Origin of the sequence: Curtobacterium sp. UNCCL20 (assembly GCF_900101675.1) — a bacterium.
Classification (GTDB): domain Bacteria; phylum Actinomycetota; class Actinomycetes; order Actinomycetales; family Microbacteriaceae; genus Curtobacterium.
Genome location: NZ_FNKG01000002.1, coordinates 75,035 through 187,691, shown reverse-complemented (window position 1 = coordinate 187,691; position 112,657 = coordinate 75,035). Strand labels below are relative to the sequence as shown.

The following is a 112,657-nucleotide window of genomic DNA, read 5'->3' as shown; positions in this document are numbered from 1 at the left end:
TGTGGGACCCGATCCAGCCGGAGGCCCCGGTGACGAACACGTGCATGTGCGTTCCTTTCGCAGGTGTCCACGGCGTGATGTCATGAACTGACATCACCGTAGCACTCCATGTCAGCCGCTGTCATCAACACGTCCGGATCAGTAGACTCCTCGCATGGGCCGATGGCAACCCGGAACTCGTGAACGACTGCAGGCGACCGCCCTGCAGCTCTTCGCGTCCCAGGGCTACGACCAGACGACGGTCGCCGAGATCGCCGCCGCGGCCGAGGTCACCGAGCGCACCTTCTTCCGGCACTTCACCGACAAGCGCGAGGTCCTGTTCGCCGGGCAGGACGACTTCGTCGGCGTGTTCACCGGCCCGATCGAGGCAGCCCCGGCCGAGGCGCCACCGTTCGGACTCGTCCGCGTCGCCCTGGAGTCCGCCGGCGGGTTCTTCCCCGAGGAACGCCGCGCCTGGTCACGGGCTCGGCAGGGCATCATCGACGCGAACCCGGCACTCGGGGAACGCGAACTCGGCAAGCTGGCGTCGCTCAAGGTCCGGCTCGGCGAGGTGTTCCGCGACCGCGGTGTCGCCGAACCCGTCGCGACGATCACCGCCGAGACCGCGGTGACCGTCTTCCACCTGTCGTTCGCCCAGTGGATCACCGCGGGCGAGGACCGACCCTTCTCCACCATCGCCCGAGAACGGCTCGACGCCCTGACGGAGCTGGTGCACCCCGGACGTTGAGACGCCTCTTACGATCGGCGAGCATCATGTAACGATCCGGTCACGGCCACCCGGTCGTGACACCTCGATCTGATCGCGCAGGAGGCGTCCGTGGCCACCCCCACGCTCTCGCCGGAGCGGACCCGCAGGACCTCCGCCACGGCCGACACCGACGGCAGCAGTACACGAACGGCTCCGCCCCCGCCGCTGACGCACCGTGCGCCGGCACTCGACGGACTGCGGACCATCGCGATCCTGATCGTCATCCTCTACCACCTGCACGTGCCGCAGTTCGAGGGCGGCTTCATCGGCGTGACGGTGTTCTTCGTGCTGTCCGGGTTCCTCATCTCCACGCTGCTGCTCGGCGAGCGGCGCCGCACCGGGCGGATCCGGCTCGGCTCGTTCTGGACCAAGCGGCTCCTCCGCCTCTACCCGGCACTCCTCGCCCTGGTCGTGGTCGGGCTGCTCCTGTGGAACTGGGTGGGCGACTACAAGGGCGCCTCGTTCTCGCCCGGTGAGGCCGCCTTCATCGCGCTCAGCTACACCGGCAACCTCTTCCGGTCGTACTGGGACACCACGCAGGGCGTGTTCGCGCACACCTGGAGCCTGTCGATGGAGGAGCAGTTCTACCTCGTCTGGCCGCCCGTCCTCGTGCTGCTGTTCGCACTGCGGGCCCGCCGTCGCTGGCTGATGACGGGGCTCGGCGTCGTCATCGTGGGGGGTGCCGTGGCGTCCTGGCTGAGCTACCGCACGCCGGGCGGCGGGTCCACCCCGGACGTCTACTTCTCGCCCGTGCTCGGCGTCGTGCCGTTGGCGACCGGGTGTCTGCTCGCGCTGCTGCTCGACGACGAACGCGTCCGGACCCGGGCGGCCGGGATCGCCGGGCACGCGGCCACCTGGGTGGGGATCGGCCTGCTCACCGCCGTCCAGTTCTGGATCGACGACGACTGGACGCAGCACGCGTGGTCGTTCGGCGTCGTGCTGCCGGTGACGGGGCTCATCTCGGCGCTGCTCATCGGCGGCCTGGTGTCGGTGCGGTCGCCGCTGTCCGCCGTGCTCGCCTGGACGCCGGTGTCCTGGTTCGGCCGGCGGGTGTCGTACTCGGCCTACCTCTGGCACCCGCTCGTGATCGCCCTGCTCGGGACCTTCGCCATCGGCCCCTGGGGAACGGTGTGGCTCATCGGGGTCGCACTCCTCGTCGCCGTCGGCGCTGCGTACGCGGTGGAGGTGCCCGTCGAGCGGCTCCGGAAGCGCCTGCGGGAAGCGCGGCGGCTCGTCGCCGCGGACCGGTCGGCGCGGGGCGACGCCGACGTGCGCGACGCGGCGGCCGCCTGACCCCCACGCACAGGGTCCGGGCTCGCTGGCCGGGAAGGACTGCACGCGGGACACCTCGCGCACTCCCCCGCCCCCGGGATGCCCCCGTCCGTAGGCTCGGACCGTGACCACCGAGCGCATCGACGTCCTCGTCGTCGGGGGCGGCCCCGTCGGCCTCTTCGCCGCGGCGCTCCTCGCCGCGCGGGGCATCGACGTCGCCGTCTGGGAACGGCGCGCGACGCCTCCCGCCGGGTCCCGCGCGATCGGCATCCACCCGCCGTCCCTCGACGCCTTCGCCGCGATCGGGCTGGACGGACCGGTCCTCGCCGAGGCGACGCTCGTCCGCACCGGAGTCGCACGGAGCCGCGGACGCACCCTCGGCACGCTCCGCTTCGCCCGCGCATCCGACACGCACCCCTACGTCGCGACGCTCGACCAGCACCGCACCGAATCGCTGCTCCGCGAACGGCTCGCGGCGTCGGCACCGGCGGCGCTCCGGACCGGCACGACCCTCACCGCCCTCGACCGGCACGCAGACCACGTCGACGCCTCGGGGGCCGGCCCGGACGGCGAGGAGGTGTCCGTCCGAGCGGCGTTCGTGGTCGGCGCCGACGGCGCCCGGAGCGTCGTCCGCGACCTGCTCGGCATCGGCACCACCGGACGTGACTACCCGGACCGCTACGTGATGGGCGACTTCGCCGACCCCGAGGACGCCGGGGCGCGCAGCACCGCGCTCGTCGACGTCGGTCCAGCGGGCGTCGTCGAGTCGTTCCCGCTACCGTCCGGTCGCCGCCGGTACGTCGCCGTCGTGCCGGACGACGAGGCGTTCGAGCCCGCTCCGTCCGCAGCCACCGCCGGACCGGACCCCGCACTCGCCGCACGGCTCGCCGCGGTCGTCGCCGCGCGCACCGGCGTCACGCTCGACGCGTCGACCTGCACGATGCTCAGCGGGTTCCGCGTCCGACGACGAGCAGCGGACCGGGTGGGCGTCGGCCGCGTGGTGCTGGTCGGGGACGCCGCACACGAGATCAGCCCGATCGGTGGGCAGGGCATGAACCTCGGCTGGCTCGACGCCGCCGAGCTCGCGCCGCTCCTCGCCGACGCGGTCGCCACCGGTACGGCTGGTCCGTGGCCCCGGTACGCACGTCGTCGGCAGGTGATCGCCCTGCGTGCCGCCCGGCAGGCAGAGGTGAACATGGCGCTCGGCCGTCCGCAGCGCGGTCTGGCGACGACCGGCCGGGAGGCGCTGCTCCGGACCGTCCTGTCCCTCCCGACCGCGCACGGCCTGGCCAGGGTCTACGCGATGCGCTGGGCCTGACGGCTCGCGTCACCGCGCTCCGCCAGTGCGGTTCGTGGTGCGCGCTCAGGCCACGAGGCGCGCGCCGGCGAGCCCCAGCTCGACGACGAGCACGAGCGACGACGCGATGACGAGCCGGAACAGCGTCCGCGAGGCTCGTCCGGCGAGCACGAGCCGGATCCCCAGCGCCGCGAGGACGACCACCACGAGTGTCCCGACGACGGCGAGCGCCACCCCGCCGCCCCGGACGGGATCGTCCCCGAGCAGCTGCCCGCCGAGCACGAGCAGCGCCGCGACGACGAGCGCCCCGAACGCGGTGGCACCGGCACCGCGGAGCCCGAGCCGGTGCGGGAAGCCGCGGACCCCGGTGGCGGCGTCGTCGACCAGGTCCGGCAGGACGTTCGTGCAGTGGATGGCGACGCCGAACACTGCTCCGGTCGCCAGCGCCCACCACGCCGGCCACTGCCCGTCCGACCCGGCTGACACCGCCACGACCGGGAGCAGCCCGAACGCGACGACGAACGGCACGACGGACCACACCGTCCGCTTCAGTCCGGCGTCGTAGGCCCACCCTGCGGCGACGAGCACGGTGTGCGCCACAGCCGCGACCGGGCCGAGGAACACGGAGAGAACGATCGCCGCCACGGCGGTCCCGAACGCCGCCGCCCGGACGGTCGACACCGCGATGAGCCCCTGCGCCACCGGCTTGTCCGATCGACCCACCGCACGATCCCGATCGGCGTCGATCCAGTCGTTCGCCAGCCCGATGGAGAGCTGCCCGGCCACCACGGTCAGGGCGACGAGCACGACGAGCCACAGCGGGTGTCCGACCGCGGCGGCGATCACGGCCGCGAGCACCGTCACGGTGACCGTCGGCCCGGGGTGGGACGACGCCAGCAGCAGGACCGGTACCGAACGGTCCGGACGAGGGGTCATCCGGCCAGCGTACGGGTGCCCCGCCGACCGGGTCGTCGGCTGCCGGTGAGCACCCCGGACGCGAGCGCGATGCCGAGCAGCACCACGAGTCCACCCACCGGTTCGTTCCAGCGCACCCGCTCGCCGAGGACGAGCACCCCGAGCACCACCCCGACCACCGGCGTCAGGTAGGTGACCGTCGACGCGCGACCCGCGCCCCACGCCTGCACCAGCCGGGTGTTCCACGCGTAGGCCAGCCCCGTGCCGACGCACCCCAGTGCGGCCATCGCAGCCACGATCCTCCAGTCCAACTGCACCGGACCGGTGGCGATGACTGGCGCGACCGCCAGGAGCAGCCCGGCCGCGAGCGTCAGCTGCACCGTGGCGAGCGTGACCGGGTCGTACGAACTGGTGACGGCCACCCGCCGGAGGTAGGCGAGCCCGATGCCGTAGCACGCGGTCATCCCGAGCAACGCGACCTGCCCGGGGACGCTCGCCAGCACCGCCGGGTCGCCCAGGACGTCCCACGGCCCGACCAGGACGAGCACGCCGACGATGCCGACCACGATCCCGACCACCTGTCGGCCCCGGAGCTTCTCGGTCGGGACGAGCACGGCGAGCGCCGCCAGCGTCATGATCGGCGTCGTCGCGTTGTAGATGCTCGCGAGCCCGGACGGGACCGTCTGCTCCGCCCAGGCCATCAGCGACGACGGCACCGCGTTGAGGAACACCGACACCACGAGCAGGTGCCCCCACACACGCGGCTCCCGCGGCCAGCGAAGCCGGGTCGCCAGGAGGATCACCACGAGCGTCACGGCTCCGAGCACGGTCCGGACGGTGGCGACCTGCTGCGGTCCGAGCCCGTCGAGCCCGATCTTCGCGAACAGGAAGCTCGAGCCCCAGGTGAGGGCGACGAGGAGGTAGAGGACGGCGTTCATGTGGCCTAGTGTCGACACCCACAGCGCATGCGGCAAACGCATGCGGTTCATGTCTTCATGAGGAGGACGCATGGCGGTCTCGCTGCCCCAGCTCCGCGCCTTCGTCGCCACCGTGGACGCCGGGTCGTTCACCGACGCGGCCACCGCGCTCGGCGTCGGCCAGTCCGCGGTCTCGCACGCCGTCGCCGGGCTCGAACGAGAGGTCGGCGGGCCGGTCGTCCGCCGCGGTGCGGCCGCACTCCCGACCTCGCTCGGCGACCGACTGCTGGCCCACGCCCGCAGCGTGCTCGCCTCGGTCGACGCCCTGGAGGCAGTGGTCCGGCCCGCGACGGCGCGCGGCACCGTGCGACTCGCCGCCGTCCCCACCGTCTGCCAGGGCCTCCTGCCGCGGCTCCGCGAGCTCTGGGCGGTGACGCTGCCCGACGTCGACGTGCAGGTCTACGAGGGTGACGACGACGAGATGCCCGAGTGGCTCGAGGCCGGCACCGTGGACGCCGCCGTGCTCGTCGACCCGACACCCGTGCCCGCGGGCGGTGTGGTCGTCGCGCAGGACGAGATGGCCGCCGTGGTGCGCCGCGACCACCCGTTGGCCGAGCTGCCGGCACTGACGCTCGACGACCTGCACGAGGACGGCCTCGTCGCGGGTGGCGGCGGCTGCGAGTACCAGATCGAACGGCTCCACGAGCTCGAGGGGCAGCCGTTCCGGTACGCCCACCGGGTGCGGGAGATGAGCACGATGTTCGGCATGATCCAGCGGGGCGAAGGGGTCTCCATCGTGCCGACGCTCGGCAGGGGGATGCTGCCGCCGGACCTCGTCATGATCCCGATGGCCCGTCGGCTGGAGCGGACGCTGGTGCTGAGCGGGCCGTCCTCGCGGGCGTGGCACCCGCTGGCGCAGGCACTGGTCGACGCGGTCTGATCGCGGGCACGCGCTTCGTGGCCGCGCGCTGAGGGGACGCCCACGACGGCGCGGCAGGATGGGGCGATGGCCGACACCCACGTGAAGACGTTCTCCGACCCGCACGAGGCCGCCGCGGAAGCCGCCGGGCTGGCCTGGCTCGCCGATGCCGAGGCGTCCGGCGGCACCCGCATCGCCCGGGTCCTCGGCCGACCGAGGCCGACGGTGCTCGACCTCGAACTGATCGACGACGGCTCCCCGACGGCAGCGCAGGCGGAGCGCTTCGGTCGATCGCTGGCGCACACGCACGCCGCCGGGGCCGAGGGCTGGGGGACGCCAGCGCCGGGCTTCCCGTCGGACGGGCCGCTCCGGATGGGCCGGTCGGGCACACCGTTCGTCGCCGCGGCGGATGCCCCGGGCAGCTGGGGCGAGTTCTTCGCCGAGTACCGCATCCGTGACTTCGTCCGGCGCATCGTGGACCGCGGCGGGTTCGACGCCGCCGAGGCAGCGCTGTTCGACCGGGTCGCCGACCGGGTGCAGGACGGCACGCTCGGGTCGCCGCAGCCGGCGCTCGTCGGGGACCGGCCCGCTCGGCTGCACGGCGACCTCTGGGCGGGCAACGTGCTGTGGCCGGGCGACCACTCCGAGCCGACCGGCGCGGTGCTCATCGACGCGAACCCGCACGGCGGGCACGCGGAGACGGACCTGGCGCTCCTCGCCCTGTTCGGGCTCCCCCGCCTCGAGACCGTCCTGGCCGCGTACGACGCGGAGTCGCGGCTGGCGGACGGGTGGCAGGAGCGCGTCGAGCTGCACCAGCTCGCGCCGCTGCTGCTGCACGTGTTCCTGTTCGGCGGCTCGTACCGGGGCGCCGCCGTCCGGGCCGCCCGCCGGTACGCGTAGCGGCACCGCACCCGCGTCCGGCGGTCCGGCGCCGCACCCGGGTCTTAGGAACCGCCAAGCCGCACCATCGGGTCGTTCGGGGAACGCCCGGAATCCTCGCTGCCATGACCACCTACCCGATCCCCGTGTCCGACCACCCGGGCCGCGCGCACTCGGCGCAGGCGACGGCGCGTCGCAGGCCGCTCGCGCGGCTCCTCCTCGGCGAGCGCGAGGACGCCCGCTGGCTCCGGCCCGCGTTCTGGGCGCTCCTCGTCCTCACCGCCGTCGTCTACCTGTGGGACCTCGGCGTCTCCGGGTACGCGAACAGCTTCTACGCCGCGGCAGTACAGGCCGGTACGAAGTCGTGGGAGGCGTTCTTCTTCGGCTCCCTGGACTCGTCGAACTTCATCACGGTGGACAAGCCGCCCGCGTCGCTGTGGGTGATGGTGCTGTCCGCCCGGCTGTTCGGCTTCTCGAGCGTCAGCCTGCTCCTCCCCCAGGCGCTCATGGCGGTCGGGTCGGTCGCGCTGGTCTGGGGAACGGTCCGACGCACCCTGGCCCGGCTCGGTGCGACGACGGCGAACGTCGGTGCGCTGCTCGCCGGCTTCGTCGTCGCGGCCACCCCGGCGGCTGCGCTGATGTTCCGGTTCGACAACCCGGACGCGCTGCTCGTGTTCCTGATGACGGCGGGTGCGTACTGCACGGTGCGAGCGCTCCCGAAGGGCAGCTGGCGGTGGATCGCCCTCGCGGGCGTCGCCCTCGGGTTCGCGTTCCTCACGAAGATGCTGCAGGGGCTGCTGGTCCTGCCGGCCTTCGGTCTCGTCTACCTGCTCGCGGCGCGCACGGGTTGGGGCCGCCGTGTCGTCGGGCTCCTCGTCGCGGCGGCGTCGCTCGTGGCCGCTGCCGGCTGGTGGGTGGTCGCCGTGGCGCTCTGGCCCGCGGAGTCCCGCCCCTACATCGGCGGTTCGACGAACAACACGGTGCTCGACCTGGTCTTCGGGTACAACGGCCTCGGCCGGATCTTCGGCGGCTCGGGCAACGGCGGCGGAGGCGGCGGCGCGACCGGCGGCACCGCGGGGTCGTCCTTCGGCGGCTCGACCGGGCTCGACCGGCTGTTCTCGTCGGAGATGGGGCTCGAGATCTCGTGGCTCCTCCCCGCGGCCCTCGTCGCGCTGGTGCTCGGCCTGGTCGTCGTCGGCCGCCGGCACCTGGCCGACCCGGCCCGCGCAGGACTGGTGCTGTGGGGCGGCTGGCTCCTGGTCACCGGACTCGTCTTCTCGTACATGTCCGGCACGATCCACCCGTACTACACGGTGGCCCTGGCCCCGGCGATCGCCGGACTCGTCGGTACCGGCGGTGCACTCCTCTGGCACGCCCGGGAGCGGATCGTCGGCCGGCTCGGCCTCGCGGCGATGGTCGGCGCCACGGCGTACTGGAGCTGGTGTCTGCTGGGCGAGAACCCGACCTGGCTGCCCTGGCTCCGCTGGGTGATCCTGGCGGGCGGTCTGCTCGCGACGGTCGCGATCGTGGTCGGCAGTGTGCCCGGCCTCCGCAGGCTCGTCACGATCGGCGTCCTGGCCGGCACGCTGTTCGGACTCGCCGGCACCTCCGCCTACGCCTTCGCCACGACGACCGTCGGGCACTCCGGATCGATCCCGAGCGTCGGTCCGTCGGGCAGCGGCTCCGGTGGGATGGGCGGCGGTGCGGGTGGCGGCATGCCTGGAGGCGCGGGGGGACCGGGTGGGTCGACCTCCGGTTCCGAGACCGGCGGCTCCGAGGGCACGGACGGTTCCCAGCAGGGTCCCGGCGGGACTCCGCCCGGGGGCACGACCGGCGAAGCACCCGCCATGCCCGACGGCAGCTCCCAGGCGGGATCCGACGACGCGACGAGCGGTGCGGAGTCGGGGACGGGCCTCCAGGCCGACGGCAGCGCGACCGGAGGCGGCGGCGCGTCGACCTCGGCGGCGCTCACGAAGCTCCTCACGGCGTCGGACGCGAAGTGGGCAGCCGCGGTGAACGGGTCGCAGTCGGCCGCGCAGCTCGAACTCGACTCCGACACCGCCGTCATGGCCATCGGCGGCTGGTCGAGCGACCCGGCGCCGACCCTCGCCGAGTTCAAGGCCTGGGTCGCCGCCGGCGACGTCGGGTACTACATCAGCTCCGGTTCGGGCGGCGGCATGGGTGGCGGCTCGTCGACGGCCTCGGCGATCCAGGAGTGGGTCGCGGCGAACTTCGACGCCACCACCGTCGGCGGACAGACCGTGTACGACCTGAGCAGCGCGAAGTGATCGGCGACGAGGGCGCGGTGGATAGGCTCCGGGGCATGCCCGCGACTCCGCTGCAGCGCACCGACGGCACCCCCGTCCGCGCCCTCGTCGTGGACGATGAGCACGCCCTCGCGGACGCCGTCGCCCTGGCGTTCACGGGCGACGGGTGGTCCGTGCGCGCCGTGCACCGCGGGCGGGACGTGCTCTTCGCGGTGCGGGAGTTCCAGCCCGACGTCATCGTGCTCGACGTGATGCTGCCCGACATCGACGGGTTCGAGGTCCTCGAGCGGCTGCGGGACGCCCGCGACGACGTCCGGGTGCTGTTCCTCACCGCGCGGGACGCCCCGGAGGACCGGCTCGCCGGACTCACCGGCGGCGGCGACGACTACCTGACGAAGCCCTTCGGCATCGACGAGCTGCTCGTCCGTGCGCGCATCCTGGCCCGGACCTCCGCCCGGGTGGCCGCGAGTGGAGGTCCGTCGTCGATCGAGGTCGGCGACCTGCAGCTCGACGAGGACGCCCGCACGGTCAGTCGCGCCGGCGTCCCGGTCGACCTGACCCCCACCGAGTACGAGCTGCTGCGGCACCTCGCCCGGAACGCGAACCGCGTGCTGTCCCGCGACCAGCTGCTCGCGAACGTGTGGGGCATGGACTTCGGCACGTCGTCGAACCTGGTGGACATGTACGTGTCCTACCTGCGGAAGAAGCTCGACGCCGGACGCGAGCCGATGCTGCAGACCGTGCGGGGCGCGGGCTACGTCCTCCGGCCGACGACGTGACCCGATCGGGGAAGGCGACCCGCGCCTCCAGGCCCTCCCGCGTTCCCTCGCTGCGCTGGCGGATCGTGGCAGCCGTCGCCCTGCTGCTCGTCGCGACGTACGTCGTCGTCGGCGCGGTGACGGTCGTCGTGTTCCACGGGTACCTGGTCGGCCGGCTCGACGCGGAACTCGCGACGGCCGCCGAGCGGACCCTCGGTGGCCCCGGCGGCGACCGCTCTCCCCCGCCCAGCGGCGGTACGGGGTCCGGGTCGGACCCGGACAACGCGTTCATCGGAGCGCCCGGCCAGTCCGCCGGCACCGTCGTCGCGATCTTCCGCGACGGCACCCTGGTCCTCGGCGGCTACGCCGACAGCGAGGGGCGGCAGCACGGCCTCACCACGGCGCAGGAGAAGACCCTCGCAGCGGTCACGAGCGACGGCGATCCCGAACCCGTCGGCCTCGGGTCGCTCGGCGCGTACCGGGCGCAGGCCGTCGGCGACGACGGGGACGTCTTCGTGACGGCGCTGCCGGTGCGCGGCATCGACGACGCGATCGGCCGGCTCCTGCTCGTCATCGGGATCGTCACCGTCGTCGGGCTCCTCCTCGCGGCGTGGGCGCTGGCCCTGCTCGTCCGGCGGTCGCTCCGTCCCCTCGAGCACGTCGCCGCCGTTGCATCGGAGGTCGCCGACCTCGACCTCGAACGGGGCGACACGGACATCCCGGTGCGGGTCTCCCCCGCCGACCTCCGCGCGAACCGCGAGGTCGGACAGGTCGGCACCGCGCTGAACGGGCTACTCGGGCACGTCGCCCGAGCGCTGACCGTGCGGCGCGACGCCGAAGCCGGGATGCGGACGTTCATCGCCGACGCCTCGCACGAGCTACGGACGCCGATCGCGACCGTGCGCGCGTACGCCGAGCTGACCGCGACGACCTCGGACGTGGACGCGATCCACCGGAACGTCGAGCGCATCGGTCGGGAGGCCGTCCGGATGGGCGACCTGGTGGAGGAGCTGCTGCTGCTCGCCCGGTTGGACGCGGCGGCGGCGGATCCTCCGGCTGCCGGTCTGCCCCGTCCTGCCGGTCCCGACGGTCCTGCCGGTCGTCCCGGTCCTGCCGGTGCGCCTGCTCCGTCCGGTGCGCCTGCTCCGTCCGGTGCGCCTGCTCCGTCCGGTCCCGCCGTCGACCTGACCTCGCTCGTCGTGGAGGCGACGATGGACGCACGGGCCACCGCGCCCGGCCACCGGTGGACGCTGCAGATCGTCGACGACCACCCGGTCAGCGTCCCCGGTGACGAAGCACAGCTGCGGCGGGTGGTGACGAACCTGCTCGCGAACGCCCGGACGCACACCCCGGCGGGGACGGCCGTCGTGGTGTCGCTGCAGCGGGTCGGCGAGGTCAGCGGGGCCCGCGGGTTCGTCCGGTTCGTCGTCGCGAACGACGGCCCGGTGATCCCCGCCGAGGCGCTGCCGACACTGTTCGACCGGTTCACCCGGGGTGAGGCGTCGCGATCCCGGGAGCAGGGCACGAGCGGCCTCGGGCTCGCGATCGTCCGCGCCGTCGTGTCCGCGCACGGCGGGGTGGTCCGGGTGGCCTCGGAGCCGGGCCGGACCGCGTTCACCGTGGACCTGCCCGCCGACGCTGCCGACGGCGCCGCGGACTCGGTCTGACCGGCACTGCCGACGGCGCCTCGGACTCGGCCTGACCGGCTGCCGACGTTCCCGTGCCCGAATCGTGTCCGACGGGCCGAGACTCGGCGCGGTGCGGTGCGGCAGACTGGCGGTACCCGGACGAGGAGGCCCGCATGCCGAACGACTTCGCACACCTGCCGGGTCGTCCCGCGCCCGAGGACCTCGTGGTCGAGGTCCCGACGTTCGAGGACGACCGACCCCAGCCCGAGCCCGCACCACCGGCCGCGGCACCGGAACTGGTCGCCGCGACCGAGTTCGCTCGGAGCTCCCACGCCGCGCCGACAATCCGGCGGACCCAGATCCGCGCCGGCGCCTGGATCGCCGGGGTCCCGATCGCCGTGCTCGCCGTCGTCGCCGTCGTCCAGATCCTGCTTCCCCGCTGACCCCGACTGATATGTAGAGTGGTACGCCGTGGGGGCGTCGGATGCACGGCAGCGAGACGTCTTCGTCGACGAGTCGAAGGTCCGTGACTACCTCCTGGTGGCGGTGTCGCTCGAGCGTGCGCACGTCCGCGCAGCGCGCACGGCGATGGCCGCGCTCATCCTCCGTGGGCAGTCACGACTGCACATGCGCAAGGAGAGCGATCCCCGGCGGCGCTCGATCCTCAGCACGATCGAGACGTTCGACACCGTGATCACGGTCGTCCGTGCGCAGAAGGACGGCCGGACCGACCTCGTCCGGCGGGACGCCTGTCTCCGTCGGCTCGTCGCGATGGTGATGGTGGACGGCGACGCGTCCGTGTGCCTGGAACGGGATGAGACGCTCGTCCGGAAAGACCGCCAGACGATCATGGAAGCAACGCACCGCTCGAAGCCGACGCACCACATCCCGCACCGCCACGAGTCCGCGGCCCAGGAACCCCTGCTTGCACTGCCCGACGCCGTCGGGTGGGCGTGGGCGAAGGGCGGGGACTGGAGGCGGCGCTGCGGAGGCGGCATCACGGTCATCGACGTCTGACACAGAGCACCGTCGGAAAGCGCAAGACCCGAGCGCCCAACCGTCCGGATGGGTCTCGGGTCCACTTCTCGAAGCTCAGCGCAACGAGCACCACCAGCGTAGCAGCGTCGCATTTCACACGCCAAGCAGGGCGGGGAACGACGAGCTGGGGTTCTTAGGCGCGACACAGCCCACTGCTTCGGTCCGCATGAGCCCGCTGCCGAGCATGAGCGGCATGACGGAGACGAACCAGACCCTCGACATCGACATCGTCGTCCCCTGCTACAACGAGCAGGACACGCTCGCCGCCCACGTCCGGCGCCTGCACACCTTCTGCCGGACGTCGCTCCGGAACACCTGGCGCATCACGATCGCGGACAACGCCTCGACCGACGACACGGCCAGGATCGCGGACGACCTCGCCGCGATGCTGCCGAGCGTCCGGGCCGTGCACCTGGCGCAGAAGGGCCGCGGGCGTGCGCTGAAGGCGGTCTGGGGCGCGTCCGAGGCGGCGGTCCTGGTCTACGTGGACGAGGACCTGTCGACGGACCTCGCCGCCCTCGAGCCGCTCGTCGCGCCGCTGCTGTCCGGACACTCGGACGTCGCGATCGGCACCCGGCTCGCCGACTCGTCGCGGGTGGTCCGCGGGGGCAAGCGGGAGTTCATCTCGCGCTCGTACAACCTGCTGCTCCGGACGACCATGGGGGTGTCGTTCTCGGACGCCCAGTGCGGTTTCAAGGCGATCACCCGCGAGGCCTCGGAGCACCTCCTCCCGCTCTGCGAGGACGACGCGTGGTTCTTCGACACCGAGCTGCTCGTCCTCGCCGAGCACGCCGGCCTGCGGATCCACGAGGTCCCGGTGGACTGGGTCGACGACGTCAACTCGTCCGTGCAGATCGCGTCGACGGCCAAGGAGGACCTCCGGGGCATGTGGCGGGTCTCCCGGGGGATCGCCACGGGCAGGGTCGCGATCGGCGAGGTCTACGACGCGATCGGGCGACGACCGTTCACCCCGCCGCACGTCGGGATCCTCGGGCAGGTGCTGCGGTTCGGCGCGATCGGCGTGCTCTCGACCGTCGCCTTCGCCCTGCTCTACGCACTGTTCCGTCCGACGATCGGCGCGCAGACGGCGGACTTCCTGGCCCTGCTGGTGACGGCGATCGGGAACACGGCACTGAACCGGCGCTTCACGTTCGGCGTGCGAGGGCGAGTGGGTGCGGGACGGCACCACGTGCAGGGGCTCGTGGTCTTCGGGATCGCGTGGGCGATCACGTCCGGGTCGCTCGTGGTGCTGCACGCCACGACGCCGGGAGCCTCGCACGGCGCGGAGATCGTCGTGCTGACGGCGGCGAACCTCGTGGCGACGCTCGTGCGGTTCGTGCTGTTCAAGGCGTGGGTCTTCCGCTCCCGCCGACGCCCGGAGCTGATCCGCCCCGGCACGACGCCGGCGGCCGACGCGAGCACGGCGGCCACGGAGCCGATCAGCATCGACGACCGCACGGGCGAGCGCGCCGCCTGACCTCGCACCGTGCGCGTCTCGTCGCCGGTGCGAGTGCGTCGGGAGCAGCTCGCCGTTGCACCGTGCGGCAATCGCAACTCGGTGCGAGGGTGACGCCTCGGTGCAGCGCCCTAACCGGACACGAAACCAGCAACCTCGCACAGAGTGATGACACGGGCACGGTGCCCGCTACGCGACAGGCCGCCGCGGTGTTGCGCGGGCGGTATACCAAGCCGTAGCATCGCCTCACCGCACCACAACCCCACAGGGCCCGACTGTCACCACCGGTCTGCCCGCGGCGAGCGCTCCATCGATGCAGCCTGGCCGTCCGCTGCCGGCAACGCCCCCTCTGGACCCGCACGTGAACCCCACCTCCTTCGGTCTCTACGACCCTGCCCGCGAATCGAGCGACTGCGGCGTCGGTTTCATCACCCGACTCGACGGGACGCCCAGCCACGACGTCATCCGCAAGGGCGACGAAGCGCTCTGCGCGATCCCCCACCGCGGCGGCAAGTCCGCTGAGGGCGTCGGCGACGGCGCGGGCGTGAGCATCGACCTGTCGGTGGAGTTCTTCAGCGCGATCACGGGCGAGGACCTGCGCGCCGGCCACTTCGGCGTCGCGAACTGCTTCGTGCCGACCGGCGCAGGGGCGACCGGCGCAGGGCCGACCGGCGCAGGTCAGAGCGGCACTGACGACCGCGCCCGTGCCGAACAGACCGTCACCGACGCGATCGCCGCGCAGGGCCTCGAACTGCTGCTGGTCCGCGACGTCCCCGTGGACCACTCCGTCGCGCGTCCCGAGGCCGAGCAGTACCAGCTGCCGATCGTGCAGTGGGTCTTCCGCGCGCCCGAGGACTGGGAGCGCACCGAGGTCGACGCCGCGGCCAACCGGGCCCTGCTCGCGATCGAGGCGGTGTCGTACGGCGAGGCCGCTGCCGAGCGTGCCGAGCACGCCGCCCTGTACCCGCTGTCGCTCAGCGCCCGGACGCAGATCCTGAAGGGCCGGCTGAACTCGGGCGAGGTCATCGGCTACTTCACGGACCTGCGCGACCCGCGCCACTCGGTGCGGACGCTGTACTTCCACACCCGGTTCTCGACGAACACCGAGCCGCACCCGACGATGGCGCAGCCGTTCCGCCTGATGGCGCACAACGGCGAGCTCAACACGGACCGGAAGAACCGCCTGTCGGACGAGGCCCTCGCCCGGGCCCGGACGCGCAGCATCGTCCGCCCGCCCGGACAGTCGGACTCGAGCCGGCTCGACCAGACGCTGCAGAGCCGCGTGTTCGACGACGGGCTCGAGATCGTCGAGGCCGTGGTGTCGCTCATGCCGCCGGCGTGGGAGAACGACCGCACCCTGACGCCCGACGTCCGCGACATGCTCGAGTACTTCTCGCTCTACGAGGAGAAGAACGACGGCCCCGCGGCCGTGATCTTCAGCGACGGCGAGGTGGTCGGCGCCCGACTCGACCGCCTGGGCCTCCGCCCGCTGCGCTCCGTGCAGACGTCGGAGTACCTGATGGTGTCGTCGGAGGCCGGGCAGGTCACGTTCGACGCCGACGAGGTCGTGCACCGCGGCCGCATCGAGGCCGGCGGCATGCTCGTCGTCGACCACCGCACGGGCTCGCTGATGCGCACCCGCGAGGTGCTCGAGATGCTCGCCGCCCGGAAGCCGTACGGCGCGCTGCTCGACGCCGCCCGGGTGGACCTGGACGACCTGCCCGCGCCGGACTACGAGCGCGGCACGTCGACGCTCGGCTACGACGGCGACCTGTCGCTCGCGGGCCGCTACGTGGCGTACTCCCTGAACCAGGAGAGCTTCCGGTTCATGCTCGACCCGATGCTGCAGAACGGCTCGGAGCGGATCTCGGCGATGGGCTACGGCAACGCGATCAACGCCCTGAGCGACACCGAGGGCGGCATGGCGAAGTACTTCTCGCAGCGCTTCGCCCAGGTGACGAACCCGCCGCTCGACTCGATCCGCGAGGCCGACGGCATGAGCATGCGTGTCGCGCTCGGAGCCAAGCCGGACGGGACCGGGTCGACGAGCCGGCAGCTCGTCGTGCAGTCCCCCGTGCTCGGACACCTCGACATGGTGCGCCTGCGCGACCAGGACGTCGTCCCGCTCGAGCGCTTCGACATGCTCTACGTGCCGGTGCTCGGCGACGAGCAGGCGAACGCGGACGCGGTCCGCACGGCGACGGAGCAGCTGGCCGAGGATGTCGCGGCGTTCGCCGAGCGAACCGGTGGCATCGCGGTCCTGTCCGACCGTGCGGTCTCGTCGACGCACGCGCCCCTCCCGGTGATCCTCGCCGTGGCCGCCGTGAACCAGCGACTCATCGAGACCGGCCTGCGGCTGCGGGTCTCGGTGGTCGCCGAGTCCGGTCAGCTGCCATCGTCACACCACGTGGCGACCGCGCTGGGCTTCGGCGCCGCGGCTGTGTACAGCCTGTCCGCGCGGCTCCGTGCGGAGGAGAAGTACCCCGCCGCCCCGGCACCTGCCGGCGAGCTGACCGCGACCGACCTCGCGCTGCAGCGGTTCCGGAAGGCGGCCGAGAAGGCCCTCGCGAAGACCATGGGCCGCGTCGGTCTGTGCACGGCGGAGAGCTACATCGGCGGCGAGTTCTTCGAGCCGAACTACCTCGACACCCGTGACGACCTGTTCGCCCGGGTCTTCCCGCACATGCAGGCACCGGTCGGCGGCGTCGGGTTCGCCCGGATCGCGCAGGCGGCGACGGACTGGCACGAGCGCGCCCGCACGGTCGACTCCGAGGGTCAGGTGCCCCTGCTCGGCCTCTTCAAGGAGCGGTCCGACGGCGCCGGGCACTCGTTCGGCGTCGCGAGCGTCCGCGGCTTCGGCGGCATGACCGAGGAGCGTCCGGCGTTCGAGCGCTCCGGCGACTCGGATGCGCTGCGCCTGCTCACGCTCGGGCAGCTCGACGACTCGTTCGGCATCACCGACGCGGCGTACCGGAACACCGGGTACGACCGGCTGAGCGACGCCGAGATCGACGCACACCGCATCACGCCGGGCTACGTCACGTTCCTGCAGACCACGCACGACGAGCGGTCGCGCCGGCCCGCAGCGCTCCGCGACGTGCTGGCCCTGCCTGCGGACGTCACGGGCACCGACACCGCCGAGGACTTCGCGCGCGAGCTCGGCCGCTTCTCGACGAGCGGCAACGCCAGCGTCACGGTGCGCGGGCTGTCCGGCTCACGTCCGTCGTCGTCCGACGACCTGCCTGGAGGCACGGCCCGGTTCCGCCTGGAGCTCACGTCCACGGGGACCACCGGTGCACTGCGCCACCAGGCCCTCGCGGACGGGCTCGCGCTGCTGCACCCCGGCCAGGTCGACGTCGACTCCGTCGACGAGACCCAGGTGACGCTCCGCGCCACCGGCACCGCGGTCGACCTGCTCGCCCTGCTCGAGAGCGCCCCGGCCAGCGTCGCGCTCGACGAGGTCCAGCCGGCGCACGAGATCACCCGGACCCTGGCGTCCGGCGCGATGAGCCACGGTGCACTCGTCGCGACCGCGCACGAGGCCGTGGCGCACGGCACGAACATGGTCGGCGGCATGTCGAACAGCGGTGAGGGCGGCGAGCACCACTCCCGCTACGGCACCATCCGCGGCTCGCGCATCAAGCAGTTCGCCTCGGGCCGGTTCGGCATCTGGGCGGGCTACCTCGCCGACCCGATGCTCGAGGAGCTCGAGATCAAGATCGGCCAGGGCGCGAAGCCCGGCGAGGGCGGCCAGCTGCCCGCACCGAAGGTCACGGTGGACATCGCCGCGGCCCGTGGTGGCACGCCCGGCGTGGAGCTCATCTCGCCGCCGCCGCACCACGACACGTACTCGATCGAGGACCTCGCGCAGCTCATCCACGACTGCAAGGCCGCCCGGGTCCGGGTGATCGTGAAGCTGGTGTCCTCCGAGGGCATCGGCACCATCGCGGTCGGCGTCGCGAAGGCCGGCGCGGACGTCATCAACGTCGCCGGGAACACCGGCGGCACCGGAGCCGCGGCGGTGACGAGCCTGAAGTACGCGGGCCGCTCCGCGGAGATCGGCGTGGCCGAGGTCCACCAGGCCCTCGTCGCGAACGGCCTCCGCCAGAAGGTCACGCTCCGCTGCTCCGGCGCGCACCAGACCGGCTCGGACGTCGTCACGAGCGCGCTGCTCGGTGGCGACAGCTTCGAGTTCGGCACCACCGCACTCATGATGCTCGGCTGCGTGATGGCGAAGAACTGCAACGTGAAGTGCCCGGCCGGCCTCACCACGAACGCCGAGGCGTTCGAGGGCGACCCCCGTGCGCTCGCGCAGTACCTCCTCAACATCGCGCACGACGTGCGGCAGATCCTCGCCCGCCTCGGCCTGCGCTCCCTGCGCGAGGCCCGTGGCCGCACCGACCTCCTGCAGCTCCTCGACCACCCGGCGAGCGTCGGCCGTCTCGACGTGCGTGCGCTCCTCGCGCAGGTGCCCGAGAAGGTCGTCACGGACCCGGAGTACCTCGAGAAGGACTTCCACACCGACGACGCGCTGCTCGAGCGGGTCCGGACGGCCCTCGTCGACCACGCGCAGGAGCACGTTCTCGTGCACGGCGTGCTGCTCGGCAACAGCGACAAGTCCGTCGGCGGCCAGCTCGGCATCGACGTCGAGCGACTGCTCAACCACGAGCTCGGTGCGGACGACGTGGCGGGCCTCCCCGCCGTGACGACCGACGACCGGGGCCGCCGCCGGCTGGTGGACGGCGCGGTGACGATCCGCACGCAGGGGTCGGCCGGCCAGTCCTACGGCGTCTTCACCAACGACGGCATCGTGCTCGACCACACCGGCACCGCGAACGACGGCGTCGGCAAGAGCCAGAGCGGCGGGCGGATCATCGTCCGCGCGCCGGGCGGTGGCAGCGCCGAGCAGGGCGGCAACGTCCTCGTCGGCAACTTCGCGCTGTTCGGCGCCACCGGCGGCCGCACCTTCGTCGAGGGTGAGGCCGGCGACCGGTTCGCCGTCCGCAACTCCGGGGCGACTGCGGTCGTCGAGGGCGTCGGCGACTTCGGCTGCGAGTACATGACGGGCGGTGCCGTGTTCAACCTCGGCACCTTCGGCAAGGGCCTCGGCAACGGCATGTCCGGCGGCTTCCTGTACCAGTACGACCCGTCCGGCGAGGTCACCGAACGGGCGAGCACCGACTCGCTCCTGGTGTTCCCGGTCAGCGACACCGCGCGCGGGGCCTTCCACGAGGACGCCGCCCGGCTGCTCCTCGAGTGGCACCTCGAGGCGACCGGCTCGGCCCTGGCCGAGCGGCTCCTCGACGAGTGGGAGACCACCCGCGCCCACGTGTACGTCGGCATGCCGCGCGCGCTCCTCCTCACCCAGGACGCCGGCGAGATCCTCGCCGCAGCCAGCCGGAACGAGCTGCTCGACGAGCTGGCGAACTCGATCGCGACGGACAAACTCCGCGCGTTCAAGGTCGACTACCGCGACCAGCGCACCGTGCTCGGCGGCCGCGCACCGGCGCTCGGGGACCAGGGCGACGACATGTTCTCGCTGCTGTCCTCGTACACGGTGCTCGGGGTCGCGCAGGACCTCGCACTCGAGCGGGTCCCCGGCGCGGCCGGCCCGAACGACCCCCGGGTGACCGAGGCGGTCAAGAACCTCATCCTCACCGAGGACTTCTTCGTGAAGCAGCGCGTCGTGAAGTACCTCCGCGGCACCCTCGACCGGTTCGCGGACGACGAGCTCGCGACCCTCATCGCGATCAAGCGCCTCGACGACTACAAGCGCGCGCTCACGCAGCGGAACAACCGCAGCATGGACGCGCCCGGCACCACCGGGTGGATCATGCACCAGAACGCCAAGAACGACGGCCGGGTCCGGGAGGCCCGCTTCGACGAGCTGCTCGCGAACGCGGCCCTCGAGGACATCGCCGGACGAGCACCGCAGGCGCCGACCGAAGTGGTGTCCGCATGAGCCTGCTCCCCCCGACCGGGTCCCTGATCCCGGTCGACGCTCCGTTCTCCGCCGCGCAGGAGTCCTGGCTCGCCGGGTTCATCGCGGGCATCGCCGCCGCCGGCAAGAAGGCCTCCGGCGGCGCTCCGACGACGACGATCGACGTGCTGTTCGGCACGCAGACCGGCAACGCCGAGTTCCTGGCCGATGAACTCGTCGCCGGTGCGAAGGCCCGCGGGCTCGGCGGGCGGGCTACCGCGCTCGACGCCGTCACGCCCGAGCAGCTCGCCGCGATGTCGCACGTGCTCGTCGTCACCTCGACGTACGGCGAGGGCGAGATGCCCGACAACGCCGGACTGTTCTGGGAGGCGGTCCAGGCCACCACCGTGCCCCGGCTCGAAGGCCTGCAGTACGCCGTCCTCGGGCTCGGCGACACGAGCTACGACGAGTTCTGCCAGGCCGGCAAGCTCCTCGACACCCGGTTCGAGCAGCTCGGCGCGACCAGGATCCACGACCGAGTGGACTGCGACGTCGACTTCGAGGACCCGGCGGCCCTGTGGTCCGCCGCCGTCCTCGACCGCCTCGCCGCTGAAGCAGGCGCCAGCGCACCGGGGGTGACGGGCACACCCGGCGCGACCACGGGCAGTGGTGCCGCCGCCGGGACCACCGCTGCCGGCGGGACGGGCTCCCACCGTGCCTCCAGACCGGGGTCGCAGTGGAACAAGCGCAACCCGTACCCGTCGCGCCTGGTCGAGAACCGGCTGCTCTCCTCGCCGCGCAGCGCGAAGGAGATCCGGCACTACGAGTTCGACCTCGGCGACTCCGGCATCGAGTACGCCGCCGGCGACGCCCTCGCGGTCGTGCCCGTCAACGACGCGGTCTTCGTCGGCGAGCTGCTCGAGCACGTCGGCGCGAACGGCGGCGAGGAGCTCGACGGACGGCCGATCGCCGAGGTCCTCCGGACCGACCGCGAGATCCGGACGCCCTCGAAGGACCTCATCGCCGACCTGGTGCAGCGCGCGCCGTCGAGCGAGCTCGCCGCCGTCGTCTCCCGCGGCGACAAGCACGAACTCGATCGGTGGCTGTGGGGCCGGGACGTCCTCGACCTGCTCCGCGACGCGGGGCCCGCGGCGCCCGGGCTCGACGAGCTCCTGCCGAACCTCCGCCCGCTGCAGGCGCGCCAGTACTCGATCTCGTCGAGCCCGCTCGCGCACCCGGACCGCATCCACCTGACCATCGCGTCGGTGCGGTACGGCGACCCGCACCGGATGTACGCCGGCGTCGCGTCGACGTTCCTCGCGGACCGTGTCGCGCCCGACGGCACCGTCGACGTGTACCTGCAGCCGAACGCGTCGTTCGGGGTGCCGGCCGACCCGAGCGCGCCGATGATCATGATCGGCCCGGGTACCGGCATCGCGCCGTTCCGCGGCTTCCTGCACGAACGTGCAACGGCCGGGGCGACCGGTCGGAACTGGCTGTTCTTCGGCGACCAGCACCGCGACACCGACTTCGTGTACGAGGACGAGCTCACCGCGCTGCAGGAGCAGGGCGTGCTCAACCGGCTCGACCTGGCGTTCTCACGCGACCAGGCCGAGAAGGTGTACGTGCAGACCCGGATGCTCGAGCGGGCGCCGGAGCTGTACGCGTGGCTCGAGGACGGCGGGCACGTGTACGTGTGCGGCGACGCCTCGCGGATGGCGAAGGACGTCGAGGCAGCGCTGCTGTCCGTCATCGCGTCCCAGCGCGGGCGCGGCGAGGACGACGCGCAGGCGTACCTCGCCGACATGCGGCGCGGGAAGCGGTACGTCCGCGACGTGTACTGAGCGACGAGCGACCCGCAGCGCAGGTGCGGTGGCCGCCGCCCCGGTGCAGAACCCGAATCCACGCCGGGGCGGCGGTGAGGGGGCACAGCAGGCCGGAGGCCCCTGATCCGGGACTCCCGCTCTCACACGGTTCCCCCTCGGTCCGCCGTCCTGCTGGCACCGGCTCCCTGTGCACGGTGCCGCGCGGTCCGGCGGTACCGCCACCGTACGTGCTCGCACGGATGCGCGGTAGCCGTTGACCGGACCGACGGACCTGTGCTACTGCTCAGAGTCGTCCTCGGCATCGCCCGGCACCACGGCCCGCGACCACGCCGAGTCCTCGCCGGAACTCGTGTCCGCCGGCTCCGGTGTCAGGACGAGCCCGGCACCCGAGGTCGCCGCGCGGTAGAGCTCCTCGAGCCAGCTGCGGTTGATCGAGGGGACCCGGCTCCCGCCGAACTTGAAGTGCAGGCTCACGTTCGGGTGCAGCCAGATGCTGCTGCGGCCGTCACCGTGGACGACGTCGTCCTTCCACGAGAACACGAAGCGGTGGTCGCGACGGAGCATGTTGACGATCACGATCTGCAGGTGCGTCAGTGCCCGGTCGTCGACGCGGAGGTCGAGCACCTCGCCGTCGTAGATGAGCTGGCCCATGACTTCTTCTACTCCGAAGGGCTTGTGCACACCGCCCTCCGCGCGTAACGTGCAACCAAATGGTTGTACGAATTGAACTGAGTGACGCCGAGGTCGACCGGGTCTTCCACGCCCTGGCCGACGCGACGAGGCGCGACATCCTCCGTCGCACCCTCGTCGGCGAGGCGTCCGTGAGCGAGCTGGCGGACGCGTACGCAATGTCGTTCGCCGCCGTCCAGAAACACGTCGCCGTCCTCGAAGGAGCAGGACTCGTGACCAAGGAACCACGCGGCCGCACCCGGATGGTGCGTGCCGAACCGAGCCAGATCGACCGGGTCCGCGGTCTGCTCGACAGCTACGCGGACCTCTGGCGCGGCCGGATCGACCGGCTCGACGCACTGCTCGAAGAACACCGAGACCACGGGAGCCACTGATGCCGACCACGTCCGTCCACACCGACCCCGAGGAACTCACGATGACCCTCGTGGCCGAGTTCCCCGTCCCCGTCGAGCGCCTCTGGGGTGCGTTCGCCGATCCCCGGCAGCTCGAACGGTTCTGGGGCCCGCCCGGGTTCCCCGCCACCTTCACGTCGTTCGACCTCCGTCCCGGCGGCGCGGCCCACTACCGGATGACCTCCCCGGAGAACGAGCCTTTCCTGTCCGTCTGGCAGGTCAGCGAGGTCGACGAGCCGCGGCGCATCGTCTTCCGCGACCTGTTCGCGACGGAGGACGGCGCCGTCGACGAGTCGATGCCCGCGAGCGAGACGGTGTTGACGTTCGAGCCCGTCGACGGCGGATCGCGGGTCACCGTCCTGACGTCGTTCGAGTCCTCTGCGGGCCTCGACCAGCTCCTCGAGATGGGCATGCTCGAGGGCTACACGCAGGCGTTCGGGCAGCTGGACCGGGTACTCGCCGACCTGCGCGAGTACGCGCTCGGCGCAGGCACCGTCACCGAGGTCGTCGACGAGACCCACGTGCGGATCACCCGTGCGTTCGAGGCGCCACGGCACCTGCTCTGGCGTGCCCACACCGACACCGAGCTGATGCGACGCTGGCTGCTCGGCCCCGACGTGTGGGAGATGACCGTGTGCGAGAACGACCTCGTCGTCGGCGGGTCCTACCGCAACGCCTGGGCGCCGATCGGGGACACCGAGGGCGAGGCGTTCGGGTTCGAGGGCGAGAACCTCGTCGTCGACCCGGAGCGCCGGATGGTGACGACGGAACGGATGACGGGCGCGCCGTTCCCGCCGAACGTCAACGACCTGCAGTTCGACGAGGTCGACGGTGTCACCCTCCTGACCCTCCTCGTCACCTACCCGGACGAGGCGCAGCGCGACGCGATCCTCGCCACCGGCATGACCGAGGGCATGGAGACCAGCTACCAGCGTCTGGAGCGCGAGGTCCTGACCGCCGTCGCGTGAGCAGGAGACGGACTGGAGGCCCGTGGCGGATTCGCCACGGGCCTCCAGTCCGTCATCCGGTCGCCACCTGCCCACGAAAGCGACAGGTCACGCGGACCGCGCGCGGACCGACCCGCGTCAGTCCTGCGCCGTCGCCTCGTACTGCCGGGCCCCGCCCCGCACGCCGGCGAAGCGGAACGGCGCCGTCGTGACACGCGGGCGCTCGACGTCCTCGCTCGTGGCAGCACCGGCGGCGTGCAGCTCGCGGTACGCGTCGACCGTCAGCGGGACGCGGGCGGCGAGGAGCTCGCGGACGCGGCCCTCCCGTCGGTGCGCGTGGTACCCGGGCCGGACGATGCCGGTGATGAGCTCACCGACGCTGCCCGAACCGTAGCTGAACAGGGCGATGCGCTCCCCGGAGAGGTCGTCGTCGAGGTCGAGCAGCGCTGCGAGCCCGATCCAGAGCGACGCCGTGTACGTGTTGCCGGTCTGCCGGTTGTACGTGAACCCGAGTGCCAGCTCGGACTCGTCGAACGGCACGCCGACGTGCTGCGTCAGCTTCCGGTGCGCCTTGATCGCCATCTTCGTGAACGGCTGGTGGTGCACGAACCGGGCGATGTCGGCGAACGCCGGACCGCCCTGCGACGCGAGGTCGTCCCAGGCGCCGACGAACGCGTTGACGTAGGCGCTGACGGACAGGCGCCCGTCGACGAGCGCCGTGGAGCGGTCGTTCGGGCGCCAGAAGTCGTCCACGTCGGCGGTGAAGACGCCCGCGGCGGGTTCGAGCTCGATGAGGTCGGGGTCCGCGGCGATGAGCATCGCGGCCGCGCCGGCGCCCTGGGTGGGCTCGGCGGCGGTGTCGACGTCGTAGCGGGCGACGTCGGCGGCGATCACGAGGACGCGCTCGTGCGGGGCGCGGGCGACGATGCCGAGGGCGAGCTGGACCGCAGCGGTCCCGCCGTAGCAGGCCTGCTTCAGCTCGACGACGCGGACGTTCTGCGGCAGGCCGAGCAGTCCGTGCACGAACACGCCGGCGGCCTTGGACTGGTCGACGCCCGACTCGGTGGCGAACAGCACGGTGCGGATGCCGTCGGCGCCGTGGCGGTCGATGAGCTCCTTCGCGGCGGCGGCCCCCATCGTGACGATGTCCTCGTCAGCCGCGGGCACGCTGAACGCGTCCTGCCCGATGCCGACGTGGTACTTCGCCGGGTCGACGCCGAGGCGCTCGGCGAGGTCGTCGAGCTCGAGGACGTGGTGGCCGGTCGCGATCGCGATGTCGTGGATGCCGACCGTGGACGGTGCGGACGTCGTCATGCTGCGCCTCCTGCCGGACGGGTGCCACGGCGTTCCATGGCGACGTGCGCCGCCATCAGTTCGCCCGGGTTGGTCTGGGCGGCGAGCAGCGAGAGCTCCCCGCAGAGGACGGTCGCGGCGCACAGTGCGGCGAGGCGGCGGGCGTTCGCGCCGGGTTCGCGGTCCTCGCGGCAGCCGAGGCGGACCAGGGCGTCCTCGACGACGGGCAGGTCGCCGCCCTTGCCGTTGCCGACCGTGCCGACGATGAGGTGCGGGAGCGAGGTGGCGAAGTACAGGTCGCCGTCACGGTTCTCCGCCGAGGTGATGCCCTGGGAGCCCTCGACGATGTTCGCGGCGTCCTGCCCGGTGGCGAGGTAGAACCCGAGCAGCATGTTCGCGTAGTGGGCGTTCGCGGAACGGAGGGCGCCCGCGATCGTCGATCCGATGAGGTTCTTCGCGACGTTGAGCTCGACGATGCGCTCGGTCGAGGACCGCAGGCGCTTCTCGACGACCTCGCCGGGGATGACGATCTCGGCGATGGTGTTCCGGCCGCGGCCACGGATACCGTTCACCGCGGTGGCCTTCTTGTCGGTGCAGAAGTTGCCGGACACGGACACGTAGCGGAGGCCCGGCTGCCACTCGAGGATCGCGGGCAGCAGCTTGTCCGCCGCCTGCGTCACCATGTTGTGCCCGGAGGCGTCGCCCGTGGTGAACGCGAACCGCAGGAACAGCAGGTCCCCGACGATCTCCGGGTGCACCTCGATGAGCTTCGCGAACCGGCTCTGCCCGGACACGATCGCGGCGAGGTCGTCCTGCCGCGCGAGGATCTGCCCCGCGGCGATGTGCGCGGCCGCGGCGCTGGACGCACGGACGACCACCGAGCGGGTCATCCGCTCGTCGACGACGGTCGCGACGATGCCGCCCTCGACCATGCGCGAGATGCGGGCACCGCGGCCGACGGACGGCCAGAGGGGCGACTCGTACGTGGCGAGCGGCACCTCGTGCTCGCCCTCCACGGCGTTGCCGCTGATGCGGATCGGCCCCACCCACTTCGTGGGGATCGGGGTCAGCAGGTCAGTCATCGACGCTCCCTTCGGGCGCTTGCACCGCGACGCTGAGGTGTCTGATGTCGTGCGCCTCCCAGGCGCGGTGGATGCCGGCGAGGTCGGTGTCCGCCGGGACGAGCGCGATGCCGCAGTCGCCGCCGCCGGCGCCCGACGGCTTCGCCGCCCCGCCCGCCGCCTCGACGACGTCGCACAGGGTGGCGAGACGGTCGGTCTCGATCTTGGAACCGACGGAGTCGCCGAGGCGTTGCAGCAGCCCGCGGGCGCGACGGAGCGCACCGAGCGTGCGCTCCGCGTCGCCGGTCTGGAGGCCCGTGGTCAGGTCGTCGACGCAGGCCCGGCTCTCGTCGAGGAACGCCTGGTACCCGCCGTTGCGGTGACGACGCACGACGCCGACGAGCTTGGTGGTGGACGCGGGCGAGCCGGTCCAACCGACGAGGAGCTCGAGGTTCTCGGGCGCCGGAAGGCGCTGGACGTCGAAGCCCTCCCATGCGTCGGCGTCACCGAGGATGTCGGTCACGCTGCGCTGGTCGAGCTGCGCGGCGAGGCGTTCGCGGTCCGGGGCGCTGTAGCGCAGCCAGCCGCCGAAGGTGCTCGCCGCCAGGTCGCCGCCGGAGGCGCGCGGGTTCACCCGGATGGTCGCGAGCAGGGCGACCTGGAAGCGCTTCCGCTGGGAGAGGCCGAGCCCGTAGAACCGGTCGAGCGCGCCGACCGTGGCGACGGTGACCGCGGCGGACGACCCGAGGCCGAACTTCCGCCCGCTGGCGTCGTCGAGCTGGCTGTGGATGCGGAGGTCGTGGAAGCGCGGCGCGATGCCCTGCTCGCCGCGGAGCTTCTCGACGAGGTCGATCGTCGCCATCACGTAGTCGTACGGGTGGTGCTCGGTGTCGAGCGCGATGCCGTCCTCGGCGCGGGTCCAGGTGAGCGGCAGGTGCCCGTACTCCTCGGAGTGCACGCTGCCGGCGCCGTGGCCCTCGCTGACCCGAGCGGTGATCGCACGATCGAGGGCGATGAGCACGGACGGCTGCCCCGGCTCGACGACGGCGTACTCGCCCGCGACGAACAGCTTGCCGTGGGCACGGAACTCGATCACTCGGCGCTCTCCTCCGGGTCGGGGACGACGCCCGGGTCGGGCGTCCCCGTTCCTTCGGAGCCGACCAGGCGCGCGGCGGGTCCGGTGCCGGACTCGATGACGCGTGCGGCGGGTCCGGTGCCGGACTCGATGACGTCGCCGAGGCCGGACAGCGCGGACGCGACGGAGGCCCGGTCCTCGGGCTTCGTGAGCACGACGACGTTCGGGCCGGCGTCGGCCGTGGCGTAGGCCTCGGTGCCGGCGGCCCGGAGCTCGGCGACCGCGTCGAACACCGCGACGCTGCGGGCGGTGAGGTAGCGGATCGGCGGGAACGCGCCCTCGATCGTGGCGTGCATCCGGAGCGCGTTCGACTCGGTGATCTCGCCGATGCGCGTGAAGTCGCCGGCGGCGCACGCGGCGAGCATGTCCCCGACCGTCTCGGTGGTCGAGGTGACCCAGGCCGGGTAGAACGGCGAGGTCGCGATGGTGCGGCGCATCGCCTCGCGCGAACCGATCGGCTTCGGTCCCGCGTCGATCGTCACGACGACCATGGCCATCGGCGGCGCGGGGATCGGCTCCGCGAAGGAGCCCTCGTCGTCGCCGGCGTGCCAGACGGCCACACCACCGGGGATCGACCGGGTGGCCGAGCCCGAACCGCGCCGGGCCAGCCGGGAGAGGTCCCGCTGGGAGAGGTCGAGGCCGTACGCCGCCGACGCAGCGGTGGCGAGCGCCGCGAAGCCGGAGGCGCTCGAGGCGAGCCCGGCACCGGTCGGCACGGTGTTCTCGGACACCACGGTGGCACGCTCGGAGGACCCGGCGAGCGCCCGCACGAGGTCGAGGAACTCCTGCACCCGCACCAGCGCGCCGTCCGGCGCGACGCGACCGTTCAGCGTGAACGCATCACGCGCCTCCGGGTCCGCCGCCGAACCGTCGCCCACCGTGACGGTCGTCGTCGTCGGGAACACGTCGAGCCCCATCGAGACGCTGCCCGTGGCGGGCAGCGCGAGCTGCGCGTCCGCCTTGCCCCAGTACTTCACGAGGGCGATGTTGGGGTGCGCGAGCGCGGTGGCCTTCATCAAGCGCGGTCTCCGATCGTGGTGGTCCAGGTGGCTGCGGCACCTGCGCCGCGGAGCGCGGCCGCGATGCGGTCCGCCGCTCGTGCGTCCGTGGCGAGTGCGAGGACGCATCCGCCTCGCCCGCCGCCGGTGAGCTTCGCGCCGAGGGCGTCCGCAGCACGTGCGGCGTCGACGAGCCGGTCCAGGTCGTCGCTCGACACGTCGAGTGCGGCGAGGAGCTCGTGCGCGGCGTCCATCGTGGCACCCAGCGCCTGGGCATCGCCGTCCACCAGTGTCCCCCGTGCGCGACGGGCGAGCGCGCCGATGCGGTCGATCACGTCGTCGATCCCGGCCGGGTCCTGGTCGTGGCGGTCCCGGACCGCGGCGACGGCCTCGCGGGTGTGTCCGGGGACGCCGGTGTCGGCGACGACGAAGGTGAAGCGCGCGCCGAGCTCGACCGGCTCGATGTGGCCGCCCTCGAACCAGACCGGGGCGTCGGCGACGACCCCGCGGGCATCGAGTCCGGAGGGGTGCCCGTGGGCGACGCGCTCGCACTCCTGGATGAGCTCGTGGTGGGTCTCGGCGTCGAGGGTCTCGCCGAGGGCGTCGGCCACGGCGGCGGTAACGGCGGCGGCGACCGCGGCGCTCGAGCCCATGCCCCGGGCGGTGGGGACCTCGCTGTCGACACGGACGTGGAAGTGCTTGTCGGTCACGCCGAAGTGGCGGAGGGTCGCGGTCACGGCGGTGACGGTGGGCATCACGGCGGCGGGCGCGAGGTCGAGCGGGCCGGTGTGCACGGTCGACTCGAGGTGGTGGCCGGCGCCGGCGTCGACCGGTGTCACCGTCGCGACCACCCGGGCGTCGAGCACCGGGAGCACGAGAGCGGGGGCGCCGTAGACCACGGCGTGCTCCCCGATCAGGATCGTCTTGCCGTGGGACGACGCCCTGCCGGTCCGGCGGCTGTCGCCGGCTCCCGTGGTCGCTGAGTTGTCGAGGTCGTTGCTGGTCATCGTGGGTCACGTCAGCCTAACCGGCCCGCACCGTCCGCGTCGGACTTGTGCGCGTATGGTGGTCGTCAGCATGCTGACGACCTCGGGAGGCACCAGATGACCGCAGGCACGACACCGGACCGCCGACGCTGGGCAGGGCTCGTGGTGATCAGCGTCGCCGTGTCGCTCATCATCGTCGACTCGACCATCGTCAACGTCGCGATCCCGAGCATCGTCCGCGACCTCGACATCGGCTCCACCCTCGTCCAGTGGGTGCAGGAGAGCTACACCCTCGTCTTCGCAGCCCTGCTGCTCGTGTTCGGCTCGCTCGCCGACCGGTACGGCCGGAGACGCCTGCTGACGATCGGTGTGTCGGTCTTCGTGGTCGCATCCGTCCTGGCCGCACTGGCCCCGACCGGCGACCTGCTCGTCGTCGCCCGCGTCCTGCAGGGCCTCGGCGGCGCGATGGTCCTGCCGACCACCCTGTCGCTGGTCAACGCGACGTTCACCGGACGGGAGCGCGGCATCGCGTTCGCCGTCTGGGGCTCCACCATCGGCGGGATGGTCGCCGTCGGTCCGCTGCTCGGCGGCTGGCTGACCACCGACTTCTCGTGGCGGTGGGCGTTCGGGATCAACGTGCCGCTCGGCATCGCGATCGTCATCGGCGCGTACCTGACGGTGCAGGAGTCCCGGGACACCGTGCACGCCGGCCGGATCGACGTCGTCGGCGCCGTCCTCAGCGTGCTCACCAGCGCGTCGCTCGTGTTCGGGCTCATCGAGGGCCGGACCTACGGCTGGTGGGAGCCGGCCGAGCGCTTCCGGGTCGGTGACTGGGCGTGGCCCGCGTCGACCTCCCCCATCCCGTTCGCCTTCGCGCTGACGATCATCGCCGGGGTGCTGTTCGTGGTGTGGACCCGCCGCCGCCAGCGCCTCGACCGCTCGACCCTCATCGCGCTCGACCTGTTCACGATCGGCTCGTTCCGGAACGGCTCGATCGCTGCGCTCATCGTGTCCCTCGGCGAGTTCGGCATCATCCTGTCGCTGCCGCTCTGGCTGCAGAACGTCCTCGGGTACTCCGCGCTGCAGACCGGCTTCGTGCTCCTCGCGCTCGCGATCGGGTCCTTCGTGGCGAGCGGGTTCGCCGCCACCACCGGGCAGCGGATCGGCGCCCTGCCGATCGTCCGGATCGGCATCGGCGCCGAGATCGTCGGCGTCGCGGCGATCGGCTTCGTGATCACCTCGTCGACCCCGTGGTGGGCGATCGTGCCGTGCCTGTTCGTCTACGGCTTCGGCGTCGGGCTGGCCACCGCCCAGCTCACGAGCGTCGTGCTCCGCGACGTGCCGGTCGAGCGGAGCGGCGAAGCGTCCGGCGCACAGAGCACCGCACGCCAGATCGGCTCGGCGCTGGGCATCGCCGTGCTCGGGACGGTGCTGTTCACGTCGACGCAGACCATCCTCGACCACCGACTGCAGGACGAGGGGACCCCCGCGGCGGCCGCGTCGCAGATCGCCGACACCGTCGTGTCCTCCTCCGGCGGCTCGATCGGTGCGCTGACCGAGCAGAGTCCGTCCGCCGGTGCGGCCGCCGCCGAGGCGTTCAGCGACGGCACCCGGGCGGCCGCCTGGTCGGCGGCGGGGTTCCTGGTGCTCGGCCTGGCCGCGACCCTGCGGTTGCGCGCGCGCCCCGAGGACGAGACGCCGGAGCCGTCCGCGGCACCGGACCGGACGACGACCGCCTGAGAGCAGACCGCCTGACGGCCTGGAGGCGCGTGGCCAGCCCGCCCCGCGCCTCCAGGCCGCTGTGGAACCGGCGTGTGATCCGCCATTCGGTTGTGCACAACCAAGTTGCGTGCAATGCTGCTGGTATGCCCGTGACCGACGAGATGGTGTGCTTCTCGCTCTACGCGGCGTCCCGTGCGACGACCCAGGCGTACCGGACGCTGCTCGAACCGTGGGGACTGACCTACCCGCAGTACCTCGTGCTCGTGACCCTGTGGATCGAGGGCGACCAGACCGTGTCGAGCCTCGGCGACCACCTGCAGCTCGACTCCGGCACCCTCTCCCCGCTCCTGCGCCGCATGGAGCAGGCAGACCTCGTCCGCCGCGAACGCCGCAGCACCGACGAGCGCGTCGTCACGGTGACCATCGGCGAGCGCGGGCTCGCCCTGCGCCCGGAACTCGCGCACATCCCGGCACGCATCGCCGCCGGCATGGGCCTGTCCGACGAGCAGGCCGCGGTCGAGCTCATCGCGACGCTGCAGCGACTCACCGAGACCATGCGCGCGGCAGCGGCCACGTCGGCCGCGCCCGTGCGCGCAACAGACCACTGACCCCACGAAGGAAGGAACACCACATGGAAGCCCTCTACACCGCCGAGGCCCTCTCCACCGGCGCCGGCCGCGACGGCCGCGTCGCCACCAGCGACGGATCGTTCGCGCTCGACCTCGCCATCCCGAAGGAGATGGGTGGCGCAGGCGGCGGCACGAACCCCGAGCAGCTCTTCGCCGCCGGGTACGCCGCGTGCTTCCACTCCGCACTGCAGGGCGTCGCTCGCAGCCAGAAGGTGAAGATCGCCGACTCGTCCGTGGGCGGCCGCGTCCAGATCGGCCCGAACGGCGAGGGCGGCTACCAGCTGGCCGTGCTGCTCGAGGTCGTCCTGCCCGGACTCGAGCACGACCAGGCCCAGGCCCTCGCGGACGCCGCACACCAGGTGTGCCCGTACTCCAACGCGACGCGCGGCAACATCGACGTCACCATCACCGTCTCGGAGGACTAGTCCATGACCGCCACGAACACCCCCGGCACCATGCGTGCCGTCGTCCACGAGACGTTCGCCGAGCCCGCCGACGTCCTGACCGTCGCGGAGCGCCCCGTCCCGCAGCCCGGCCCCGGCCAGGTGCTCGTCCGGACCGTGCTCTCGCCCATCCACAACCACGACCTGTGGACCGTCCGCGGCACCTACGGCTTCAAGCCCGAGCTCCCGGCGCAGTCCGGCACCGAGGCGCTCGGCGTCGTCGAGGCACTCGGCGAGGGCGTTGATCGACTCCAGGTCGGCCAGCGCGTCGCCGGCGGGACCTTCGGCGTCTGGGCCGAGTACTACGTCGCCGACGCCGCCGGGCTCATCCCGGTGCCCGACGCGATGTCGGACGAGGCTGCCGCACAGCTCGTCTCGATGCCGTTCAGCGCGATCAGCCTGCTGCACTCGCTCGACCTGCACGAGGGCGACTGGATGATCCAGAACGCCGCGAACGGCGCCGTCGGCCGCATGGTCGCCCAGCTCGCCGCGGCCCGTGGCATCAACGTCGTCGGGCTCGTCCGGCGCGCCGCCGGTGTCGAGGAGCTCCGCAGTCAGGGCATCGAGCGCGTCGTCGCCACCGACGCCGAGGGCTGGCAGGACCAGGTCACGGCGATCACCGGCGGCGCACCGATCGTCGCGGGCGTCGAGTCCGTGGGAGGTCAGGCCGCGGCGGACATCGTCTCCACCCTCGCCGAGGACGCCACGCTCGTGGTGTTCGGCGCGATGGCGTCGCCGATGATGTCGATCCCCTCCGGCGCCGTGATCTTCAAGCAGGTCACGATCAAGGGCTTCTGGGGCAGCGTCGTCAGCAAGACCATGCCCGCCGAGACGAAGGGGCAGCTCTTCGGCGAGCTCATCACCCGGGTGCTCGACGGTTCGCTGACGCTCCCCGTCGCCGACGTCTTCGCGTTCGAGGACGTCCGTGACGCGGTGCGCGCGAGCGACACCGCCGGCCGCGTCGGCAAGGTGCTCCTGCGCCCGTAGCGCGAGCGCGGCCCCGGTCGCGACACACAGACGGACGGGAGGCCCGTGGCGGATCCGCCACGGGCCTCCCGTCCGTCTGCACGCACGTGCGCTGCGTCAGCGGCGCGCCGTCTTCGTGGGGACCGTGAAGATGTTGCCGGTGGTGACGCCCTCTTCGACTTCCTCGAGGGTGCGACCACGGCTCTCCGGCACGAACTTCCAGATGAAGAGCAGTGCGAGGAGTCCGACGACGGCGAAGCCGAAGAACGTGCCGGTGATGCCGGTCGCGGCGACGATCGTCGGGAAGTACAGCCCGAGGAACGCGTTCGCGATCCAGAGGCAGAACACCGCGATGCCCATGCCGAGTGCGCGGATCTGCGTCGGGAAGATCTCCGAGAGCACCACCCAGACGGCGATGTTGAGGAAGGTCTGCATCGAGCCGACGAACGCGACGACGAGGAACAGGATCACCCACGGGCGGGCCGGGTTGCCGTCCGGCAGGGCGACCGAGGCGATGCCGATGAGGAAGTGGCAGACCGTCGTCAACGAGAACCCGATGATGAGCGTCGTCCGGCGGTTGATCTTCTCCATGTTGTAGATGGCGATGAAGCCACCGATCACGGCGATGACACCCGGTGCGATGTTCGCGATGAGGGCCGCCGACTGCTGGAAGCCCGACTCGATGAGGACGGTCTGGCCGTAGTACATGATCGAGTTGATGCCGGTGAGCTGCTGGGCGACACCGAGGCCCGCGCCGATGAGCACGATGCGGATCAGCCACTTGTTGCCGAGCAGGACCCGCCAACCGGACTCGCGCTGGACCTTCGCCTCGAACTCGTTCGTGCGCTTGATGTCCTCGAGTTCGGCCGAGGCGCGCTCCTGCGAACGGATCTGGCCGAGGACCGCGAGCGCCTCGTCGTTGCGCCCCTTCGACGCGAGCCAGCGCGGCGACTCCGGGACGCGGAGCATGCCGACGAAGAGTGCGATCGCGGGCAGGGCGCACACGGCGAGCATGACCCGCCAGACGCCGTTGCCCTCGCCCCACAGGCTGCCGATGACCGCGTTGACGAGGAACGCGGCGAGCTGACCGATGACGATCATGAGCTCGTTGCGACCGGACAGCGACCCGCGGATCTCGTAGGGGGCGAGTTCGGCGAGGAACACCGGCACGACCGTGGAGGCACCGCCCACCGCCAGACCGAGCAGCACGCGGCCGATCACGATGACGCCGAAGGTCGGCGAGAACACGCAGATCAGGGTGCCGACGAAGAACGTCACGGCGAGCAGGATGATCGTCTTGCGGCGACCCCACCCGTCGGCGATGCGACCGCCGAGCATCGCGCCGATGGCGGCGCCGAACAGCAGCGAGCTGGTGACGATGCCCTCGGTGAGGTTCGTCAGGCCGAGCTCCTGCTTCATCGGCAGCAGGGCGCCGTTGATCACGCCGGTGTCGTAGCCGAACAGGAGGCCGCCGAACGTGGCGACGAGGGCGAGGACGCCGAGGCGTCGGACGTGCGGGCCCTTCCCCACCGGTGGGAGCGAGGTGCTCGGGGCTGTCGGTTTGATGTCGACCATTCGGGTGACTCCTTCGTCAGTGATCACGCTTCATCGCTTGGAAGGATCGTAACCCGATTCCATGTCCTGTCAATCACACATATGGACATCGACCGGTTTGGATCGCTCCATGAAAGTCCTGGTCAGCGCGGGAGCGGTCCACTCAGTCCTGGTCCGACGGCGGCTGCGGCTCGTTGAGCACGTCCCCCAGCGAGGCCATGTCCGCGCCGTGGTCCGTGTAGCGGCGGACGGTGCGACGGGCGGCAGCGCTCGCGGCACCGGACAGCCGGGGGTTCCTCCGTGCAGCGTCGGCCACGCGACCGGCGTGCCCCGCGGTGGAGAGCAGCACGTTCGCCAGCGCCCGCGCATCGCCCTGCTCCGGGACGCCCGCGACGGTCCAGGCGGTCCGGACCTGGTCGTCGGGGGTCACCCCGCGCCGGGTGCCCATCCGCTGCCAGTCGGAGAGCGAGCCCTCGGTGCGCGCGGCCGCTCGGGCCGCCTCGCCCGCACGCCGACGCTGGGCGTCGCGCGCCTCGCTCTCGGTCGCGGCGCCGTCCCCGCTTGCGGTCGCGGTGCCGTCCGTGGCCGCACCCGCGGTCGCTCCCTCGGTGGTCACGAACCGGTCGAGCAGGCCGTCGGCGCGCCTGCGGACCTGCTCGGCACGGGCCCGGGCGGCCGTGTCGTCACCGCCCTCTTCGGCGATGCGGGCGGCGTGCGCGGCAGCCGCCGCGGCGAGGATCTCCGAACGCTCCATGCCCTCGACGGTAGCCGCTCCGACCGACACGGTCGCGCACCGGGCAGGCCCACCGGGCACTACACCCACGGACACATCCACCGGCGACCCCTCTTCCGGTGACCGACTCCCCGCTACCATCGACGCGAGGGGGAATCATGAAACGGATCGTGACGGTCGGAGCCGTCGTGCTGGCCACCGTCGCCCTGTCCGGTTGCTCGTTGCTGCGCGGGTCGGACGACGCCCTGCCGGCGCCGTCCACCCCGCCGGCGACGACCGCTCCCCCGAGCGACAGCCCCACCCCCACGCCGACCGGGGAGTCGGCATCGGACCTGCTCGAGGCTTCCGCGAACCCCCGGACGCCCACGCCCGAACCGACCGAGGCGGCGGCACCCGCGCCGACGCTGACCCCGATCCCGGGCGGCACCGTGCTCGCCCAGGGCGACGTGGCGTCGCCCAAGGGCAGCATCCACTTCCACTTCCGGGTGGTCGCGAACGGCGACGACACGTTCACCGCGCAGTACTCCGGCGTCACCTCGACACTGCCGGTGCCGGTCGCCGTCGCGCTGTTCGACCTGCCGCGGAAGGTCGGCGACGGGCTCACCTACGACGGCGTCGGAGCGCACACGCTCGGCGGACCCACGAGCGGCCCGATCGCCGCGAACGTGCCGCTGACCGGGTCCGGTGTCGACCCGTCGCACCTCGGCACGCTCGTCACGTACTCCGCCGCGGCCGCCGGCCAGGACGTCCCCGTCGAGATCGCCGCCGGCAAGGTGCTCGCCGTGACGACGGTGCGCTGGTCCGTGCCGGCACGGCAGACGAACGTGCACCCGAAGGACGCCGGAGCCCGCGCGAACGCGACCGGGCCGGTCACCGCCACGACCGCGGCCGGGGCGCCGAAGTCGTACACGGTGGCACCCGACGACCTCATCGGGGACGTGGCCGCGCGGTTCGGCATCACGGTGCGCGACCTGGTCTGGCTGAACGAGGGCGTGCAGGTGTTCGGCGAGGACCAGCACCTGTACGAGGGCACGACGCTCAACCTCGACCCGCTCGGTCGCTGACGCTCGCGGGCAGCCGGCCCGCCCGCCGGCCGGCCGGCCCGCCCGCCGGCCCGCCGGCCCGCCGGCTGGCCCGAGTCTCGGCCGCAGCGACAGTTCTCGGGCTTCGTGGCCCGAGAACTGTCGCACAACCCGAGTCTCGGGTCGCGTCCGCACCGCGGCCAGCGCGACCAGCAGACGGACGGGAGGCCCGTGGCGGATCCGCCACGGGCCTCCCGTCCGTCTGGTGGGGGCGTGCGTTACTTCCGCAGCTCCAGGTACTTCGCGATGAGCGCCTTGGTCGACGGGTCCTGCGCGTCGAGCGCGGCCTGGTCGCCCTCGACGGCCGGCGTGACCTGCAGCGCCAGCTGCTTGCCGAGCTCCACACCCCACTGGTCGAACGAGTCGATGCCCCAGATCGTGCCCTCGGTGAACACGATGTGCTCGTACAGGGCGATGAGCTGGCCGAGGACACTCGGGGTGAGCTCCGGCGCGATGATCGACGTGGTCGGCTTGTTGCCCGGGAACGTGCGCGCCGCGACGATCGCCTCGTCCGTGGTGCCCTCGGCGCGGACCTCGTCGGCGGTCTTGCCGAACGCGAGCGCCTTGGTCTGCGCGAAGAAGTTCGCCAGGAACAGCGTGTGCACGTCGGTGCCGGGCGCGACACCCTTGCCGTCGCCGGTCTCGTCCTTGAGCGGACGGGCCGGGTTGGCGACCGTGATGAAGTCGGCCGGGATCAGGCGGGTGCCCTGGTGGATGAGCTGGTAGAACGCGTGCTGGCCGTTCGTGCCGGGCTCACCCCAGAAGACCTCGCCGGTCTCGGTGGTGACGGGCGAGCCGTCCCAGCGGACGCGCTTGCCGTTCGACTCCATGGTGAGCTGCTGCAGGTACGCGGCGAAGCGGTGCAGGTACTGCGTGTACGGCAGGACCGCGTGGCTCTGCGCACCGAGGAAGTTCGTGTACCAGACGTTGAGCAGGCCCATCAGGACGGGGACGTTCTGCTCGAGCGGCGTGGTGCGGACGTGCTCGTCGATGGCGTGGAAGCCGGCGAGGAACTGCTCCCAGTTCTCCTTGCCGATCGCGATGACGACGCTCGTGCCGATGGCCGAGTCGACCGAGTAGCGGCCGCCCACCCAGTCCCAGAAGCCGAAGGCGTTCTCGGGGTCGATGCCGAACGCGGCGACCTTGTCCAGCGCGGTCGAGACGGCGACGAAGTGCTTCGCGACGGCGTTCGACTTCTCGTCGTCGGATGCGTCCGTGAGGCCGAGCCGCTCCCACAGCCACTGGCGGGCGAGGCGGGCGTTCGTCAGGGTCTCGAGGGTGCCGAAGGTCTTCGACGCGACGATGAAGAGCGTGGTCTCCGGGTCGAGGTCGGCCGTCTTCTCGTAGATGTCGGCGGGGTCGATGTTCGAGACGAAACGGGCCTCGAGACCGGGCTGGACGTAGGGCTTGAGTGCCTCGTAGACCATGACCGGGCCGAGGTCGGAGCCACCGATGCCGATGTTGACGACGGTCTCGATGCGCTTGCCGGTGACACCGGTCCACTCGCCGCTCCGCACCTTCGAGGCGAAGCCGTAGACCTTGTCGAGCGTGGCGTGCACGTCGGCGTCGACGTCCTGGCCGTCGACCGTCAGGGGCGCCGCCGGCACGAGGCCCTCGGTCGCCTTCGGGCGGCGGAGCGCGGTGTGCAGGACGGCACGGTCCTCGGTCGCGTTGATGTGCTCACCGGCGAGCATCGCCTGGAAGCGGTCGGCGACGCCGGTGTCCTTCGCGACCTGCAGCAGGGCACCGAGGATCTCGTCGTCCACGAGCCCCTTGGACAGGTCAACGGTGAGGTCCGCCGCCTGGAACGTGTAGCGCTCGGCACGACCGGGGTCGGTGTCGAACCACCCTCGCAGGTCCGGGGTGAAGCCGGCGGCGATGCCGTCCAGCTGCTTCCAGCCTTCGGTCGATGTGGGGTCGACGGGAGCGGATTCGGTCACGGGGTCCTCCTGGATCACCTTCAAGACGTACAAGCCCGCGGGTCACCGCAGCGCTGCGTCGCGGACCGTCTTCGAGCGTAGTGCCGTCGGGCGGGTGCTGCGCACAGTCGGGTCGCGTCGCGCGGGCGGCGGGTCACGGCAGCGGCGTCAGGGCAGTGGGGTCAGGGCAGCGGGGCGAAGCGACGGAGCCGGAGGCTGTTCGTCACGACGAAGACCGACGAGAACGCCATGGCAGCACCGGCCAGCACCGGGTTGAGCAGCCCGGCCATCGCCAGCGGGATCGCCGCCACGTTGTACGCGAACGCCCAGAACAGGTTCCCCTTGATGGTGCGGAGCGTCGCCCGGGACAGCCGGATCGCCTCGGCCACCACGGTGAGCCGACCGCTGACGACGGTGATGTCGCTCGCGGCGATCGCCGCGTCCGTGCCCGCGCCCATCGCGATGCCGAGGTCCGCTGCGGCGAGCGCCGCGGCGTCGTTCACGCCGTCACCCACCATCGCCACGGTCCGTCCCTCGGACTGCAGGCGCCGGACGGTCTCGAGCTTCGAGGCCGGGGTGGCGCGGGCGTGCACCTCGTCGATGCCGACCTCGGCCGCGACGGCACGGGCGGCGCCCTCGTTGTCGCCGGTCAGCAGCACGGGGCGCAGGCCGAGCGCGGTGAAGCGGCGCACGGCGTCGGCGGCCTCGGGCTTGACGGTGTCGCCGACGACGACGAGGCCGATCGCGGCACCGTTGCGGGCCACGACGACGGCGGTCCCACCGTCCTGCTCGGCGGCTGCGAGTCCGTCGACCAGCGTCTCGGGGAGCTCGATCGACCACGACTCGGCGAGCCACCGGGCGGTGCCGACCAGGACGACGTCCCCGTCGACGACGGCCTGCACGCCGGCGCCGGGAGTGGAGGTGAACCGGGACGCGTCGACCGGCTCCACGGCGAGGTTGCGGGCACCGTCGACGATCGCACGTCCGACGGGGTGCTCCGATCCCGCCTCGACGGCGCCGGCGAGCCGGAGCACGGTGGCGTCATCGGCATCGGTCGTGCCGGTGACGGACCGCAGCGACATGGTGCCGGAGGTCACGGTGCCGGTCTTGTCGAGCACGATCGTGTCGACCGCGCGGGTGCGCTCGAGGACCTGCGGGCCGCCGATGAGGATGCCGAGCTGGGACCCGCGGCCGGTGCCGACGAGGAGCGCGGTCGGGGTCGCGAGGCCGAGCGCGCAGGGGCACGCGATGATGAGCGTCGCGACGGAGGCGGTGAACGCGGCGGTCACGGAGCCACCGAGGACGAGCCACCCGGCGAACGCGAGCAGGGCGAGGCCGATGACGATCGGCACGAAGACGCCGGAGACGCGGTCCGCGAGGCGCTGCACCTCGGCCTTGCCGGTCTGCGCGTCCTCGATCAGTCGTCCCATCCGGGCGAGTTCGGTGTCGGCGCCGACCCGGGTGATGGTCACGACGAGGCGTCCACCGACGTTGATCGTGGCGCCGGTGACGGTGTCGCCGGGACGGACCTCGACGGGGACGGACTCGCCGGTGAGCATGCTGAGGTCGACGGCGGACGATCCGTTGCGGACGGTACCGTCGCTCGGGATCCGCTCCCCCGGCCGCACGACGACCACGTCGCCGACGACGAGTGACGCGGCGGGCACGCGGACCTCGGTGGGGCCGGAGTCGCCGGCACGGAGCACGGTCGCGTCCTTCGCCCCGAGTTCCAGCAGGGCGCGGAGGGCGGCGCCGGACTGCTGTTTCGCGCGGGCCTCCATGTACCGGCCGGCCAGGATGAAGACGGTCACGGCGCTGGCGACCTCGAGGTAGAGGTCGCTCGCCTCGGGGTCGGTCGCGAACCACGCGAACGTCATGTGCATGCCGGTCATCCCGGCGTCGCCGAAGAAGAGCGCGTACAGCGACCACCCGAACGCGGCGAGCACGCCGACGCTGACGAGCGTGTCCATCGTCGCGGCGCCGTGCCGGGCGTTCACCCACGCGGCGCGGTGGAACGGCAGTGCACCCCAGACGGCGACCGGTGCGGCGAGGGCGAGGGCGAGCCACTGCCAGTTCGGGAACTGCAGCACGGGCACCATCGACAGCACGACGACGGGCACCGCGAGCACGGTGGTCACGAGGAGGCGCTGGCGGAGACCGCCGGCGGGGTCATCGTCACGGCGGTCCGACGCGTCCGAGGAACCCGACGCGTCCGAGGAGCTCGTCGGGACCGGCGGCGCGGGGACGGTCGCCCCGTAGCCCGCCGACTCGACGGCCGCGATGAGCGCGGCGGTGTCGGCCGTGCCGACGGTGGCACCGGGCTCGGCGGCGTCGGCGCGCTCGATCTGCACGCGCGCCTTCTCGGTGGCGTAGTTCACGGTCGCCGTGACGCCGGGCAGCTTGCCGAGCTTCCGTTCGATGCGGTTCGCGCACGAGGCGCAGGTCATGCCCGTGATGTCGAGCTCGACGACGCCGTCCGTCATGACCGCACGACCTCGTACCCCGCCTCGGTGACGGCGTCGCGGAGGGCCTCGGCGGCGACGGGGGCGTCCGACGTGACGGTGACCTCGGAGCGGCCGCCGGGCACGAGCTGGACAGCGACGTCCGACACCCCGTCGAGCTCGCTGAGCTCCTCGGTGACGCTCATCACGCAGTGTTCGCAGGTCATGCCCTCGACGAGCAGGAGTTCGGTGGTCATGGTGTTCCCTTCGGTTCAGGAGCGGACGAGTCGGGCGATCGCCTCGCTCGCCTCGCGCACCTTGGCGTTCGCGGCGTCTCCGCCCTCGGCGACCGCTTCGGCGACGCAGTGCGACAGGTGGTCCTCGAGCAGCGACAGCGCGACGCGTTCGAGCGCCCGGTTCGCCGCGGAGATCTGGGTGAGGACGTCGATGCAGTACGTCTCGTCCTCGACCATGCGGGCGATCCCCCGCACCTGGCCCTCGGCGCGACGGAGCCGCTTGAGCAGGTCGTCCTTGTCGCCGATGTAGCCGACGTGTTCGTGCATCGTGTCCTCCGTAGTGGGTCAATACGGTACCCCCCTAGGGTATTCCGAATCCACCAGGACGCAACCGCTCCGGATCACGCACCGGACCGTGGCATGATGCGCGCATGACCGCCCCGTCCGCCAACGGCTTCCGCAGGCTGCGGTTCGGGGACGGCGACGGCTCGGACTACTCCGCGATCTTCGAGGCCGAGTACCACGGCTCCGACTTCGCCTCGGACACCTTCGCCACGAACGACGCGCGCTACGAGTACACGGTCGTCGGCGACGACGACCTGACGCTGCGGACCATGCGCGCCGAGGGCGGGAAGCGCGGCGGGGTCATCGGACCACGGGACGACCACGTGGTGTTCTGGCTCACGAAGGGCCGGCTCGACATGCACTTCGCGGACCGGTCCCGCACGGTCGAGCCGGGCAGCCCGTACATCGCGTCGGCGTCGGAGGCGTACCGGTTCGAGTCGTCGGAGACGGTCTACAACGGGGTCCACGTCGCCGACCGCTTCCTCCGCCAGGTCGGTCGTGACCTCGGCTTCCGACTCCCCGACGGCCCGCTGCTGTTCGAGCAGCAGGACGAGGTCGTCGCCCGTCAGGAGCCCCTCCGGCACCTCATCCGCGAGCTCGGTCCGATGCTCGTCGACGACCGGGTGGTCGGGCCGATGCGGACGGCGCTGAACCGTCGTCTCGCCGTGGTCGTCCTCGACACCTTCCCGCTGCGGAACCGCGGCTCGGACGTCCCGCTGGCGAACCGGCTGCGCGATGCCATCCGGTTCATCGAGTCGAACGCGGCCGATCGCCCGTCAGTCCCCGACATCGCCGCCGCGTGCGGCCTCAGCCAGCGCGGACTGCAGGACGTGTTCGCCCGCACGCTCGACTCGACCCCGCACCGGTTCCTGCGCGACCACCGGCTCGACCGGGTGCGCCGTGACCTCCTGCACGGTGACGGTGCCGACGGCGTCACCACGACCGCGCGCCGCTGGGGCTTCACCAACCCCGGCCGCTTCGCCGTCGCCTACCGGGATCGCTTCGGCGAGGACCCGGCCACCACCCTCCGGTCGTCGCTGGCCGCGCGGCCCGACACCGGACGCGCCTCGTGGCGGCTCCGGAAGGCGCTCGCCTTCATCGAGGCGCACGCCGACGACGGCGTCACCCTGCAGGAGATCGCGGATGCTGCCGGCATCCGTCCGCGTCGCCTCCAGCAGCTCTTCCAGGAGGAACGGGGCGAGTCCCCGATGTCGGCCGTGCGCTCGATCCGTGGTGCGTCCGAGCGCAGTCGCGCAGCCGGAACCCGCGCGCTCGACTGACCGCTGCACCCCCAGGGGTACGGAAACCCGGGGATCGACGCGTTTCTCTGACAGATCGCTGAATCCGAGAAGTCGTGTGTGACGAACCTCCAGTGAGCCCCGTCTCATCCGTGAACAGCAACCGCTGGGAACGCCCGGCGGGACGATCGGAAGGAAACCCAGATGGCTGACACCACGACCACCACCCCGGCCACCACCGCCTCGGCGGCGACGCGCAGCACCGGCACCCACTCGGGCGCCACCGGCGTCACGGGCAAGACCGTGATCGACGACACCGTCGTGTCGAAGGTCGCCGGCATCGCCGCCCGCGAGGTCAACGGCGTGCACTCGCTCGGCAACGGCGCGGCCCGCGCGATCGGCGCCATCCGCGACGCGATCGGCCAGCGCGACTTCGGTCAGGGCGTCAAGGTCGAGGTCGGCGAGAAGCAGGTCGCGGCCGACATCGTGATCGTCGCCGAGTACCCGGTGGCGCTCCAGCAGGTCGCCGACGGCGTCCGCGCCGGCGTGGCCCGCGCGCTCGAGCAGATCGTCGGCATGGAGGTCGCCGAGGTCAACGTGACCGTCCAGGACGTCTACATCCCGGGCGACGACGACGACAACGACGACGAGAAGAAGGAAGCGCGAGTCGCATGAGCAACACACTGATGGGCGCCCTCATCGGCGCCGTCCTCGCGGTCGTCGCACTGCAGTTCGGCTTCTGGGGCTTCGTGCTCGTGGTCGTGTTCGGCGCGGTCGGGGCCCTCGTGGCCGCGCTCGTGACGGGCCGCATCGACCGCGGTGCCCTCGCCGACGTGCTGACCGGGCGCCGGAGCTCCCGGTGAACGCCGGCCCGGACGTCCCGGGCCGCGTCGAGATCACTGCTCGCGCGCTGACCTCGCTGGCGCGGGCCGTCGCAGCCGAACGGCTCGGCGCCCCCGCCAAGCGGGTGCGGGTCGGACTCGGCGACGCGTCCGGCGCACTCTCCCTCGACATCACCGGCCCGATCGCGGCGGGCGACGACATCGTCGGCCGCTCCACCCGGGTCGCCGAGGAGGTCAAGGGCCGCGTGGGCGACCTCACCGGCCGCCGCGTCGGCAGTGCCCACATCGAACTCACCGGGATCGTGCGCGAGCACGAGTCCCGCACCCGCTAGGAGGACAGCATGAGCAACGGTTCCGTCGAACGACGCATCCGTCGCCGGAGCGTGCACCGCTCCCGGTCGACCGCCGTGACGGTGGCGCTCGTGGTCCTCGTCCTCGTCGCGGCCTGGATCGGCACCGAGTCGGTCCTCCGCGCGATCGGACGACCTCCGCTGGTCGCCGACCCCCAGACCGCGGTCGACGCCGCACTCCGACCCGACGCGGCGTTCACCACGATCGCCGAGGTCGTGGCCGTGGTGCTCGTCGTCCTCGGCGTGGTGCTGATCGTCCTCGCCCTGAAGCCCGGCCGCCAGCACCGCTCCGTCGTGGAGCACGAGCGGGGTGCCGTGATCATCGACACCCGGATCGTGGCCTCCACCGCAGCGAACGCCGCCGGCATGGCCGCCGGGGTCCCGGAGGGCAACGCCTCCGCGACCGCCCGCGGCCGTCGGACTGAGGTCCGCGTGGTCCCCGTCACCGGTGTGCCGGTCGACGAGGCCGTCGTGCGGGACGCCGTCCGTGACCGTCTCGTCGGGCTCGACGAGCGATTCGGCCGGAGCGTCCGCGTCCGGGTCGAGGAGAAGGGAACACTCGCATGACCAAGAGCAACCGGACCCTCAACCGGATCATCCTCCTCGTCCTCGGCCTCGTCGCCGTCGTGGTGGGCGTCGTCATCGGCGCGGGCGTCCTGCCCGCCGTCCGGGACGCGACCTCCTCGTACGTCGACCTCCCCCGCAGCCTCGACGTCCCCGCGTCGTCCCTGTGGATCGTCGCCGGTGCCTGCGCCGTCGTGATCGTGCTCGCCCTCGTGTGGGTGTTCACCCGCGGTGGCGGCGGGACGTCCGTCGCCGTCCGGGAGCGCTCCGGCGACGACGCCGTCACGGTGAACGTCGCCCTCGTCCGCGACGTCGTCGACCACGAGCTCTCCGGTGTCCGCGACGTCGTCGGCTCCCGGGTCGACACCTACATCGTCCGGCGGCAGCGCGCCGCCCGGATCCGGGTCGCCGTGCGACGCGGCGGTGACGCGGTCACCGTCCTCGACGCCGTCGACCGCGCCGTCGCGGTCCTCGACCGCACCCTCGGCCGTCAGGTGCCGGTGCTCGTGCACCTCACCGGCGGTACCCGCTCCGCCCTGGCGAAGTCGACCCGCGTCCGCTGACACCCGTCTGCCGGACGCAACCCCGGGCCTCCAGGCCCACCCACCACCACCATCCACCGGGCACGCGCCCGCTCCACGAAAGGACCCGTCATGGGACTCGACGACAAGATCAAGAACGCTGCCCAGGACCTCGCCGGCAAGGCGAAGGAGGCCATCGGCAACGTCACCAACGACGACCAGAAGGTCGCCGAGGGCAAGAAGGACCAGGCCGCCGCGAGCGTCAAGCAGACCGGCGAGGACGTCAAGGACGTCTTCAAGAAGTAGGTCGCACGAACCGTGTCGGGGCACCCGCGAGTCGGGTGCCCCGATGCGTTCCGGCGGAACCCGAACGAGGAGGAACCATGCAGCACGACCCGAACGCGCACACGCAGGTGGCCACGGTGCCCCTGCCCGCGGAGCTCACGGAGCCGCTGCCCGACGGCGCGAGCACCGCGACGATCGTGGCGCGGACCGCAGCCGAGACCGCGCTGGGCGTGCCCGGCGTGCACCACCTCGGCGGGATCGCCGCCCGCGCCGCCGACCAGCTGCGGAAGCAGCTCGGCCGGAGCGCCGGCACCGCCGGGGTGCAGGTCGACGAGGACGACGGCGCGCTCGGCGTGCAGGTCGCGATCGTCGTCAGCTACCCGCGGCCCGTCCTCGAGGTCGCGGAGGAGGTCCGCAAGCAGGTGACCGCGGCGACCGGTCAGCTGTCGGACCTCCCGGCGTCCGTCGACGTCCGTGTGCTCGACGTGCACGGTCCGTTCGACGAGGAGCAGTCGCCCCTCGGCCGGGCGACCGAGGCCGCGACGGACGCCGTCAAGCACGCTGCCGAGACCACCGGCGAGGCCGTCCAGCAGGCCACTGCGACCACGGCGGACGCGACCAAGCGGGCCGCTGCGGCGACGGCTGACGTGACGAAGCGCGCTGCGGACGCGACGGCCGACGCCACGAAGCGCGCCGCCGACACCACTGCCGACGCCACGAAGCGGGCCGCCGATGCGACGGCCGAGACCACCAAGCGTGCCGTCGAGGCCACGACGGACACCGCCGAGCGCATCCGGGACACCGCCGCCGATTCGCTCGCCCGCGCGTCCGAGCAGGCTGCCGACGCCGCATCGTCGGCGAAGGACGCGGCCGAGCAGGCACGGGACGTCGTGGTCGACGCGGCCGAGAGCACGCGCCAGCGTGCTGCCGACACCGTGGAGTCCGTGCGTGACGCGACGCCCGCAGACCGGGCAGCCGCAGCAGCCGACGCCGCTGGCGACGCCGCCGACGCAGCGAGCGACGCCGCCGACGCCGCGGGCGACGCCGTTGACGCCGCAGCGGACGCCTCGCAGCACCGTCCGGAGCAGCCGTGACCACCGCCTGGTCCGGGAGCCGTCGGACCCGCGTCCGCCGCCCCCGGCCCCGCGGCGTCTGGGTCGCGAGCGGCATCGGCGTCGTGCTCGTCCTCGGCACCGCACTCGGCGCGTTCCTGCCGCTCGTCGGGTTCCTCGGCGGCGTCACCGCGACCACCGCGGGACTCGTCCCGTTCCCGTTCGTCCGGGTCGCCCTCGTCAGCCTGCTCGGTGCACTGGTGGTCCTCGCGCTGCTCGTCCTCGCGTTCACCCGCCGGCACACCGCAACGGCGACGTTCGCGGTCGTGCTCGCCGTGCTGGTGAGCATCGCCGTGACGGTCTTCCCCGTCGTCCTCGTGGCCGTCGGGTCCGCCGACCGTGCCGGCGACGTCTGGCCGATCGTCACCGAGCTCTGGAACCGCTTCACCGGCTGAGACCGACCCCGTGCACCACCTACGAAGGAGCTCCACATGCGCAACCGCATCATCGTGATCGGCGCGATCGTCCTCATCGGCTTCTGGTTCGGCTCGCGTGCCAACCGTCCCGTGATCAAGACGTCCAAGGCCGACACCGCCCGGAAGATCTGGAACGACCCGCGGGCCCGCAAGGGACGCAAGAAGCTCGGCAAGAAGATCGCGAAGGCCGCCGGGCTGCACGGCTGACGTCCGCGACGGGACTGGAGGCACGCCCCACCTGAGCCGATCGGCTCGCGTGGGGCGTGCCTCCGGTCCGCTACTCTCGCTCCGTGCAGCGTCTCTCCCCCGGCCAGCGGTGGGTCATCGGTCTCGGTGCCTTCGCGGTGGTCTGCCTCGTCCTCGGCGTCGTCGTGCTCGGGTTCTCCGGTGCCGGCTGGGGTGGGGTGCTCGTCCTCTTCGGGCTGCTCCACCTCGGGTTGACGGGCCTCACGGGCGCCCTCGTGTGGACGGCGACCCCGACGCTCGCGCCGAAGCCGGTGCTCCCCACCGGAGTTCCGGTGCCCGGCACCGTGCAGCGGGTGTTCTCGTACGGCACGCTGCGCCAGCCGCTCGTGCAGGAGGAGCTCTTCGGCGGCCACGTTCCGACCACCCCCGATGCCCTGCCCGGGTGGCGGCTCGAGTGGGTGACGATCACCGACCCGGACGTGATCCGGACGAGCGGGTCCGACCGGCACCCGATCCTCCGCCGGGGTACGCCCGAGGACGTCGTCGAGGGCTCCGCGCTGACGCTCGACCACCCGTGGCAGCTCAGTGCCGCCGATCGCTACGAGGTCGCCGACTACCAGCGCATCCGGGTCACGCTGACCTCCGGCTGGACCGCCTGGGTCTACGTGGCGGCCGACCAGGCCTGACCCCCGCCACCCGCGCGCCTGGGCCGCGAGCGCCTGGGCTGGCCCGAGTCTCGGCGTGAGCGACACCTCTCGCGTCCGATCGCCCGAGAACTGTCGGTAAGCGCGAGACTCGGGCCCGGCGGAGCGCACGCGGCGACAGCGGGAGCGCAGGCGGCGCCCGCCGGAGCGCGCGCGGCGCCCGCCGGAGCGCGCGCGTCAGCGCGCGGCGGCCGCCAGGCGCTCGAGGCCCTCGTCGATCGACACCGCCGGCGCCCACTGCAGGTCCCGACGGGTCCGGCGCTGGTCGAACCAGTGCGCCGTGGACAGCTGCTCCGCGAGGAACCGCGTCATCGGCGGCTCGTCCTCGCCCGGACGCACCCGCCACACGGCCTCGACCAGGGAACCAGCAGCGCGGGCGACCCCGGCCGGCACGTGCAGCCGCGGCGCCGGCACGCCCGACGCGGTGCAGATGCCGGCGAGCAGGTCCGCGACCGGCCGCGGTTCCCCGTTGGTGACGACGTACGCGTTCCCGTGCACCCCCTCGTCGGCGGCGTGCTCCAGCGCAGCGACCATCGCCGACGCCGCGTTGTCGACGTAGAGCGTGTCGATGAGCGCGGCCCCGGAGTCGAGCAACGGCAGGCGACCGGTCCGGGCGCGGTCGACGATCCGTCCGACCAGCTGCGTGTCGCCGGGCCCCCACACCAGGTGCGGGCGGATCGCGACGACCGCGAAGTCGGGGGCATCGGCACCGAGTGCGATCAGCTCTGCTGCGGCCTTCGTGCGGGCGTAGTCACCGCGTGCACGCTCGGGCTCGGCCGGACCGGCACCCGCGCCGACCAGGGACGACCCGGTGTGGGCGACCGAGGGCGACGACACGAACACGAACCGACGGACACCGGCGGCACGGGCGGCGTCGACGAGTGCCCGGGTCCCGTCGACGTTCACGCGGACGAAGTCGGCCGGATCACCGGCGAGGGACACCTTCGCGGCGAGGTGCACGACGGCCTCGACGCCGTCGACGGCACGGGCGAGCGCATCGGGGTCGGTCATCGAGCCGAGGACGTCCGAGACCCCGGGCACGCCGGACGGTCGGCGCTGGAACGTCCGGACCTCGTGGCCGGCGTCCCGCACGGCAGCGGCCGTCGCCTGTCCGAGGAACCCGCTCGCGCCGGTGACCAGCACCCTCACGGGCGGACCATCCGCCCGCCGGACAGCACCGAGGTCGCCCAGCGAGCCAGCCGGGCGCGGTCGACCTTCGAGTTGTGCCGGATGTCGGTCGGCAGGACGGGCACGGTGAGGACTGCGGCGAGCGGCACTCCGGCGGCTGCCCGGACGGCCGCGGCGAGTGCGGGCGTGGCGAGGGCAGGACGACGAGCACGACGCGGCCCGGTCGTCTCGACGACGGCGACGACCTGCTGCGTCCCGCTCGGGCCGATGCCGGCGATGCCCGCCCGGCCGACGCCGTCGACTCGTTCGATGCGCTGCTCCGGCCCGACCGGCGTGACGACCCCGGACGGTGTGGTGACGACGTGCTGCAGGCGCCCCTCGACCCAGAGCCGTCCGGAGGCGTCGAGGTGGCCGACGTCGCCGGTGCGGTGGCCACGCGGGTCGTCCACGCCGAGCCGGGACACCCGGTTCGTCCGCCACAGCCGGTCGTAGTGGTCCCGCACGTGCGGCGCCGCGACGACGATCTCGCCCGTCACACCCGCCGCGTCCGTCAGGGCTCCGGTCGGCGCCCCGGCATCGTCGAGCGGCGCGATGCGCACCCGGACGCTCGCCGCCGGGACGCCGACGCAGATGCCGTCGTCGTCCGAGTCGGCCGCAGCCCGGACGCCGTCGAGGTCGACGTCCGTCATGAGCAGCCCCTCGGTCATGCCGTAGGGGGTGTGCGCGCTGGCGTTGGGCATCAGCTCGGTGGCCGCGGTCAGCAGCGCCGCCGACACGGGCGCACCCGCCGACAGGAACAGGCGGACCCGGCCGAGCGCCGCCCGGTCCGCCGGGGTCAGCGCGGACGCCGTCGCGACGACGTTCGCGATCGCCGCGGGCGACAGGAAGACCACGGTCGCGTCGGCCGCGGCCACCGAGGCGGCGACAGCCTGCGCGGTGAGGGTCCGGGGTGCGGTGACGTCCATGTCCGGCGCCACCGACCGGGCGCCGAGCGCGGGGCCGAGCAGGGCGAACGGTGCGAACCCGGCGACGAGTCCGGTGCCGACCCCGACGTCGTACTGGGTGGCGAGGGCGTCGCGGACGGCGCCGAGCTGGCCGTGCGTGTACACGACCCCCTTGGCCGGACCGGTCGACCCGGAGGTGAACAGCACGGCTGCCGGTGCGTCCGGCGACGGAGCATCCGGGAGCGTGGTGCCCGCTGCGAGACGCTGTCGGCCGAGGCGGGCGACCTCGGTGAGCGTGTGCTCGACCCGGAGCGCGCGACGGGCGGGACCGGGCAGCGAGACGGTCGAGATCCGGCGCCCGGGCCATCCGAGGGCGCGCGCGGCCCCGAGACCGGGCAGCGCGCCGATGATCCAGTCGGGTCGGGCACCGCGGACGGCGCGGGTCAACCCGCCGAGACCGAGTCCGGCATCGGCGACGACGACGACCGCGCCGACGCGGACGCAGGCGTAGAGAACCGCGGTCAGGTCGGCTCCGGGCGTCACGAGGAGCGAGACGCGATCGCCCGGTCGGACGCCGAGGTCGACGAGTCCGGTCGCGATCTCCTCGACACGGCGGGCGAGCAGACGCCACGTGACGGTGCGGGGGCCTCCGGCGGCGGCCATCTCGACGAGCGCGGGGTCGTCGCGCTCGCGCAGGTCGTCGAGTGCGGCCCACAGCGGGCGGCGCACGTCCGGCTCGTGGTCGGCGGCGGCCGGGAGGCGCGGCTCGGCTCCCGCGGGAGCGTACCCGTCCGGCAGGTGGTCGCCCAGCCAGTCGAGGACCGTCCCGGCGACGTCCGCGTCGTCCGGCAGCAGGTGCCCGGCGCCCTCGAAGCGGTGGACGTCGGCCTGCGGGAGCCGCTCGACCAGGTCGTCGAGGTAGCGCTCCAGGAACACCGGGTCGCGAGGACCCCACATGATGAGCGCGGGGACGTCGAGCGCTGCCACCCCGGCCGCGATCCGGTCGAGTTCGGGCGCGCTCGGGTGGCCGGCGTCGACGGGGATGTCGGCGACGAAGCCACCGATCCCGCCGCGACGAGCGGCACCGCGGTACGGCGCCCGGTACGCGTCGGCGGTCGCCCGGTCGAGGCGCGGGTGCGCGATCGCCAGGGTCGTCTCGAGGAACGCCGGCGTCAGGACGGTCGCACGACCGAGGAGTTCTGGACGGAGTGCGAGCCGCAACGGCGCCGGGATCGGGGCGTCGTCGGGCTGGTGCACGGCCGTGTTGCACGTCGTGACCGCCACCACGAGGTCCGGGTGGTCGACCGCCCAGCCGAGGGAGACCACGCCGCCCCAGTCGTGCCCGAGGCTGACCACCGGACCGTGGAGTCCGAGTTCGTCGGTGAGGAAGCCGAGGTCCCGCACGCGGTCGGCGAGCCCGTGCTGCTGCCCGGTCCGCTCCGAGAAGCCCATGTCGAGCTGGTCGACCGCGACGACGCGCCACGCGGGACCACCGGCGCGGGCGACCTCGAGCGTCCGCGCGGCGACCGAACGCCACAGGTACGACCAGGTCGGGTTGCCGTGCACGCAGAGGATCGTGCCGACCGGTTCGGCGCCGAGCGCGGCCAGGGACCCGGCCGTGTCGAGGAGGTGCCACGTGCGCTCGGGGCGATCCGTGCCTCCGGGTCCGCCACCCGCCTGACCGGGCACGGTCACGAGACGCGACCACGCGGGGTCGATTCCGGGCAGGGGCGGCGGGAGCGTCGCCGGAGCCTTCGCGGCGGCGACGCGCGGGAGGCCGGACCTCACCAGCGCAGTTCCATCATCGCCGTGTTGATGCCGGAACCCACACCGCCCAGGAACACCCGGTCGCCGCGGGTGATGCCGCCTCGGGCGACCTCGTCCGCGAGGGTGATCGGGATCGATGCGGGGCCGACGTTGCCGAACCGCTGGTACGTCGTCGGGACCTTGTCGCGCGGGATGCCGATCGCCTCGACGAAGGCGTTCGTGTGCACGTCGGAGACCTGGTGCAGCACGTACCGGTCCATGTCGGCCCAGTCGAAGTGCGCACGGGCCTCGTTCCAGGCGGCGACGACGAGCTCCATGCCGCCCTTCAGCAGCATCTTCGCGTCGGTGAACATGCCGTCGACGCTGCCGACGCAGAGGTCGTACCACTGCGTCGCAGCCCGGGTGACGCCGCCGACGATGCGGTGCCCCTCCGGGTGGACGTCGGACGGGCCGAGCACGGCGGCCGCGGCCCCGGACCCGAGGGTCAGGCTCGCGAACTCGCTCATGAAGTCCTTGCGGTTCCGGCCGCCCTGGTTGAGGCGGTCGATCGTGTTGAGCTGGACCTGGTCGGCGTCCTCGCCGTCCACCACCAGCGCGTACTTGATCTGGCCGGAGTCGATCATGCCCGCGGCGACGCTCATCGCGTTGACGAACCCGAGGCACGCGTTCGCGATGTCGAAGTTGATCGCGGACGACGGCAGCCCGAGGCCGTGGTGCAGGCGCACGGCGACCGACGGCTCGAGGTGCGGGCGGGTCACCGAGGTGTTGATGAGGAGCCCGATGTCCTCGGGGCGGACCCCGGCCTCGGCCATCGCACGGCGGCCCGCGTCGATCGCGGCGTCCTGGAAGGTCTGGCCCTCGCCCCAGTTGCGGCGCTCGGTGACACCGGCGACGCGTTCGAGCAGACCCATCGGCAACCGGAGCCGTCGGAGCACCCCGCGGAGTCGAGCTTCGATGTCCGCAGAGGTCGTCACGCGGTCGGCCGTGGTCGTCGCCACGGACAGCAGCGACACGTTCTGGTGCTTCGCCGTGGCGTTGCCGGGCTGCTCCGCATCGCTGCTCGTCGCCTGGTCCACCGGCCGTTCCGTCATGATCGTCACCGATACATACTTCCCCATCCAGCCTGGAAGCGCGATCCGGGACTGCTGGACCGGCGGTGTCAGGCGTCCTTCGGGAGCTTCCGGACCTTGCTCCGGCGACGTCGACGGTCCGGCACCATCGACCGCATCTCCTCGAGCTTGCCGAAGCACAGCAGCCGGTCGCTGGCCTGCAGCTCGACGCCGCTGCGGGGGTTCGGGATCACGGTCGCGCCCCGGTGCAGGGTCAGGACGGTGATGTCCCGGTCCCACAGCCCGGACTCCTTGATCGTCTTCCCGACCAGGTCCGCGTTGGTGTGCACGAGGAGTTCGGCGACGCCGTAGCCCGTCGAGACCGTCAGCCGCTGCCGGACGTCGATCTCCGGGAACGCGACCTGGTTGCCGATGAAGTCGATGATCGCCCCCGCGACGTCGAGGCCGGTGGCGCGCTCGATGCCCTCGAGCCCGGGGGACGAGTTGACCTCCATCACGAGGGGCCCGTCGTTGCCCTCGAGCATGTCGACGCCCGCGACGCGCAGGCCCATGATCTGCGCGGAGCGGACAGCCGCCTCCTCGTACTCGGGTGTCAGCGTGACCTTCTCGACCGTCCCGCCGCGGTGCACGTTCGACCGGAACTCGTCCCCGGAGGCACTCCGACGCATCGCCGCGACCACCCGGTCGCCGACGACGAGGGCGCGGATGTCCCTGCCACGGCTCTCCGAGATGAAGGACTGGATGAGGACGTTCTGCTTCGTCGAGTGCAGGGTCTCGACGATCGACTCGGCGACCTTCTCCTCCGGCGCCAGGATCACGCCGATGCCCTGCGTCCCCTCGAGCAGCTTGATGACGACGGGTGCTCCGCCGACGCGCTCGATCGCGCCGCGGACGTCGGCCCGGCTGTTCACGAACGTCGTCGCCGGCATGCCGATGTGGTGCCGGGACAGGATCTGGTTCGCCCGGAGCTTGTCGCGCGAGTTCGTGATGCCCGTCGCCGTGTTCGGCGTGTAGACGTCCATCTGCTCGAACTGCCGCACCACCGCGGTGCCGTAGTACGTGATCGAGTTGCCGATGCGGGGCAGGACGGCGTCGTAGTCGCTGAGGAGCTTGCCGCGGTAGAGCAGGTCGGGGTCCTCGCCGGACAGGTCGATCGCGAACCGCAGGGTGTTGAGGACCTTCACCTCGTGCCCGCGGTCGATCGCCGCCGCCCGGAGGCGCTCGGTCGAGTACGCGTGCGGGGCACGCGACAGGATGGCGAGTTTCATCGGTGCTGCTCCGCGGGGCTGTGGGGACGGGCGGTGGAGGTGTCGACGGCGACGCTCCATCCAAGCATGCGACAGGATGGGCACATGGCCCGCGCTCCGAAGTCCCCCGACGGCGGTCTCGTCGTCGCCGGCTGGCGGGAGTGGGCTGGGCTGCCCGACCTCGGCATCCCGTGGATCAAGGTGAAGCTCGACACCGGTGCCCGCAGCTCGGCGCTGCACGCGTTCGACCTCGAGGAACTGCCCGGCGACCGGGTCCGGTTCTCGGTGCACCCGTGGCAGGACACCGACGCGGACGCGGTCACGATCGAGTGCCCCGTGCACGACCGACGCACCGTCCGTAGCTCGACGGGCCACACCCAGGAGCGCATCGTGGTCCTCACGACGATGACCCTGGCGGGCCGTGTGTTCGAGGCCGAGGTCACCCTGAGCAACCGCGACCAGATGGGCTTCCGGATGCTCGTCGGCCGAGAGGCCCTCCGACAGGGCTTCCTCGTCGACCCCGCACGGTCCTTCATGGCCGGGCGCGCGCCGAAGGAGATCCGGCGGCGCAACCGCGGGCGCGTCTGACACTCGGTGACGGCGGTCGGACCGGAGGCGCGGGTCGGGTGGGCGGACGGGCGGACGCTGGTCGTGCCTCCAGGCCAGAGCCCGTGCCCTGGTCAGGATTGCAGGTGGCGGGCCAGGAACGCGAGCTGGGACGGCGCCGTCCGGCGCCAGTAGGCGCGCGTGTGGCCGCCGGCCGAGAACGTGGCGGAGAAGCCGCTGGACGGCCGCTTCGGGAAGCCGTCGACGTACGTGTGCACGGCGGGTTCGAAGCCGTCACCCGTGCCGCAGTCGACCTGGACCGCGACGCCGTCGAGTGCGCGCTGCCGACCGAGCACGGTGTTCGCGCGGAAGTCCGCCGCGTCGTCGAAGGCGCCCCGCGCGGTTTCGCCGGCCGCCGTCCAGAGCGCCGGGCTGACCCCGGAGACCACCCGGACGCGGGATTCTCCGAGGACGCCTCCGAGGTGCAGTGCGCCGTACCCGCCCATCGAGTAGCCGGTGAAGCCGAGCCGCGACGTGTCGTACCCGCTGCGTGCGAGGAGCGGGACGAACTCGTCGACGACCATCGCGGCGGGATCGTCCCCGTCGGCGCGTCGGTGCCAGTACCGGTTGCCGCCGTCGACGGACGCGATCGCGAAGGGTGCGCCGCCGTGGGTGACGTGCGCGGCGAGGAAGCGGTCGTAGCCGAGCGAGTCGCCGAAGAACGCGGAGTGGTCGTCGCCGTAGCCGTGCAGCGCGACGACCACGGGCAGCGGGGCCTCCGCGGGCGGTGCGGCGATCGTCCAGCCGACCTGACGACCTCCGCGGGACGCCGACGTGAAGCTGCCCGAGATGGTCGGCACCGGGTCGACGTCGGGGATGGTGCCGGCCGGGCCGTCGAGTCCGAGCACGCGGTACATCGTCGAGCGGCCGGGGAGCAGGCGGAGGTTGACGGCCTCACCGACGGCTCCGGCGGCGACGACCGCGACGCCGGCACCGATCAGTGAGCGGCGGGTGATCCGCGCCGCGCGGGACCCGCTCATGCGAGGGGGGCGGTGCCGTCGGGGGTCACGCGCTCCGTCACGAGCGTCGAGGAGAGTCGCTGCACACCGGGCACGGTACCGAGTCCCGTCGGGTGGAACACCTGTCAAGCGGAGTCGTCTCGTGTGAGGACGCGCAGGACGTGGTCCGGGTCGTCGCCGCCGGCCACGTCGACCAGGACGCCGGCGAGCGCCCGGGCCGTCTCGGTGCCGAGCGCCGGGTCGCGGAGGCGCATCGCGAGGTAGCCCGACACGACGAGCACCAGCTGGTCGGCGAGCGCGGCGGCGCGTCCCTCCCGCGCGTCGAGCACGGCCGCGGCGTGCGCGGTGAGTCGGGTACGAAGGGTCGCCGTCTCGAGGTCGAGCACTGCACGGACCTCGCTCGGGGTGTCCGCGTACTCGGCCGCGGTGCCGAGGAACGCGCACCACCGGGACCCGGACGGTGTTGCCCGGTAGGCGTCGAGCGCGTCGAACACGGAGAGCAAGCGACCTCGGTCGTCGTCCGCCGACACGAGCGCGCGGTCCCACGTCGTCAGCCAGTCGTCGTGCCGTCGCTCGAGTGTGGCGGCGACGAGGGCCTCCTTGCTCGCGTACCCGCGGTAGAGCGTGGCGCTCGAGACACCGGCGCGCTCGAGGACGGCGTCGATCGGCGTCGCGGCGATGCCCCGGGTGAAGAAGAGTTCCTCGGCGGCGTCGAGGAGCTTCTGCTCGGTTCCTGGACGCATGACCATGCCAGCACCCTAGGCTCTCAAAAGTGAAACGATCGTTTTTGTCTCGGCAGGGTGTCCTCCTCGCGAGCGGGCTGGGACTGATCGCGGCGACCTACGGGCTGGTGCGGTTGGCGTACGGGCTGTTCCTGCCGGACGTCCAGCGGGACCTCGGACTCGGAGCCGGCGCTGCGGGGTGGATCTCGTCGGGCGCCTCGGCCGTGTACTGCGTCGGAGCGGTCGCCGGGCTCCTGCTGGCGGCTCGGGTCCCCCGGGTGCTCGTCGCCGCCGCTGCCCTCGTCGCCGGGGCCGGGGCGCTCGGGATGGCCACCGCCGCCGGGCCGCCGGCGTTCGGGGCGTGGTCGGTGATCGGGTCCGCAGCCGCCGGACTCGCCTCGCCCGCGCTCGTCGCACTCGTCGCGCGGCAGGTCCCGGACGCCGCGCAGGGCCGGGCGCAGGCGGTCGTCAACGCGGGGACCGGGCCGGGGCTCGTCGCCGCCGGGGTCCTCGCACTCGTCCTGCTGCCCGACTGGCGGACGGCGTGGGCGTGGTCGGGTGCGTTCGCCATCGTCGTCGGTGCCGTCCTGCTCGGTGCGTCCCGCGGCACATCCGACACTCGTGACACCCCGACCCGCGCGCCGTCGGCCCCGCCCTCGCCCGCACCCGCGCCCGCACTCGCGCCCGCGCCCGCGCCCTCACCGGCGCCCTCGTCGGCCCGACGGTGGCTCGTCGCGCACCGCCGGGTCCTCGTCCTCGCCGTGCTGTTCGGCGCCGGCTCGGCCGTCGTCTGGACGTACGGACGCTCTGCACTCGTCGAGGCCGGCGCTCCGGTCGTCGTGTCGGTGTCCGCGTGGATCGCGCTCGGACTGGGCGGTGCCGCCGTGGTCGTCACGGCGCGGTGGACGAGCGGCCTCCGCGCACGCACGCTGTGGACGGCCACGGCCGGATCGGTGGCGGTCGCCGTGCTCGCACTCGGACTCGCGCCGCAGTCGACGACGCTCGCCCTGCTCGCCTGCGCGGTGTTCGGCTGGGGCTACACGGCGGCGACCGGGTCGCTGATCACCTGGACGACCGAGATCGCTCCGGAGCGGGCGTCCGCCGGCACGTCGATGCTGTTCGTGGCGCTCGTCCTCGGCCAGGCCGTCGGAGCGGCCGCGGCCGGAGGACTCATCGGTGCCGTCGGCACGCTCGCGACGTTCGCTGCCGGCGCCGTGGTGACGGCCGGTGCAGCCGCGGGTGCCGCCGGAGCACGGGTCAGAGGAGTGGCCGCAGCTCGATCTTCCGGTTGCACGCCGCCGACGCCTCCGTCGCCACGCGCCGAGCGGTCTCGGCATCCGGCAGCTCCATGACCCAGAACCCGGCGACGAACTCCGCTGCACTGGACACCAGCCCCGGCGTCGACTGCGAATCGCCGCCGCGACCGTCGATCACGATGCCGTCCGACGGTGCGGAGACCCCGGCGGCGAAGAGGATCGCGTCGCCCAGCCCCCGGTTGAACGCGTCCACCGCGTCCATCTCGGCCTGGGTGCCGGACTCGGTGCGGCCGGCGGCCTCGGCCTGACCGTCGTCGATGACGTTGACGAGGAACTGCATGGTGTCTCCCCTGCTCGTTGGCGGGAGGCTACTCCTGCGGTAGCGTGACGGCGAGCACCGCTCACGAACACGCGTGCGGATGCCCACGCACCCGAACCCCGACGACAAGCGGAGTCATGGCAACGAAGCGCTGAGCCGGCACCTGAGCCGGCTCCCCCTCCACGCGGACCACACCGTCCGCGCGCTTCCAGTACGCCCGCGCGGCACCGACGCCGCGCGACGACTCCGAGGGATTCCCCGTGTTCTCCATCCGCGCCCGTTTCCGGGCCTCGTTCGCCACGCTCACCGAGCACCGCTTCATCACCGCCGCGGTCCTCGTCGACACGATCGGCGCCGGCCTCACGCTGCCGCTGACCATCGTCTACTTCACCCTGACCACCGACCTCTCGCTCGCCGTGATCGGCCTGCTCTCGACCGCGGCGTCGCTGCTGGCGCTGCCGGTGGGGCTCCTCGGCGGAGTGCTCACCGACCGGTTCGGCGCGCGGGCGTCGATGGTCACGAACAACCTGCTGTCCGCCGCCGGGTTCACGCTCTACCTCGTCGCGCACGACCCGGTCGTGGTCTTCGCCGCGATCTTCCTGGCGAACGCGTCCGAACGGCTCTACTGGACGTCGTGGACCGCGTACGTCCACGACCTGTCGGCGGGTCGGCCGTTCGAGCAGTGGTTCGCCTTCCTCGAGGCCACCAAGGCCGCGGCTCTCGGCGCCGGTGCCGTGGTCGCCGCGGTCGTCCTCGCGGGCGGCGGCCACGACGGGTTGCGCTGGCTCGTGCTGGCGAACGTCGTCACGAGCGTCGCCGCCGCGATCGTGTTCGCCACCCAGCGCACCGGCGGCACGGCTCCCGCTGCGACGGCGGCCCGTGACCTCGAGGACCTCCGGACCGGCACCCTGCGTGAGTTCGCCGCCGACCGGTCGATGCGCCTCATCACGCTCGGGCAGTTCCTCATCGGGCCCGCGATGGTGCTGCCGAACGTCGCGCTCAGCGTCCTGTTCGTCGAGCGCTGGCACCTGCCCGCGGCCGTCGCCCCCGTCCAGTTCGCCGTCGCCACCGGACTCGCCGCGTGTCTGCAGACGTCGGTCACCCGGTGGGTCGCCGGTCTCGACCGGGGCGTCCTGGTGGCGGTCGGCGCGGGGCTGACCGGTCTGAGCGTCGTCCCGCTGATCGTGCTCCCGCCACTCGACGGTGTCGCCGCCTGGTCGTACGTCGTCAGCGTGGGCGTGCTGCTCGCGGTGGCGGACATGCTCGTGCTGCCGGCGGCGAACGCGGTGATGGCCGAGGCGCCGCACCCCCGGATCCGCGGCCGCGCGATCGGGGTGTTCCAGACCGCGAGCTCCGTCGGCATGGCGCTGTTCCCGCTGATGCTCGGGCTCCTCGACACGGACGTGCCGTGGGTGCTCTGGGCGGTCACCGCGGCCGTGTTCGCCGGTGCCGCGTGGGCATGGCGGGCGGCGGTGGCGGGGCTGCCGCCGCGGGTGCGGGTCGCGTCGCCGACGGACGCCGACGGCTGAACGCGGGTCGCGCACCGGCCTGAAGGCACGGTGCAGGTGACCGACGTCGGTCACCTGCACCGTGCCTCCAGGTCGACCACCGCCCCGCCGACCGCACCCGCTAGCGTTGTCGACATGGGGACGAGCACGGAGTGGTCGCGACTGCCGGTGGGGCGGCGTGAGCTGCGGCAGGACGCCGTCCTCGCACTGGTGCTCCTCGGCGGGCTGACGCTCTCGACGGTGCTGTACAGCGCGGCCGGCACCTACGGCGACGACCAGGCCGCGTGGTGGGTCTCGGCGCTGGTGATCACCGCGAACGCCGCTCCGATCGCGTTCCGGCGCCGGTACCCGATGACCGTCGCGATCGTCTCGGCGCTGGCCTTCGCGTCGACGCAGGTGTTCCACGTCCCCGAGCTCTTCGTCATCAACTTCACGCTGTTCATCGCGCTCTACACGGTCGGCGCCTGGTGCTCCGACCGTGTCCGCGCCGAGGCCGTCCGCTGGGTCGTCATCGGCGGGATGTTCGCGTGGCTGTTCATCGCGATCTCGTTCGGCTGGGCCGTCCCGAACGCGCTGCCGAACGACGGAGGCTCGATCATCCCGCCGGTGATCGCGTACTCCCTCATCAACATCGTCATCAACGTCGTGTACTTCGGCGCCGCCTGGTACGCGGGCAACCGGGCGTGGACGTCGGCCGTGGCGCGCCACGAGCTCGACCAGCGCACCGCGGAACTCGCTGCCGAGCGCGAACGGTCGGCGGCGCAGGCGGTCACGCTCGAGCGCGTGCGGATCGCCCGCGAACTCCACGACGTCGTGGCCCACCACGTGTCCCTGATGGGCGTGCAGGCCGGGGCCGCTCGCCGCGTGATCGGCCGCGACCCCGAGCAGGCGACGGCCTCGCTCGGCGTCGTCGAGGAGAGCGCCCGGACCGCCGTCGAGGAGCTCCGCCGGATGCTCGGCACCCTGCGCTCCGACGACGAGGACCGCGGCGCCCCGAGCACCGAGGGTCTCGGGCGGATCGGGGAGCTCGCCGAGTCCGCACGGACGGCCGGGCACCCGACCGAGTACGTCGTCGTCGGCGATGCCCGTGACGTCCCGCCGACGGTGTCCTCGGTGGCGTACCGGATCGCGCAGGAAGCGGTGACGAACGTGCTCAAGCACGCCGGCCCGAGCGCCCGCGCGGACCTCCGCGTGCGGTACCTCGACGACGGCGTCGAGGTCGAGGTGGCCGACGACGGCCGCGGCGGAACCGCTCCCCGGAACACGTCCGGCAGCGGGCTCGGCCACGTGGGGATGCGCGAGCGCGTCACCGCGGTGGGCGGTCGGATCGAGATCGGGCCGCGCGCCCGCGGAGGGTACCTGGTGCGGGCATGGCTGCCGACGAGCTGACGATCGTGCTGGCGGACGACCAAGTGCTCGTCCGCGCCGGGTTCCGCGTGATCCTCGAGTCCGAGCCGGGCTTCCGGGTGGTCGCCGAGGCAGCCGACGGCGCCGAGGCGGTCGAGGCCGTCCGTGCCTGGCGTCCGGACGTGGTGTGCCTCGACGTGCAGATGCCGGGAGTCGACGGGCTCGAGGCAGCGCGGCGGATCGCAGCGCTCCCGGATCCCCCGGCGGTGCTCGTCCTCACGACGTTCGACCACGACGACGCCCTCTTCCAGGCGCTCGAGGCCGGAGCGAGCGGGTTCCTGCTGAAGAACGCCTCCCCCGAACGGCTGATCGACGCCGTCCGCACGGTCGCGGCGGGGGACGCACTGCTCGCACCGGACGTGACCCGGCGCGTGATCAGTCGCGCGACGGCGGCGTCAGCGGCGGCGGCGTCGGCGTCGGCGTCCTCGTTGTCCGCCGCGTCGGCATCTCCGTCGGCGTCCGCGCTGCCCGGCACCGCGGTCGGCGACGCCGCACTCGCCGAGGTCGGCCTGACGGAGCGCGAGTCCGAGGTGCTGCGGCTGCTCGCCCGGGGCCTGAGCAACGCGGAGATCGCGGCCGAGCTCTTCGTCGGCGAGGCCACCGTGAAGACCCACGTGTCGAACGTGCTGCAGAAGACCGGGCTGCGCGACCGGATCCAGGCCGTCGTCTGGGCGTTCGAGCACGGCGTCGCCCGCTGACCCCCGCTCGCACGGTGCGGCCTTGCTCAGCCCGTGCGACGTCGGCCGACACCGCACCGTGCGGCCTTGCTCAGCCCGTGCGAGGCTGATCGCCCCGTGCGGCGCTGCAACGGCGCACGGGGCCACCAACCTCGCACCGGTTGACGGACCCGGCACCGTGCGATCCACGCCACCACGCCACACCCGGCCACCAACCACGCACCGTGCGAGGTCCGCCCACGCTCCTCCCCCTCGCGGTGGAGCCGGCCGACCCCGGGCAGCCCCGAAGACCCGTCCTCCGCCGGAGGCACCCCGGGCACCCGTCCCAATAGCGTCGACGGCAGGCGGTGCACACCGCCGGGACAGGGGAACGAGATGCTCACCATCCAAGGGGTGACCAAGCAGTACGGCGACCGCCGGGTGCTCGACGACGTGACCTTCACCGTCGGCCGCGGTCGGCTCACCGGGTTCGTCGGCGGCAACGGCGCCGGGAAGACCACCACGATGCGGATCCTGCTGGGCGTGCTGCAGGCCGACTCCGGCACCGTGTCCATCGACGGCACCCGGATCGGTCCGGCCGACCGGCGCCGTTTCGGCTACATGCCAGAGGAGCGTGGGCTGTACCCGAAGATGCCCGTCGCCGAACAGATCACCTACTTCGCCAGGCTGCACGGCGTCGACAAGCGCGCCGCCGCTGCCCGCACGACCGACCTCCTCGACCGGCTCGGCCTCGCGCAGCACGCCACCGACCCGGTCGAGAAGCTCTCGCTCGGCAACCAGCAGCGCGTGCAGGTCGCCGCGGCGCTGGCCCACGACCCCGAGGTCCTGGTCCTCGACGAGCCGTTCTCGGGCCTCGACCCGATGGCGGTCGACGTCGTGCTGAACGTCCTCCGCGAGTCCGCGGCGGGCGGCGCTCCGGTGCTGTTCTCGAGCCACCAGCTGGACGTCGTCGAGCGACTCTGCGACGACGTCGTGGTCATCGCCGACGGCACGATCCGCGCCGCCGGTCCGCAGGACGAGCTCCGGAAGCAGGCCGGTCCGGCCGCGTGGGAGCTCCTGGTCGACGGCGACGTCGCCTGGCTCCGCGCGGAACCCGGCGTCACCGTCCGCGAGTTCGACGGCGGCTACGCCCTGTTCGAAGCGGACGACGCCACCGCCCAGCGGGTCCTGCAGCGTGCCGTCCAGCACGGCACGGTCGGTTCGTTCTCGCCGCGGGTGCCGCGGCTCAGCGAGGTCTTCCGGGAGGTCGTGCGGTGAACAGCTCCTTCGTGCAGGCGGTGCGACTCGTCTCCGCCCGCGAGATCCAGGCCCGGGTCCGCAGCAAGGCGTTCATCGTCTCGGCGTGCATCCTCGTGCTCATGGTCGTCGCGTCCATCGTCGTCGGCGGCGTCGTCAGCAAGGCCACGGCGGGCGACACCACCCCGGTCGCGGTCGTCGACGGCGTGCAGCTCCCGACGAGCAAGGGCCTCGACGTGACGGAGGCGCCGACCGCCGCCGCCGCGGAACGGCTCGTGACGAGCGGCGACGTCGACGCCGCGGTCCTGCCGTCGGACGACCCGCTCGGCTACAAGGTCGTCGGGCTCGACGACGCCCCGACCGACGTGGTGTCGGCGCTGAGCGTCACCCCGCGGATCGAGCTGCTCGACCCGAACGCGATCCCCGGTGGACTCATCTACATCGTGGCGCTGGCGTTCGGCGTGGTGTACTTCGCCTCCGCGGTGACGTTCGGCCAGTCGATCGCGCAGAGCGTGGTGGAGGAGAAGTCCACCCGCGTCGTGGAGATCCTGATGGCGGCGATCCCGGCCCGGGCGCTCCTCGCCGGCAAGGTCCTCGGCAACAGCGTGATGGCGTTCGCGCAGATCGTGGCGGTGGCGATCGCGGCAGCGGTGACGCTGGCGGTCACCGGTCAGGACAACATGTTCACCGTCCTCGGCCCGAGCATGCTGTGGTTCGTCGGGTTCTTCGCGATCGGCTTCGTCCTCATCGCCTCGCTGTTCGCCGCCGCCGCCGTGCTCGTGTCCCGCCAGGAGGACGTCGGCAGCGTCACCACCCCGGTGATGATGCTCGTGATGATCCCGTACCTGCTGATCATCGTGGCCTACAACAACCCGACGATCCTCGGCGTGATGTCCTACGTGCCGTTCAGCGCGCCGATCGGCATGCCGATGCGGATCTTCCTCGGGACGGCGGCGTGGTGGGAACCGGTCCTGTCCCTCGTCATCGTCGCGGCCTCGGTGGTGCTGGTGGTCGTCATCGGCGCGCGGATCTACGAGAACGCGCTGCTGCGCACCGGCAGCCGGGTGAAGCTGGCGGAGGCGCTGCGCGGCTGACGCGGGTTGCGTCGCCGACGCACCGGGGGCACTGGACGGGAGGCCCGGATCACGTGAGCGGACCGCTCACGTGCTCCGGGCCTCCCGTCTGCCTGCCCCGCGCCGTCAGGCGCTCAGCGTCGCGAAGGCGGACCGGTGCCAGACCAGCGGGCTGTGCGCGAAGTCGGACATGAGCCCGAGGACCCGCAGCACGACGATGTCGTGGTCACCGGCAGGGTAGGTGTGCTCCACGGAGCACTCGAGCCAGATGGGCGCCCCCTCGAGGAACACGGACCCGCGTTCGGACACCGTCGTGTCGACACCGACGAAGCGCACGGACTTGTCCTTCGACGCGAGCTGGCGCGTCACCTGCGCGTGCCCCTCGCCGAGGATCGAGACGCCGATCGTCTCCGCGCCGGCGAGCACCGGCCACGTCGTGGACGTGTGCTGCACCGCGAACATCACGAGCGGCGGGTCCTGCGAGACCCCCACCGTGAACGACGACGCGACGAGCACGGTCGGCTCGTCGTCGACGATCGCGGAGAGCGCGGCGACCCCGCACGGGAAGCCGGAGAAGGCCTGGCGGAGGGCGGTGAGGTCGGGGGCGTCGGTCGAGTAGGGGCTGATCATGAGCGGGTTCCTTCCGGGAGGCTCGTGACCGCGCCGAGGAGGACGTCGCGCCAGCGCGCGACCCAGGCCTCCGTCGACGCGGGCTCCGAGTAGTGCTTGTCGTTGAGGTACAGGGCCGGTGCCGGCACGGTCGCGCCGAGCTCGACGAGGACGGGTTTGAGGAACACCTCGGGGGCGAGGGCGTGTGCGGGTCCGGCGCCGAGCATGAGCGGCACCGCGACGACGCCCGCGAGGCCGTCACCGGTCGCGAACTGGTCGAGGAAGAGCTTGAGGACGCCGGTGTAGGTCGCCTTGAAGGTGGGTGAGGCCACGACGACGAGGTCGGACGCGGCGACGGTGCGGACCGCGGCCGCGACGGCCTCGTCGCCCCAGCCGAGGAGGCCTGGGCCGAGGCCGATCACGTCGACGACGTTGTCCGGGGCGCGACCGGTGAGCCGTTCGAGGACGACCGTGGCGGCGTCGAGCGTCCGCGAGGCCGGCTTGGGGTTGCCGGCGACGACGGTGGTGATCATCGGTGTGCTCCTGCGGTCGGGGGTGGTGTGGATGCAGTCCACCCTCCGCTCGTTTCGCCTCCGTGGCGGCTCCGTGTCGGGTGGGTTACGCCAGCGCCCGTCGGACCGCCGCGCGCGGAATGCCCCGGTCAGCGGCTCGGTGTCCGGGGCCGCGTCCTGCATTCCGCCAGCACCGTCGACCCTCGGCTCGACCGATTTGTGAGAGACCCGTTACCGGAAGTCGACACGATTGCGTCCGGCGTGTTTCGCCCACCCACCGCCGCCGCGGAACCGTGCGGATCCGCAGCGGGCCGGGCCGAGGCGGCGGAAGAGCACCAGCCCGAACCGCGCGGAACGGTGCGGTTCCGGCGGTCCAGCGTCGGTGGCCTAACACCAGCGAAACAAACGCCTAACAGGACCGTTACCGGGCACCGCCCTGCCGGGTCCCGCGGACGGTTACATTCGCATCAGCCCCACTGCAGCGGCCCCGTCACCCGGACGCCTCGCCGCCGGCGGAGCGTTCCCCACCACCGCATCCGGTGGTGCTCCCGGACCGCGTGACGCGGCCTCCGACCCGCTCGTCACGCCCACCCCGCGCTGCGGGGTGTTCGTCGTCCCCGCACCCCCGTCCCGCTCCCCGCTCGTTCCTCGCTCCACCCGTCCTGGAGGTCTCCGACCGATGTCGTCCCCCGCACCGTCCCGAACGCAGCCGGCCCGTCCCGCGCTCGTCCGCCCCGCGCTCGTCCGCCCCGCGCTCCTCCGTGCTGCGCTCGTCCGTCCCGCGCTCGTCGCAGCCGCCCTGAGCGGCGTGCTGTTCCTGTCCGCCTGCTCGGCCACGTCCACCGCCTCGACCGGGTCGTCGGACGACTCCGCCGGGGTGGAACACGCCACCAGCCAGATCAAGGCGGCGAGCGTCGACCCCGAGTTCACGTTCGAGGGCAAGCCGTTCGACATGTCGAAGATCGCCGGCAAGACGATCTTCAACATCCCGAACTCGTCCGCCGTGCCGTTCATCGTGTCGGTCGACCAGGCTGGCGAGAAGCTCGCGGAGCAGTACGGCGCCAAGTGGATCGAGTACACGAACCAGGGCACCCCGACCGAGCAGTCCGCGGGCATCGACCAGGCGATCAGCCGGAAGGCCGACATCATCGTCCTCGCCCAGGGCGTCAACGGTGAGCTCATCGTCCCGGCGCTCAAGCGGGCGAAGGCGGCGGGCATCCCGGTGCTGATCAGCCACACGTACCAGACCGGTGAGTCGCTCCCCGCGCAGCTCCAGCCGCTCGTCGCCGCCCAGGTCACCGCACCGTTCCACGAGGCCGCGAAGCTCAACGCCGACTGGGCCATCAAGGAGACCAAGGGCACGGGCGACGTCCTCATCATCACGTCGTCCGAGGTCCCACCGTCGGACGGGATCGTGAAGGCGATGCAGTCCGAGTTCTCCGCGCAGTGCTCCGGCTGCAAGGTGAAGGTCACGAACGTGCCGGTGTCCGACTGGGCGACGAAGATCTCGTCGACCGTGCAGTCCGCGATCCAGTCCGACCCGAACCTCGACTACGTCCTGCCGGTCTACGACTCGATGGCACTGTTCGTCGAGGCCGGGGTGACGGCTGCGGGCAAGACCGGCCAGGTGCACACGTCCTCGTACAACGGCACCCCGGCGGTCCTCAAGATCCTGCAGGACGGCAGCGTCATGACGATGGACATCGGCGAGAACATGGAGTGGCTCGCCTACGCCACGCTCGACCAGGCCGGGCGTGTGCTCACCGGCACGCCGATCGTCGAGGACGGGAACGAGCAGACCCCGCTCAAGGTCTTCACGAAGGACAACGTCGACGAGACCGGGACGCCGCCGGTGCCGAGCAAGGGCTACGGCGACGCCTACAAGACCGGGTACGAGAAGATCTGGGGACCGGCGAAGTGACCGCCACGGCACCGGTGCTGCGGATCAGCGGGCTCACCAAGCGCTTCGGCGGACTCACCGCACTCGACGACGTCGAGCTCGAGGTCCGGCCCGGACAGGTGCACGCGCTGCTCGGCGAGAACGGCTCGGGCAAGTCGACCCTGATCAAGGTCCTCTCCGGCACGTACGCGCCGGAGCCGGGGGCGACGATCGAGGTCCGCGGCGCCCTGCTCCCGCTGCCGGTGCCACCCGGGTACTTCCGCCGCGTCGGCATCAGCTTCGTCCACCAGGACCTGGCGCTCGTGCCCTCGCTCAGCGTGACCGAGAACCTCCGGCTCGCCACCGTCGTGGCCGGCCGCGGGCCCTTCGTCCGATGGGGCGCCGAGCACCGGGCAGCCGCCGAGCTGTTCGCCCGGTACGGCGTGGACATCGACCCGCGAGCCCGCGTCGAGGAGCTCACGGACACCCAGAAGGCCCTCGTCGCGATCCTCCGCGCGGTCGCCGAACTCGGCGGGGAGCGGGCGCTCATCGTGCTCGACGAACCGACCGTGTTCCTGCCGAAGGAGGACGCCGACCTGCTCTTCCGCGTCGTGAAGGAACTGGTGTCCGACGGCCGGACCTCGGCACTCCTCGTGTCGCACGACATGTCCGAGGTCCTCGAGCACGCCGACCGCGTCACCGTCCTCCGCGCCGGCCGGGTGCAGGCCCACCGGGACACCGCGACCACCACCGCCGACGAGCTCGTCGCCCTCATCGTCGGCCGGGGCCTCGACGGAGCGGCCGCACGGTCTCCCCGTCCGGCCGCCACCGGCGACGCCGTCGTCCGCGTCGGCGACCTGCACGTCGGCGTCGTCGAGGGGTTGTCGTTCGACGTCGCCGACGGTGAGGTCGTGGGCATCACCGGCCTGGCGGGCTCCGGCGTCGAGGACGTCCTCCCCGGCCTGTACGGCGCCCGCCCCGCGACCGGTTCCCTGACCGTGCACGAGCGCACCGTCGACCTGGCGCGCACCTCGCCGGGGGCGTCGATCGGCCGCGGCGTCGTCTACGTCCCCGCGGACCGCAAGCGCGAGGGCGGTGCGCTGACCCTGTCGGTCGAGCAGAACGTCACGCTCCCCGTGCTCGGCCGCCTGCGCGGGCTGTTCGGCCTCTCGCCCGCACGCGAGCGGGCACACGTCGCCGGCCTCGTCCGCGACTACGACGTCCGTCCCGCCGACCCGAGCGCACTGTTCGGGACACTGTCCGGCGGCAACCAGCAGAAGGCCGTCCTGGCGAAGTGGATGCAGGACGACCCGCGGCTCGTGCTGCTGCAGGAACCGACGCAGGGCATCGACGTCGGTGCCCGGGCCGCGATCTTCGCGATGCTCCGGCGGAGTGCCGAACGCGGCGTCTCGATCGTGTGCGCCTCCACCGACTACGACCAGCTCGCGCAGATGTGCGACCGCGTCGTGGTCCTCGCCCACGGCCGCGTGCACGACGTGCTCACCGGGGACCGGATCGACCGCGACGTCATCGCCGCCGCGGTCGTCGCCAGCCTCGTCGAGCCCGCCGCGGTCGTCGCCAGCCTCGTCGAGTCCGCCGCTCCCCTCACCTCCCCCGTCGACTCCTCCCCCGTCAAGGAGAACGCCTGATGTCCACCACCGCCGAACCGGTCCTCGAGACCTCGATCGTCCGTCCCACCCGCCCGCGCTTCTCGTGGGGGCACACCGAGCGCTACGCACTGCTCGGTGCCTGGCTCGTCATCGTGATCGGGTTCAGCGTCGCGCTGCCGGACACGTACCCGACGCTCGGCAACCTGCAGAACATCCTCGGGTCGCAGTCCGTGCTGCTGATCCTGGCGCTCGGGTTCCTGTTCCCCCTGACCGCCGGCGAGTTCGACCTGTCCGGCGCCTCGACGATGTCGCTCTCCGCGATGTCGATCGCCGTCCTCAACGCGAAGATGGACGTGCCGCTGCTGCCCGCGATCCTGGTCGGGCTCGTGATCGGCGTGGTCGTCGGGCTCGTGAACGGCCTGCTCACGGTGGGGTTCCGCATCGACTCCTTCATCGTCACCCTCGGCACGTCGACGTTCATGATCGGGCTGATCCAGTGGATGAGCGCGTCGTCGTCGGTGACCGGCATCGACCCCGCGCTCGTGCAGGCCACGGTCGGCTGGCGCGGCCTCGCCGGGCTCCCGCTCGCCTTCGTCTACGGGGTCATCGCCACCGTCGTCGTCCTGGTCGTGCTGAGCGCCACCCCGGTCGGCCGGCGCCTGCTCTTCGTCGGCACCGGTCGCACCGTCGCCGAGCTGTCCGGTCTGAACGTCCGGCGGCTCCGGGTCGGCGCGTTCGTCGGCGCCGGCCTCACCGCGGCGGTTGCCGGGGTCGTCTACGCCGGGACGCTCGGCGGTGCGGACCCCTCGAGCGGGCAATCGTTCCTGCTTCCCGCGTTCGCCGCCTGCTACCTCGGTGCGACCGCGATCATCCCCGGCCGCTTCAACGCGATCGGCACCTTCATCGCCGTCTACTTCCTGTTCTCCGGCGTCGTCGGGCTGCAGATGCTCGGCGCCGACAACTTCGTCCAGCAGCTGTTCTACGGCGGGGCGCTCATCGTCGCCGTCGCGGTCTCGCAGACGATCCGGCGGCACTCCGTGGCGAGCGCCGCGAAGGCCGCCGCGAAGCGCTCCTGACCCTGACCCTCCTCCCTCCCCGAACCCACACAGAAAGCGAGTCCCCCATGGACATCGGAGTCTTCATCCCGATCGGCAGCAACGGTTGGCTCATCTCGACCGCGTCGCCGCAGTACAAGCCGTCGTTCGACCTCAACCTCGAGATCGTGCAGAAGGCCGAGTCGTACGGCTTCGACTTCGCCCTGTCGATGATCAAGCTCCGCGGCTTCGGTGGTCCGAGCGGATTCTGGGACGAGAACCTCGAGTCCTTCACCCTGATGGCCGGCCTCGCTGCCCGCACCGAGCGCATCCGGCTCTTCGCCACCACCGCCGTCCTCACCATCCCACCGGCGATCGCCGCGCGGATGGCCGCCACGATCGACTCCATCTCGCACGGACGGTTCGGCCTGAACCTCGTCGCCGGGTGGCAGAAGGCGGAGTACGACCAGATGGGGCTCTGGCCGGGCGACGAAGTGCACTTCAAGCGCCGCTACGCCTACCAGACCGAGTACATGCAGGTGATGAAGGAGCTGTGGGAGGACGGCGTCAGCAACTTCCACGGCGAGTACTTCACGATGGACGACTGCCGGATGCTGCCGAAGCCGACGTCGCACATCCCGATCGTCTCCGCCGGGCAGTCGTCCCAGGGCATGGCGTTCGCCGCCGAGTACTCGGACTACAACTTCTCGATGGGGGTGGGCGTGAACACCCCGACCGCGTACGCCGAGCAGAACGAGGCACTCCTCGCCGCGCGGGAGAAGACCGGCCGTGACGTCGGCTCCTACGTCCTGTTCATGGTCATCGCGGACGAGACCGACGAAGCCGCGCAGGCGAAGTGGGAGCGCTACAGCGACGGTGTCGACGTCGAGGCCATCTCGTGGATGACCGGCCAGGCCCTCACCGACAAGAACGGCGAGGAGGGCAACACCGCGAAGCGGATCTCGCTGCCCGAGGGTGCCGTGAACATGAACATGGGCACGCTGGTGGGCTCCTACGAGCACGTCGCGGCGATGCTCGACGAGGCTGCCGACGTCGCGGGCACCAAGGGCATCATGCTCGTGTTCGACGACTTCCTGCAGGGCATGGACGACTTCGGCACGCGCATCCAGCCGCTGATGCAGACCCGCCAGGACGTCGTGTCCACCGTCCCCGCAGCGTCGACGGCCGCGGTCACCGCATGAGCGCCGGCAGCACCGCCCCGGTCCTCGAGGTCGCGGTCGTCCAGGCCGGGCAGACGCCCGCCGACGGCGACGCCGCGCTCGACGAGCTCCTCGCGCTGTTCGAGCAGGCCGCCGAGGGCGCCGACCTCGTCGTCTTCCCCGAGCTGAGCACGACGCCCTACTTCTGCGGCGTCGTGAACGACAGCCGGAAGGCCTGGGCGCAGCCCGTCCCCGGTCCGGCCACCGCCCGGTTCGCCGAGGCCGCGAAGCGGCTCCGGACAGCCGTCGTGTTCGGCCTCTACGAGGACGCCGGCGACGCACAGTACAACAGCGCCGTGCTCATCGACGCCGACGGCACCCTGGTGCACGGGACCGACGTGCACGGTGACTCCGTCCCGAGCTACCGGAAGACGTCGATCCCCACCAACGAGCTGTCCGCCGTCGACGAGAAGCACTACTTCGCCGCCGGGTCGGGGCCGGTCGTGTTCGACGCCCTCGGCACCCGGTTCGGCATGCTCATCTGCTACGACCGAAGCTTCCCGGAGTACTGGCTGGCGTCCCGCGCGGCCGGCGCCGAGGTGATGCTCGTGCTCGTGTCGTCGATGGGCTTCCGCGAGACGCTGTTCACGCAGGAGCTGCAGGTCCGCGCGCTCGAGACGCAGACCTGGGTGATCGCGCCGAACCGCGCCGGCGAGGAGACCGTCGACGGCAAGACCGTCAGCTACTTCGGCCGGTCGTCGATCGTGACGCCGCGGGGCGAGCTCGTCGTCTCGGCGCCGCCGCACGAGGCCGGGCACGTCATCCGGGCGACGGTCGACGTGGGCGAGGTCGCCGCCGCACGGCACGACTTCCCGCTCGGCCGCGACCGGCAGCCCGGCGTCTTCCAGTACCTCGCCGGGGCCTACGCGGCGGTGCCGGCGTGACGGACGTGTTCGCCGTGGTGCGCGGCACCATCGCGCCCCAGCTCGACCAGGCGCTCGCGGACAGTCGGGCGAACCCGCTGCCCGCGTCGCCGTCGTCGCTCCCCGCCGAACCGGGCCACAGCCAGCAGCTGTTCGCCCGGCTCCTGGGGGCGGCGATCGATGCGGCGCCGACCGCACCGGTCGACGCAGTGCCGAGCGCACCGGTCGATGCGGCGCCGACCGCGGCGATCGACGCGGCGCCGACCGCGGTCGGCGACACCGCGTCGACCGTCACGACCACCGCCGGCGGAACCCCCGTCGACGCAGCGGCCGTCGCGCTCGACCCGGCCGCGGCGTCCGTGACCGAGCTCCTCGCCGCCTTCCGTGCCGGGACCACCACCCCGGGCGCCGTCCTGGCGGCCCTCGCGCCGCACTGGACGAGCGACGCCGTCTGGTCCGACGCCGTCCTCCGCCTGGTCGACGGCGCCGCCGAGGCAGCCGCGGAGTCCGACCGTCGCTGGGCCGCCGGCGATCCCCGCCCGCTCGAGGGCGTGCCGTTCGCGGTCAAGGACATCATCGACGTCGCCGACACGGTCGTCACGAGCGGCTCGCTGCAGACCGGCGACCGCGTGGCTCCGGCCGACGCGACCGTCGTCGCCCGCCTCCGTGCAGCGGGCGCGATCCCGGTGTTCACGGCGGCGACAACCGAGTTCGCCTGCGGCGGTCCGCACAACGCCCGCTACGGGGCCGTCCGGAACCCCTGGGACCCCTCCCGCTGGACGGGTGGATCGTCGACGGGCTCCGGCTCGGCGCTCGCGGCCCGCATCGTCCCGCTGGCGCTCGGATCGGACACCGGCGGATCGATCCGGGTGCCGTCGGCGCTCTGCGGCACGACGGGGATCAAGCCGACCTACGGACTCGTGCCGCGTACTGGTGTCGCGAGCCTGTCGTGGACCCTCGACCACGTCGGTCCGATGGCCAGGAGTGCCGAGGACCTCGCGCTCGTCCTCGCCGTGATCGCCGGTGGCGACGGACAGGACCCGACGGCCCACACCGCCGTCCCGCTCGTCGAGGCGGCGCCCGAGCGGGTGCGGGGGCTCCGGATCGGCGTCCCGCGGACGTGGTTCACCGAGCGGGTGGACGCCGCCGTACTCGACGCGGCAACCGCCGCGACCGAGCGGTTCCGGGGACTCGGCGCGACGATCGTGCCGATCGAGTTCGACGACGTCGAGGCGATCGACGCGGAGTGCTGGACCGTCTTCTACGGCGAGCTCGCCGCGAACCAGGAGGCGAACGCCGCGACCGCGGACCTCTTCGACGCCGGGACCCGGGCGCGCTTCGACGTGGCCTTCACCCCGACGGCCGCCGACTACCTCCGTGCCCTCCGCCGACGGCCGCTCGTGCAGGCCGCGATGGTCGCCCGGATGGACGAGGCCGGAGTGGACGTCGTGCTCACGCCGGGCATCGGTGCGACCGCTCCGCGGCTCGACGACCTGACGATGGCGGTGGACGGCGAACGGTTCAACCTGCACGAGGTCGTCCCGCGGAACACCCGGCTCTTCGACTACGTCGGCTTCCCGGCGCTGATGATGCCCGCGGGCACGGCGCCGGACGGCCTGCCGATCGGGGTGCAGCTCGTCGCCCGACCGTGGGACGACCGGCTCGTGCTCTCCGCCGCCGCCGCGTTCGAGTCGGTCACCGACCACCACCGCAGGGTGCCCCCGGCATCCGCCACGAGAGGGTCGACCGATCAGTAGCCGCACCACGGACGAGGACGGCGTCCGCCGACGCGCCTGGCAGGTGCTCTGCGCGTCGAGCCTCAGCGTCGTCCTCGTCTTCATCTCCTCCAGCGCACTGCTCGTTGCGCTCCCCGACGTCAGCCGCGACCTCGATGCGAGCGCACTGCAGTCCAGCTGGGTCCTCCTCAGCTACATGCTCACCACGACCACGCTCATCCTGGTGTTCGGCCGGATCGCCGACCTCGTCGGACGGCGGCGGCTCTACATCGCGGGCATCCTCGTCTTCCTCCTCGCCTCGCTCGCCTGCGGGTTCGCGCCGGACGCCGCCGTCCTGCTCGGTGCCCGGCTCGTGCAGGGCGTCGGCGCGGCCGCGATCGTGACGAACACGACCGCCCTGCTCACGGACGTGTTCCCGGAGTCGATCCTGTCCCTCGGGCTCGGGCTGAACGCCACCGTCGCCGCCGTCGGACAGGTGATCGGGCCGGTGGTCGGCGGCCTCGTCGCCGAGTCGATCGGCTGGCGCTGGATCTTCCTCGCCGGGGTACCGGTCTCGCTCGCGGGGCTCGTCTGGTCGCTCCGGCTCATCCCCCGGACGACCCGGCCCCGCTCCGGCGAGCGCCTCGACGTCCCCGGTTCGGTCCTGTCCGTGGCGGCCGTGGGCCTGCTCGTCGGTGCCGTGTCGGTGGGCGGGTCGTCGGGTTGGACGGCCGCGCCCGTCGTGGCGATGGCGTCCGGGGCGGTGCTGCTCGGGGCACTGTTCGTCTGGACCCAGCGCCGGGTCCGACACCCCCTGGTGGACCCGGCGATCTTCCGCGACCGCGCGACCATCACGCTCTTCTCGGCGGCCGGCCTCTGCGCGCTGTCGAGCTACGCCCTGGTGCTGCTGGCGTCCCTGTCGTTCCAGGCGGTGGGCGGCAAGGACGCCGTCGAGGCCGCGCTGTGGGTGCTGCCGACCCCGATCGGGACGACGGTCGCCGCGGCGAGCGCCGGCGTCCTCGCGCGGCACGTCCCGGCGCGGACGCTGTCCACGATCGGGATGCTCCTCATCGCGATCGGGGCAGCGGTGCTCGCGGTGTCCCTCGCCGACGACGACGCGTACGCGGTCACGGCGGCGGGGCTCGGTGCGGTGGGTGTGGGGACGGGGGTCTTCATGACGCCGAGCACGTCGGCGCTGATGACGCGGGTGCCGGAGCACCGCCGCGGCATCGCGAACGCGATCCGCTCGGCGCTGCAGAACGCGGGCTTCCTGTTCTCGACGGCGCTTGGCCTGGCCATCGCCACCGGTGGCCTGTCGGCCGCCCAGCAGGCGGCGGCGTACGACGGCAGCCTGCTCGGCCTGCCGGCCGCGGACGTCCAGGCCTTCGTCGACGGCGTCCGTGCGGCCGCACTGACGTTCGCGGGGTGCGCGGCCCTGGGGGCGCTGATCGTCGCGTTCGGCCCGTTCGGACCACCGGACCGGGAGGCACCGCTCCGGCCCGAAGCAGCGGGTCCGGTCCCCGGGACGGGGACCTCCGCATGACCATCCCAGCCCACGACGGAAGCAGGACCCGATGACGGACGACCACGACGACTACGCCTCGGCCGGGTACACCGGCGCCCTGCAACCGGGTCGGCGGGCCGCGCTCGTCGTGGTCGACCCGGTGAACGCGTACATCGACCCCGCCTGCGGGCTGTACGCGGGTGTCGAGGAGCCGGTCGAACGGATGCGGGAACTCACCGCGGCGGCGCGGACCGCGGGCGTGCACGTCGCCGTCACGACGATGGCGCTGTCGGCGGACGGGTCGAACGCCGGCGTGTTCTTCCGGAAGGTGCCCGCGCTGACGGCGTACCTGCCCGGCACCTCGACCGGGGCGTTCATCGACGGGCTCGCACCCGTCGACGGGGACACGCTCGTGCCGAAGCAGTACCCGAGCGCGTTCTTCGGCACGTCGCTCGCCGCCGACCTCGTCGCCCGCGGGGTCGACACCCTGTTCATCGCGGGCCTGTCCACCAGCGGTTGCATCCGGGCGACCGCGACCGACGCGATGCAGCACGGCTTCGTGCCGATCGTGGTGCGCCAGGCCGTCGGCGACCGGCTGCCCAGCGTGCACGAGGCGAACCTGTTCGACATCGCCGCGAAGATCGGCGAGGTGTGGGACATGGACCGTGTCCTCGAGCACTGGAGCGCCGCGTGACCACCGAGGCGCCGGTGCGCGGACGCCCGCGGAGCGCCGCTGTCGACGAGGCCGTGTACACCGCATGCGTCGCGATCCTGGCCGCGGGCGATCCCCGCGCGTTCACGATCCGGGCCGTAGCGGACGCCGCCGGGGTCGGTGCCGCCACCATCTACCGGCGCTGGCCCAGCAAGGACGTCCTGCTCACCGAGACCGCGATCCGGCTGATGGAGGAGACGATCCCGACCGTCCTCGACGCGCCGATCCACGAGGGCGTGCTCGGACTGACCCGCGGCTGGGTGCACGCCCTCGTCGCGACGCCGGTCGGCCGTGCGCTGCCGCTCATCGTCGAGCTCGCGTCGCACGAACCCCGGGTGGCCGAGGCCGTCGCCGCCTGGCACCTCGACCGCCGGGTCCGGGTGAACGCGATGCTGCAGCGGGCGATGGACGCCGGGGACCTCCGGCCCGACGTCGACCTCGGGATCGCCGTCGACCTGCTGGGCGGACCGACCTTCTACCGCCGGGTGTTCGTGTCCCTCGACATCCAGGCGCCCGACTACCCGGTGCGGCTCGCCCGAGAGTTCCTCCGGTGGGCCGGCTGGACCGGCGACACCACGACCGTGGGGATGGCCTCGTGACCGACACCGCACCGACCGACCACGTGGACGGATCCGCCGACGACGACCGCCACCAGGACCAGGACCGCCACCTGGACCCCGGCCACGACCACGTCGACCTGCGCCGTCCGACTCCGCCGTGGACGGACATGGGGATCGGCGCCGTCGCGCCCGGGCACTGGATCGGGTTCAACCGTCGGTCGGACGCGGCTCGGCAGGTGTCCGACCTCATCCGGGCGGACATCGTCGCCGGCCGGTTCACCGGGCCGCTGCCGTACGAGTGGGAGCTCCTCGACCTGTACGGCACGACGCGGAACGTGCTCCGCGCGGCCCTGACGCTGCTCAAGGAGCAGCGACTGCTCACCCGGGCCCCGCGGTCCGGCACGTTCGGGGTGCGGCCGGTGGCGTCGGTCAGCCTGGCCCGCACCACCGAGGAGGTCACGATCTACGGCGAGCACGCCGGCGGCAGCGTGTTCGACTCCCCGCGCCTCAGCATCGTGCACCTGTGCGTCCAGCTCGTCCCCGCGCCGGAGACCGTGCGGCGGAACCTCGAGATGACCGGCAGCGGTGCGTACTTCGTCGAGAGCCTCATCTCGTTCGACGGTGAGCCGAGCCGGGTGCGGACGAGCTGGGTGCCGCAGGAGCGGTTCCCCGACCTGGTGTCCGCGCCGCTCACCGAGTACGTCCCGGACGTCCTCGTCCGGCGGGTCGGCGAGCGCCCGGTCGCCCGTCGGCTCCTCCTCAGCACGGTGAACGCGGACCAGTGGACGGCGGACCTCCTGGACATCGATCCGGGGCAGGCGATCTTCCACATCGAGCGGCTCATGTGCCTCGCCGACGGGACGCCGGTGGAGTACGGCTTCTCGCGGTACCGGGGCGACCGGGCGGTGATCGACTCCCGGATCGTGTGACCGCGACGCAGGACGTTTACACGGGACGGCCGTCCGACACCCACTCGAAACACGAGGGAAACGGCGGCGACACGGCTGCGCAGAACACTTGAGGCATTACCTGTCACCCGACAGGTACTCCCTCGAAAGGTCTGCAGCCATGCGTACTCGGCAGTCACCGCTCCACGCTCCGCGCACCGCGACCACCCCCGACGCGCAGAACCTCGCGCGCATCGGCTACGAGCAGGAACTCCACCGCGGCGTCGGGTCGTTCTCGTCGTTCGCCGCGGGGTTCTCGTTCGTCTCCATCCTCACCACCGTCTTCCAGCTGTTCGGCCTCGGGTTCGGACTCGGCGGCGCCGCGTTCTTCTGGGCGTGGCCACTCGTCTTCGGCGGTCAACTCCTCGTCGCCCTGAACTTCGCCCAGCTCGCCGCCCGGTGGCCGATCTCCGGCGCGATCTTCCAGTGGTCGAGCCGTCTGGCCGGCGCCCGCTTCGGCTGGTTCACCGGCTGGACGATGATCATCGGCCAGGTCCTCACCGTCGCCGTCGCCGCGATCGCCGTGCAGGCGGTGCTCCCGGCGATCTGGAGCGGGTTCCAGCTCGTCGGGGGCGCGGGGGCGGACCCGTCGCTGGCGTCCCCGACGGGTGCCGCGAACGCCGTCGTCCTCGGCCTCCTGATGCTCGTCGTCACGACCGTCGTCAACATCCTGAGCGTGCGGTTGATGGCCCGCGTGACGAGCTTCGGCGTCGCGGTGGAGATCGTCGGCGTCGTCGTCCTGATCGCCGCGCTGTTCCTGCTGCCGCACCGCAGCCCCGCGGTGGTCTTCACCACGGCGGGCTCGACGAGCACCGAACCCTACACCTGGGCGTTCCTGGCGTCGTCGCTGATGGCGGCGTACGTCATGGTCGGGTTCGACTCGGCCGGTGAACTCGCCGAGGAGACGCACAACCCCCGCCGGACCACGCCGAAGACGATCGTCCGTGCGCTGACCGTCTCGGGCCTCGGCGGCGGACTGCTCATCATCGGCGCGCTCGTCGCCGCCCCCAGCCTGACCGACGGCAAGCTGGCGACGCAGGGCCTCGCCTGGGTGATCACCTCGACGCTCGGCGACGTCTTCGGCCGGCTCCTCCTCTGCACGGTCGCGGTCGCCGTGTTCGCCTGCACCCTCGCCGTGCAGACCGCCGGTGCACGCATGGTCTACTCGATGGCCCGCGAGAAGGCACTGCCGTTCCACCGCACCCTCGCCAAGGTGTCGCCGCGGACCGGCACCCCGATCGCCGCGTCGATCGTCGTCGGTGTCGGCGCCGGACTCGCCCTCGCCGTGAACATCGGCCAGTCCGCCATCTTCACCGCACTGTCGAGCCTCTGCATCGCGATGCTCTACCTGGCCTACCTCGGTGTCACCGGTCCCCTGCTGGTGCAGCGCATCCGGCTGCGCCGCGAGGGCTTCCCGGCCGGCGTCGACGAGGACGGCAAGCCGCTCTTCACGCTCGGCCGCTGGGGCATCCCGCTGAACGCCGTCGCCGTGGCGTTCCAGATCGGCATGGCGGTGAACCTCATCTGGCCCCGCCCGGAGATCTACGACCTCACCGGGCACTCCTGGTGGCTGCAGTACAGCGCGCTGCTCTTCATCGGCGGGGTGCTCCTCGTCGGGTGGGCGTGGTCGAGCTGGCGGCACCGCACGCACGGGCCGATCACCCTCGCCGAGGTGCCCTCCACGGCGTCGGTGCCCGCGATCGTCGAAGCCTGACCGACACCACCACGAAGGACCACCATGCGTGACCTCCACCAGACCGACAGCGTCCTCGCCGCGCGTTCCGACGCCCGCGCGCAGGCCGGCTCGCAGTCCGAGTACATGCCGTACCTGCCCGCGACCACGTCGCCCTTCGCGCCCGAGGGTGTCGACCCCACCCAGCTCGTCTGGGCGGAGACCGTCGCCCCGGGCGGGTACACGCACCGTGTCCTCGCCCGCGGCACCCGGTTCCGGTTCGACGACCCGACGGGTGACGCGTGCGCCAACCTCGTCGTGCTGAACGCGCTCGAGCCGTGGGAGCGCCTCAACGTCGCGGACACCCAGAAGATCCCGTGGCAGGCGTACCTCGGCGCCGGGTCGCCGCTGCTGAGCGGCGACGGACGCGCGCTCGCCACCGTGCTCGAGGACACCTCCGGCCGGCACGACGCGTTCTGCGGCACCTCGACCGACGCCTGGAACGAGCGGAAGTACGGGAGCGCGGCGCCCGAGGGTCCCTCGCCGAGCGGGCGCTCCCTCCTGGTGAAGGCCGCCGCGAAACACGGTCTGACCAAGCGGGACCTGCCGCCGAGCGTGTCGTTCTTCCAGGGTGTCCGGGTCGACCCCGAGGGCGTCCTCGAGCCGATCGGGTCCGCCGGACCGGGGCGCCACGTCACGTTCGTGGCCGAGCTCCCCCTGCTCGTCCTCGTCGCGAACGTCGCGCACCCGCTCGACCCCCGACCGGACTACGTGGTCGGTCCCCTGCGTGTGCACGCCTGGCGAGGGGCCCCGACCACGGCCGACGACGAGCGCTCCAGGGCGACGCCCGAGCGCACCCGCGCCTACCTGAACACCGTCGACTACGCGGAAGCCCGAGGTCTGTGATGCCCACCACCCTGCACTCGACCGTCCCGGTCGGAGCCGTCCACGCGCCGGACGCCGTGCTCGACTGGAGCGAGTCGCTCGTCCCGGGGACCTTCGTCCGCGACGACCGGGTGGCCCCCCTCGCCCCCTGGTCCGCCGTGGTGCGGGCCGGCCAGGTCCTCACCATCGTCGACGTCGGCGGCAACCAGAGCGCCGACTGCCTGGTCTACGACGCGACGGACACCGACGAGCGCTACAGCGTCCCGGACACCCTCGCCGCCCAGGGCAACGCCTACGTCCGCACCGGCACCGTCCTCATGTCGAACGAGGGCCGGCCGCTGATGACCGTCGTCGGCAACGAGATCGACCGCCAGGACACCATCGGCGGCGCCTGCTCGAAGGAGTCGAACACGCTCCGGTACGGCCACCACACGCAGTACCAGCACGGGTGCCGCGAGAACTTCCTCGCCGAGGCGGCACGACACGGTCTCGGCGTCCGCGACCTGGTGTCGAACCTCAACTGGTTCATGAACGTGCCGGTCGAGGCCGACGGCGCCCTCGGCATCGTCGACGGCATGAGCGCCCCCGGCAAGCGCGTCGCGGTCCGCGCCGAACGCGACGTGCTCGTCATCGTGTCCAACTGCCCGCAGATGAACAACCCCTGCAACGACTTCTCCTGCACCCCGCTGCGCATGATCGTGGTCCAGCCGTGACCGCCGCGCCCGACCCCACCGGGAGCCCCACCGTGACCGACACCACCGCACCCGTCCTGCGCACCGACACCGTGCTCGTCGCCAACCGCGGCGAGATCGCCCGCCGCGTCATCCGGTCGGCGAAGGCCCTCGGCATGCGCACCGTCGCCGTGTACTCCGACGCCGACCGGGCCGCGCCGCACGTCCGCGAGGCCGACGTCGCCGTCCGCCTCGGACCCGCCCCCGCCCGCGAGTCCTACCTGCGCATCGACGCCGTCGTGCAGGCTGCGAAGGACACCGGTGCCGGTCTCGTCCACCCCGGGTACGGCTTCCTGTCGGAGAACACCGACTTCGCCCGTGCCTGCGAGGAGGCGGGGATCCGCTTCGTCGGCCCGACCGCCGACCAGATCGTCCGGTTCGGCGCGAAGCACACCGCGCGGGAACTCGCGGCAGCCGCCGGGGTGCCCATGCTGGCCGGCACCGGACTCCTCGACACCGTCGACGAGGCCGTCGCCGAGGCGGAACGCATCGGACTGCCCGTGATGCTCAAGGCGACCGGCGGGGGCGGCGGCATCGGCATGCAGGCCTGCGCCACGCTCGACGAGGTCCGGGACGCCTTCGCGAGCGTCACCCGCACCGCGACGGCGGCGTTCGGGTCCGCGGGGATCTTCCTCGAGCGCCTGGTGCGGCCGGCACGGCACGTCGAGGTCCAGCTCTTCGGTGACGGCGAAGGCCGCGTCGCGGTGATCGGCGACCGCGACTGCTCCCTGCAGCGCCGCAACCAGAAGGTCATCGAGGAGGCCCCGGCACCGGCGCTCCCCGAGCACGTCCGCGCCGAGCTGCACGCGTCCGCCCGCCGGCTCGCCGCGAGCGTCGGGTACCGCGGCGCAGGCACCGTCGAGTTCGTGTACGACCCGGTGCGCGAGGAGGCCTCCTTCCTCGAGGTGAACACCCGCCTGCAGGTCGAGCACCCGGTGACCGAGGAGGTGTACGACGTCGACCTCGTCGCGCTCATGCTCCGGCTCGCACGCGACGGCGCGGACGCGATCGACCCCGACGTGTTCGACCGCACGTGGACGCCGACGGGCCACGCGGTCGAGGCGCGTGTCTACGCCGAGGACCCGGCGAAGGGCTCCCTCCCCTCCAGCGGCCTCGTCACCCAGGCGGTGTTCCCGAGCGCGACGACGACGACCGGCGGGTCCACCGGCATCCGTGTCGACGGCTGGGTCGAGACCGGCTCCGAGGTGTCCGCCTTCTACGACCCGATGCTCGCCAAGGTCATCGCGACCGGCGAGACCCGTGACGACGCCCTCGACCTGCTGCGTGGTGCGCTCGGCGAGACCCGCATCGACGGCATCGTCACGAACACCGGGCTCCTCCGGACGCTCACCGACGACCTCGAGTTCCGGACCGCCACGCACTCCACGTCGACGCTCGACGAGACCGCTGACCCGGACCCCCGCATCGACGTCGTCGTGCCCGGCACGATGACGATGATCCAGGACCTCCCGGGGCGGCTCGGGTACTGGCAGGTGGGCGTCCCGCCGAGCGGCCCGTTCGACGCCGCGTCGTTCGCCGAGGCGAACACGGCGGTCGGCAACCCGGCCGGGGCCCCCGCGCTCGAGGTCACCGCATCGGGTCCGACCCTCCGGTTCTCCGCACCGACGGTCGTCGCCGTGACGGGTGCGCCGACGCCCGTGACCCTCGACGGCGCCGCGGTCCCGCTCTGGGAACCCGTCGAGGTCGGTGCCGGGCAGACCCTCGCGATCGGGACCGCGCCCGGCCCGGGGCTCCGCAGCTACCTGGCGGTGCGCGGGGGCTTCGACGTCCCGAAGTACCTCGGGTCCACGGCGACGTTCACCCTCGGCGGCTTCGGCGGTCACGCGGGTCGGGCGCTCCTCGCCGGGGACGTGCTCCGCCCCGGTTCCCCCGACTCGGACGCAGAGCACCCCGCGTTCCCCGAGGGCACCCGACTCGGGCTGGTCGGCGGCCCGACGCCCGCCGACCGCCGGACAGCACTGACCGACGCGTGGGAGATCGCGGTGACCGAGGGGCCGCACGCGGCGCCGGACTTCTTCACCCGCGCTGACCTCGACGTGTTCTACGCGACCGACTACACCGTGCACCACAACTCCGCCCGCACCGGCGTCCGGCTCATCGGCCCCCGACCAGGCTGGGCCCGCACCGACGGCGGCGAGGCCGGTCTGCACCCCTCCAACATCCACGACACCCCCTACGCAGTGGGCGCGATCGACTTCACCGGCGACACCCCGATCATCCTGGGCCCGGACGGACCGTCGCTCGGCGGGTTCGTCTGCCCCGCCGTGGTGGCCAGCGGCGATCTCTGGAAGCTGGGCCAGCTCCGTCCCGGTGACACGGTGCGGTTCGTGCCCGTCCGCGAGGCCGACGCCGCCGCGCTCGACGCGCACCGTGCCTCCAGGTCCGTCCCCCGCACCGGCGGCGACGGCGACGACGGCGTCCTCGCGCGTCTGGAGGCGACCGACGTCCGACCGAGCGTCGCCTACCGGCGCGACGGCGACGACAACGTCCTGGTCGAGTACGGGGACATGACCCTCGACATCGCACTCCGGATGCGCGTGCACGCGCTCATGACGAAGCTGCAGGAGCACACGCCGAAGGGCGTCCTCGACATCACGCCGGGGATCCGCTCGCTCCAGGTGCACACCGACGCGTCCGTCCTCAAGGCGCGCGACGTCGCGGCGCTGCTCCGCGAACTCGAGGACGAGATCCCCCCGACGGACCAGCTCGTCGTGCCGTCCCGCACCGTCAAGCTGCCGCTCTCGTGGGACGACCCGGCGACCCGCCTGGCCATCGAGCGGTACATGAACGGCGTCCGGAGCGACGCCCCGTGGACCCCCTGGAACATCGAGTTCATCCGGCGCATCAACGGGCTCGAGAGCGTGGACGACGTGTTCCGCACCGTGTTCGACGCGAGCTACCTCGTGCTCGGACTCGGCGACGTGTACCTCGGCGCCCCGGTGGCGACGCCGCTCGACCCCCGGCACCGACTGGTCACCACGAAGTACAACCCGGCTCGCACGTGGACTGCGGAGAACTCCGTCGGCATCGGCGGCGCGTACCTCTGCATCTACGGGATGGAGGGGCCCGGCGGGTACCAGTTCGTCGGCCGCACCGTGCAGATCTGGAACCGGTTCCGCCGCGGCGGACTGTTCCAGGACGACCCGTGGGCGCTCCGCTTCTTCGACCGGATCGAGTGGTACCCGGTCGGAGCCGACGAGCTACTCGAACTCCGGGCCGAGACCGACGCCGGACGCGGCGACTTCGAGACCGTCGACGGCGAGTTCTCGATCGCGTCCTACAACCGGTTCCTCAGCGACAACGCCGGGTCGATCGCCGACTTCCGCGAGCAGCAGGCGCGGGCGTTCGGCGAGGAGAAGGAGCGGTGGCGGGCCTCGGGCGAGTTCGACGTCCGCGACGAGCCGGCGGTCGTGCTGCCGGACGAGGTCGAGCTGCCCGCCGGCTCGACCGCCGTCACCGCACCGTTCACCTCGACCGTGTGGCAGGTCGACGTCCGACCGGGCGACCGGGTGGACGCCGGGCAGAAGCTGCTCGCGGTGGAGGCGATGAAGATGGAGTCGATGGTGCACGCACCGGTGGAGGGACACGTGCTCGAGGTGTACATCAAGCCCGGCGACCAGGTGGCACCGGGCCAGGTCCTCGCCGCGATCGGAGCAGCAGCATGAGCACGAGCACGAGCACGAGCACGAGCACGAGCAGCAGCGTGAGCAGCCGCGGGCGCACCGCCGGGACCGGGACCGGCCGCGCGGCCGGTCCCGCCGCGCGCGTCCACGACGCGTTCGACCGGATCGCCGCCGTCGACCGCCCCGAGGTCTGGATCACCCTCCGCGACCGCGACGACGTCCTCGCCGAGGCCGAAGCGGTCGACCCGTCGCTCCCCCTCGCCGGCATGCTCGTCGCCGTGAAGGACAACATCGACGTCGCCGGCCTGCCGACGACGGCCGCCGCCCGCTCCTACGCGTACGAACCCGCGGCGGACGCCACCGCCGTCGCCCGGCTCCGGGCCGCCGGCGCCGTCGTGGTCGGCAAGACGAACCTCGACCAGTTCGCGACCGGGCTCGTCGGCACCCGGTCCCCGTTCGGCGCGGTCCGGAACGCCTGGGACCCGTCGCGGATCTCCGGCGGCTCGTCGAGCGGCTCGGCCACCGCGGTCGCGCTCGGCATCGTCGACTTCGCGCTGGGCACGGACACGGCGGGCTCCGGCCGGGTCCCCGCAGCGCTGAACGGCCTGGTCGGGGTGAAGCCGACGAAGGGCGTCGTCCCGAACACCGGCGTCGTGCCGGCCTGCCGGTCGCAGGACTGCGTCACCGTCTTCGCCCGGTCGCTCGCGCTCGCCCGGACCGCGACGGAGCTGATGTCCGGCCCGGACGGCGTGGACCCGCTCGCCCGCCCGGACCTCGCCCTCGCCGAGCTGCCGACGACACCCCGCATCGCCGTGCCGCTGCCGGCGCAGCTCGAGGGCCTCGCCCCGGGCTGGGCCGAGGCCTTCACTGTCGCGGTCGAGCGGTTCCGCGCCCTCGGGTACGAGATCGTCGAGGTCGACATCGCCCCGCTCCTCGACGCCGCCGCGCTGCTCTACGACGGTGCGTTCGTCGCCGAGCGGTACGCCGCGGTCGGTGCGCACATCGACGCGCACCGCGACCAGGTCGGGGACGACCTCGACCCGTCCGTCGCGTCGATCGTGCTCGGTGGTGCCGCGCCGAGCGCCGCCGACCTCGTCGCCGACCAGGAGCGGCTCGACGCGTTCGGTGCCGCCGGTCGCGCCGCACTCGCCGGGACCACGGCGCTCCTCACGCCGACGACGACGTGGCACCCGACCCTCGCCGAGGTCGCGGCCGACCCGATCGGCTCGAACAGCCGGATGGGTCGCTTCACGAACTTCGCGAACCTGCTCGACATGGCGTCCCTCGCCGTTCCCGCCGGGTCCGTCGACGGGCTGCCGTTCGGCGTCATGCTCACCGGCGCCGCGTTCACGGACCGCCGACTCGCCGCCCTCGCCGCCGCGTTCGCGGCGCCCACCGTGGACCTCCTGGTGGTGGGAGCGCACCTTCGCGACCAGCCCCTGAACGCGCAGCTGGTCGCGTCCGGCGGATCGTTCGTCCGGGAGGCGCGCACCGCCCCCGACTACCGGCTGTACGCCCTCGACACGGTGCCGCCCAAACCCGGCCTGGTCCGCGCAGACGACGGTGCGTCGGTCGCGGGTGAGGTCTGGCGCCTGCCGGCCGCCGGGTTCGGGACGTTCGTCGCCGGGCTGCCCGCACCGATGGCGATCGGGACCGTCTCGCTCGACGACGGGACCGACGTCACCGGCTTCCTCGTCGAGCCGTACGCGGTTGCCGGGGCCTCGGACATCACCCACCACGGCGGGTGGCGCGCGTACCGGGAGCAGGCGTGACGGCGCCCGACTGGGAGGATGGGGCCATGCCGCACGACGACCGCCCGTCCCGAGTCGGTCGCCCTCGGGCCGTGCCGAACAGCAGCTCCGAGCTGAGTCCCCGTGACCAGATCCTCGACGCCGCCGCCGCGCTGTTCGTCGAGAACGGCTTCAGCGCGACCTCGACCCGGTCCATCGCCGAGCGGGTCGGCATCCGGCAGGCCTCGCTGTACTACCACTTCGCCGGCAAGGACGACGTGCTCGTCGAACTGCTGACGACCTCGGTGCGCCCGAGCCTCGAGGTGGTGCGCGGCGTCGAGCAGCTCGTCCCGGACTCCGCGAGCGCCGCCGGTGCCCTCGCCGCCCTGGTGACCGCCGACGTCGAGACACTCGTCCGGACCCCGCACAACGTCGGCACGCTGTACCTCCTGCCCGAGGTGCAGGGCGAGCGCTACGACGAGTTCCGCGTCGAACGCCGCGCCCTGCAGGACACCTACGGTCGGCTCGGCGCAGCGGCGGCGACGCCCGACGTCGGCACGACCGTGACGGCCGACCGGCTCGGCGCGCTGCTCATCCAGCTCGCCGAGACCGTCATCCAGATCCGACGCGAGGGCGACGTCGACGACGCGGACCGGGACGCCATCGTCGCCACGTGCTTGCGCGTCTGCGGCCTCGACGCCCCGGCGATCGCGTCCGCACTGCAGGAGGCCGATGCCCTCCTCGCCTCCGTGACCGTCTGACGGTCCGACCGTCCGACCGTCCGACCGTCCGACCGTCCGTCCGTCCGTCCGTCCGACCGTCCGTTCGTTCGTCCGACCGGCCCCCGACGAAAGCAGTCACCCATGACCACCACCGCCCTGTCCACCACCACTCGACCGCTCGCCGACGCGCTCGTCCCCCGCAGTGCCGTCACCAGCACGGCCCTCGTCATCGCCGGCGCTGCCCTCACCGCAGTGGCCGCGCAGGTGTCCGTCCCGCTCTGGCCGGTGCCGATCACCGGGCAGACGCTCGCCGTCCTGCTCATCGGCAGCGCGCTCGGTGCCCGTCGCGGTGCGCTCTCGATGGCGCTCTACGCACTCCTCGGGCTGGTGGGGCTGCCCGTGTACGCCGACGGCGCCTTCGGAGCGGGGGTCCTGCTCGGGGCCTCCGGCGGCTACGTCGTCGGGTTCATCGCGGCCGCGGCCCTCGTCGGCTGGGTCGCCGGGCGGTTCGGCGACCGCACCTGGCGCACGGCGCTGCTGTCCTTCGCGCTCGGCACCGTCGTGACGTTCGCCGTCGGGATGGTCTGGCTCGCCGTGGTGCTCGGCACGGACCTGCAGCAGACGCTGGAGTACGGCCTGTACCCGTTCGTTGTCGGTGGGATCGCGAAGGCGCTCATCGGTGCCGCGGTCATCCGGCTCGGCTGGACGGCGGTGCTGCGCCGACGCCGCGACTGACCGAGCATCCCGGCAGGGCCGCGCTGCTGCCCGGCCGTGGCGAGGGCCACGGCCCGCGTGGTGTCCGCGGAAACCGCCGCGAGGCGAGGCCGTCGACGGGAGGGCACGTGGCCCGACCGGTGGTCAATCGCGTGTGGTGCGTTTGCGGGTGGCGCGGGCTTCCCACCGTTCCCGGTCGCGCCGGTCCTGATGTCGGCGCCGAAGTCGGCCCCGGATCAGGTGAGCCCCGCCCGTGATCGCCATCCTGCCGAGGCTGAGCACGGTGACGATGAGCAGGACCGCGGCCGGCAGGAAGGCGATCCTGGCAGTCCAGAGGAGCGCGTCCGAGCGGACCGTGACCTCCGACGTATCACCGAGGAGGGCGCCGGTGGCTGCCGCGTTGTAAGCGCTGTCTTCGCAACTGACCCACGATGAGTTCCCCCCGAATTGCCGGGAGCAGGTGATGTCTGACGGCCCGTCGTACCGCACCGCGGCCGAGATGGTGAGCAGCCCGACGACCACGCCGACGACGATGACGACGAACCCCCAGACGATCGGGTTCCGCAGCCAGTCACGTCGTCTCCTCACCGAGGCCTCCGAGCGGCCCCGCACGCCTGAGTGGTTCCCCTTGGTCATGGTGTCCTTCCTACCGCCCCGGCGGCGGCGTCGGTGAGGACGGCCGCGATCAGAGCTGATGCCGGAAACCGGTGGTCGGTCGTAGCGGCGGGCAGCAGTCCGACGTGCTGCCATGCGGTGAGATGGTCGAGCTCGAGGCCGGAGTACTCCACGAACGTCGTGACGGGGATGAGACCGTTCACGCTCCGCCGTGTGGTGACCGATTCGCGGCGCACCTGGCAGGGGTCTGCGAGGGCTTCGGCGGCATACCGGCCGCCTTGCAGCCGCCGAGCAGGTGCCTGGTCGCGCGGAACGCGTCGCGGCGGAAGAGCCTTGGGCGGTGCGTTCCGTCGCATGCGCGGCGAGGAGGAGCGTCCGCAGGATCGGGGCGAACGCGGAGACCGGGTCACTCATGGTCGGGAATCAGGGTGCGGTCGGACGGGCTGGTGCGGGTGGCGGAGGTGCTCGATCGCGGCGGCGAGGTCGCGTTCGGCGGGGTCAGTGGCGTGCTTCAGCAGGCGCCGGGGTCGTGCGGCGAGGGCCGCCATGCGGAGCTTGTGCGCGGTCATGTGGGTGTCCTGGTCGACAGTGACGCTGCGGCGTCACGGCTGATGGGATGGCGGGTTCGAGCGGCCCCGGTAGGTGCGGGGCGAGGGTGACGCGCTCAGCGGCAGGCCCGGTTGGTGGGTCGCTGCGGGCGGCACTGAGGTACCAGGCGATCAGCTCCCGCGGGTCCCACGGTTCTTCCGCGAGCGGGGGGCGCCGCCACAGGCCGGCGCTGACGGCCGCGGGGATCAGCACCGGGACCAGCGCCAGCATGCTGCTGGGCAACACCCTGGTGAGGACGTTGCTCCGGCTCCGGACTTGCCCTTCGGACACCCCGAGCGCGGCGGCGAGCTCTGCGAGCGTCAACCCGAGCGCGCGGGACGCTGCGATGAGCGATCGGTTCGTGCGGTACGCGTCTCGCCGGCTGGTGCCGCGTGCGGCTTGTTCGGCAGCCGTCGCCGCCTGCAGCAGGGCCCGCAGGGCTGCCTGTTCCCGCGCGCTGCGAACAACGGGCAGTATGTCCGCGCTGGTGAGCAAGATGGCCGTCGGGTCGGGTTGGGAAACCGTCCTCATCGCTCGGGTCCCAGTCGGACGGTGACGCCGCCCGTGATGTGCACGATGAGGTTGTAGAGGATCGCGGACACCGCCCCCAGGACCGTGCCGACGAAGAAGGTCAGCCCCGCGACCGGGACCGCGAAGCGGAGCACGGTCGGCAGTGACAACGCCGCCTGCAATGAGAAAGTCCGGTCGCCGGTGACGTCGTGGAGGAGCTGATCGACCGGCTGCAGCGCATGCGTACTCAGGATCAGGTTCCAGCCGAAGAAGGTGGCCAGCAGTTCGACGGCGGCGATCACGAAGGAGATCAGGGAGGCGAGCTTCGTCCAGGACCAGGTGTCAGCGAACACCAGCCGGAGTGCTGCTTCCCGTCCGTGGTCCCGCGGGCGTCCGCTCTTCCGCTGCAGCATGCGCCCTCGGCTACGGCTGGTACGTGGGGGCGGTCGCCGCGGCACCGAGCCCGACGACGACGAACAGGATGATCACCGTCGCCCAACCGAGGACGAAGAGGCCGTTGAGGACCAGTCCGGTGATCGCCATGCCACGGCCGGCGGGTTCCTTCCGGAGACCGACGATGCCGAGGATGAGGCCGACGACCGGCACGAGGAATGTGAACCCGGCAACGACGGACACCAGGCCGAGGATCATGCTCGTGATGCTCAGCCCCTTCGGCGCCCCCAGCTGGTAGCCGACGATCACCTGTTGCGGCGGCGGGAACGGCTGGTTGTAGGGGGCGCTGTGCTGGTGCGGGTCGGTCATGAACGCCTCCAACGGCGAGGAAGTCAGGAGGATCCGGACGGCCCACGGGGTCGGGGCCGAGGTAGGGGTGGAGAGAGGACGATCGGCGGGCCGCTCAGGGGCGACCCGCCGATCGGGTGGGACCGTGGTCCCGGTCCTCAGGCGTCTGGTCCTGAGGTCGGCACCGCCGCCAGGATCAGGTGTGGCGGCGGTGATTCAGGGCCGGCCGGAGCGGAACGGTGTGTGGCGTCCGTTCCGGCCGGGCCCTGAAACCGTCAGGCGTTGTCCTGTACGTCACCGTCCTGGTTGCGGCGGCGTCGGACGATCAGCAGCCCGCCACCGAGGGCGAGGAGCAGCAGCGCCAGGGCGATGCCGGGGCCGACGAGCTCCATGCCGGTGAACGCCAGACCCGGAGGTGTCACGGCCGGCGGGTTCGCACCCGGCGGGACGATGATGTCCGTGTCCGTCTTGCAGGTCCCGTCGGGGTCGCAGGAGCCGTCAACGGGCGGGTCGACCGTGTTCACCAGGGCACCGTTGCCGGAGCCGGCGGCCTTCACCGTCACCGAGTACGTCACCTTGACGGTCTCGCCGACCTCGAGCGGACCGACCCAGTTCACGGTCGTCCCGGTCAGCTTCGCCCCCTGGGTGGCGTCACCGTTGTAGGTGGCGTCATCCAGCACGTCGGACATGTCGTCGACGAACGACGCCGGGTCCGCCGTGGTGAACGCCACCCGGCCGGTGTTCTTCACCGTGACCGTGTAGCCGACCTTGTCACCGGGCTTGACCGCGTCGGTGGTGGAAACCGTTTTGGTGACGGTGAACGAGCGCACCGGCGTGTGCGTCATGCACGAGCCGTCCGGGTCACAGGTGCCCCCGGGGCCGGTCGGGACGACGGCGTTGACGAGGTTCAGGTTCCCCGGGTCCTTCTTGTCGACCGTTACGGAGTAGGTGATCTTCACCGTCTGGCCCACCTTGAGCGGGCCCGACCAGGTCAGCGTGGCCCCGTCGACCGTCGCACCCTGCGTGGCGTCACCGTTGTAGGTGGCGTCGTCGAGGACGTTGGTCAGGTCGTCGCGGAACGACGCCGGCTTCTCGGCGGTGTACTCGGTCTTGCCGGTGTTCGCGACGGTCACCGTGTAGGCGACCTTCCCACCAGGCTTGACGGTCTTCGTGTCAGCGGTCTTGGTGACCGTGAACGAGCCGGACGGGATGATCGAGCGGCAGTCCGGGTTGTCCGAGTTCTCCGTGCAACCGCCACCCACGTTCGGCGGCGTGACCACGGCGTTGTCGAGGACCTTGTCGCCATTGTCCGGGGTGTTCACCGTGACCGAGTACGTGAAGGTCTCCGTCGCGCCGACCGCGAGCGGACCGGACCAGGACAGCGTCGGCGCGTCGTACGCCGCACCGTTGGAGGCGTCACCGTTGTACGTGGCGTCGTCGAGGACCTTCGACAGGTCATCGGTGAACGTCGCGGGAGCGGCAACCGTGTAGGCAGCCTTCCCGGTGTTCGTCACGGTGATCGTGTAGGTGACCTTGGATCCGGCGACGACCTCGGTCGCGTCGGCCTTCTTCACGACCGTGTACGCCTGCAGCACGTCGGTGGTGGTGCACTCAGCCTCCGGGTCGCAGGACCCACCCTTGTCGGGGTCGCCCACGACCTTGTTGGTGAGGGTGCCATCGCCAGTGCCGGCGGGTCCGGCCTTCACCTGGTAGGTGATCGTCTGCGTGCCGTCGACCGCGAGCGGACCCGACCACGTCAGGGTCGTGCCCGTGATCGTCGCACCGTTGGTGGCGGAACCGTCGACGTAGGTGGCGTCGTCGAGGACCTTCGACAGGTCATCGGTGATCGTCGCCGGCTTGTCGGTCGTGTAAGCGACCGCGCCGGTGTTCGTCACCGTCACCGTGTAGGTGAGCGTGTCACCGGGGTGCACGAGGCCTCCCGTGGACGAGGTCTTCTTGATCTCGTAGCTGCCGACCGGGTTGGTTGTGGAGCAATCGCCCTCGGTCTCGCAAACGCCACCGTCGCCCGGGACTGCAGCGTTGGTGAGGACGTGGTCACCGGTGTCCGGGGTGTTCACCGTCGCGACGTACGTGACGGTGATCGTGTCACCGACGCCGAGCACCCCGGACCAGCCGAGGGTGTTCCCGGTGATCGTGGCGCCGTTGTCGGGGCCGTCGGTGATCGTGGCGTCATCGGTGACCTTCGACAGGTCGTCGGTGAACGATGCCGGGTCGGCGGTGGTGAACGCGGCGGTGCCGGTGTTCTTCACGGTGACCGTGTACGTCACCATGTCGCCCGGGTGCACCTCACCAGCTGGCGAGGACGTCTTCACGACGGTGAAGGCGCGCACGTTCGTGGTCGTCGAGCAGTCCCCGTCCGGGTCGCACGACCCGCCAGGGCCGGTCGCACGGACGGTGTTCGCGATCACGTTGTCCCCGGTGTCCGGGCTGTCGACGGTGATCGTGTACGTGATCGTGACGGTCTGACCGATGGCGAGCGGACCGGACCAGGACAGCGTGTTCCCGGCCACGGTGGCGCCGTTGTCAGGCCCGTCGGTGATCTTCGCGTCGTCGAGGACACGAGTCAGGTCGTCCTGGAAGGAAGCGGGCTTCGCATCGGTGTAGTCACGAGCACCCGTGTTCGTCACGACCACCTTGTAGGTGACGGTGTCGCCCGCGGTGACCTCGGCCGTCGACGCCGTCTTCGCGACCGTGAACGAACCGGAGGGGATGAGGACCTCACAGGCCGGGTTGTCGGAATTCACCGGGCAGTCACCGCCGGTGTTCGGCGGGGTGACGACGGCGTTGTCCAGGTGCGAGTCGCCGGTGATCGGGTCGTTGACCGTCACGGTGTACGTGACAGTGGCGGTGTCACCGACCGCGAGGGGCCCGGACCAGGTCAGCGTGTTCCCGGTGACGCTCGCCCCACCCGAGGCGTCGTCGTTGTACGTGGCGTCGTCCAGCACGGAAGACAGGTCGTCGGTGAACGACGCCGGGCTGGCCTCGGTGTAGTCGACCTGGCCGGTGTTCGTCACGGTCACCGTGTACTTCACGGTGTCACCGGGGACGACCTCGTCGGCGTCGGCCTTCTTCACGACCGAGTACGACTGCACCTGCGTGGTGGTCGTGCAGGAGCTCTCCGGGTCGCACGTGCCGCCGCTGTCCCCATCTGGCGCGACGGCGTTGGTGAGGACACCGTCGCCGGCGTCCGGGCTGTCGACGGTGACGGTGTACTTGATCGTCTGCGTTCCGCCAGCGGCGAGGGGGCCGGACCAGGACAAGGTGTTCCCGGTGACCGTTGCGCCGTTGTCCGGACCGCTGGTGATCTGGGCGTCGTCGAGGACCTTCGACAGGTCATCGGTGAACGATGCTGGATTCTGCGCGGTGTATGCCCAGTTGCCGGTGTTCTTCACCGTGACCGTGTAATCGACGGTGCCACCGGGGTGGACCACGGCGGTGGATGCCGTCTTCGACACCGTGTACGACGGGTCGGAGAACGTGACGGTGCTGGTGCCGGGCTCGTTCAGACCAACGGTTGTGACGTTGTCCGGACCGTTCGTGAAGGAACCAGCCGTCGGTGAGGTCACCTCCACCGTGATCGTGCAGGACCGCTCGCCCGCGGTGAGGTTGCCGTTCGTGATGGCGATGGACGTGCCGCCCGCCGTCGCTGCCGTGTCGGCGTCACAGGTGCCGCCGACGGTCGAGTTGGCGAGGGTGAGGCCCGCCGGGAGGTTGTCGGTGAACGACCAACCGTTCTTGGACGCCAGCTCACTGGTGTTCGTCACCGTGAACGTCAGCGTTGACGTGCCACCGGTCTGCACGGCGGTCGGGCTGAACGCCTTGTCCAGCTGCGGCGTCACGTCGATGACGCGGATGTTGTCAAACGCAGCATCGTTGCCCCCGCCGGAGCCGTTCGCGTTCTGCATCCGGATACCCAGCGTGGCCCCATTGAAAAGAACGGACCCGTTGGAGGTGTACGTACCAACGTTGACGTTGCGGGCACCGAGCGTGCCGTAGGCCGGGACAGCGACGGTCTTCGTCGACGTACATGCGTTGAGGACACCGCCGACGTTCGTCGCAGCGCCCGAGCCGTTAAGGAACGCGAACTGGTACAACGGCGCAGACGCGTTGCAGTTCACCGCTGCCGTGTCGACGCTAAAGGTGAGGAAGCGGCCCGAGGCGGACGCCAGCGGGATACCGGTTGCCGTCTGGAACTCCGTCGCATTGACGCCCGGGTTGTTCTCTGTGTAAGCGGTGACTGCGTGGTTCGCGGCAGGCGTCGCGGCCCCGGTGTGCGCGCCGAGCGCGTATGCCAGCTGCCCAATATTCGACGTGAAGGAGGTGTCTGAGCAGTTACCCAAGGTCGTGTACGGCGTGTTCATGTTCCGCACTTGACCGTTACAGCTGGTGAGCCAGGCATTGTCCGCGGTGTACTTCTGGCCAGTAGCACCGGTGTACGCCGCAAGCCCGACCGGCGTGTTGGCGACGCCGTTCTCGAAGTTCTCAGTGAACACCGTGGTCGGTGCCGACGGCGTCCCTGGGCTCCCGGGAGCTGCCTGCGCGGGCTGCTGCGACGTCAGGACAGCGGTGCCGCCAAGCACCGACGCAACGAGTGCGAGCGCCCCGATGGATGCTGCGAAGCGAAGCCGCGGCGACCGCAGCTTCGGTAGCAACGCTCTGCGATTGTTATCCGGAGCGCGGTGTCGCGTTCCTGGCCAGTTCAGCTTCAACCTGATCCCCAACTTGTCAACAGTTCCGCCCACGCCCGAGACAAGGGCCAGCGCGGTCCGGCAAGAAACCGGCGCTCACAGTTTTCAGCCAGGTTGAGTGGTCGCCCAGAGACGGGGGGACAATGCCTCCCCGAAACCACCCCATCGCTGACGAAATCACCCCCACACAGGGGCCACGAGTCCGCGGATTGCGGATTTTGGTCAACCGGTGAGATGCGCTAGAAAGTGAACCGAGCACGGTATGACCACTCTTCGCAGCGAGCCCGACGCAGCCGAGGCACCTATCCGAGGAGACCCATGCAACCGACCGACGGCAGCCCAGGTCCGGCCTCGTCATCCGGGGTGCCCGCCGGCCTCGCGCAGCAAGTCGTGGCCGTCGGGCACGGTGCGGGTTGGGAGCAGGCGACGGCGCTCATCGGCCTGCACTGGGACGAGTACGCCGCCACGGCGCCGCAGCAGCTCCTCGACGCGATCGGGGCGCTCCCGGGGAAAGTACTGCTGGAGAACTCCGGACTCGTCGTCGCAGCGAGCTACCTCCGTCAAGTCGCCGGGAACACCGACCCGCATCGGTTCGACCGGGACGGCCGACTTCCGGCGTTTCCGATCCCGGAGGGCGGCCGGATCCCCGAACAGCTGATCCTGCTCACCAGCACCGCAGCGAACGCCCGCACCCACGGCGACGTCGCCAGGGCACGGGACGCAGCACAGGAGGCGAGGCGCCGACTCGCCGACGCAGCCGCCGACCCGGCACAGGCCGCTGACCTCGAGGACGCGAAGGGCAACCTGCCACACCTGTTCGTGCAGTGGGGACGCGCACTCGAGGCCTCCGACACGGATGGAGCGTCCTTCGAGTACGAGGAAGCACACCATGCGGCCATCGTGACGGACCAACCCCAGATTGCCCGGCGGGCCGCCGGGAGTCTCGCGTGGTTCCACGCCGAGCGGGGCCGCCCGAACCTCGCCGCGGAGTGGCTGGAGCGTGCCTGGGCGGCCGGAGTGCCGAATGCCCGATATGAAGCGGTCAACCACCTCGCGGCGGCGTTGATCGCCCTCGAGCGCGACGACCGGCAGGCAGCCGGCGTCGAGCTCGCCCGGCTCCGTGCCTACCCCATCGGTGAGTACTGGGCTGCTGCGCTCTGGCTGCGGGCCTTCCACTCCGCCGAGCCCGCAGAAGCCACCCTCGTCGAGAACGAGGTCGCCGAAGAACTCGACCGGCACCGCGCCGACCAGCTCGGCCCCGTCGACGCCCGCTACCTCCGCGCCGCGAAACTCACCCTCGGCATCGGCGACGCATCCCTCTCCCCCACCCAGCCGACGCCGTACGACGGCCTGCTCGACGCGGTTGAGGCGTACACCCGGGGCGCGTTCGCGGAGGTCCTCGACTTCGCACGTGCCCCCGCGGAGCTCGCCGGAACACCCCGGGTCCGAAGCAATGCGCTCCTCGTCTCAGCCGTCGCCGCGCTCGCCCTCGAAGACCACAGGCTCGCCCGGCAGCACTTCGAACGCGGAGCCGCGATCCTGCAAGCAGAGGGCATGACCACCCCGTACCGGCTGCTCCCACCCGACGTGCTCGCCCACTTCACCGAGAGCACCGGCGTCCCAGTGCCGGTCACCGCGCAGAATGAAACCGCAGCGACACCCATGGCGTTGGGGTCCCTCACCGACCGCGAACGGCAGATCCTCGGGCTGCTCACCACCCGCGCATCCTTCCCGCAGATCGCCGCGGACCTGTTCATCAGCCCGAACACCGTCAAAACGGCGGCGCAGCGGCTCTACCGGAAGTTGAACGTCAACTCCCGACACGAAGCCGCAGAACTCGCCCGCCGCGCTGGCATCCGACCCGATCGGCAGTAGTGCCTCCCGGGCCATCCATCAAGCGCGACAGGCCGCATGGGAACGACGGTGGCGCCCCGTGGCCGCGAAGACGATCCGCCGACCTGTACGGGCCGAGGTGAACGCCCCGGGCGACGTCGTCCGTCGCTTCTTCGTCGGCGAGGTCATGGGCCCACGACGAAGCACGCGCAGGAGGTGGACTCCCGGACAACCGCCCAACGCTCCCAGAAGAACCGACTGCGCGGGGGCGGCGTCGGAGCGGCTTGATCTGTCCCGGGTTTCCCGGACACGTTCTTTGTGTTGATCGTGCCGCGGTTTCGGCGGCGTTGCGGAGATTCTCGAACTCGAGGGGTGAGGAGCAGGCCCGGGGGGAGTGGCGGCGAGTGCGGTTGCAGAACGCTTCGATCCGCTCGAACATCGCCGACGCCAGCTCCGCACGGGTTGGCCAGTCGCAGCAGTCACGACGTGAACTGCGCGCCACGATCCGGGTGGACGATGGCTCCCGTGGGCAGGCGACGCGAACCCACGGGGTCCCGGAGCGTCGCGGACCGCGAGTGCGACGCCCCCGCGAACAAGCACCACAAGACCGTTCCGCCCCGCCCCCCGACGCGTACAGTCCGACGCAACGGACGACCGGCGGGCGGGGAACGCGATGCGACTGATCACGGGGACGACGCTGATCGTGGCGCTGGCAGCAGCCGCGCTGGTCGGTCTGGCACCGCCAGCGTCCGCGGCGGGGTCGGGAACGATCACCGTCCAGCTCGCGACGCCTGACGGCACCGCGATCCGGCTGGCGGACGTCGAACTCGCGGCGATCGGCGTGGACACCGTCGTCGGGAACGCCACCACTGACGGAGACGGCACCGCGACGTTCACCGGCATCCCCGCCCCGGACACCGTCACCGTGACGACACGGCAGCTCCCGCCGCACGGAACGGGGACCTACGCTCCCGGACTCCGCTCGGGCATCGCGGTCCGCGGTGGTGCGACGGTCGCGGTGACCGTGCCGCTCGTGATCGGCGCCACCGTGCAAGGCGGTGTGGTCGGCCCCACAGGCCCCGCCGCCGGACGCCTGATGTACGCCTGGAACGAGGACACCTCGCAGGTGTTCCGGACGTCCTCGGACAGTGCGGGCCAGTACCGGTTCGTCGGGTTGAGCACCGGGAAGTACCGCATCGAGGCGTACGCCAGTGGCACGGCGTCGCCTGCCGTCTGGAAGACCCGGGTGTACGAGCAGCGTGGGGCGCTCCCGGCATCGCAGGTGACCCTGTCGCGGCACTACGCGCACAGTGACTACGACCTGGCCGTCTTCGCGGCCTCCGCGTCGCGCAGCCCGTCGGCGCAGCTCAGTGGCGCGACCGTCATGGTGACGAACGCGACGACCGGGGCGTCGTTCTCGACCCGGTTCTCGACGCTGCTCGACAGCGAGCAGATCGCGCAGTTCCAGATCCCCTCCGGACAGTACGTGGTGGAACTCCGGACGGCGGCGACGGGCGCGACGCCAGCGCGGGTGCTGTGGCTCGGGCGTCCGGGTGGCGTGTACCGGTACGTGGCCGACCGGGCGCAGGCCGTCCCGGTGCAGGTCGTGTTCGGCGGATTCAACGGTTGGGGCGGGGCGGTGCCGGAGGCGGTGTCGCGCTGAGCGCGCCCGCCGCCGCTCAGAGCAGGCCGAAGACCGCCTGCGCCCCGAGGCTCGTCGCCGCCACGAGCACCCACAGCGCGATGCCGAGCAACATCGGCCGGAACCCCGCGCGGCGGAGTGCACCGAAGTCCGTCGAGACACCGATCGCCGCGAGCGCCACCGTGATGAGGAACGTCGCGGCGGTGGCGAACCCGGGGGCGGCCGCAGCGGGGAGCACGCCGACGGTCCGGAGCAGCACCACCACGAGGAACCCGATGAGGAACCACGGGACCAACCGGAACACGCGGAACACCCCACCCGGCCCGCCACCCGGCCCCGTGGCGGCGGTGCGCTCCGTGCGGGCGGTGCGTCGCGCCTCCAGGCCGGCCAACCCGACCACGATCGGGATGATCATGAGCGTCCGGACCAGCTTCACGACCACGGCGGTGTCGGTCGCTTGGCGACCGTAGACCGTCGCCGTGGCGACGACCGACGAGGTGTCGTTGACGGCGGTGCCCGCGAAGACGCCGAAGGCGTGCTGGCTGAGACCGAGCGCGTGGCCGAGCAGGGGGAAGACGAAGACGGCTGCGATGTTGCAGAGGAAGATCGTGGACATCGCGTAGGCGACGTCGGCGCTGACGGCACCGATCACGGGCGTGACGGCGGCGATCGCGGACGCTCCGCAGATGCCGGTCCCGACGCCGATGAGCGTGCGGAGCGGACCCGACACCCGGAGCAGGCGGCCGAGCCCCCACGCTGCGACGAGACAGACGACCAGGGTGCTGAGCATGACGGGGAGCGTCTGCCCGCCGATGCGGAGGACCTCGCCGATGGACAGTTGCGCGCCGAGCAGGACGACCGCGAACTGCAGCACGCGGCTCGACGCGAACTTCACACCGGGCTGCAGCGTGCCGAGGTCGCCGTGCCACCGTCGGCGGACGAGCCAGCCGACGACCGCGCCGATGACGACGGCGGGCACCGGCCCGCCGACGACGGGGACGGCGGTGCCCACGAGCGTGGCGACGAGTCCGATGGCGACGGCGAGTGTGAGCCCGGGGAGGACCGCGGCGACCGCCGGACGAGAGGGTTGCATGGAACCAGTGTCCCGCGGTTCCAGCGTGCTCAGGGCGTCAGCCGGCGCTCCACGATCGCGCGGGCCACCTCGGACAGCGGCTCGTGGTGGTCGACCGCGTACGAGCGGATGACCGCGAAGGCGTCGTCGATCGAGACGCCGCGGAGGTGTGAGACGACACCCTTCGCCTGCTCGATGACCTCGCGCGAGCCGATGGTCCGCTGCAGCTGCGACCGCACGATCTCCTGCTCGCGCAGGGTGCGCTCGTGCAGGATCCCGATGGTGGCGACGTCGGCGAGTGCCCGAGCGATCCGGAGGTGCGCCTCGGCGAGGCCGCCGACGGCGACGCCGAACAGGTTGAGCGTGCCGATCACCGTGGTCCGCAGGCGGAGCGGCACGGCGTGCACGGACCGGATGCCGAGGTCGAGGGCACCCGCCCGGAAGGCCTGCCACTCCGGCGGCGCCTCGGCGATGTCGGGGCACGCGACCGCGCGACCGGTTGCGAACGAGGTCATGCAGGGGCCGGCCTCGGCGTCGAGCTGGAGCACCTCGATGAGCCGACTCGTCTCGGACGTCGACGCGACCACCTCGAGCTCCTGGTCGTCGTTGGCGAGCATGATGCCGGCGGCGTCCACGTCGAGGACGTCGGTGCACGTCTCGACGAGGGTCTGCAGCAGCTCCACCACGTCGTACCCCTCGACGAGGGTGTCCGCGAGGGTCGCGAACGCCTCCACGATGTGCATCTCGCGTTCGTCCGTCGTCATCGGGCCTCCTCGATCAGACCGCCGTGCTTCTCGAACCGGACCGCGCCGTCGAGGATCTCCTCCGCAACCTGCCGCATCGACGTCCGTCGCGCGAAGGCATGCCCCTGGATGAGCAGGTACGCGTCGTCCGGGCTGATGTCGAGCTGGGCGAGCACCACCCCGGTCGCCTGGTGCACCACCCGCCGGGAGAACGGGCTGCGGTCCTCGACGATGCCCTCGTCGTCGATCGCGCGGAGCGCCCGGCGGAGGACTCGGCGACCGACGGCGGACGACAGGGTCACGACCTGCTGCACCTGGGCGGGGTGCAGCGAATGCGGCCGCGGCGCGTAGACGTCGACCGCACCGAGCGGGAACGGCCCGAACACGATCGGGAAGGCGAAGACCGCGCCGACCGGTTCTTCGCGGAGGGCGTCGTTGAACGCCGGCCAGCCGGGGTTCGGGCGCGCGGCGATGTCCTCTTCGAGCACCGGGGCCTCGTTGGCGAGCGCCGTCCAACAGGGTCCCTCGGTCAGGTCGAACTGGATCTCGTCGATGCGGAACGCGACGTCGTCGCTCGCAGAGATCGTCTCACTCGCCCCGATGGAACCGAAGGCGGAGACGGACACGCCACCGATCGGGAGCACGTCGACGAACGGGCGACTGAGCTCGTCGTCCGGGACGTCGGTGGATGCCAGCGCACGGTACGCACGCTCGAATGCGTCATTCATGCGCGCCTTCCCTGCTGGCCCCCGAGCGTACTCCGGGGGTTCCGGAGTCGGCGGGCGGGGCCGCGGCGGCACGACCCGGCGGGGCCGCTGTGTCGCGACGAGGCGGGGTCGCCGCGGCACGAGCCGGCGGGCCCGCCGCGGCACGACCCGGCGGGTTCGGACGCCACGGCGGCAGCTCCGCCGCCTCGTACGCCCCGAGCTCGTCCGGCAACCGCACCATCGGGTCGACCGCCAGCAGCTCAACGCCCTCCGTCTGGGCCGCCGCGCGCCGGACCGCGTTGGCGAGCACGAACGCCACCACGCCCTCGGCACCGCCGTCCGGCCGGTACCCCTGCCACGACGTCTCCGCTGCACCCTGCTGCGCGCTGTCGAGCGCGGCGTCGAGGTCGTCGACGTCGATCTCGCAGTCGAGCACGAGACGGAAGCGCTGGCGGCCCGACGAGTCCGGTCCCCGCTCGTCCGGCTCGAAGAAGCGAAGTGCGACCGAGGGCGGCACGCCGTAGGCGGCACGGTAGGCGGCGGCCATCCGACCGGCGTTGCTGAACTGCCACCGCTGCGCGACGTCGGCGATCCGCTCACGGTCCGGCGCGGACGCCATCGCCTGCAGTTCGCGGCGGACGCCGTCGAGCCGGACTGATCGGAGGTACTCCCCCGGTGTCTGCCCCATCTCCGTCCGGAACGCCTTCTGCAGACTCCTCGGGGAGAGACCGACGGCGGCGGCGACGTCCGTGATCGACACGTGGCTCCGGGCGCGTTCCCGGAGGAGCTGGACGGCGTCCCGGACCGCACGTGGGAGACGGTGTTCGCCGTCGCGCTCCGGGGTCATCCCCTCAGCGTAGGCACCTCACCCTGTCCGCCCTCACCCCCACTCCGCGGACGATTGTCAACCCCTGTCAGACAGAAAACGTCGCGCCGATACTGAATGCGTCTGGTCCGGCGCCGAGGGAGGCGTCGCACGTCGAGCAGGAGGAACGATGAGACAGCAGCCGGCCATGCAGACCGACGCGGAGCGCACCTGGCAGCAGGTCGTCCACACCGACCGGATCCGCGCGTTGTCCTCGACGGACTCGGCCGACGTCCGGGTCCAGCCGGTCGATGCGACCTGCTGGCGGGTCGTCGACGCGGCTGCCGCGTGGGGCGACCCGGAGATGCTCATCGGGTTCGTGGAGCGCACTGCCGACGGGTTCGACTGCACCCTGATGGCGGCACTGCACGAGCGACAGCACACGTCGTCGCTGCAGGCAGCCCACGAGTACTTCGAGCACCAGTGCGGCGGCCGCCGGTGCGCGGCGCACGACGCGGGTGACCGATGACGACCCCCGGCGAGCCGGACCGCTGCACTGCTGCGGCGACCGTGTGCCTGGCCGAGGCGTACTTCGCGGCGCACTGCGACGAGCCCGTCACGCTCGCCGCGGTCTGCGGCGGGATCGGGATCGGTGCGCGCGAGTTGCACGACGCGTTCCTCCAGGTGCGGGGAACCACGCCGATGGCCGCGCTCCGCGAGGAGCGCTTCGACCGGGTCCGCCTCGCGCTCCGGTCGGCCGGACCCGAGGGCGGCACGGTCGCGACGATCGCCCGGCAGTGGGGGTTCCGGCACCTCGGCCGGTTCTCCACCGCCTACGCGGGACGGTTCGGCGAGCACCCTGCCGAGACGCTCGAGCGACCGCACACCGACGGTGCGCCTGCTTGAGCGCCTCGACGGGGCATCACCCGACCGGCGGGGTGTCGCCCGTCATCGTCACGCGACCGGCGGCGTCGTCCCACGTGAAGGTCGCGTCCACCCGACCGCTCGGGTCGGCGAGCGGCTCGCCCTGCTCCGGGTAGTGGTAGGTGACGGCGATCGCCGACGGTGTCGTCCGCGTGATGTCCGGTTCGTACGCGTACTGCTCCTTGGTGGCCGTCCCGAGGTACCGCCCCTGGTGGAAGAGCAGGATCGCGACCGGCGAGCTGCCCGTGGCGTGGTCGAGGGTGACGGTCGCCCAGGACAGCGGCGCGCAGGCGTCGTACCCGGACACGTCGGCGCTGCCCGCGTCCCACGATGCGCTCTCGAGACCGGAGGGCAGGGGCAGCGCTGCGATCGCCGGAGCGGCGGCAGCGGCACCGTCGGACGGTCCACAGGTCGGAGTGGGTGTCGGTGTGGGAGTCGGTGTGGCGTCGGATCCGGCGGCCCTGGTCGGCGAGGCGGTGACGGTCTCGGTGACCGTCGGAGCGGAGCTGGTGGTCCCACCGCTGCAGCCGGTCAGGGCGACGGCGAGCGCCGCGGCGAACAGGATTCCCCCGGTGGTGTTCGAGATGCGCATCCGGACAGGTTCCTCCTCGCCCTCCCCGGGATTCACGGCGTATTCTTTGCTTCGGAAGCAATGACGATTCCGGCCAAGCCTCGTCGTGCGTTCCCCTCCGTGCGACGAACGCGAACTGCGATCAAGAGCCCCTCGTGACTGAACACCTCATCGAGTACGTCGCCCGTGACCGAACGGGCATCACCGCCGTCGTGACGACCACCAGCGTCATCGACGTCGACACCGTGATCCAGCACATCCACGCCGGGCACGCCGGGTACTACGTGCGCGCCGACTCGTGGAAGCGCACCCCGGTCCGGAGCATGTCGTTCCTCGGGGGCGCCTACCTCTTCGCGAACTGGGACGGCTCCAAGCGCAACATGCTGCACGACCTCGCGTTCCGGACGCCCACGCAGGCGATCGAGCCGAAGCCCGCACCCGAGCCCCGCTTCGCGCGGCTGCTGGCCGCCCTGTTCGGGCACCGCCGGCCGACGCACCGCCGCACCACGCACCGCTGACCCGTCTGCGTGATCCGGTCGCTCCGCCGTGAACGGGACCGGTGACGGCCTGGAGGCACGTGGCGGCCCCGGCACGCGCCTCCAGGCCGTCGTTCGTCCCGTCTAGAGCCGCAGCGCCAGCGCGTTCGCGGTGAGGCCCGCAGCCGTACCGCACAGCAGCACGGTGTCCCCGGGCCCGACCCGACCGTCGTCGAGGCACCGCGCCAGCGTGAACGGCACCGAGGACGACACCATGTTCCCGTACTCGGCGACCGCGTCGACGTAGGCGTCCCGCGGGATGCCGATGCGTCGCATCGCGATGCCGAGCGCGCCGCTCGCCTGGTGCGGGACCACCAGGTCGACGTCCTCGAGCCCGAACCCCGCCTTCTCGAAGAACCGGTCGAAGAACGGCGGCAGGACCGTGAGCATGCCCATCAGCGCCCGGCGGCCGTGCATGTCGAACCGGTAGTCGGCCGGGTCGCCGTCCGCGTAGTCGTGCGCCGGGAACCGCGACAACCCGCCACGGAGCTCGGTGTCGTGGGCGTGCTCCGGCCACGTCTGCTGCAGGTTCGCGAGGACCCCCTGCCCGGCGTCGCCACGGGTCAGCACGACCGCCGCGGCGGCGTCGGAGAACAGCTCGAACGACTCGCGCTGCTCCGGGTCGAGGAAGCGTGTCCCGACGTCCCCAGACACGATGAGGATCCGTTCGTACTCCCCGTCCGCCAGGTAGCGCGACGCGATGTCGACGGCGGTGATGAAGCTCGTGCAGGTCGAGTTGACGTCGAGGGCGGCGGCTCGTGCTCCGGGTGCGACGCGCTCCATGACGAGGGCGGCGGTGCACGGGATCGGCTGCACGCCGGCGGCGCACGCGGCGATGACGCAGTCGACGTCCTCGGGCTCGAGCCCCGCGCGGCGGATCGCGTCCGCGGCGGCGGTGGCGAGCATGTCGAGCTGCGAGACGTCGTCCGCGATGCGGTACCGCGTGACCTCGCCTGACCGCGACGGGAACGTCACCGTGGTCTCCGGCAGGTACGTCCCCCACCCGCTGATGCGGCAACTCCTCATGATGGTCCCCCTTCGTCGGCCGCGTGGTCGGCCGGGTCGTCGTCCGCCGCGTGGGCGGCCGGTTCGTCGTCAGCCGCGTCGTCGCTGCTGAGCATGTCGACGTCCGTCCGGTGGTCGTCATGACTGAAGAGCAGTCGCACGCCTTGCCGTTCGACGTCCAGCAGCAGGCGTGCGGTCGCGGCCTGGGCGGCGTCGTCGTGCGCGACGGCGCGCGGCACCGCGCGGATGCGGTGCTCCTCGCCGAGCAGGTCGCGTCCCCACGCGGCGTCGCCGGCGAGCAGTGCCCGGCCCTCGACGAGCGCGCCGACGTGCCCGGCAGCGTGGCCGGGCAGGTCGACGAGCCGGTAGGCGCCGTCGCCGAACAGGTCGGCGGTGCGGAGGGCGGCGGTCGCGGAAGTGTCCGTGGCTGCGTCCGTCCCGCGGGTCCGGAACGCCGTCTCCGGGACGACCTGGAGGCGCGGTGCGAGCCCGGTGGGCAGCAGTCCGTCGAGCACACCCGCGCGCAGCGTCGGCGACGCGATCGTCCGGCGGACGGCTTCCGTCACGACCACGGTGGCGTGCGGGAACGCCCCGAGACCGCCGATGTGGTCCGGGTGCAGGTGCGACAGGACGACGTGGGTCACGGTGTCCGCGTCGAGCTGCTCGCCGATGCTCGCGCCCGCGGGGACCGTCGGCGGCAGGAGGCGCCGGTACGCCCAGCCGGCCAGCCCGGTGCGCCACGGGAACGGCGCGTACCCGGTGTCGAACAGCACCCGGCGCTCGCCCTCCTCGTACAGGAAGGCGTTCGCCGGGAAGACCCGGCGCTCACGCGGAGCGCCGCGGAGCAGCTGGTGCACGCCGTGCGTGGTCCAGCCGCACGCGATCGCGCGGAGGCTACCCACGGGCAGCACCGCCGGGGGTCGCGGAGTACGCCTCGGCGTAGCTCGCCAGGCTCTCGTCGACCGTCACGACGGGCTCGTAGCCGAGGACCTCCCGCGCGCGGCTGATGTCGAGGGTCTGCGAGTGCGTGATCGTCGACACCGTGTACCGGGTCACGGGCGGCTCCGGGCGTCCGGGGAGGACTCCGCACACGGCCTCGAGCACCCCGGCCACGCCGTACACGAGTTCGGCCGGCAGGCGACGGTGGCGGAGCGGCAGGCCGAGCCCGGTGAGCAGCTGGTCGAGCAGCGACACGAACGGCCGGGGATCGCCGTTCGTGATGTTGAACGCCGTGCCCGCCGCGCCGGGCACCTCGGCGGCGAGCCGGACGGCGAGCGCCACGTTCTCCACCGCGGTGAGGTCGACGAGCCCACGACCGCCGTGCAGGAGCGGGACGCCGACGCGCTCGTGCACCCGGAGCAGCCTCGGCACGAGGCCGGGATCACCGGCCCCGATGATGCCGCGGGGGCGGAGCACGACGACCTCGGGCCCGGTGGGGTCGGCGGACGCGGCTCGGAGCAGCGCCTCGGCGTGCAGCTTCGAACGGATGTAGTGGTTCATGGGGCGGCTCGGATCGACCTCGTGCTCGCGGATGGCGAGCCGGTCGCGGGGTGCCGCGTAGATGCCGGGCGACGAGACGTGCACCAGGCGCCGTGCTCCGACGCGGCGGGCGTACTCCAGGACCCGCGCCGTCCCGGTGACGTTCGCGTGCTCGAACTCCGACCAGCGACCCCAGGGCGAGGACAGCGCGGCGCAGTGCACGACGACGTCCGCCGCGACGTCGGCACCGGCGAGGGCGTCGAGGTCGCCCACGAACGTCGGCCCGTCGGGCAGCGCCTCTGCTCGACGTCCCGCAGCCGTCACCGCGTAGCCGTGCGCCCGCAGGTCCCGGACGACGTGGCCGCCGAGGAACCCGCTGGCGCCCGTGACGAGCGCACTCTCCCCCATGTCCCCGATCCTAGGCGGCACCGGAGCGGGCCACGCCACCGGCGACTCGTCCCCGCCGCAGGTCGCTGCCGTCCGCCGCGGCCGTCCGTCTCGGCGGTCCGTCTCGGCCGCGCCCTAGGCTCGCTCGTGTGCGGATCGCCCTCGTCACCGACTACTACCTGCCGACGCTCGGCGGCGTCCAGACCGCCGTGCGGGCCCTGGCCGAGAGCCTCCGCGACGCCGGACACGAGGCGGTCGTCTTCTGCCCGCTGGCCGGGCCGTCCACCGACCCGGGCGTCGTGGCGCTCCCCGTCTCCGGCGTCTTCCGGCCGGACGGGTACCCGTTCGCCTGGTCACCGGGGCGGCTGCGGGCCGTCCTCCGCCGCGAGTTCGCCCAGCGCCGGATCGACGTCGTGCACACCCACTCGGAGATGTTCGCCGCCCTCGGCGGTCTCCGGGCCGCCCACGACCTCGGCATCCCGGTCGTGCACACGATGCACGGCCGGATCGACGTCTACACGCGGAACGTCCTGCCGGTCCCCGCCGTGACGACCGTCCTGCTGGCGTGGCTGCACGGACGGCAGGTCAGCGCCGCGGGCATCCGGGTGGCAGCGGACACCCCGTACACCGCGACGCGGACCGGCCGACGGATGTGGCGGGTGATGCTCGCGCAGTCCCGGGCCAGCGCCCACGTCGTGGTGCCGTCCGCGCACTTCGCCGCGAAGCTCGTCGACCGCGGGGTCCGGACGCCCGTGACCGTCTTGACGAACGGCATCGAGTCGTCCGTGCTGGAGGCGATCGACGCTGCCGAGGTCCGCACACTGCGACCGGACGAGCCCCTCCGGATCGTGTGGGTTGGTCGGCTGTCGCCGGAGAAACGTCCGGACGTGCTCGTCCGCGCCGCGCAGTCGTTCGGCGACCGTGTGCAGGTCGACGTCTACGGCGACGGGGTCGCACGGTCGGCACTCGCCCGCGCCGCTCGGGGCGCTCCGGTGACCCTGCACGGCTCGGCACCGCACCAGGACGTCCTCGCGGCGATGCGATCGGCGCACCTGCTCGTGTCGAGCTCGTTCGACTTCGACAACCAGCCGATGGTCATGCTCGAGGCGATCGCGACCGGCCTGCCCGTCCTCCACTGCGACCCGGACCTCGCCGAAGTGGTGCCGCCCGCGGGCGGGTTCCTGGCGCCGACGCCGGACGCGTCCGGGCTCGTGGCCGAGGTGAGGCGCCTGCGCGCCACCCCCGGAGCGATCACCCGGGCCTCCGAAGCGATGCTCGCCGCACGCGACCGGGTCGAACAGCCCACCGAGCAGCTCGTCGAGGTCTACCGGTCGGTCCTGACGCCCTGACCCCTGACGACCGCGCTCGGGCATGGCAGGATGGCGGCCGTACGCAAGCACGAGGGGGACACCATGCTCGCATCCGACGTCACCGCGAAGCGGTTCCGGCCGACCAAGTTCCGGCAGGGCTACGACCAGGGGGAGGTCGACACCTTCCTCGACCGGGTCCACGCCACGCTCGCCGGGTACGAGCAGGGTCGGCCGGTCGAGCCGCTCACGCCCGAGGAGGTCACGAACGCTCGGTTCACCCCGACCGCATGGCGCGAGGGCTACGCGCAGGGCGAGGTCGACGACTTCCTCGACGAGGTCGTGGTGGCGCTCCGCCAGGCGCAGCAACGGCGGCGCTGAGCGGAGCACGGTCCGCGCCGAGGTGTATCTTCTCGGTGATCGTGATCCGACGTCAGGAGGTGAGTCCCATGTCAGCAACAGCAGTGGGCGCTCCCGCACCGTCCACGATCGAGCGACCGCACTAGTCGAGCCGCCCCTGGGAGCGCCGGATCACATCCGCGAAGGGCTTCTCCCATGCACACCACACCCACACCCGTCCGGGGCAGTCGCGCCCTGGTCCTCGGCGGCGGCGGTTCCACCGGCAACGCCTGGCTCGTCGGCGTCGTGGCCGGTCTCGCCGACGCCGGCCTCGACGTCACCGACGCCGACCGCACCATCGGCACGTCGGCCGGATCGACCGCGGCCGTGCAGTTCGCCGGCGCGGCGCCGTCCGATCTGTTCGACCAGGCACTGACCGTCGTCCCTGCGCCACCTCGGCCAGCGCCGCTGCACCGCCCGGTGACGAGCCAGCTCGACCGCTTCCGCGCAGTCATCGCGGCGTCGGCGGACGCCGCCGACATGCGGCGCCGGATGGGTGCCGCAGCACTCGAGCTCGAAGCAGCCTCGGACGGGTCGTGGCCCGCTCGTTGGCGTGCGATCGTCGCCGCTCGGCTCCCCTCCGCCGAGTGGCCCCCGAACGACGTCGCCATCACCGCGGTCGACGCATCGACGGGCGAGGGTGTGGTGTTCGACCGCACCAGTGGCGTGGACGTCGCCGACGCCGTCGCAGCGAGCTGTTCGAGCGGGCTCCCGTACCCGATCGGCGGCCGCTGGTTCATCGACGGTGGCTACCGGCGGAACGAGAACGCCGACCTGGCCGCGGGGTACGAGCGGGTCCTCGTCCTGTCACCGTTCAGCGGCCGGACGATGCATCCGCTGGGCTGGGGCATGCAGCTCGCCGCGCAGGTCGATGAGCTCCGCACGGCCGGAAGCCGGGTCGAGACGGTCTTCCCCACCGATGCGGACGAGCACCTGTTCGGACCGAACGCGATGGACCCGTCGCTCCGACCCGACGCCGCGCAGGGAGGGCACGCCCTCGGGACAGCGGTCGCCGAGCACGTGGCAGCGTTCTGGCGGTGACGCCTAGGCTGACCGGGTGATGACGGTCCGGCAGCAGCTGTCCGCGGTGGTCGGGTCCCCGCTCGTCCCGGCGATGCCGGTGGCCGAGGCGTCCCGGAGCGCAGCGGTCCTCATCCTGTTCGGAGCGCTCGACACCGTGCCGAGCGATCGCGCTGCGGAGGACGAGCGGGTCCCCCGCGACCTCGACGTGCTGTTGCTCGCCCGCGCCGCGACCCTCCGCACCCACCCCGGGCAGGTGGCCTTCCCCGGCGGGCGGATCGACCCCGGTGACGCCGACCCCACGGCCGCGGCACTGCGCGAGGCCCGCGAGGAGACCGGCCTCGACCCGACGGGGGTGGACGTCCTCGGCACGATGGACCCCGTGCCCCTCGAGTTCTCCCGCCACCTGGTCACGCCGGTGCTCGGGTGGTGGCGGGAGACCTCGCCCGTGCGCGTCGTCGACGAAGCCGAGTCAGCCGCCGTCTTCCGGGCACCGGTGGCGGACCTGCTGGACCCCGCGCACCGCGGCGTCACCGTGATCCGTCGCGGCGGGCGCGAGTGGCGTGGGCCGGCGTTCACGATCGAGGCGGCCGGCGAGACGCACGTCGTGTGGGGGTTCACCGCGATGCTGCTCGACGCGCTGTTCGAGCGACTCGGCTGGGCCGAACCCTGGGACCACGAGCGCGAGGTCGCGCTGCCCGGCGCCTGAGCACGGGAAGGGGGTTCTCGGAAGGGGTGTTCCGACGGAACCTCTCGCTCGCCGAACCCCCGGCCGTACCGTTGCCGCACGGTCGCCACCACCCGGGACGGCCGACGATCGACGACCGGAACGGAGTGCGATGACGACCGCCGCGGCCACGCGTCCCAGCACCGACAGCAGCCCCACCCGTGTGCCCTGGGCCGCCCTCATCGCGCTGGCGGGGATCGGCTTCGTGCTGCTGTCCGCCGAGACCATGCCCGCCGGACTCCTGCCGCTGATGGCGCACGACCTCGACACCGGCGAGGGCGTCATCGGACAGTTCATCAGCGTCTGGGCGCTCGGGACGGTGCTGGTCACCGTGCCCGCGATCACGTACACGCGGGGCATGCGCCGGAAGCCGCTCCTCCTCATGACGCTGGGGTGCCTGGTGCTCGCGAACGTGGTGACGGCGATCTCGTCCGACGTCGTGGTCTCGCTCGTGTCCCGGTTCGCGGGCGGGGCGTTCACCGGCATCCTGTGGGGCATGCTCGCGGCGTACGGGCGTCGGATCAGCCCGGCGAACCGCGGCGGCCTCGCACTGGCGGTCGTCTCGACCGGCGCACCCGTCGGCTTCGCGCTCGGCACCCCGCTCGGGGCCTGGGTCGGTGGCGTCCTCGACTGGCGCTGGTCCTTCGCCGGTCTGTCGCTGCTCGGGCTCGTCCTGCTCGTCGTGATCGCGCTCATCGTGCCGGACGTGCCCGGCCAGGCCGCGGGTGAACGGCTCCCCCTGCTGCGGGTGTTCCTGCTCCGCGGCGTCCCGATCGTGCTCGCGGTCATCTTCGTCTGGATGCTCGGCCACAACACGATCTACACGTACATCGCGCCCTTCCTCCGCGACAGCGGCTCGGGCCTCGGCGCCGACCTGGTCCTGCTGGTCTACGGCGTCGCGTCGATCGGCGGGGTGGTCCTGACCGCGGCCCTGATCGACCGGTACCCCCGGCCGCTCCTCCGGGCGAGCATCGCGGGCTTCGTCGTCGCCGCGGTCCTGCTCGTCGTCGGGCACGGCTCGCCGGCGGTCGTCCTCGTCTCCGCCGCGCTGTGGGGCGTGACCTTCGGCGGTGCCGCCCCGCAGCTGCAGAGCGCCCTCACCCTCGCCGGCGGGGCGAACTCGGACCTCGCGAACGCGTTCCTGCCGGTCGCGTTCAACCTCGCGATCTTCGCCGCCGGGCTCGTCGGCGCGCTGCTCCTCGGTGTCTCCGGCGGACTCGTGCTGGCGGTCTTCATGGCCGTCCTCGGCCTGGCGGCACTCGCGCTGACCCTCGCGGGACGACACTCGTTCGCACACTGAGAAACGACGACACGACGACACGACGACAGGACGACGACATGGCACACATCCTGGTGACCGGCTCGACCGACGGGCTCGGTCGCGCCACCGCCGAGACGCTGCTCCGCGACGGACACCGCGTCACGGTGCACGCCCGCAACCAGGGACGCGCCAGCGCGGTCGCTGACCTCGTCGAGCAGGGTGCCGGCCTCGTCGTCGCCGACCTCGGCGACCGTGACGACGTGCTCGCGGCCGTCGACACGCTGGCTGCCGGCGAGCCCGTCGACGGTGTCGTGCACAACGCCGGCGTGCTGTCCGGCCGCGGGGTGATCCCGGTCAACGTCGTCGCCCCGTACCTGTTCACCGCGCTGCTGTCCGCGCCGACCCGGCACGTGTACCTGAGCAGCGGCATGCACCGCGGTGGCCGGGCCGAACTCCGGCCGGTGGACTGGAGCGGTCGCACCGAGTCGAACTCCTACTCCGACAGCAAGCTGTTCGTCACCGCCCTGGCGGCCGCCGTCGCCGAGCGCTGGCCCGAGGTGCTGACGGCATCGGTCGACCCGGGGTGGGTGCCGACGAAGATGGGCGGCCGGAACGCCCCGGACGACTTCACGCTCGGGCACCGGACGCAGGAGCGACTCGTGACCGGCGCGGAGGGCTCGACGAGCGGCGCGTACTGGTTCCACGGGCACCAGCAGCAGCCGCACCCCGCGGTCTCGGACCCACGGTTCCGACAGGCGCTGCTCGACGCGCTCGCGTCCGCGACCGGGGTGCCCCTCCCGGCGCACTGAACCCCGAGCCGGCCCGACCACGAGACCACCGACCGCCAACCATCGACCGCCAACCGCAGACCACCGGCCCCGACCGGCGGAAGGCTCAGGCCGGCTGCGCGGGGTGCGTCGCCAGCACCGCGTCGAGCAATCCGACGAGGGTCTCACGCTGCCCGTCGTCGAGCCCTGCGAGCAACTCGGCCTGCACCGCCGCAGCCCGCTCCCGCAGGTCCTCGAACCGCGCGCGCCCGGCATCCGTGATCGTGACGACGTTCCGCCGCCGATCACTCGGATCCGGTTCGCGGGTGAGCGCCCGGGCCGTGTCGAGCCGGACGACGATCCCGTTCACGTTGTTCCGGTCGAGCCCGAGCAGCCGTCCGAGGTCCGCCTGGCTGAGCGGTCCGTGCTCGTCGAGTGCCGCGAGGACGGCGAAGTCGGAGCGCGCCTCGACGGGCATGTGCTGCGCGGTGAGCCGGGCCCCGATCGTGGCGACGCGGCCAGCCTGCCAGCTCACGAGACCGCGGAGCGCTGCCGGCGGACGGATGCCTGCTTCCATGCGCACGAGCCTAACAGTTGGCAGAACCAACGGAATGAAGTATCGTTGGTCATGCCAACATTGGTTCAACCAAGGAGTTCGAATGTCCGACACCACCGCACGCACCAGCACGTCCCACGACCTCACCGGGCGCCGCGTCCTCGTCCCCGGCGGGACGGGCGGCGTCGGCGAGGGCATCGTCCGCGCCTACCTGCAGGCCGGCGCCGACGTCGTCGTCCCGACCCGCACGACCGAGCGTGGCGAAGCCCTCCGCGCCACCCTCGGCGCACTCGGCACCTCGCCGCTCCTCCACCTGCCGACGCACGACTACACCACCTTCGCCGGCGCAGCGGCCCTCGTCGAGGAGATGACGACGCGGCGCGGCGGCATCGACGACGTGGTGGTCCCGGTCGGCGGCTGGTGGCAGGGCGGCCCGCTGACGGAGATCGGCGAGGACGACTGGGCGAGCGCCTTCACCGACCTCACCACGGCGCACATGGCGATCGCGCGGGCGACGATCCCGCGCTTGGACGGCACCGGCGCCTACATCGTGGTCGTCGGGCAGTCGGCCGAGTTCCCGGTGCCGGGCAGCGGCCTGGTGAGCATGGAGCAGGCAGCGCTGCTCATGATGCAGCGCGTCCTCGCCGCCGAGTCCCCCGAGCAGCGCATCCACGCGATGGAGCTCGGCCCGGTCCGGACCCGCTTCGTCGAGGGCGAGCCGGGATGGGTGTCCACCGACGAGATCGGTGCGGCCGCGGTCACGATCTCCGGAACCGACCTCGGCAGCCGCACGGTGTCGATCGGCAGCAGCGCCGAGGCGCACGCGTTCATCGAGGAGGCAAACGGACGCGCGGCGGCCTGACCATCCGCGGACGCGGCGGCAGGCGAGCTCACTTCCGGAGGAGCGACCCCACCGCGTCCACGACGATCTGACGCCGCCG

General features: G+C 72.3%; 106 protein-coding genes and 2 pseudogenes (2 of these 108 cut by a window edge). 68 read left to right on the top strand and 40 right to left on the bottom strand.

Features of this window, described 5'->3' with window-relative positions:
- On the bottom strand, positions 1–46 hold the start of the coding sequence (locus tag BLT36_RS10215) for an SDR family oxidoreductase (protein WP_092094880.1). 860 nt of this gene lie to the left of the window's left edge; the window shows 46 of its 906 coding nt (coding positions 1–46); the start codon lies at positions 44–46; the stop codon falls past the left edge of the window.
- A 108-nt stretch (positions 47–154) separates the two neighbouring features.
- Here BLT36_RS10215 and BLT36_RS10210 point away from each other — a divergent pair, with 108 nt between their 5' ends.
- The 3 genes from BLT36_RS10210 (at position 155) to BLT36_RS10200 (ending at position 3,338) form a co-directional block, all read left to right on the top strand.
- Positions 155–727, top strand: coding sequence for a TetR/AcrR family transcriptional regulator (locus tag BLT36_RS10210; RefSeq protein WP_092094878.1), 573 nt, complete (start codon positions 155–157; stop codon positions 725–727).
- Between the two features lie 90 nt (positions 728–817).
- Positions 818–2,041 carry an acyltransferase family protein gene (locus BLT36_RS10205; protein ID WP_175529597.1) on the top strand — a complete coding sequence of 408 codons (1,224 nt, stop codon included), beginning with the start codon at positions 818–820 and terminating at the stop codon, positions 2,039–2,041.
- 103 nt (positions 2,042–2,144) lie between these two features.
- Positions 2,145–3,338 (top strand): FAD-dependent oxidoreductase, encoded by a 1,194-nt coding sequence (locus tag BLT36_RS10200; RefSeq protein WP_092094874.1) that lies wholly within the window; start codon positions 2,145–2,147, stop codon positions 3,336–3,338.
- A 45-nt stretch (positions 3,339–3,383) separates the two neighbouring features.
- Here the strand turns inward: BLT36_RS10200 and BLT36_RS10195 are convergent, their stop codons facing one another.
- Both BLT36_RS10195 and BLT36_RS10190 read right to left on the bottom strand, forming a co-directional pair.
- Positions 3,384–4,253 (bottom strand): UbiA family prenyltransferase, encoded by an 870-nt coding sequence (locus tag BLT36_RS10195; RefSeq protein ID WP_092094872.1) that lies wholly within the window; start codon positions 4,251–4,253, stop codon positions 3,384–3,386.
- Positions 4,250–5,170: a DMT family transporter gene (locus tag BLT36_RS10190; protein WP_092094870.1), complete on the bottom strand. Its 921-nt coding sequence runs from the start codon at positions 5,168–5,170 to the stop codon at positions 4,250–4,252. Before BLT36_RS10190 ends, BLT36_RS10195 begins: the two co-directional genes overlap by 4 nt.
- A 70-nt stretch (positions 5,171–5,240) precedes the next feature.
- Between BLT36_RS10190 and BLT36_RS10185 the strand changes: the two genes are divergently transcribed.
- The 10 genes from BLT36_RS10185 (at position 5,241) to BLT36_RS10140 (ending at position 21,858) form a co-directional block, all read left to right on the top strand.
- On the top strand, positions 5,241–6,089 hold the full coding sequence (locus BLT36_RS10185) for a LysR family transcriptional regulator (RefSeq protein WP_092094868.1): 849 nt from the start codon (positions 5,241–5,243) through the stop codon (positions 6,087–6,089).
- Positions 6,090–6,155: 66 nt separating this feature from the next.
- A complete protein-coding gene (locus BLT36_RS10180) occupies positions 6,156–6,968 on the top strand; it encodes a fructosamine kinase family protein (RefSeq protein ID WP_092094866.1) in 813 nt (270 codons plus the stop codon).
- Positions 6,969–7,072: 104 nt separating this feature from the next.
- Positions 7,073–9,235, top strand: a complete 2,163-nt coding sequence (locus BLT36_RS10175) for an ArnT family glycosyltransferase (RefSeq protein WP_092094864.1) — start codon at positions 7,073–7,075, stop codon at positions 9,233–9,235.
- 35 nt (positions 9,236–9,270) lie between these two features.
- Positions 9,271–9,993 (top strand): response regulator transcription factor, encoded by a 723-nt coding sequence (locus BLT36_RS10170; RefSeq protein ID WP_092094862.1) that lies wholly within the window; start codon positions 9,271–9,273, stop codon positions 9,991–9,993.
- The gene (locus BLT36_RS10165; RefSeq protein ID WP_139166438.1) at positions 9,990–11,639 is read left to right on the top strand and encodes a sensor histidine kinase; all 1,650 of its coding nucleotides are present in this window, start codon (positions 9,990–9,992) and stop codon (positions 11,637–11,639) included. The genes BLT36_RS10170 and BLT36_RS10165 overlap by 4 nt, the downstream gene beginning before the upstream one ends.
- Before the next feature lie 134 nt (positions 11,640–11,773).
- Entirely contained in the window at positions 11,774–12,043 is a 270-nt protein-coding gene (locus BLT36_RS10160; protein ID WP_092094858.1) for a hypothetical protein, read from the top strand.
- Positions 12,044–12,071: 28 nt separating this feature from the next.
- Positions 12,072–12,617: a hypothetical protein gene (locus BLT36_RS10155; RefSeq protein ID WP_092094856.1), complete on the top strand. Its 546-nt coding sequence runs from the start codon at positions 12,072–12,074 to the stop codon at positions 12,615–12,617.
- A 214-nt stretch (positions 12,618–12,831) separates the two neighbouring features.
- Positions 12,832–14,115: a bifunctional glycosyltransferase family 2/GtrA family protein gene (locus BLT36_RS10150; protein WP_368086371.1), complete on the top strand. Its 1,284-nt coding sequence runs from the start codon at positions 12,832–12,834 to the stop codon at positions 14,113–14,115.
- A gap of 340 nt (positions 14,116–14,455) precedes the next feature.
- The gene (locus BLT36_RS10145) at positions 14,456–20,056 is read left to right on the top strand and encodes a glutamate synthase-related protein (protein WP_092094854.1); all 5,601 of its coding nucleotides are present in this window, start codon (positions 14,456–14,458) and stop codon (positions 20,054–20,056) included.
- Positions 20,053–21,858: a sulfite reductase subunit alpha gene (locus BLT36_RS10140; RefSeq protein ID WP_092094852.1), complete on the top strand. Its 1,806-nt coding sequence runs from the start codon at positions 20,053–20,055 to the stop codon at positions 21,856–21,858. Before BLT36_RS10145 ends, BLT36_RS10140 begins: the two co-directional genes overlap by 4 nt.
- Positions 21,859–22,116: 258 nt before the next feature.
- Here BLT36_RS10140 and BLT36_RS10135 read toward each other — a convergent pair whose 3' ends face one another.
- Positions 22,117–22,491 (bottom strand): DUF7882 family protein, encoded by a 375-nt coding sequence (locus tag BLT36_RS10135; protein ID WP_092094850.1) that lies wholly within the window; start codon positions 22,489–22,491, stop codon positions 22,117–22,119.
- 59 nt (positions 22,492–22,550) lie between these two features.
- Here BLT36_RS10135 and BLT36_RS10130 point away from each other — a divergent pair, with 59 nt between their 5' ends.
- Positions 22,551–22,904 carry an ArsR/SmtB family transcription factor gene (locus BLT36_RS10130; protein WP_092094848.1) on the top strand — a complete coding sequence of 118 codons (354 nt, stop codon included), beginning with the start codon at positions 22,551–22,553 and terminating at the stop codon, positions 22,902–22,904.
- Positions 22,904–23,890 (top strand): SRPBCC family protein, encoded by a 987-nt coding sequence (locus BLT36_RS10125; RefSeq protein ID WP_092094846.1) that lies wholly within the window; start codon positions 22,904–22,906, stop codon positions 23,888–23,890. Before BLT36_RS10130 ends, BLT36_RS10125 begins: the two co-directional genes overlap by 1 nt.
- A gap of 117 nt (positions 23,891–24,007) precedes the next feature.
- Here the strand turns inward: BLT36_RS10125 and BLT36_RS10120 are convergent, their stop codons facing one another.
- The 5 genes from BLT36_RS10120 to mvk are packed head-to-tail and all read right to left on the bottom strand — an operon-like array spanning position 24,008 to position 29,363.
- Positions 24,008–25,183 carry a hydroxymethylglutaryl-CoA synthase gene (locus tag BLT36_RS10120; RefSeq protein WP_092094844.1) on the bottom strand — a complete coding sequence of 392 codons (1,176 nt, stop codon included), beginning with the start codon at positions 25,181–25,183 and terminating at the stop codon, positions 24,008–24,010.
- Positions 25,180–26,244 (bottom strand): hydroxymethylglutaryl-CoA reductase, encoded by a 1,065-nt coding sequence (locus BLT36_RS10115; RefSeq protein WP_092094842.1) that lies wholly within the window; start codon positions 26,242–26,244, stop codon positions 25,180–25,182. The genes BLT36_RS10120 and BLT36_RS10115 overlap by 4 nt, the downstream gene beginning before the upstream one ends.
- Positions 26,237–27,319, bottom strand: a complete 1,083-nt coding sequence (locus BLT36_RS10110) for a phosphomevalonate kinase (protein ID WP_092094840.1) — start codon at positions 27,317–27,319, stop codon at positions 26,237–26,239. Before BLT36_RS10110 ends, BLT36_RS10115 begins: the two co-directional genes overlap by 8 nt.
- Complete coding sequence (mvaD, locus tag BLT36_RS10105; RefSeq protein ID WP_368086379.1) at positions 27,316–28,374, bottom strand: diphosphomevalonate decarboxylase; 1,059 nt, start codon at positions 28,372–28,374, stop codon at positions 27,316–27,318. Before mvaD ends, BLT36_RS10110 begins: the two co-directional genes overlap by 4 nt.
- Positions 28,374–29,363 carry a mevalonate kinase gene (mvk, locus tag BLT36_RS10100; RefSeq protein ID WP_092094836.1) on the bottom strand — a complete coding sequence of 330 codons (990 nt, stop codon included), beginning with the start codon at positions 29,361–29,363 and terminating at the stop codon, positions 28,374–28,376. Before mvk ends, mvaD begins: the two co-directional genes overlap by 1 nt.
- Before the next feature lie 96 nt (positions 29,364–29,459).
- Between mvk and BLT36_RS10095 the strand changes: the two genes are divergently transcribed.
- From BLT36_RS10095 to BLT36_RS10080, 4 genes are all read left to right on the top strand, one after another.
- On the top strand, positions 29,460–31,082 hold the full coding sequence (locus BLT36_RS10095) for a DHA2 family efflux MFS transporter permease subunit (protein ID WP_092094834.1): 1,623 nt from the start codon (positions 29,460–29,462) through the stop codon (positions 31,080–31,082).
- A gap of 125 nt (positions 31,083–31,207) precedes the next feature.
- The gene (locus BLT36_RS10090; protein WP_175529596.1) at positions 31,208–31,672 is read left to right on the top strand and encodes a MarR family winged helix-turn-helix transcriptional regulator; all 465 of its coding nucleotides are present in this window, start codon (positions 31,208–31,210) and stop codon (positions 31,670–31,672) included.
- 23 nt (positions 31,673–31,695) lie between these two features.
- Positions 31,696–32,118, top strand: a complete 423-nt coding sequence (locus BLT36_RS10085) for an organic hydroperoxide resistance protein (RefSeq protein ID WP_092094832.1) — start codon at positions 31,696–31,698, stop codon at positions 32,116–32,118.
- A gap of 30 nt (positions 32,119–32,148) precedes the next feature.
- Entirely contained in the window at positions 32,149–33,123 is a 975-nt protein-coding gene (locus BLT36_RS10080; RefSeq protein ID WP_092095754.1) for a zinc-binding dehydrogenase, read from the top strand.
- Between the two features lie 96 nt (positions 33,124–33,219).
- On the opposite strand, the gene BLT36_RS10075 is transcribed toward BLT36_RS10080, so the two are convergent.
- Together BLT36_RS10075 and BLT36_RS10070 are read right to left on the bottom strand one after the other, a co-directional pair.
- Complete coding sequence (locus tag BLT36_RS10075) at positions 33,220–34,677, bottom strand: sugar porter family MFS transporter (protein WP_092094830.1); 1,458 nt, start codon at positions 34,675–34,677, stop codon at positions 33,220–33,222.
- A gap of 142 nt (positions 34,678–34,819) precedes the next feature.
- Positions 34,820–35,410, bottom strand: coding sequence for a hypothetical protein (locus tag BLT36_RS10070; RefSeq protein WP_092094828.1), 591 nt, complete (start codon positions 35,408–35,410; stop codon positions 34,820–34,822).
- Between the two features lie 137 nt (positions 35,411–35,547).
- Here BLT36_RS10070 and BLT36_RS10065 point away from each other — a divergent pair, with 137 nt between their 5' ends.
- Entirely contained in the window at positions 35,548–36,453 is a 906-nt protein-coding gene (locus tag BLT36_RS10065; protein ID WP_092094826.1) for a LysM peptidoglycan-binding domain-containing protein, read from the top strand.
- 236 nt (positions 36,454–36,689) lie between these two features.
- Here BLT36_RS10065 and pgi read toward each other — a convergent pair whose 3' ends face one another.
- The 4 genes from pgi to BLT36_RS10045 all read right to left on the bottom strand — a co-directional run bounded on the left by pgi (position 36,690) and on the right by BLT36_RS10045 (position 41,394).
- A complete protein-coding gene (gene pgi / locus BLT36_RS10060) occupies positions 36,690–38,411 on the bottom strand; it encodes a glucose-6-phosphate isomerase (RefSeq protein ID WP_092095753.1) in 1,722 nt (573 codons plus the stop codon).
- 161 nt (positions 38,412–38,572) lie between these two features.
- Positions 38,573–40,873 carry a heavy metal translocating P-type ATPase gene (locus BLT36_RS10055; protein WP_092094824.1) on the bottom strand — a complete coding sequence of 767 codons (2,301 nt, stop codon included), beginning with the start codon at positions 40,871–40,873 and terminating at the stop codon, positions 38,573–38,575.
- Entirely contained in the window at positions 40,870–41,088 is a 219-nt protein-coding gene (locus tag BLT36_RS10050) for a heavy-metal-associated domain-containing protein (RefSeq protein ID WP_092094822.1), read from the bottom strand. The genes BLT36_RS10055 and BLT36_RS10050 overlap by 4 nt, the downstream gene beginning before the upstream one ends.
- 15 nt (positions 41,089–41,103) lie before the next feature.
- Positions 41,104–41,394, bottom strand: a complete 291-nt coding sequence (locus tag BLT36_RS10045; protein ID WP_092094820.1) for a metal-sensitive transcriptional regulator — start codon at positions 41,392–41,394, stop codon at positions 41,104–41,106.
- Between the two features lie 104 nt (positions 41,395–41,498).
- Between BLT36_RS10045 and BLT36_RS10040 the strand changes: the two genes are divergently transcribed.
- The 11 genes from BLT36_RS10040 (at position 41,499) to BLT36_RS19025 (ending at position 47,612) form a co-directional block, all read left to right on the top strand.
- Complete coding sequence (locus BLT36_RS10040) at positions 41,499–42,692, top strand: helix-turn-helix domain-containing protein (RefSeq protein WP_092094818.1); 1,194 nt, start codon at positions 41,499–41,501, stop codon at positions 42,690–42,692.
- Between the two features lie 162 nt (positions 42,693–42,854).
- Entirely contained in the window at positions 42,855–43,325 is a 471-nt protein-coding gene (locus BLT36_RS10035) for an Asp23/Gls24 family envelope stress response protein (protein ID WP_092094816.1), read from the top strand.
- A complete protein-coding gene (locus BLT36_RS10030) occupies positions 43,322–43,513 on the top strand; it encodes a DUF2273 domain-containing protein (RefSeq protein WP_071291129.1) in 192 nt (63 codons plus the stop codon). Before BLT36_RS10035 ends, BLT36_RS10030 begins: the two co-directional genes overlap by 4 nt.
- Positions 43,510–43,824: a hypothetical protein gene (locus BLT36_RS10025; RefSeq protein ID WP_092094814.1), complete on the top strand. Its 315-nt coding sequence runs from the start codon at positions 43,510–43,512 to the stop codon at positions 43,822–43,824. Before BLT36_RS10030 ends, BLT36_RS10025 begins: the two co-directional genes overlap by 4 nt.
- A gap of 9 nt (positions 43,825–43,833) precedes the next feature.
- Positions 43,834–44,409, top strand: coding sequence for a DUF6286 domain-containing protein (locus BLT36_RS10020; RefSeq protein WP_092094812.1), 576 nt, complete (start codon positions 43,834–43,836; stop codon positions 44,407–44,409).
- Positions 44,406–44,969, top strand: coding sequence for a hypothetical protein (locus BLT36_RS10015; RefSeq protein ID WP_092094810.1), 564 nt, complete (start codon positions 44,406–44,408; stop codon positions 44,967–44,969). The genes BLT36_RS10020 and BLT36_RS10015 overlap by 4 nt, the downstream gene beginning before the upstream one ends.
- 90 nt (positions 44,970–45,059) lie before the next feature.
- Positions 45,060–45,233 carry a CsbD family protein gene (locus tag BLT36_RS10010; protein WP_092094808.1) on the top strand — a complete coding sequence of 58 codons (174 nt, stop codon included), beginning with the start codon at positions 45,060–45,062 and terminating at the stop codon, positions 45,231–45,233.
- Between the two features lie 77 nt (positions 45,234–45,310).
- The gene (locus BLT36_RS10005; RefSeq protein ID WP_092094806.1) at positions 45,311–46,306 is read left to right on the top strand and encodes an Asp23/Gls24 family envelope stress response protein; all 996 of its coding nucleotides are present in this window, start codon (positions 45,311–45,313) and stop codon (positions 46,304–46,306) included.
- The gene (locus BLT36_RS10000) at positions 46,303–46,719 is read left to right on the top strand and encodes an MFS transporter permease (protein ID WP_092094804.1); all 417 of its coding nucleotides are present in this window, start codon (positions 46,303–46,305) and stop codon (positions 46,717–46,719) included. The genes BLT36_RS10005 and BLT36_RS10000 overlap by 4 nt, the downstream gene beginning before the upstream one ends.
- 36 nt (positions 46,720–46,755) lie before the next feature.
- Complete coding sequence (locus BLT36_RS09995; protein ID WP_092094802.1) at positions 46,756–46,947, top strand: hypothetical protein; 192 nt, start codon at positions 46,756–46,758, stop codon at positions 46,945–46,947.
- 83 nt (positions 46,948–47,030) lie between these two features.
- The gene (locus tag BLT36_RS19025; RefSeq protein WP_254787549.1) at positions 47,031–47,612 is read left to right on the top strand and encodes a gamma-glutamylcyclotransferase family protein; all 582 of its coding nucleotides are present in this window, start codon (positions 47,031–47,033) and stop codon (positions 47,610–47,612) included.
- 195 nt (positions 47,613–47,807) lie between these two features.
- Here the strand turns inward: BLT36_RS19025 and BLT36_RS09985 are convergent, their stop codons facing one another.
- The 4 genes from BLT36_RS09985 to rimK all read right to left on the bottom strand — a co-directional run bounded on the left by BLT36_RS09985 (position 47,808) and on the right by rimK (position 53,807).
- Positions 47,808–48,779: an NAD-dependent epimerase/dehydratase family protein gene (locus tag BLT36_RS09985; protein ID WP_092094800.1), complete on the bottom strand. Its 972-nt coding sequence runs from the start codon at positions 48,777–48,779 to the stop codon at positions 47,808–47,810.
- The gene (locus tag BLT36_RS09980) at positions 48,776–51,490 is read right to left on the bottom strand and encodes an alpha/beta fold hydrolase (RefSeq protein ID WP_092094798.1); all 2,715 of its coding nucleotides are present in this window, start codon (positions 51,488–51,490) and stop codon (positions 48,776–48,778) included. The genes BLT36_RS09985 and BLT36_RS09980 overlap by 4 nt, the downstream gene beginning before the upstream one ends.
- On the bottom strand, positions 51,487–52,560 hold the full coding sequence (locus BLT36_RS09975) for a 3-oxoacyl-ACP synthase III (protein WP_092095750.1): 1,074 nt from the start codon (positions 52,558–52,560) through the stop codon (positions 51,487–51,489). Before BLT36_RS09975 ends, BLT36_RS09980 begins: the two co-directional genes overlap by 4 nt.
- Before the next feature lie 68 nt (positions 52,561–52,628).
- On the bottom strand, positions 52,629–53,807 hold the full coding sequence (rimK, locus tag BLT36_RS09970) for a 30S ribosomal protein S6--L-glutamate ligase (RefSeq protein ID WP_092094796.1): 1,179 nt from the start codon (positions 53,805–53,807) through the stop codon (positions 52,629–52,631).
- An 84-nt stretch (positions 53,808–53,891) separates the two neighbouring features.
- Here rimK and BLT36_RS09965 point away from each other — a divergent pair, with 84 nt between their 5' ends.
- Positions 53,892–54,374 carry an ATP-dependent zinc protease family protein gene (locus BLT36_RS09965; protein WP_092094794.1) on the top strand — a complete coding sequence of 161 codons (483 nt, stop codon included), beginning with the start codon at positions 53,892–53,894 and terminating at the stop codon, positions 54,372–54,374.
- A gap of 92 nt (positions 54,375–54,466) precedes the next feature.
- Here BLT36_RS09965 and BLT36_RS09960 read toward each other — a convergent pair whose 3' ends face one another.
- Together BLT36_RS09960 and BLT36_RS09955 are read right to left on the bottom strand one after the other, a co-directional pair.
- On the bottom strand, positions 54,467–55,372 hold the full coding sequence (locus BLT36_RS09960) for an alpha/beta hydrolase (protein WP_092094792.1): 906 nt from the start codon (positions 55,370–55,372) through the stop codon (positions 54,467–54,469).
- A 104-nt stretch (positions 55,373–55,476) separates the two neighbouring features.
- Positions 55,477–56,100: a TetR/AcrR family transcriptional regulator gene (locus tag BLT36_RS09955; RefSeq protein ID WP_092094790.1), complete on the bottom strand. Its 624-nt coding sequence runs from the start codon at positions 56,098–56,100 to the stop codon at positions 55,477–55,479.
- Positions 56,101–56,123: 23 nt separating this feature from the next.
- On the opposite strand from BLT36_RS09955, the gene BLT36_RS09950 reads away from it, so the two are divergent.
- Positions 56,124–57,425: an MFS transporter gene (locus BLT36_RS09950; RefSeq protein ID WP_092094788.1), complete on the top strand. Its 1,302-nt coding sequence runs from the start codon at positions 56,124–56,126 to the stop codon at positions 57,423–57,425.
- On the opposite strand, the gene BLT36_RS09945 is transcribed toward BLT36_RS09950, so the two are convergent.
- Positions 57,331–57,669, bottom strand: coding sequence for a YciI family protein (locus BLT36_RS09945; RefSeq protein WP_092094786.1), 339 nt, complete (start codon positions 57,667–57,669; stop codon positions 57,331–57,333). The two genes, BLT36_RS09950 and BLT36_RS09945, sit on opposite strands and share 95 nt — an antisense overlap.
- A gap of 239 nt (positions 57,670–57,908) precedes the next feature.
- Between BLT36_RS09945 and BLT36_RS09940 the strand changes: the two genes are divergently transcribed.
- The 5 genes from BLT36_RS09940 (at position 57,909) to BLT36_RS09920 (ending at position 63,570) form a co-directional block, all read left to right on the top strand.
- Positions 57,909–59,177 (top strand): MFS transporter, encoded by a 1,269-nt coding sequence (locus tag BLT36_RS09940; RefSeq protein WP_092094785.1) that lies wholly within the window; start codon positions 57,909–57,911, stop codon positions 59,175–59,177.
- A 114-nt stretch (positions 59,178–59,291) separates the two neighbouring features.
- A complete protein-coding gene (locus tag BLT36_RS09935) occupies positions 59,292–60,545 on the top strand; it encodes a sensor histidine kinase (protein WP_092094783.1) in 1,254 nt (417 codons plus the stop codon).
- A complete protein-coding gene (locus BLT36_RS09930) occupies positions 60,527–61,261 on the top strand; it encodes a response regulator (protein ID WP_092094781.1) in 735 nt (244 codons plus the stop codon). Before BLT36_RS09935 ends, BLT36_RS09930 begins: the two co-directional genes overlap by 19 nt.
- A 354-nt stretch (positions 61,262–61,615) precedes the next feature.
- Entirely contained in the window at positions 61,616–62,497 is an 882-nt protein-coding gene (locus BLT36_RS09925) for an ABC transporter ATP-binding protein (protein WP_092094779.1), read from the top strand.
- A complete protein-coding gene (locus tag BLT36_RS09920) occupies positions 62,494–63,570 on the top strand; it encodes an ABC transporter permease (RefSeq protein ID WP_092094777.1) in 1,077 nt (358 codons plus the stop codon). The genes BLT36_RS09925 and BLT36_RS09920 overlap by 4 nt, the downstream gene beginning before the upstream one ends.
- A gap of 105 nt (positions 63,571–63,675) precedes the next feature.
- Here BLT36_RS09920 and BLT36_RS09915 read toward each other — a convergent pair whose 3' ends face one another.
- Together BLT36_RS09915 and BLT36_RS09910 are read right to left on the bottom strand one after the other, a co-directional pair.
- On the bottom strand, positions 63,676–64,179 hold the full coding sequence (locus BLT36_RS09915; RefSeq protein WP_092094775.1) for a flavin reductase family protein: 504 nt from the start codon (positions 64,177–64,179) through the stop codon (positions 63,676–63,678).
- Positions 64,176–64,691, bottom strand: coding sequence for an NADPH-dependent FMN reductase (locus BLT36_RS09910; protein WP_092094773.1), 516 nt, complete (start codon positions 64,689–64,691; stop codon positions 64,176–64,178). Before BLT36_RS09910 ends, BLT36_RS09915 begins: the two co-directional genes overlap by 4 nt.
- A 658-nt stretch (positions 64,692–65,349) precedes the next feature.
- On the opposite strand from BLT36_RS09910, the gene BLT36_RS09905 reads away from it, so the two are divergent.
- The 17 genes from BLT36_RS09905 (at position 65,350) to BLT36_RS09825 (ending at position 86,833) form a co-directional block, all read left to right on the top strand.
- Positions 65,350–66,591: a sugar ABC transporter substrate-binding protein gene (locus tag BLT36_RS09905; RefSeq protein ID WP_092094771.1), complete on the top strand. Its 1,242-nt coding sequence runs from the start codon at positions 65,350–65,352 to the stop codon at positions 66,589–66,591.
- Positions 66,588–68,198: a sugar ABC transporter ATP-binding protein gene (locus BLT36_RS09900; RefSeq protein ID WP_092094769.1), complete on the top strand. Its 1,611-nt coding sequence runs from the start codon at positions 66,588–66,590 to the stop codon at positions 68,196–68,198. The genes BLT36_RS09905 and BLT36_RS09900 overlap by 4 nt, the downstream gene beginning before the upstream one ends.
- A complete protein-coding gene (locus BLT36_RS09895; protein ID WP_092094767.1) occupies positions 68,198–69,235 on the top strand; it encodes an ABC transporter permease in 1,038 nt (345 codons plus the stop codon). The genes BLT36_RS09900 and BLT36_RS09895 overlap by 1 nt, the downstream gene beginning before the upstream one ends.
- 47 nt (positions 69,236–69,282) lie before the next feature.
- Positions 69,283–70,395, top strand: a complete 1,113-nt coding sequence (gene rutA, locus BLT36_RS09890; protein WP_092094765.1) for a pyrimidine utilization protein A — start codon at positions 69,283–69,285, stop codon at positions 70,393–70,395.
- Entirely contained in the window at positions 70,392–71,297 is a 906-nt protein-coding gene (locus BLT36_RS09885) for a carbon-nitrogen hydrolase family protein (RefSeq protein WP_092094763.1), read from the top strand. Before rutA ends, BLT36_RS09885 begins: the two co-directional genes overlap by 4 nt.
- A complete protein-coding gene (locus tag BLT36_RS09880) occupies positions 71,294–73,033 on the top strand; it encodes an amidase (protein WP_092094761.1) in 1,740 nt (579 codons plus the stop codon). The genes BLT36_RS09885 and BLT36_RS09880 overlap by 4 nt, the downstream gene beginning before the upstream one ends.
- A 43-nt stretch (positions 73,034–73,076) precedes the next feature.
- Positions 73,077–74,534: an MFS transporter gene (locus tag BLT36_RS09875; RefSeq protein ID WP_092094759.1), complete on the top strand. Its 1,458-nt coding sequence runs from the start codon at positions 73,077–73,079 to the stop codon at positions 74,532–74,534.
- A 31-nt stretch (positions 74,535–74,565) separates the two neighbouring features.
- On the top strand, positions 74,566–75,189 hold the full coding sequence (locus tag BLT36_RS09870) for an isochorismatase family protein (protein ID WP_092094757.1): 624 nt from the start codon (positions 74,566–74,568) through the stop codon (positions 75,187–75,189).
- Entirely contained in the window at positions 75,186–75,806 is a 621-nt protein-coding gene (locus tag BLT36_RS09865; RefSeq protein ID WP_175529595.1) for a TetR/AcrR family transcriptional regulator, read from the top strand. The genes BLT36_RS09870 and BLT36_RS09865 overlap by 4 nt, the downstream gene beginning before the upstream one ends.
- On the top strand, positions 75,803–76,696 hold the full coding sequence (locus tag BLT36_RS09860; protein WP_092094753.1) for a GntR family transcriptional regulator: 894 nt from the start codon (positions 75,803–75,805) through the stop codon (positions 76,694–76,696). The genes BLT36_RS09865 and BLT36_RS09860 overlap by 4 nt, the downstream gene beginning before the upstream one ends.
- A gap of 139 nt (positions 76,697–76,835) precedes the next feature.
- Positions 76,836–78,428, top strand: a complete 1,593-nt coding sequence (locus BLT36_RS09855) for an APC family permease (protein ID WP_092094751.1) — start codon at positions 76,836–76,838, stop codon at positions 78,426–78,428.
- Between the two features lie 24 nt (positions 78,429–78,452).
- A complete protein-coding gene (locus tag BLT36_RS09850; RefSeq protein ID WP_092094749.1) occupies positions 78,453–79,292 on the top strand; it encodes an urea amidolyase associated protein UAAP1 in 840 nt (279 codons plus the stop codon).
- Positions 79,292–79,984, top strand: a complete 693-nt coding sequence (locus BLT36_RS09845) for an urea amidolyase associated protein UAAP2 (RefSeq protein ID WP_092094747.1) — start codon at positions 79,292–79,294, stop codon at positions 79,982–79,984. Before BLT36_RS09850 ends, BLT36_RS09845 begins: the two co-directional genes overlap by 1 nt.
- A 32-nt stretch (positions 79,985–80,016) precedes the next feature.
- Complete coding sequence (gene uca, locus BLT36_RS09840) at positions 80,017–83,688, top strand: urea carboxylase (RefSeq protein ID WP_254787547.1); 3,672 nt, start codon at positions 80,017–80,019, stop codon at positions 83,686–83,688.
- On the top strand, positions 83,685–85,418 hold the full coding sequence (locus BLT36_RS09835; RefSeq protein WP_092094745.1) for an allophanate hydrolase: 1,734 nt from the start codon (positions 83,685–83,687) through the stop codon (positions 85,416–85,418). Before uca ends, BLT36_RS09835 begins: the two co-directional genes overlap by 4 nt.
- A gap of 26 nt (positions 85,419–85,444) precedes the next feature.
- Positions 85,445–86,137, top strand: coding sequence for a TetR/AcrR family transcriptional regulator (locus BLT36_RS09830; RefSeq protein ID WP_092094743.1), 693 nt, complete (start codon positions 85,445–85,447; stop codon positions 86,135–86,137).
- Positions 86,138–86,239: 102 nt separating this feature from the next.
- Entirely contained in the window at positions 86,240–86,833 is a 594-nt protein-coding gene (locus BLT36_RS09825; RefSeq protein ID WP_092094741.1) for a biotin transporter BioY, read from the top strand.
- Between the two features lie 123 nt (positions 86,834–86,956).
- On the opposite strand, the gene BLT36_RS09820 is transcribed toward BLT36_RS09825, so the two are convergent.
- The 6 genes from BLT36_RS09820 to BLT36_RS09800 all read right to left on the bottom strand — a co-directional run bounded on the left by BLT36_RS09820 (position 86,957) and on the right by BLT36_RS09800 (position 93,780).
- Complete coding sequence (locus BLT36_RS09820) at positions 86,957–87,448, bottom strand: hypothetical protein (protein WP_092094739.1); 492 nt, start codon at positions 87,446–87,448, stop codon at positions 86,957–86,959.
- The gene (locus tag BLT36_RS09815; RefSeq protein WP_139166437.1) at positions 87,445–87,630 is read right to left on the bottom strand and encodes a hypothetical protein; all 186 of its coding nucleotides are present in this window, start codon (positions 87,628–87,630) and stop codon (positions 87,445–87,447) included. Before BLT36_RS09815 ends, BLT36_RS09820 begins: the two co-directional genes overlap by 4 nt.
- A 207-nt stretch (positions 87,631–87,837) precedes the next feature.
- Complete coding sequence (locus BLT36_RS18735; protein ID WP_175529594.1) at positions 87,838–87,996, bottom strand: hypothetical protein; 159 nt, start codon at positions 87,994–87,996, stop codon at positions 87,838–87,840.
- 546 nt (positions 87,997–88,542) lie between these two features.
- Positions 88,543–88,938, bottom strand: coding sequence for a DUF3566 domain-containing protein (locus BLT36_RS09810; protein WP_092094735.1), 396 nt, complete (start codon positions 88,936–88,938; stop codon positions 88,543–88,545).
- A gap of 10 nt (positions 88,939–88,948) precedes the next feature.
- A complete protein-coding gene (locus tag BLT36_RS09805) occupies positions 88,949–89,287 on the bottom strand; it encodes a DUF4190 domain-containing protein (RefSeq protein ID WP_139166436.1) in 339 nt (112 codons plus the stop codon).
- 254 nt (positions 89,288–89,541) lie between these two features.
- Positions 89,542–93,780 carry a beta strand repeat-containing protein gene (locus BLT36_RS09800; protein WP_254787545.1) on the bottom strand — a complete coding sequence of 1,413 codons (4,239 nt, stop codon included), beginning with the start codon at positions 93,778–93,780 and terminating at the stop codon, positions 89,542–89,544.
- Positions 93,781–94,293: 513 nt separating this feature from the next.
- Here BLT36_RS09800 and BLT36_RS19020 point away from each other — a divergent pair.
- Entirely contained in the window at positions 94,294–95,850 is a 1,557-nt protein-coding gene (locus BLT36_RS19020; protein WP_092094729.1) for a LuxR C-terminal-related transcriptional regulator, read from the top strand.
- A gap of 631 nt (positions 95,851–96,481) precedes the next feature.
- Positions 96,482–97,471, top strand: coding sequence for a carboxypeptidase-like regulatory domain-containing protein (locus tag BLT36_RS09790; protein WP_092094727.1), 990 nt, complete (start codon positions 96,482–96,484; stop codon positions 97,469–97,471).
- Positions 97,472–97,487: 16 nt separating this feature from the next.
- Here the strand turns inward: BLT36_RS09790 and BLT36_RS09785 are convergent, their stop codons facing one another.
- Genes BLT36_RS09785 through BLT36_RS09770 form a run of 4 tightly spaced genes read right to left on the bottom strand, consistent with a single transcriptional unit; the run spans position 97,488 to position 100,819 of the window.
- On the bottom strand, positions 97,488–98,543 hold the full coding sequence (locus BLT36_RS09785) for a YeiH family protein (RefSeq protein WP_092094725.1): 1,056 nt from the start codon (positions 98,541–98,543) through the stop codon (positions 97,488–97,490).
- Positions 98,544–98,572: 29 nt separating this feature from the next.
- The gene (locus BLT36_RS09780; protein WP_092094723.1) at positions 98,573–99,286 is read right to left on the bottom strand and encodes a GAF and ANTAR domain-containing protein; all 714 of its coding nucleotides are present in this window, start codon (positions 99,284–99,286) and stop codon (positions 98,573–98,575) included.
- A complete protein-coding gene (locus BLT36_RS09775; protein WP_092094721.1) occupies positions 99,283–99,993 on the bottom strand; it encodes a GAF and ANTAR domain-containing protein in 711 nt (236 codons plus the stop codon). Before BLT36_RS09775 ends, BLT36_RS09780 begins: the two co-directional genes overlap by 4 nt.
- Positions 99,986–100,819 (bottom strand): helix-turn-helix transcriptional regulator, encoded by an 834-nt coding sequence (locus tag BLT36_RS09770; RefSeq protein ID WP_092094719.1) that lies wholly within the window; start codon positions 100,817–100,819, stop codon positions 99,986–99,988. The genes BLT36_RS09775 and BLT36_RS09770 overlap by 8 nt, the downstream gene beginning before the upstream one ends.
- A gap of 148 nt (positions 100,820–100,967) precedes the next feature.
- Here BLT36_RS09770 and BLT36_RS09765 point away from each other — a divergent pair, with 148 nt between their 5' ends.
- Both BLT36_RS09765 and BLT36_RS09760 read left to right on the top strand, forming a co-directional pair.
- Positions 100,968–101,306: a hypothetical protein gene (locus tag BLT36_RS09765; RefSeq protein WP_139166435.1), complete on the top strand. Its 339-nt coding sequence runs from the start codon at positions 100,968–100,970 to the stop codon at positions 101,304–101,306.
- On the top strand, positions 101,303–101,683 hold the full coding sequence (locus tag BLT36_RS09760) for a helix-turn-helix domain-containing protein (protein WP_092094715.1): 381 nt from the start codon (positions 101,303–101,305) through the stop codon (positions 101,681–101,683). Before BLT36_RS09765 ends, BLT36_RS09760 begins: the two co-directional genes overlap by 4 nt.
- 16 nt (positions 101,684–101,699) lie before the next feature.
- Here the strand turns inward: BLT36_RS09760 and BLT36_RS09755 are convergent, their stop codons facing one another.
- Positions 101,700–102,293 carry an LppP/LprE family lipoprotein gene (locus tag BLT36_RS09755; RefSeq protein ID WP_092094713.1) on the bottom strand — a complete coding sequence of 198 codons (594 nt, stop codon included), beginning with the start codon at positions 102,291–102,293 and terminating at the stop codon, positions 101,700–101,702.
- A 134-nt stretch (positions 102,294–102,427) separates the two neighbouring features.
- Here BLT36_RS09755 and BLT36_RS09750 point away from each other — a divergent pair, with 134 nt between their 5' ends.
- On the top strand, positions 102,428–102,790 hold the full coding sequence (locus BLT36_RS09750) for a hypothetical protein (RefSeq protein ID WP_092094711.1): 363 nt from the start codon (positions 102,428–102,430) through the stop codon (positions 102,788–102,790).
- A gap of 102 nt (positions 102,791–102,892) precedes the next feature.
- Here the strand turns inward: BLT36_RS09750 and BLT36_RS09745 are convergent, their stop codons facing one another.
- From BLT36_RS09745 to BLT36_RS09735, 3 genes are read right to left on the bottom strand one after another with little or no spacing between them, the layout of a single operon-like run.
- Entirely contained in the window at positions 102,893–103,834 is a 942-nt protein-coding gene (locus tag BLT36_RS09745) for a 3-oxoacyl-[acyl-carrier-protein] synthase III C-terminal domain-containing protein (RefSeq protein WP_092094708.1), read from the bottom strand.
- On the bottom strand, positions 103,831–104,715 hold the full coding sequence (locus BLT36_RS09740; RefSeq protein ID WP_175529593.1) for an MBL fold metallo-hydrolase: 885 nt from the start codon (positions 104,713–104,715) through the stop codon (positions 103,831–103,833). The genes BLT36_RS09745 and BLT36_RS09740 overlap by 4 nt, the downstream gene beginning before the upstream one ends.
- The gene (locus BLT36_RS09735; protein WP_092094704.1) at positions 104,708–105,700 is read right to left on the bottom strand and encodes an NAD-dependent epimerase/dehydratase family protein; all 993 of its coding nucleotides are present in this window, start codon (positions 105,698–105,700) and stop codon (positions 104,708–104,710) included. Before BLT36_RS09735 ends, BLT36_RS09740 begins: the two co-directional genes overlap by 8 nt.
- A 128-nt stretch (positions 105,701–105,828) precedes the next feature.
- Here BLT36_RS09735 and BLT36_RS09730 point away from each other — a divergent pair, with 128 nt between their 5' ends.
- The 7 genes and pseudogenes from BLT36_RS09730 (at position 105,829) to BLT36_RS09705 (ending at position 111,202) form a co-directional block, all read left to right on the top strand.
- Positions 105,829–107,028 (top strand): glycosyltransferase, encoded by a 1,200-nt coding sequence (locus BLT36_RS09730; RefSeq protein ID WP_092094702.1) that lies wholly within the window; start codon positions 105,829–105,831, stop codon positions 107,026–107,028.
- Between the two features lie 63 nt (positions 107,029–107,091).
- A pseudogene (locus BLT36_RS19015) lies at positions 107,092–107,187 on the top strand (DivIVA domain-containing protein); the annotation flags it as partial.
- A gap of 45 nt (positions 107,188–107,232) precedes the next feature.
- Positions 107,233–107,346 (top strand): annotated as a pseudogene (locus BLT36_RS19010) (DivIVA domain-containing protein); the annotation flags it as partial.
- Positions 107,347–107,541: 195 nt separating this feature from the next.
- Positions 107,542–108,426 (top strand): patatin-like phospholipase family protein, encoded by an 885-nt coding sequence (locus BLT36_RS09720; protein WP_092094698.1) that lies wholly within the window; start codon positions 107,542–107,544, stop codon positions 108,424–108,426.
- Between the two features lie 73 nt (positions 108,427–108,499).
- Entirely contained in the window at positions 108,500–109,114 is a 615-nt protein-coding gene (locus BLT36_RS09715) for an NUDIX hydrolase (RefSeq protein WP_254787619.1), read from the top strand.
- A gap of 130 nt (positions 109,115–109,244) precedes the next feature.
- Positions 109,245–110,432 carry an MFS transporter gene (locus BLT36_RS09710; protein WP_092094694.1) on the top strand — a complete coding sequence of 396 codons (1,188 nt, stop codon included), beginning with the start codon at positions 109,245–109,247 and terminating at the stop codon, positions 110,430–110,432.
- A gap of 38 nt (positions 110,433–110,470) precedes the next feature.
- Entirely contained in the window at positions 110,471–111,202 is a 732-nt protein-coding gene (locus BLT36_RS09705) for an SDR family NAD(P)-dependent oxidoreductase (RefSeq protein ID WP_092094692.1), read from the top strand.
- A gap of 85 nt (positions 111,203–111,287) precedes the next feature.
- Here BLT36_RS09705 and BLT36_RS18385 read toward each other — a convergent pair whose 3' ends face one another.
- On the bottom strand, positions 111,288–111,737 hold the full coding sequence (locus BLT36_RS18385; RefSeq protein ID WP_175529591.1) for a MarR family winged helix-turn-helix transcriptional regulator: 450 nt from the start codon (positions 111,735–111,737) through the stop codon (positions 111,288–111,290).
- A gap of 82 nt (positions 111,738–111,819) precedes the next feature.
- On the opposite strand from BLT36_RS18385, the gene BLT36_RS09700 reads away from it, so the two are divergent.
- Entirely contained in the window at positions 111,820–112,578 is a 759-nt protein-coding gene (locus tag BLT36_RS09700; protein ID WP_175529590.1) for an SDR family NAD(P)-dependent oxidoreductase, read from the top strand.
- A gap of 28 nt (positions 112,579–112,606) precedes the next feature.
- On the opposite strand, the gene BLT36_RS09695 is transcribed toward BLT36_RS09700, so the two are convergent.
- On the bottom strand, positions 112,607–112,657 hold the 3' portion of the coding sequence (locus tag BLT36_RS09695; RefSeq protein WP_092094688.1) for a TetR/AcrR family transcriptional regulator. It continues 525 nt past the right edge of the window; the window shows 51 of its 576 coding nt (coding positions 526–576); its start codon lies off the right edge, out of view; the stop codon is at positions 112,607–112,609.

Excerpts from the sequence above, each read along its gene's own strand:
- BLT36_RS19020 (WP_092094729.1), top strand. The coding sequence starts at position 94,294 with ATGCAACCGACCGACGGCAGCCCAGGTCCGGCCTCGTCATCCGGGGTG.
- BLT36_RS09710 (WP_092094694.1), top strand. The coding sequence starts at position 109,245 with ATGACGACCGCCGCGGCCACGCGTCCCAGCACCGACAGCAGCCCCACC.
- BLT36_RS09995 (WP_092094802.1), top strand. The coding sequence starts at position 46,756 with ATGCGCAACCGCATCATCGTGATCGGCGCGATCGTCCTCATCGGCTTC.
- BLT36_RS10135 (WP_092094850.1), bottom strand. The coding sequence starts at position 22,491 with ATGGGCCAGCTCATCTACGACGGCGAGGTGCTCGACCTCCGCGTCGAC.
- BLT36_RS09805 (WP_139166436.1), bottom strand. The coding sequence starts at position 89,287 with ATGACCGACCCGCACCAGCACAGCGCCCCCTACAACCAGCCGTTCCCG.
- BLT36_RS10085 (WP_092094832.1), top strand. The coding sequence starts at position 31,696 with ATGGAAGCCCTCTACACCGCCGAGGCCCTCTCCACCGGCGCCGGCCGC.
- BLT36_RS09705 (WP_092094692.1), top strand. The coding sequence starts at position 110,471 with ATGGCACACATCCTGGTGACCGGCTCGACCGACGGGCTCGGTCGCGCC.
- BLT36_RS10140 (WP_092094852.1), top strand. The coding sequence starts at position 20,053 with ATGAGCCTGCTCCCCCCGACCGGGTCCCTGATCCCGGTCGACGCTCCG.
- rimK (WP_092094796.1), bottom strand. The coding sequence starts at position 53,807 with ATGAAACTCGCCATCCTGTCGCGTGCCCCGCACGCGTACTCGACCGAG.
- BLT36_RS10180 (WP_092094866.1), top strand. The coding sequence starts at position 6,156 with ATGGCCGACACCCACGTGAAGACGTTCTCCGACCCGCACGAGGCCGCC.
- BLT36_RS10190 (WP_092094870.1), bottom strand. The coding sequence starts at position 5,170 with ATGAACGCCGTCCTCTACCTCCTCGTCGCCCTCACCTGGGGCTCGAGC.
- BLT36_RS10170 (WP_092094862.1), top strand. The coding sequence starts at position 9,271 with ATGCCCGCGACTCCGCTGCAGCGCACCGACGGCACCCCCGTCCGCGCC.
- BLT36_RS10030 (WP_071291129.1), top strand. The coding sequence starts at position 43,322 with ATGAGCAACACACTGATGGGCGCCCTCATCGGCGCCGTCCTCGCGGTC.
- BLT36_RS10095 (WP_092094834.1), top strand. The coding sequence starts at position 29,460 with ATGACCGCAGGCACGACACCGGACCGCCGACGCTGGGCAGGGCTCGTG.
- BLT36_RS09735 (WP_092094704.1), bottom strand. The coding sequence starts at position 105,700 with ATGGGGGAGAGTGCGCTCGTCACGGGCGCCAGCGGGTTCCTCGGCGGC.
- BLT36_RS09870 (WP_092094757.1), top strand. The coding sequence starts at position 74,566 with ATGACGGACGACCACGACGACTACGCCTCGGCCGGGTACACCGGCGCC.
- BLT36_RS10195 (WP_092094872.1), bottom strand. The coding sequence starts at position 4,253 with ATGACCCCTCGTCCGGACCGTTCGGTACCGGTCCTGCTGCTGGCGTCG.
- BLT36_RS09720 (WP_092094698.1), top strand. The coding sequence starts at position 107,542 with ATGCACACCACACCCACACCCGTCCGGGGCAGTCGCGCCCTGGTCCTC.
- BLT36_RS09785 (WP_092094725.1), bottom strand. The coding sequence starts at position 98,543 with ATGCAACCCTCTCGTCCGGCGGTCGCCGCGGTCCTCCCCGGGCTCACA.
- BLT36_RS09755 (WP_092094713.1), bottom strand. The coding sequence starts at position 102,293 with ATGCGCATCTCGAACACCACCGGGGGAATCCTGTTCGCCGCGGCGCTC.
- BLT36_RS09790 (WP_092094727.1), top strand. The coding sequence starts at position 96,482 with ATGCGACTGATCACGGGGACGACGCTGATCGTGGCGCTGGCAGCAGCC.
- BLT36_RS09935 (WP_092094783.1), top strand. The coding sequence starts at position 59,292 with ATGGGGACGAGCACGGAGTGGTCGCGACTGCCGGTGGGGCGGCGTGAG.
- BLT36_RS09965 (WP_092094794.1), top strand. The coding sequence starts at position 53,892 with ATGGCCCGCGCTCCGAAGTCCCCCGACGGCGGTCTCGTCGTCGCCGGC.
- BLT36_RS09960 (WP_092094792.1), bottom strand. The coding sequence starts at position 55,372 with ATGAGCGGGTCCCGCGCGGCGCGGATCACCCGCCGCTCACTGATCGGT.
- mvaD (WP_368086379.1), bottom strand. The coding sequence starts at position 28,374 with ATGAAGGCCACCGCGCTCGCGCACCCCAACATCGCCCTCGTGAAGTAC.
- BLT36_RS09820 (WP_092094739.1), bottom strand. The coding sequence starts at position 87,448 with ATGACCAAGGGGAACCACTCAGGCGTGCGGGGCCGCTCGGAGGCCTCG.
- BLT36_RS10055 (WP_092094824.1), bottom strand. The coding sequence starts at position 40,873 with ATGACGGACGGCGTCGTCGAGCTCGACATCACGGGCATGACCTGCGCC.
- BLT36_RS09770 (WP_092094719.1), bottom strand. The coding sequence starts at position 100,819 with ATGACCCCGGAGCGCGACGGCGAACACCGTCTCCCACGTGCGGTCCGG.
- BLT36_RS09925 (WP_092094779.1), top strand. The coding sequence starts at position 61,616 with ATGCTCACCATCCAAGGGGTGACCAAGCAGTACGGCGACCGCCGGGTG.
- BLT36_RS10020 (WP_092094812.1), top strand. The coding sequence starts at position 43,834 with ATGAGCAACGGTTCCGTCGAACGACGCATCCGTCGCCGGAGCGTGCAC.
- BLT36_RS10150 (WP_368086371.1), top strand. The coding sequence starts at position 12,832 with ATGACGGAGACGAACCAGACCCTCGACATCGACATCGTCGTCCCCTGC.
- BLT36_RS09825 (WP_092094741.1), top strand. The coding sequence starts at position 86,240 with ATGACCACCACCGCCCTGTCCACCACCACTCGACCGCTCGCCGACGCG.
- BLT36_RS09975 (WP_092095750.1), bottom strand. The coding sequence starts at position 52,560 with ATGACGGAACGGCCGGTGGACCAGGCGACGAGCAGCGATGCGGAGCAG.
- BLT36_RS10035 (WP_092094816.1), top strand. The coding sequence starts at position 42,855 with ATGGCTGACACCACGACCACCACCCCGGCCACCACCGCCTCGGCGGCG.
- BLT36_RS09895 (WP_092094767.1), top strand. The coding sequence starts at position 68,198 with ATGTCCACCACCGCCGAACCGGTCCTCGAGACCTCGATCGTCCGTCCC.
- BLT36_RS09930 (WP_092094781.1), top strand. The coding sequence starts at position 60,527 with ATGGCTGCCGACGAGCTGACGATCGTGCTGGCGGACGACCAAGTGCTC.
- BLT36_RS10040 (WP_092094818.1), top strand. The coding sequence starts at position 41,499 with ATGACCGCCCCGTCCGCCAACGGCTTCCGCAGGCTGCGGTTCGGGGAC.
- BLT36_RS09855 (WP_092094751.1), top strand. The coding sequence starts at position 76,836 with ATGCGTACTCGGCAGTCACCGCTCCACGCTCCGCGCACCGCGACCACC.
- BLT36_RS10175 (WP_092094864.1), top strand. The coding sequence starts at position 7,073 with ATGACCACCTACCCGATCCCCGTGTCCGACCACCCGGGCCGCGCGCAC.
- rutA (WP_092094765.1), top strand. The coding sequence starts at position 69,283 with ATGGACATCGGAGTCTTCATCCCGATCGGCAGCAACGGTTGGCTCATC.
- BLT36_RS10090 (WP_175529596.1), top strand. The coding sequence starts at position 31,208 with ATGCCCGTGACCGACGAGATGGTGTGCTTCTCGCTCTACGCGGCGTCC.
- BLT36_RS10065 (WP_092094826.1), top strand. The coding sequence starts at position 35,548 with ATGAAACGGATCGTGACGGTCGGAGCCGTCGTGCTGGCCACCGTCGCC.
- BLT36_RS09700 (WP_175529590.1), top strand. The coding sequence starts at position 111,820 with ATGTCCGACACCACCGCACGCACCAGCACGTCCCACGACCTCACCGGG.
- mvk (WP_092094836.1), bottom strand. The coding sequence starts at position 29,363 with ATGACCAGCAACGACCTCGACAACTCAGCGACCACGGGAGCCGGCGAC.
- BLT36_RS09885 (WP_092094763.1), top strand. The coding sequence starts at position 70,392 with ATGAGCGCCGGCAGCACCGCCCCGGTCCTCGAGGTCGCGGTCGTCCAG.
- BLT36_RS09745 (WP_092094708.1), bottom strand. The coding sequence starts at position 103,834 with ATGAGGAGTTGCCGCATCAGCGGGTGGGGGACGTACCTGCCGGAGACC.
- BLT36_RS18385 (WP_175529591.1), bottom strand. The coding sequence starts at position 111,737 with ATGGAAGCAGGCATCCGTCCGCCGGCAGCGCTCCGCGGTCTCGTGAGC.
- BLT36_RS09765 (WP_139166435.1), top strand. The coding sequence starts at position 100,968 with ATGAGACAGCAGCCGGCCATGCAGACCGACGCGGAGCGCACCTGGCAG.
- BLT36_RS09845 (WP_092094747.1), top strand. The coding sequence starts at position 79,292 with ATGCCCACCACCCTGCACTCGACCGTCCCGGTCGGAGCCGTCCACGCG.
- BLT36_RS10005 (WP_092094806.1), top strand. The coding sequence starts at position 45,311 with ATGCAGCACGACCCGAACGCGCACACGCAGGTGGCCACGGTGCCCCTG.
- BLT36_RS09955 (WP_092094790.1), bottom strand. The coding sequence starts at position 56,100 with ATGGTCATGCGTCCAGGAACCGAGCAGAAGCTCCTCGACGCCGCCGAG.
- BLT36_RS18735 (WP_175529594.1), bottom strand. The coding sequence starts at position 87,996 with ATGACCGCGCACAAGCTCCGCATGGCGGCCCTCGCCGCACGACCCCGG.
- BLT36_RS10160 (WP_092094858.1), top strand. The coding sequence starts at position 11,774 with ATGCCGAACGACTTCGCACACCTGCCGGGTCGTCCCGCGCCCGAGGAC.
- BLT36_RS09945 (WP_092094786.1), bottom strand. The coding sequence starts at position 57,669 with ATGCAGTTCCTCGTCAACGTCATCGACGACGGTCAGGCCGAGGCCGCC.
- BLT36_RS09830 (WP_092094743.1), top strand. The coding sequence starts at position 85,445 with ATGCCGCACGACGACCGCCCGTCCCGAGTCGGTCGCCCTCGGGCCGTG.
- BLT36_RS09835 (WP_092094745.1), top strand. The coding sequence starts at position 83,685 with ATGAGCACGAGCACGAGCACGAGCACGAGCACGAGCAGCAGCGTGAGC.
- BLT36_RS09905 (WP_092094771.1), top strand. The coding sequence starts at position 65,350 with ATGTCGTCCCCCGCACCGTCCCGAACGCAGCCGGCCCGTCCCGCGCTC.
- BLT36_RS10070 (WP_092094828.1), bottom strand. The coding sequence starts at position 35,410 with ATGGAGCGTTCGGAGATCCTCGCCGCGGCGGCTGCCGCGCACGCCGCC.
- BLT36_RS10080 (WP_092095754.1), top strand. The coding sequence starts at position 32,149 with ATGCGTGCCGTCGTCCACGAGACGTTCGCCGAGCCCGCCGACGTCCTG.
- BLT36_RS09810 (WP_092094735.1), bottom strand. The coding sequence starts at position 88,938 with ATGCTGCAGCGGAAGAGCGGACGCCCGCGGGACCACGGACGGGAAGCA.
- BLT36_RS09715 (WP_254787619.1), top strand. The coding sequence starts at position 108,500 with ATGCCGGTGGCCGAGGCGTCCCGGAGCGCAGCGGTCCTCATCCTGTTC.
- BLT36_RS10115 (WP_092094842.1), bottom strand. The coding sequence starts at position 26,244 with ATGACTGACCTGCTGACCCCGATCCCCACGAAGTGGGTGGGGCCGATC.
- BLT36_RS09910 (WP_092094773.1), bottom strand. The coding sequence starts at position 64,691 with ATGATCACCACCGTCGTCGCCGGCAACCCCAAGCCGGCCTCGCGGACG.
- BLT36_RS09850 (WP_092094749.1), top strand. The coding sequence starts at position 78,453 with ATGCGTGACCTCCACCAGACCGACAGCGTCCTCGCCGCGCGTTCCGAC.
- BLT36_RS10050 (WP_092094822.1), bottom strand. The coding sequence starts at position 41,088 with ATGACCACCGAACTCCTGCTCGTCGAGGGCATGACCTGCGAACACTGC.
- BLT36_RS10210 (WP_092094878.1), top strand. The coding sequence starts at position 155 with ATGGGCCGATGGCAACCCGGAACTCGTGAACGACTGCAGGCGACCGCC.
- BLT36_RS10130 (WP_092094848.1), top strand. The coding sequence starts at position 22,551 with ATGGTTGTACGAATTGAACTGAGTGACGCCGAGGTCGACCGGGTCTTC.
- BLT36_RS09760 (WP_092094715.1), top strand. The coding sequence starts at position 101,303 with ATGACGACCCCCGGCGAGCCGGACCGCTGCACTGCTGCGGCGACCGTG.
- BLT36_RS09780 (WP_092094723.1), bottom strand. The coding sequence starts at position 99,286 with ATGACGACGGACGAACGCGAGATGCACATCGTGGAGGCGTTCGCGACC.
- BLT36_RS10015 (WP_092094810.1), top strand. The coding sequence starts at position 44,406 with ATGACCAAGAGCAACCGGACCCTCAACCGGATCATCCTCCTCGTCCTC.
- BLT36_RS10120 (WP_092094844.1), bottom strand. The coding sequence starts at position 25,183 with ATGACGACGTCCGCACCGTCCACGGTCGGCATCCACGACATCGCGATC.
- BLT36_RS10185 (WP_092094868.1), top strand. The coding sequence starts at position 5,241 with ATGGCGGTCTCGCTGCCCCAGCTCCGCGCCTTCGTCGCCACCGTGGAC.
- BLT36_RS10010 (WP_092094808.1), top strand. The coding sequence starts at position 45,060 with ATGGGACTCGACGACAAGATCAAGAACGCTGCCCAGGACCTCGCCGGC.
- BLT36_RS09915 (WP_092094775.1), bottom strand. The coding sequence starts at position 64,179 with ATGATCAGCCCCTACTCGACCGACGCCCCCGACCTCACCGCCCTCCGC.
- BLT36_RS10125 (WP_092094846.1), top strand. The coding sequence starts at position 22,904 with ATGCCGACCACGTCCGTCCACACCGACCCCGAGGAACTCACGATGACC.
- BLT36_RS10075 (WP_092094830.1), bottom strand. The coding sequence starts at position 34,677 with ATGGTCGACATCAAACCGACAGCCCCGAGCACCTCGCTCCCACCGGTG.
- BLT36_RS09775 (WP_092094721.1), bottom strand. The coding sequence starts at position 99,993 with ATGAATGACGCATTCGAGCGTGCGTACCGTGCGCTGGCATCCACCGAC.
- BLT36_RS10045 (WP_092094820.1), bottom strand. The coding sequence starts at position 41,394 with ATGCACGAACACGTCGGCTACATCGGCGACAAGGACGACCTGCTCAAG.